This is a genomic window from Microbispora sp. CSR-4 (genome assembly GCF_008033685.1).
GTDB lineage: Bacteria > Actinomycetota > Actinomycetes > Streptosporangiales > Streptosporangiaceae > Microbispora.
In genome coordinates this window covers 1-106,107 of the sequence record NZ_VJVX01000027.1, presented here as the reverse complement: position 1 = coordinate 106,107, position 106,107 = coordinate 1, and the positions used below count along the sequence as shown (strand labels likewise).

Genomic DNA, 106,107 nt, shown 5'->3' with positions numbered 1-106,107 from the left:
CTGCGATGTAGCCCGAGCAAGACCGGCCACCTGGTCAAAGCCATCGCGGTCCTTCAGAACCATCGGGTAGCACACGCCTCCCGAGGATGAAATTGGCTCTCTGATCGAGCCTCCATCAAAACCGGGGCAGTGCACAACTTTCAATGAATAGGACATCTGGCGGTAACCAGGGAGGTAGATCCTGTTCAGACAGAAACACTGGAGGAGGAACGCGTGGACGCCGATCAGCCAGGCCAGGGGATGGAAATGGATCACTCCAGCATGAAGGAGAGTGGCCAGGCCATCTACAGCCAGGGCGGGGAGCTCCTCGATGAGATCGCCCCTCTCCAGAAAGAGCTCGCCGCGCTGCTGCCCTATTTCGGCAGTGACGAAGCGGCTCGGCTCTTCCGCCGTGGCGCGGAAGGGAAACCCGGCTTCGAGAGCGCCCTCGAGAGCATGACAGAGGCGCTGACCAACATGAGCAAGTCGTACGAGGCGATCGGCTCGTCCGTCAGGCAGATGAGTACGAACGTCAAGGCGGCCGACTACGCGAGCATGGCGGACAAGAACGCGGCCATCCGGAAACTGGTGGAGTACTCCGAGCGCACGGACGACATCAGCACGCCCACCACGTCTGTGAAGCTCGACTGAGCCATGGCCTTCGGAATCACGGCGAAAGTGACCCTCGGCGCCATGGGCGCCGCAGGCGCGGCGGGAGGCCTGTCCGGCGCGCTCTCGCCCGAGACGCTGTTCGGCGTCTCATACCTCGACGGGGATCCCGACAAGATCCGCGAGGCGGCCGACCGACTGGACATGATCGCCGATGCGATCGACAAGCACTTCCAGCAGGCGCACGAATCCGCCCAGAAAGTCTGGCAAACCAGCACCGACGAGGCGGCTGCGGCGTTCCGGAGGTTCTGGAACGACGACTACGGCAAGGCGGTGCTCATGACCTCTGTCAAGGTCCGGCAGGCGGCCAACGCGTGCCGGGCCTACGCCGAGGTCATCGAGACGATCAACTACTTCATCGCATGCTACTGCGCGTACTCGACGATGGTCATGATGTGGACCATCGCCTACCAGCCGATCACCTGGAAGCTCTACCAGGCGATCATGCGGAAGCAGGCGAATCTGCTCATCTCACTCTCGAACAAGTGGGTGATCCTCCTTTTACCGGCTCTCGCCACCCTGGCGTACTGGGTGACGGACAGCCTGTTGTATCCGGTCGGTGAGGTGGCGATCCCGCTGGCGTTCAACACTGTGGCCGGCATCAAGACCGACATGTCCGGCGCCGATGTCCGATCGCTCGACTACAACGCGACCGCCTACCGTGAGAACTTCGTCGCGAACGTGGCCTTCAACGGAGTCGCCGACGGGACGGCGGCCGTGATGCGGAATATCCCGGGCCTGAAGTCGCTGGCCGCGCCCATCACCTTGCCGAACGGGGCCGAACTGAACACCGGCTCGTTCATCCCCCGCATGGCCGGTTCGACCGCGTACTCGATGACCCTGGACGTGCAGCATGGCGACAACCCGCTGCCGGGCAGCGAGACCGGGCTCACGGAGGACCAGATGTACCAGAAGTTCATCGTCCACGGCACCCGCAGCCTGATCCCGCGGATCAGGTGAAGCGGCGGCGATCCTCCTGCGCGCGCTCTTCCCCGAAGTACGGGCGCGCCACCTCGAGCAGCTTCCGCTCCGCGTCCTCGACCGCCCGCCGCGACGTTTCCATGATCGTGTCAGCCAGCTCCTGCGAGCCTGTTCTCATGGCCCGGGGATCGATCCGAAGCCCGATCAACTGCCCCGAGCCCGACACCCGCACCCTGATCTTCTCGTCCCGGCTCGTCGCCTCGCCGACCACCTCTCCGATCCTGTTCATGACATCGGAGAGCTCTCGCGATGTCGCCTGGAACTCCGCCTTGATCCGATCGAACTCGGGATCGCCAGAAAGAAGATCTGCCATGAGGCATTCTTACCTGCCTTCTGGTGAAACCCTGAGCGAGGGGTCAGCCGGGTGATGCGCGTACGGCGGGCGACCGCTCGCCCAGGTAGCGCCTTGGACCTGGGCGAGCGGGCGCCGTCGAGCTCGTGACCCGGACCTTGATCCGGTTTCGCGCACCTTCACTGATCTCGCCGGACATCGACATGATCAGTCGTGCGCCTCGGTGGCCGCACGATCGGGCCGCCGACCTCGGGCCCCCTCAGGGGAGGGTCGTGGTGCTCTGGCAGCGGGAAGGTGAGCCTGGACTCGTCGCCAGGGCGGGCAGCATGCTCATGACGCACCGCTCCCGGGCGCCGTTTCGAACAGCCGCCCGTAGCCGGTGATCCCCCGGGCGATCTCGCCGGCCCCGGCCAGGTGCAGGGCGTGCCAGAACAGCACCTGGTTGGCGGTCAGGACGGCGAAGTCCAGTTCCTGCTCCAGGGCGTCGATGACGCCGACCGCGCGGATGCCGTTCCCGGCGACCAGGACGGCGTCGGGCCGGTGCCCCGCGACGGTGGTGCGAATCCAGTCCGCCAGGGCGTGCGGGGTGATCAGCTTCTGGTTGCTGGGCAGGCCGCACGGGCCGTGGTGGACGACCGTGAAGCCCTGCTCGGTGAAGTAGCCGGCGCCGAGCCCGGAGAGCCGGTCGTCGAACCACGGCGGATTGACGATCGCCACCTTGCGGGCGCCGAGTGCGGCGAAGCCGGTCACGGCCGCAGCGGTGGTGCCGGTCAGCGGGATGCCGCCGGTGTGGCGCCCCAGCCGGTCGAACAGCTCTTTCTCACCGCTCGCTCCGAGGACGTAGGCGGAGCTGGTGAAGCCCAGCGCGATCACGTCGAGCGGGGAGGCGGCCAGCAACTCCACCGCGTGGTCGATGTGCGGCGGCTCGACGAAGGCCCGCACCGGGTCGTGCGGAATCTTCGGGTCCATCTCGCCGCCGGCTCGCATGGCGCCGAAGTGGACGCGCGAGCCGTGCAGGAACACGTCCTCGGGCGCGATCACCTGAAACTCCGACTCCGGGCCCACGTCCGCGTGCGGTACGACCAGGCCGATGCGCGCCCGGGCCTCCCAGCCGTCCTTCTGTGCTCGGATAGTGTTCATCTCGGCGTCTCCTCGTCGTCGGGCCGGGTCAGGCGGGCGCCTCGGCGGCCAGCGAGCCGCCACGGACCGTGCCGGTGCCGGCGGCGCTCAGGAAGTTGGGGTGCTTGCGGCGCATGTTCTCCATCACGAACTCGTAGGGAACGTCGTCGAAGCCGCCGTGGTCGGCCAGGAACTCCATGCTCTGGCGGCCTTGGTCGTCGAAGGGGTGGTACAGGCTGTCGGCGGTGCCGTCGAACTCCAGCGGCTTCATCCCGTACAGGCGGCACAGGATCTTGTTGAAGACCGGGGTGGCCTTGACCCATCTGCCGTCCACGTAGACGGAGTTGAGAGCGTGGAAGAAGACATCCCCGCCGACGTGGGCGCGCAGCCGGTCGGAGGCGAGATGGTTGCGCACATCGCCGTAGTGGACCCGGGCGGGAATGCCCACGGCCCGGCAGGCCGCCGCGTACAGCGTCGACTTGTGCAGGCAGAAGCCCTCGCGGACGGACGCGGTGTGGCTGGCCCGCAGTCCCTGCGGGGACAGATCGGCCCCGTACACCTCGTAGAGGACGTCGTCTCGGACGGCGTAGTAGAGCTCGACGGCCAGCCGGCGCTTGTCCGCGCCGCGGTCGCTGACCGCCTCGTCGATGAACGACTGGACTGAGTCGCTCTCGTAGTCGAGGAAGCCGGTGGGCGCGGTGAGCCGTCGGAGGTCGCCCGAAGTCGCTGCGTTCATGGTCACCCTTTCGTCGGCTTTCGGCTCACAGACCGAGGAGGGAGGCAATGCGGTTGCGCTGGATCTCGCTGGTGCCGGAGTAGATGGTCCCGCCGATCGCGTTGCGGACGTCCCGCTCGATGCCGGTGGCGGTGAGATAGCCCTGGCCGCCGAAGATCTGGACGGCGTCGAGCGCCGTGCGCTTGTTGGCCTCGCTGACCACGATCTTGGTCGCGGCGATGTCGAGCGTGGCGTCCTGGCCGGCTTCCACCTTGGCGCCGGTGTCGGTGAGCCACTTGCGGGCGGTCTCCACCGCGATCTTCATGTCCGCGATCTTGTGAGCGACACCTTGGAAGGCACCGATCGGTGCGCCGAACTGGCGGCGGGACCTGGCGTACCCGAGCACCCGCTCCAGACGGTGTTCCATCTCGCCGAGCGTGAGGGAAAAGGAGAAGAGGATCTCCCGCTTCATCACATAGTCGAGGATCAGGAAGCCGGCGCCCTCCTGGCCGATGCGCCGTGCGGCGGGCACACGCATCCCCTCGAACGTCACCTCGCTCAGCGGGGAGGTGCGCAGCCCCATCTTGTCGAGCGGCTCGCCTACCCGGAGACCGGGGGTGTCTCGCTCGACCAGGAAGACACTCAGGCCGAACGGGCCGGGCTCGGCGGTCCGTACGTACAGCAGGAAGAGATCGGCTATCGGGGCATTGGTGATGAACATCTTGCCGCCGTCGATGACGTAGTCGTCGCCGTCGCGGGTCGCCGTGGTGGAGATGTTCAGGGCGTCCGAGCCGTTGCCCGGCTCGGTGATGGCGTGCGCGGTGACCAGATCGCCCGTGACGATCCCGGGCAGGAAACGGGACTTGAGCTCCTCGGCGCCGAACGCCTGCAGCGGGACGCCGACGCTGACGATCTGGGTGGAGGCGGAGAAGCCGAGGCCGATGTCGCGGCAGGTGCGCCCGAGGCCCTCCAGGGCGCGCATCGTGTCGGTCAGGGTGCCGCCGCGGCCGCCGTACTGCGTCGCGAACGGTACGGCGAGCAGTCCAGAGCGCTGGATTACCTTCCACTTCTCCCAGGGGAACTCCGCGCGGGCGTCCCACTCCTCGACATCTTGGTTGAGTTCGTCCGCCCAGGGGGCGGTGAGGGTGTACGGGTCCCATTCGATGCCGGCGGTGCGCGGTGCCGACGGTGCGGACGTCATAGGTGTGCCGCCTTCCGGTACGTCGCTGGTCGGGGCCGGGTCCGCCCCGCTGCCGGCGGGGCGGACCGGATCGCGGAATCTCAGTACTGGGAGAAGCCGTCGGAAGACAGCGTGTGCTTCTCGTCACCGCGCAGGGCCGGGGTGAACACGGAAACCAGCCTCAGATCCTCATAATCGGAGGCCACGAGGTAGTGGGCGTCGTGCTCGTTGAGGGCGTATAAGGTGCCCTCGGTGATCTTGAAGCGTTCACCGGACACGGTGACGATCTCGCCGGAGCCGCCGGTGCAGTAGCAGGCCTCGAGGTGACGGCGGTACTGCAGGGCGCTCGTGGTGCCCTTGCGGACCGAGGTCTCGCACACCGTGAAGCCCATGCCGTCGGCCTCGGTGAGCAGGCGGTAGCTGGTGCCGTTTCCCCACTCGACGGGGACGATCTCACTGCTGCTGCGGACAATCATGGCAGTCTCCTTATTGAGGTTGGTTGCCTTCCGGAAAATGTTCGGGAGATGCTCCAGGAGCGTCTTCCGGTCTTCCGCCCGAATCCGGACGCCGGCTCAGGCGGCGGTCTTCGTCGCGTTCTCGACGAACGCCGAAATGGCGCCGATGCTGCGGAAGCCGTCCGGGGTCAAAGGGATGTCGTCGGTCGGGATCGAGTAGGTCCGGGAAATGTGCGAAACGATCCGGACCACGCCCAGGCTGTCGACGACACCGCTGTTGATGAGATCGAAGTCCGAGGTCAGCTCCGCCGTGTCCTCTCCGTCGAGGAACTCGGCGACGATGTATCCCCGTATTTCGTCAACCAGGGAGGTCATGCGCGGTTCTCCTTCTGTCGTGCTGACTTGATGAGATTGCGGTCGGGTTTTCCGGTGGATGTGCGCGGCAGCGGGGCGTCACCCACGTGCACGGAGGACGGGATGGCATGGCGGGGCAGGCGCTCGGCGCTGTGCAGGCGCAGTCGCAACGAGGTGAGCGAAGTGCCGGGCCGACGGGTCACCTGGGCATGCAGCCGGTAGCCGGCCTCGGGGTCGGGGATCGCCACCACGGCGGCCTCGGCGACGTCGGGGTGAGCCGCCAGGACGTTCTCGACCTCCTGCATGTTGGTCCGCACCCCGCGGACCTTGACCTGGAAGTCGGTGCGCCCCTTCAGCCAGTACAGGCCGTCTGCGTCCCGGGTGACGAGGTCGCCGGTGCGGTAGAAGACCTCGTCGCCGCCGTCGGGAGCAGGCACGAACACCCCTTCGTTGCGGGAGCGTTGCAGGTATCCGGAGGTCTGGAACGGCGTGCTCACGAGAAGTTCACCCGTACCGGGACCGTGAAGGACCTGGCCCTCGTCGTCGAGCAGCAGGGCCCGCACCCCGGGCAGCGGCCGGCCGATGGGGATCCGCTCACCGGCCTCCGCAGGGTCGGCGTCGTAGATGAAGCTGTCGTTGGTCTCTGTGCATCCGAAGACGTTGTGGAAGCCGGCGTGGGGGAAGGCGGTGCCAAGCTGCCGCAGCAGCGCCTGCGGCAGCGCGTCCCCGGTGAAGATCACTGTGCGGACCGCCGGATGGATCGCGCCGTCCTGGGTGAGCAGCCGGTGCAGCATGGGCACGCCCTGGACGAAGGTGACCTTGTGCCGGGTGACCAGTTCCTGCAGGTGACGGGCGTCCGCGCTGAACTCCTGTTCGACGAGAACGGCTCGGGCGCCCAGCCATAGCGGGGTCCACACATCCAGCAGGGAGAGGGCGAAGTTCAGGGGGGCGTAACTCAGCAGCGTGTCCTTCTGGGTCAGGCGGAACCGGCCGGTCGCCCAGTCGGCGAACCGGTCGAAGGCATCGCCAGGGATGGGGACGATTTTCGGCGTACCAGTGGAACCGGAGGTGGTGAGCAGCAGCGGTGCGGTGGCGGGGTCCACGGCGTCGAAGTCCCGTGCGGCCTGCTCGTCCGGCACGACCGGGGCGGTGGCAAGGACCCCCTGGTCATCCACGGTCAGCACCCGGGAGCACCGGGCCTGCGCGGCGAGCGCCGCACGGGCGGTGGAGCCCAGTTCGGGCGAGGGCGCAAGGACCGCGTAGCCGGCCCGGAAGGCGCCGATGAGCAGGGCGATCGTCGCGGGCGTCTTGTGCGCGGGCACGCACAGCGGCTGCCTCCGGTCGAGCCCGAGACTGTTCAGGACACCGCACAGGTCCTCGGCGACGCCGGCCAACTGGCGGTACGTCACCTGCTGCTCGCCCCGGATCAGGGCCACCTGGTCGGGCCGGCCTCGGGCGTGCGCGGCCAGCGCATCAAGAAGGCGTGGTGATGGCACGGTTTCCCCCATTCCTGCATCTGTTCATGAGAGAAGCGATTACAGCGGAGGCGGACGGCGATCGAGTCGCCAAAGAACTCACGGTGCCTGCGGCCATAGCGCGACCGACCCGGCATCACGACCCGGCATCACGACCCTGTGATCGAGCCGTGATCAACTGTACCTACGATCAATGCATAGTCAAGCATGTATTTTGATCCGATTCGTCAACCGTCCGGAGGTACTTGACTGCGCATGTTTACGGTCGGGCTGCACGATGAGGTCGCACCGGTTTCACGGGTGCGGGCCTTCCGGCTCGGTGTGGCGACCAGACCGGAGCGCCGGCCGACAAGCCCTCAATGCGCGCCCTCAATGCGCGCCCTCAATGCGCGCCCTCAATGCGCGACTGAAACGCCCCGCTGACCGAAACCGGTCATCTTCGCCCGCCCCACGCACGAAAACGCCGAAAGCCGTCCCGGGGGACGGCTTTCGGCGGGCGATTCGTCCGGGGGCTCAACCCGGAAAGGGGAAACGATGCCGCTCAGACCGCGCCGCGCAGCGCCTGGACCGTGCTGCCCAGCTCCGGGGTGGCACCGGCGGTGTTGAGCGCCGCGCTGAGGACCTCGGAGTAGGTGCCACGCGCCTCGGCGTAGCGCTGTCTGCCGGCATCGACGATGACGGCGTAGACGCCGCGCTTGTCGTCGGGACACACGTCCCGGACGGCGAAGCCGGCCGAGAAGAGCCGGCCGACCAGCCGGGTCACCGAGCTCTGCCCGAGCCCGACCTTGTCAGCGAGCTCCTGCATGCGCAGCTCGCCGTCCTTGGCCTGGACGAGACACTCCAGGGCACGGAATTCGGAGAGCCCTATTCCGTGCCTGCGCTGCAGGGCCTGGGTGAGCTGACGCTCCACCTGCGCGTGCAGGGTGAGGACCCTCCCCCACACGGCCTGGTCGGACGAGGCGGCCGGCGCCTGAGAGATCGTAGTCATGAAGCAGCTCCATCTCGGGCAGCGCGTTGACACAAAGATACATGTTCATGCAAGCTTAACCCACTCGCTTGACTCACGCAGGGGGACCCATGAAGGCTATGAACATGCACGTACAAGCAAATGTTCGGCAGGTTGCCGGGGACTCTGACCGCCCGTGGTCCCTGGCCTCCACCGTCGGCGGTGCCGTCCGGCGGAGCCGGACAACGGCCTGAGACGGGAAGCGAACATGTCCCATACCGAGATCCCAGAGAGCGAGCTGATCGAATACGTCCGTGCGGCGGTACGGATCAGCCGCGAGCACGTCGCCAAGGGCGGCATCCCGTTTTCCGGAGTGGTGGTCAACGACGGTCGTGTCCTCGGCATGGGCTTCAACCGGGTACGCGAGGACAACGACCCCACCGCGCACGCGGAGGTGGTCGCGCTGCGTGAGGCCGCCGCCAAGTACGGGCTGCACGCCACCGCGGGGGCCACGCTGATCGCCTCCGGAGAGCCCTGCGCGCTGTGCTACATGGTTGCGCTGTATTTCAACGTCGGCCACATCGTCCACGCGGCCGACCGCGAGACGGCCGCCAGGTACGGCTTCGACTACTCGGGGTCGTACTCGATCTTCGCCAAGGACCCGGCGGCCTGGCCGATCAAGGTCACTTCGCTGCAGATCCCCGAGGGGACCAAGCCGTTCGAAGAATTCCTCGCCATGGACCGGAGGTGAAGATGACCGATACGGAGACCAGCAAGGTCGGTATCAAAGTCTGGTCGGATTATGTCTGTCCGTTCTGCATGCTGGCCGAGGGGCCACTGCACGAGGCCACCCACGACCTCGACGTCGAGGTCGAATGGATGCCGTACGAATTGCGGCCCTACCCGACCCCGACGTTGCGGCCGGAGGACGAGTACCTGCCGGCGATCTGGGAACGATCGGTCTATCCCATGGCCCGGCGGATGGGCGTGGACATCACTCTGCCCACGGTCTCACCGCAGCCCTACACCCGGCTGGCGTTCGAGGGCTACCAGTACGCGGCCGAGCACGGCAAGGCCGCGGAATACACTCCGCGCGTGCTGCGGGCCTTCTTCCAGGAGAACCGGGATATCGGTCAACTGGATGTCCTCGCCGACATCGCCTCAGAACTGAGCCTCGACAAGGCCGGTTTCATCAAGGCGCTGGAATCCGGGACGTACACGGAGACCCACCAGGAGGCACTGCGGACCGCCGAGGCGCACCGCATCTCCGTCGTTCCCACGATCATCATCGGCGGGCGCCACCGCATCGAAGGCGTCCCCACCGCAGCCCAGATCCGCAAGGCCGTGCTCGACGCCCAGGCCGAACAGGCGGTCGCCCAAGGCGCCGCCTGCGGCATCGACGGGTGCTGACACGACCCGGCGTTCAACTGGCCGGGTTCGCAGCGCCCGACTGTGCGACCGGCTCACGGTGACACCGACGACCGGACCACCCCGACTCCGCCCGACCTCCTGGCGCACCAGCGCTCTGCCGTGCCACCACGTTCACATGGAACGGCGAACTCATGGCGGCCGGCCTCACAACCGGCCCCCATCAACGAAAGGACTGCTCATGCAGTGGGTCTACCTCGCCATCGCGACCATCTTCGAGATCACCGTCGCCATCGCGGCCGGAAAGGCCGAAGGCTTCAAGAACCGCAAGTGGACCATCGCGACCCTGCTCAGCGGTGCCATCGCGACCTATTTCCTCAGCCAGGCTCTGCTGACCTTCGACGTGGGCGTCGGCTACGCCATCTGGACGTCCGTCGCCGGTGTCGGCATCACCCTGCTCGGCGTGCTGCTCTTCGGCCAGCGCCTGACCTGGCGCAAGGCGGTGGGCATCGCCGTCATCATCATCGGGGTCGTCGGCCTCCAGCTCAGTGGTGTCGCCTAGAGATCCCGCCAGCCTCTGACCCCATCCTCGCGAAAGGAATCGCGTACATGTCCGACAACAGCCGCTCATCGGCCAGCTCCTGGCTCACGCTCCTCCTCGCCGGAGGGTTCGAAATCGGGTACGCGCTCTCCGTCGGTGGCAGCCACGGCTTCACGCGCCTGCAGTGGTCGCTGGTCGCCGTCGTGTTCTTCCTTCTGACGCTCTGGGCGCTGAGCGTCGCGCTGCGCACCATCGACGTCGGTATCGGCTACGCCGTCTGGGCAGGAATCGGGGCGGCCGGTGCGGCGCTGCTGGGTCCCATCTTCTTCGACGAGACCCTCACCCCGGTCAAGGCCCTGTGGTTGGCCATCATCATCGCCGGAGTGGTCTGGCTCAAGCTCGCCGACAGGCCTGAGAACAGCCGGGAGCCTTCGGCCGGGCCGCAGGACGCCCAGGGCATCCTCGCCGGAAAGCAGAAGACCCACGGCGCGCAACTCTGAGGGCGATTCAGCCCACGTCCGCCGAACCACTGTCCACAACAGCGGTCGCTCCGGGCCGGGTCACTGATCCAGGCACTGCCTGCGGTCGGGAGCATGGTCAGGGTCCAAGCCTCGAACGGGGTGCCAGTGACAACCGCCGCGATCAACGCCAGGAGTGAGGACCGCTTGGCGGCTCTCCGGGCCTGCTCAGCGCGTCACGTCCTCCCGGCGGGCGAGGAGACCGAGCTCGGCCCGGGTGGGCAGGCCCTCCCAGTCGCCGGAGACCGTACAGGCGAACGCGCCGACGGTGACGGCGGTGTCCAGCCGGACCTCTGGTGGCTCACCGGCGAGCAGGTCGGCCAAGTAGCCGCCGACGAAGGCGTCCCCCGCCCCTACCGGGTCGAGGACATCCACCGGTACGGCGGCACGCGTCAGGCGGCGCCCGTCGATGACGGCGGCGCAGCCCCGCGCGCCCAGTTTGACGATCACCTGGGAGGGGCCGAGATCGGCGAGCCGGGCAGCCAGGTCGAGGGGGTCGTCCGTGGCCGACACGAACAGCTCGGCCTCCTCGACGCCGGCGAAGACCACGTCGCTGTCGCGCAGGATGTCGATCAGTCCCTTGCCGGCCTGCTCGGGCGTCCACAGCCGTGAGCGGTAGTTGACGTCGAAGGAGACGATCAGGCCATGGTGCCGGGCCAGCCTCACCGCATGGCGTACGGCATCGGCGGCCGAGTCCGACAGTGCGGGGGTGATGCCGGTGACATGCAGGAGCGAGGCCCGTGCGATGGCCTCCTCGGACACATCGGCGGGCCGCAGCCGCGATCCGGCGCTGCCCGCCCGGTAGTACCAGACGCTGAGCGAACTACTGGTGCGCCGTTCCTTCACCATCAGCCCGGTCGGCGCCTGGTCGTCGACGAGGCCGCGCACCTCCAGGCCCTCGGCCCGCAGCTCTCGCAGCACCAGGTCGCCGAAGCCGTCCGCCCCCACGCGGCCGATCCAGGTGGCGGAACCGCCGAGCCGCCGCACCGCGATCGCCACGTTGCTCTCGGCGCCGCCGATGCCGACGGCCATGTCGGAGGAGTGCCGCAACGGCCCGACGCGCCCGGCGGTGAGCCGGGCCATGGTCTCTCCCACGGTGACGAGCCCCCCGGTCCGCTCGCTCATGGACGGCCCTCCGAGAGGGAGCCGTTCCTCCCCCGGCGCTGCGGTGCTCACATGCGTTCCTCTCGTCGCGGTGGATTCACGGGCTCAGGGGGGCCGGGCTCAGGGGGGCCGGGCTCAGAGGGCCGGGCTCAGAGGGGCCGGGCTCAGAGGGGCCGGGCTCATCGGGGTCGGGCTCATCGGGGTTGGGCAGAGGAGCGCCGGGTCTCGCGGCGCGGGCGGACCGGCACGTCGTCGTCGCTGAACAGCTCGGGATGCCGGGCCCTGATCTTCTCCACGTCGCTCAGCACCAGGCGCAGATGCCGCCGCAGCGCCTCCTCGGCGAGCTCCAGGTCGCGGTCCTCCAGCCGGTCGACCACGTCGGTGTGCTGGCGGATCAGCAGGTGAAGCTGCTGGGTGAGCGGTAGCGACAGCCGCCTGGCCCGGTCGAGCTGCGCCTTGGCCTGACCGACGACGCGCCAGGCGTCGCCGTGGCCGCTGACCGCCATGAGCCGCGCGTGGAACTCCTCGTCGAGCTGGAAGAAGGCCTCGGTGTCCGCGCGCTCTTCCGCGTCGCGTTGTGCGGAGAGCAGGGTGCGCAGGTCGGCCACGTCGCGGTCGGTGACCCGCGTCACCGCCTCGCGCAACGCGGCCATCTCCAGAGCCTCCCTGATGAACTGCGCCGAGGCGATGTCGCTGAACTTGATGCGCGCCACGAACGTGCCCATCTGTGGATAGACATCGACGAGCCCCTCGTCGGTCAGCAGGATCAGGCTCTCCCGCACGGGGGTCCTGCTGACGTTCAGCTCAGCGGCGAGGTCGTTTTCCGACAGGGCCGCGCCCGGCTCCAGCTCGAGATTGATGATCTGGGTCCGTAGCAGTTCGTGCACGAGCTGGCGGGTGTTCCTGCCGCGAGCGCGAGCGGCCTGCAGTCCTTCCTTCGATGCCATAGGAGTCCTTCTTACCACTAGACAAAAGTGTCTGGTGCACTTGTATGGTAGTCGACCACGTAACGAGTACGTAATCTGAGTCGTCTGCGAGGAGGCCGTTCATGAACGATGGAGATGCAGTCGCGCCGAGGGACCTGCGGCGGACCGTCGGAGCGTCCGTCGTCGGAACCGTGGCGGAGTATTACGACTTCTTCATCTACGGCACCGCGTCCGCGCTCGCCTTCAACAAGATCTTCTTCCCCGAGGTCGATCCCGCCGTCGGGACGCTGGCGGCCTTCTCGACGTACGCCGTGGGGTTCTTCGCCCGGCCGCTCGGGGGCCTGGTCTGGGGCCACATCGGTGACCGGATCGGCCGCAAGCGGGCGCTGGTCTCGACGCTGCTGCTGACCGGCCTGGGGACCTTCGCCATCGGCCTGCTGCCCACGTACCAGCAGATCGGGATGTGGGCGACGGCGATCCTGGTGCTCGTCCGCCTCGTGCAGGGGTTCGGGGTGGGCGGCGAGCAGGGCGGCGCCGTGTTGCTCACCATGGAGGCGGCGCCGCCCGCCCGCCGCGGCTGGTACGCGAGCTTCGTGCAGCTCGGCAGCCCCGCCGCCTACCTGGTGCCCAGCGCGCTGTTCGCGGTGCTGACCGGTTCCCTTTCCGAAGAGTCGTTCCTCTCGTGGGGCTGGCGGGTGCCGTTCCTGCTCAGTGCCGTCGTCGTGGTCATCGGCCTGTTCGTCCGCCTGCGCATCGACGAGTCGGAGGTCTTCAAGGCCGCGAGGAGGAAGAAGCAGGCGGAAAGCGCCCCGCTGCCCCTGTTGATGCGCAACCACCGCAAGGAGGTGTTCGGCGGGCTGTTCACGAAGTTCGTCGAGGCCGCGGTGTTCCCCTTCTACACCGTCTTCCTCGTCTCGTACGGCAAGCAGCACGGCGTGGACGACTCCATGGTGCTCAACGCGGTCATCATCGCGATCGTGTGCGAGCTCATCACGATCCCGCTGATCGGCCGCCTCACCGATCGGATCGGCCGCCGCCCGGTCTACCTGGCCGCCGCCGTGCTGAACCTGGTGCTGATCGTGCCCGCGTTCAAGGCCATCGAGACCGGAAACATGGCCGTCATCGTGCTGCTCCTCGTCGCCGGTCTGGCGCTGGGCCACGCGGGGACCTATGCGCCGCAGGCGTCCTACTTCCCCGAGCTGTTCCCGGCCGCGGTCCGCTACAGCGGCGTCTCGCTCGTCTGGCAGTTCGGCTCGATGATCGCCTCCGGCCCCTTCACGGTGGTCGCGGCCGCTCTGCTGATCGCCGGTGGCGGCTCCTTCGGCTGGGTGGCGGTGTACGTCGGCGCTCTCGTGCTGATCAGCGTCATCGCGCTGTTCTTCATGCCCGAGACGGCGCCCGGCCGCCTGGCCGGCAAGGAGTACGCCGACCAGCCCCGCGCCGTCCAGACCACGGGCGCCTGAGGGGAGCGGGATATATGGCGACCATTACCGACGCGAGGGTCATCGTCACCTCGCCGGGGCGCAACTTCGTGACGTTGAAGATCACGACCTCGGACGGCGTGACCGGCCTGGGAGACGCCACCCTCAACGGCCGCGAGCTGGCCGTCGCCGGCTACCTGCGCGACCACGTCGTGCCGCTGCTGATAGGCCGCGACCCCGCCCGCATCGAGGACACCTGGCAGTACCTCTACAAGGGCGCCTACTGGCGCCGCGGTCCCGTGACCATGACCGCCATCGCCGCCGTCGACACCGCCCTGTGGGACATCAAGGGCAAGGTGGCCGGGCTGCCGCTCTACGAGCTGCTCGGCGGCAAGGCCCGCGAGGGCGCCATGGTGTACGGCCACGCCAGCGGCGGCGACGTCGCCGAACTGCTGGACGACATCGCGCGCTTCAGAGATCTCGGCTACCAGGCGATCCGCGCCCAGGCCGCCGTGCCCGGCACCCCCGGCAGCTACGGCGTCAGGCACGGCCGGGGAGTGTACGAACCGGCCAACGCCTCGCTGCCGGACGAGCAGATGTGGTCGACCGAGGCATATCTGGACTTCGCCCCCGGCTACCTCGCGGCGGTGCGCGAACGGTTCGGCTTCGACTTCCACCTGCTGCACGACGTGCATCACCGGCTCACCCCCACCGAGGCGGGGCGGCTCGGGCGGCGTCTTGAGGACCTGCGGCTGTTCTGGATGGAGGACCCCACCCCCGCCGAGCTGCAGGAGTCCTTCCGTCAGATCCGCCAGGCCACCACGACGCCGATAGCCGTCGGGGAGGTCTTCAACTCCATCTGGGACTGCCAGCAGCTCATTACGGAGCGGCTCATCGACTACATCCGGGTCTCCGTCGTACACGCCGGCGGCATCACCCACGTCCGCCGGATCTTCAACCTGGCAGAGCTGTACCAGGTGCGCACCGGCTCGCACGGCGCCACCGACCTGTCGCCCGTCAGCATGGCGGCGGCCGTGCACCTGGACGTGACCGTCCCCAACTTCGGCGTCCAGGAGTACATGGAGCACGAACCGGTCACCCACGAGGTGTTCCGCCCTACGTACGAGCTGCGCGACGGCGCCCTCCACCCCTCCACGGCGCCGGGCCTGGGCGTGGAGATGGACGAGGAGGCCGCCGCCCACTTCCCGTACGAGCCGAAGTATCTGCCGGTCAGCCGCAGGGCCGACGGTTCGGTGCACGACTGGTGAGCACCACCGACCGGCTCTCCCGAGCCACGCTGTCCCGGGTGCCCGAGCCGTCGCGCCCCGCGGTCGACCCCGCTTCGCTGCGACCACGCCTGGTCCACCTCGGCATCGGCGCCTTCCACAGGGCCCACCAGGCCGTCTACACCGAGGCGGCCGAGGCCGCGCATGGTGGCGGCTGGGGCATCGCGGGCGTCACCCAGCGCAGCCGTACGGTCGTGGACCGGCTTCGCCCGCAGGACGGCCTCTACTCCCTGGCGCGGCGGGAGCCCGGCGGACCCGCCGTCCAGGTCGTCGGGTCCGTCGTCGAGGTGCTGCACGCGGTCGACGACGGGCACCGGCTGGCGGCGTTGCTGGCCAGCCCCGACGTGGCCGTGGTCACGATCACGGTGACGGAGAAGGGTTATCGGTGGGATCCGGCGACCGGTGGCCTCGCCGTCGGCGATCCGCTGGTGCGAGCCGACCTGGCGGGGGCGCCCACGCCGGCCACCGTGGTAGGACAGCTCGTCGCCGGACTGCGTGCGCGGATGCGGGTGGGGGCTCCCATCTCCGTCGTGTCGTGCGACAACATGGTCGGCAACGGCGAGATCACCGGGCGGCTCGTCCGCGAATACGCCGCCGCGAGCGGCTGGCCGGAGCGCGATCGCCTGCTCGACTGGATCGACTCCACGGTCGCCTTCCCCTCGACCGTCGTGGACCGCATCGTGCCCGCCACCACCGACGCCGACCTCCGTACGGCCGCGCTGGCGCTGGGCCTGCGGGACGAGGGGGCGGTGGTGGGCGAGCCGTTCAGCCAGTGGATCGTCCAGGACGCCTTCGCCTCCGACCGGCCCCGCTGGGAGGCCGCCGGCGTCACCTTCGTGCCCGACGTCCGCCCGTACCAGATGATGAAGCTGCGGCTGCTGAACGGCGCCCACTCGCTCATGGCATACCTGGGGCTGGCCGCGGGGTGCGAGACCGTGGCCGACGTCATGGACACGCCGTGGGGCGAGCCGGTCGTACGCGCCTACACGGCCGAGGTGGCGGCGACGCTGACCGGCGGCCTTTCCGCCGAGGCGTACACCGACGCCCTGATCGAGCGCTTCGCCAACCACGCCATGCGGCACAGGCTGCGCCAGATCGCCGCCGACGGCTCGCTCAAGGTGCCCGAGCGCTGGCTGGCCCCGCTGCGCGAGCTACGCGCGGCGGGCGCGCAGACGCCGATGCTGGAGCTCGCGCTGGCCGCGTGGGCCAGGCACACCCGTGACGGCGAGCCCGACGACCCCGCCGCGGCGCGGCTGAGCCAGGCGTGGGCCGACCGGCGGGGCGCCGACGCCGTACGAGCCCTGCTGTCGGTCATCGGCGCCGACGACCTCGCCGAGGACGACTCCCTCACCGCCGCCGTCGCCGCGCACCTGGCCGACCCGCCGCGGCTCGGGTCTGTTCCGTAGGTAGACGGCTCCGTCTCGCCGCCATCCTGGCGCGCCTCCACGACTCCGGCTTCCGGATCGTGATCCGCGGCCCATCCCCGCGGGCGCGGGGGCGACGTGGTGTACGTGTCCCACGCCTCGGCCATGCTCGGACCATCCCCGCGCGGGGATGCTTCTCCTTGGTGGCCTGCTCGGTCAGCGGACCACAGGTCGGCCCCGCGCCCGGCCGCGCCCGTGACCGTGGTCGTGAACAGGCTTGTTGTGGGCGGCGTCGGCCGAGGCGATCCCGGGCAGTGCGGCCATCACGCCGCCGAGCACCGCGACGGTCGCGGCCCTGCGCAATGCACCCATGTGTCATCCCCCTGCGAGTAGTGCTGCTGTGCGTACGGCCGGGCACGACGGGCCCGACCGTGCACAACGATCAAGGGGCAGCACGAAATCAATCAGGACGAAGGTTGTATGAGCGTCATAAGTGAACGTTTCGCCCCTGTCAGGGGGTGACGACGCACTTGACGAAGCCGTCCGGGCGGTCGAGGAAGTATCCGAACCCCGTGTCGAGGTCCTCCAGTGAGACGGTGTGGGTGATCAGCGGCTCGAAGGTCAGGCGCCGGTCCGCCATCATGCGCAGCCCCTCGGCCATGGCGGCCATGAGGCGCCACCGCTGCCCGGTGAAGCCGTTGACGATGGTCACGCCGCGATACCACAGCTCGATGTCCAGCTCACGCGGGCCGTCGTGGTGGTAGCCGGCGACGCAGAGCGTGCCGTGCGTGGTCACGAGGTCGCCCGCGAGCTTGAGCCCGGCGGCCTTGCCGGAGAACTCGACGACCACGTCGAACGTGCCGCGCAGGCTCTCGCCTGCCTCCTCGGGGGTGTGCACGTCGCTCGCGCCCAACTCGGCCGCGAGCTCGCGGGCCAAAGGCGCCGGGTCGACGCCGGCGAGACGGGCGGGCGCGCGGTCGGCGGCGACCTGCAGGGCGCCCAGGCCCATGAACCCGAGCCCCACGACCGCCACGCGCTGCCCCGGCCGCAGGCCGCACCTCGACAGCGCCTCGACCACGCAGGCCAGCGGCTCGCCGAGCACGGCCCGGCTCGGCACGTTGGACGGGGCGGGCAGCAGCTCCCTGGCGTCGACGTTCACCGTGTCGGCGAACGCGGGAGACGCGAAGCCGGTGACGCGGTCTCCCCTCGACCATCCATGGACGCCCGGGCCCAGCTCCACGATCTCGCCGCTCAGCTCGTGCCCGAGCCGGCGCGGCGCGGCGTCGTCGTGCTCCGCCCAGGCCGGCAGCTCGGAGACGCAGATCCCCGACGCGAGCGTGCGTACGCGGACCTCTCCCGGGCGGACAGGCGCGTCAGGGACCTCGACGACCTCCGACCGGCCCGGGGCGACGACCTGTGAAAACCGCATGTTCTCCTCTTCCGATCCGGATCAGCTCAGGCCGCGGCGGGCCAGCTCGACGGCTCCGACCACGGGCGGGGCCTGGAGCAGGGTGGCCGTGACCGCCGGGAGCAGGGACCTCAGCTCCTCCTCGAACGCCCGCATCAGGCGGGGCTGGTTGGCGATGACACCCCCCGCCACGACCACGGCCCGGAGGTCGGCGCCCCGCCCGGCCAGGCAGGACACGAGACGGGCCAGTGCCCGGCCGCCCGCCGTGATGACGGCGTCGGCGGTCGCCGACCCGGCATCCGCGGCCGCGAAGACGACCGGGGCGTGGGCGCCCCAGGTCTCGACTCCTCCGTTCCAGCTCATCGCCGCCGCCAGCTCGGGCAGGCCGCCGACGCCGAAGGCGCGCAGGAGGGCGACATCGAGCCCGTCGCCGGGCGCGCCCTCGTCGGCGCGGGCGAGCACCGCGCGGGCCGCGTCGCGGACGAGCGCGGAGCCCGATCCCTCGTCGCCGAGCACCCATCCCCAGCCGCCCGCGGACAGGTACGCGCCCGTGTCGCGGTGCCTGCCGACGGCGATGGCGCCCGTGCCGGAGATGACGCCGATCCCCCCGGCCAGGCCCGCGGCCGGGACGAGCAGTTCGGCGTCGTTGACCACGGTCACCGGCGTTTCGAGCACCCGGACGAGCTCGTGGGCGAGCCGTTCGAACTGGTCGGGGGTCTCGCAGCCGTGCGCGCCCACGACGACATGGCGTACCTCCGGGCCCTGCCGGAGCAGCGGGTGGAGCCGCTCCGACAACCAGGCCGCCGCCTGGGGAAGGCAGGCCGTCTGCCAGCCGGTGCTGGGCACCGTCAGGTCGGTGAGCACCTCGCCGCTCGACGCGTCGGCGAGCCGGACGCGGGTCTTGGTGCCCCCCACGTCCACGCCGGCCACCACCGGGCTCATCCGATGGGCTCCTCGATCTTGGTGTCGGTGTTGTCGAAGACGAAGTCCTCGATCGCCACGCCGCGCACCATGGCGAGGGATCCCGCGAGCCGTTGCAGTACGGCGGTCTCCAGGACCGTGCGGACCGGCATCGACACGCCCTCGGGGATGCGCACCACGTGTAGGTGGTCGCCGGGGTCGACCTCGGCCGAGGTGACGCAGAGCGTGAGGTGGCGGGCTCCGGCGAGGCTGCGCGCGATCTCCAGCTCCCGGCCGTCGCCGAGGACGACGTGCAGGGTCTGCCCCGCCGACTCCATCTCCCCGTGCAGGTAGTTGCGGGTGACCAGGGCGGAGGCGGGCACCCGGCACACCTCGCGGAGCAGCAGTGCCCCCGACTCGGAGGCGGAGCGGGAGGCTCCCGACGCGACGATGTCCGCCGCGACCACCCGCCCGGCGCGGCCCGCCACCTCGTCCACCACCGGCGCGAGCGCGTGCTCGTGGCGGGTGAGGACGTCGGCGATGCCGTTCCACTCCGCGGCGACCTCGGCCGGAGACGTGCCGAGGATGGTGCGGGCGATCATCGCCAGGGCGATCAACGTGCCGGTGTAGCCGATGGTCGAGGCATAGCTGTCGGGCTCGTTGCCGAGATCGACAGGGTGCGCCGCCGTGTCGCCGAGCCGGGAGGGCACGACGTTGACCACGGCCGCCCGCCGCTCCCGCGGCACCATGGCCAGCGCGTCGACGGTCTCCGGGCTGCGGCCCGACTGCGAGACGCCGATCACGAGGTCGGCCTCCGCGAGCGCGACGCCGGAGCCGATCTCGCTGGCCAGCTCCTGGCGGGCCGGCACCGCGCCGTCGGCGAGCATCCGCAGCGGCAGGGCGAGCGCGGCGTAGCTGGCTCCCATGCCGACGAAGACCGGGCGGGAGCGGCCCGCGAACACGTCACGGCCGTCCCGGAGCTGGGCCGCGACCCGCGCCGCGACCCGCTCCAGCGCCGCCGGCTGGGCCGTACGGCCGTCGACATAGGGGATCCGTTCTCCCGGCATTCCGTCAGTTCCCTTCAACACACATAGGCGAGCCAACCGCGACACAAGCCTAGACCAGACGCTTCAAATCAAATACCACTGCATACCAAGTGATGCCGTACGGACAACTGGTATTGCTCAGGAGTTCGGACAGCACGAAGCCGTGGGACCGCACGACGCGCGTCCCACGTGGAGAAACAGGCCCGTCAGGCGGGGCTCGTTCCCCCTCGTACGAAGGAGGTGCGCAGGCGGTAGCGGTCGCCCCGATAGGTGATGGCCGAGACCAGGACGACCCGTCCGACGGCGTCGACCATCGACTGGTGCATCACCAGGACGGGATCACCGGGGGTGAGGTCGAGGTGCTCGGCGATCCCCTCGGGGCAGCCCTTGGCCTCGATGACCGACTGGGCGACGACCGGCTCGGCTCCCCCGGCGGTGAGCTCCTCGATCAGCGACGCCTTGGTGAAGTCGGTCTCCGGGAGCCGCGGCGCGACGTTCAGCACGACGCGGGAGGAGTCGACGCCGACGGGGACGCCGTCCAGCATGCGCACGCGTTCGAGCACGAAGAGCCGCGTGCCCGCCGCCACGCCGAACTGGTCGGCCTCGTCGAGCGACGCCTCCTTGACCTCGGCGCGGATCACCCGGGAGGTCGCGGTCAGCGCCTTCCGCCTGGCCGTCTCGGTGAACGACTCCAGCGAGTTGGGCCAGTCGCGGTCGGGCCGGCCGGCGACGTACCAGCCTCGCCCGTGGGACGAGCGGAGCACGCCCTGCTCGACCAGGTGCTGGAGCGCGCGCCGGAGCGTCACCCGGCTGATGCCCATCTGGTTGCACAGCTCACGCTCGGCGGGCAGGCGCCGTCCGCTGGCAAGGGCCCCCTCGCGCACCCGGCGCTCGATGAGTTCGGCCGCTTGCACCCACAGCGGTTCAGGGCTGTCCGAAGCGATGAGACTCGCCTGAGACACCCTATTCACCCGGTCCACGTCCTTTCGTCCCCCGCCCACCTACCGGCGAACATAATGTCATTCTCACACCGGATCCGCCCGGTGGAACTTCACCCATGGCGATCGCCGACCAGGCGATCGAATGCCGCGTCCAGCTCCGGGTTCGCCCGGCGTCGCGACGGCTCCTCGTCGAACCAGGCGACGATCTCGCGCGCTCCCCGCGCAAATGGAACTTTCGGCAAAAAACCGGGCACCAGCCGCTTGATTTTAGAGTTGTCGTAAATGACCGAGTGCCGGAAATCCTCCTGCAGAACCGGCCCCATCCAGGCGATTTCCCGGCCGATGTCCTCGCTCGACCGGTGCACGATCCGGGGCACGGCTCCCGCGGCCGCGGCGAGGCACAGATGGATCTCGTCCCAGGTGAGAATCTCGTCCGAGGTGATGTGCACGCTGTCGCCCACCGCGTGACGGTTGCCGACGAGGCCGATCAGGCCCCGGGCGAAGTCGCGCGCGTGCATCAGGTTCCACAGCGAGGTCCCGTCGCCGTGGACGACCACCGCCTTGCCCGCGCGCCACCGCTCGATGGCGGTCCAGCCCGCGAGCAGCGGCAGCGCCGTCTGGTCGTAGACGTGTGCCGCGCGCACGATCGTGACCGGGAAGTCCTCGTAGCGGTACGCCTGTTCGAGCGCCTCCTCGCAGCGGAGTTTCTGCGCCGGATAGTCGAACCCGTTGTTGCGCCGCGCGGAGGACTCCACGATCGGCAGCGCCGGGGCCGGACGGGCGTACACCGATCCGGTCGAGATGAAGACGTACTGCCCGGTGCGGCCGGCGAACCTGGCCACGTCGGCCCGGACGTCCTCGGGCGTGTAGCCGATGAAGTTCACGACCACGTCGAACGTCTCGTCCCCGAGCGCCGCGCGCATCGACGCGTCGTCCCGCACGTCGGCCTCGACGGCGCGTACGCCGTCGGGCAGGGGCCGCGACGTCGTGCGGCCCCTGGTCACGGCGGTCAGGTCGAGACCCGCCGCGACGGCCTCACGGGCGCAGGCGGCACTGAGCACGCCCGTTCCCCCGAGGAAGAGCACCCGCTGCGCGCTCATCGCGGCCCCACCTCCCCATCGATCACGCGTTCCACCGGCTTGCGGCCCACCGCCAGGCCGCGGCCGACGAGGAACTCGTAGCATCGGCGCAGCAGGCCGTACATGTCCTCGCGGGACCGGTCCGCCTCGACGATGTGCCAGCGGATCGCCGGGTTGGCGCGGACCACGCTCTCCACGTCGACCACGCCCTCGCCGAACGGGACCATGTAGTCGTCCATCCCGCGGGCCGGTCCGTCCTTGAGGTGGACGAACTCCACGCGGTCGCCGAGCGAGGCCGCGACGGGGGCCGGGTCGAGCCCTGCCGTACGGACCCAGTAGACGTCCAGCTCGACGGCGACCGCCGGATCCAGCTCGCGCAGCAGGAGGTCGTAGGCGCGCTCTGCGCCGAAGACGTTCTCGAACTCGGCGAAGTGGTTGTGGTAGGCGATGCGCATGCCCCGCCTGGCCGCGTTCGCCGCCGCCTCGTTGACGCGCTCGACGCCCCGCAGCACGCCGTCGCGCGTGGCGAACTCCTCGGGCTCCATGCTCCAGACGAGCGTCTCGACGCCGAGCTCCTGGTGCTCGTCGAGGATCGCCTCGGCCGCGTCGCCCGCGGGGAACGGCGCGTGGGCACTGCAGAACTCCAGCCCGAGGCCGTCGGCCACGTCCCGTACGACGGACGGCTTGTGGCCGTACAGGCTGATCGGCTCGACCGCGAGGAAGCCGAGCGCCGCCACCCGTTCGAGCACGCCGAGCAGGTCGCGGGAGGCCTCCTCGTGCAGGGACCACAGCTGCGCGGCGATCGGCGCGGCGCGGCCGTCCGTACGTGATCCGCTCACGCCGCACCTCCGATGATCTTGCCGTTGCCGAGGGGCCAGCGGGTCGACCAGGTCAGGATCTCGTCGTCCCGGACGCCCGCCGCCCAGAGCGTCGCCTGGCGGACGAGCTGCCGGAAGCCGGGGTTGCCCCAGGCCCGCGCGTCGTGTCCGAGCGCGGAGTAGCAGACCCGGCCTTCGCCGTGGTCGCGCACGTAGAGGACGGGCTCGGTGCCGTCGTCGGTCACCCGCTCGGCGAGCACCCGGACGTCGGGGCCGTATTCCAGGACGTAGAACTCGTCGTCGATGCCGAAGTCCTCCATGTGGCGGGTGACCGGGTGGTCGCCGCACAGCCGGACGTCGAACCGTCCCTCCGATCCCGAGGTCCCGTGGGAGAGGTAGCGGGAGCCCACCAGCTCGAACGCGACGCGGTCGGCCTCCAGGCCGCCCTCGCCGAACCCGAACAGGTTGCTCGCGTGCAGGACGACCAGTCCCTTGCCCGCGGCGACCAGGTCGGACAGCGCCTGCTGCTCCCGGGGGTGGAAGACGATCGACGAACGGTAGACGACGTAGACGTCGGCCTCCGCCGTGGCCGGGGTGAGGTCGGCGAAGCGCTCCATCCCCACGGCCCTGGCGGTGGGGAGCCCCGCCTCGGTGACGATCTCCTGGAGCGCCAGCGCGGCGCCGATCAGGTCGTGGTGGATGTCCGTACCGTCGACGATCACCATCGCGGACGGCGAGCGTCTCAACTTCATCGTGGATTCCTTCGGTTGTCCTGACGGCCGGGATCGCCTAGCCGGCCAGCGTGGCCGCCTCGGCGTACTCCTTGGCCATGCGGTCGCCGCCGGCGACCTTCCACTTCTGCACCGCCGACGTCAGGCTGGAGGCGGGCTCCCGGCCGAGGAACACCGCGGTGATCGCGTCCTGCATCTGCTGCTCCAGCGACGAGCCCTTGGTGTTGAAGGTCTCGGAGTAGAGGTGCTGCGCGGGGTTGTCGAGGAGCATCGGCACGGCCTTCTGCTGCCACTCGTAGTTCAGCTTGTCCACGCCGGGAGCGCCCTGCGGGTCGCACAGCACCTGCGGGCCGCCCACGATGTAGGCCAGGCCGAGGTCCTGCTCGCGCTGTCCGCGGGTCGTGAGCACGGCGACGCCGTCCTTGACCGTGTAGTCGACGCCCTCGACCCCGTAGCTCATGATGAACGACTCGCGGGAGCCGAACGGCGCGGCGATGTAGTCGAGGACCCGGAGGAACATGTCGATCCGGTTCTTGTCGGTGGTCTTCTTGATCATCGTCATGGCGTACGCGCCGCCGCCGGTCCAGTGGACGCCCTTACCGCCGTCCTTGCCGAAGGGCACCATGATGTCGAAGACCACGTCCTTGTCGTCGGCCACGATGCCGACCGCGCGGTTGCCGTCCCAGAGCATCGCCAGCTTGCCGCCCCGGAACATCGAGTCGCGCTGGGTCTTGTTGTTCATCAGCGTCGGGGTGTCGGGGTGGAAGCAGCCGCTCTTGTAGAGGTCGGCGAGCTCCGCCATGGCCGGGATGAACGCCTCGTGCTCGTAGGCCGAGACGAAGGTGCCGTCGCTGCGCTTGGTCCACTTGTTCGGGACTCCGAACATCATCATCATGAAGTCGGCGATGTTGCTGCCGAACGCGTAGACGCCCGCCTTGGGGTTGGTGACGGCCTTGGCGAGGTCCTTGAACTCCTGGAGGTTCGTCGGATTCGGGTTGGCGCCCGCGGCCTCGATGACGTCGGTCTTCGTGTAGATCTGCGAGGTGAAGACGGGGTCCGACTTGGGCACGCCGTAGATGCGGCCGTTGAGGTAGCCGTTGAGCCAGGCGTAGTTCTGGATGCCGGCGAGGTTCGGATACTTCTTCACCGCGTCTCCCGAGAGGAACTCGCTCAGGTCGGTGAACTGCGCCTCGGCGAGCTGCGGCAGGCGGGAGACGTTCATGTACATCGGGACGGAGACGAACTCGGGCAGATCATCACCGGCGACCAGGGCGGGGAACTTCGTCTGGAAGCTGTCGAACGGCACCTGGAGGGGCTTGACGTTGAGGTTCAGCTCCTTGTTGAGGAGCTGCCAGTAGGGGCTCTCGCTCACCGGCGGCGACGGCTGGCCGTACGTCATGATCAGCACGTTGAAGTCGCTGCCGTCGCCGACCTGCCCGTTGACCGTACGCGGCCCGTCCATGGGGAAGGACGCGTAGACGTCCATGACGCCCTGCGCGTTGCCCTCGAGCAGGGGCTTCGGCTTGACCGGCGGCACGTACGTCGGCAGCGGCACCGCCTTGGCCGCGCCGGACGAGGCGGCTCCGCCGCCACCGGCCTCCGAGCCGGAACCGCAGGCCGCGAGCACGCCGCTCATCGGGACGAGCGCGGCGGCCAGACCGGCGCCCCTCAGCAGGCTCCTGCGGCTGACGCCCTCGTTCGAGGCCGAGAATCCGGATCGATTTCTGATCCCCATGATCTGTTCCTTTGTTTTCTGATGGGAGGTGTCGGAACGCGGGCTTATCCCTTGATGGCCCCGGTGAGCATTCCCTTCGACATGTGCTTCGTCAGGAAGGGATAGACCAGCAGGATCGGCACCGTGGCGATCGCCACGAGGGCCATCTGGACGGACTGGGCGGGTGGCGCCACATATCCGGGAATGGCGGCCGCGTTCGAGGTGACGTTGTTCTGCAGCACGAATGTCCGCATCACGAGCTGGAGCGGCCACATCTGGGTGTCGTTCAGATAGAGCAGCGGGCTGAAATAGTTGTTCCAGTAGCCGACGGCGAGGAAAAGGCCGACGACGGCGATGACGGCTTTCGACAGGGGCAGCACGACGGACCACAGGATCCGCCATTCACCCGCGCCGTCCATTCGCGCGGCGTCGAAGAGCTCCTTCGGAATTCCTTGGATGAAGCCCCGGACGATGACGATATTGAAGGCGCTCACCGCACCGGGGATGATCAGCGACCAGTAGGTGTTGAGCATGCCGAGCTGCTTCACCATGAGATAGACCGGAATCATCCCCGGGCCGAAGAGCAGGGTGAGCAGCACGAACGACAGCAGGCCCCGCTGGAAGAGCGAGCCCCTCCGGCTCAGGCCGTACGCCGCGAGCACCGTGCAGAAGAGGCTGAACGCGGTGCCCACGGCGGTCACGCAGACGCTGATGACGATCGACCTGGCGACCTGGGTGCCGTTGAAGATCTGGTAGTAGGCGTCGAACGAGATCTGCGTGGGCCACACGACGTAGCCGCCGTTCGCGTCGATCTCCTGCTTGGTCGCCAGGCTCGTCGAGACGACGACGAGGAACGGGAAGATCACGACCGCGCTGATCAGCACGAGGGCCAGCGCCTTGAGCGCGAGGGCGACGGGCTTCGGTTTGCCGAGCCAGACGGGCCGGCCGGGGTGGCTCATCGCTTGTACACACCTTCCTCACCGAACCGATGGGCGATCTTGTTCGCCGCGAGGACGAGAAAGAGACTGACGACGCCCTTGAGGAGGCCTGCCGCGGTCGCGGTGCCCCAGCTCCCGTCGACGACGCCGTTGTAGTAGACGAAGGTGTCGAGCACCTCGGCCGCTCCCGGGCCGACCGCGTCGCGTTGCAGCAGGATCTGCTCGAACCCGACCGTCAGGGCGTCACCCAGCCGCAGGATGAGCATCAGCACGATGATCGGCCGCATCCCCGGCAGCGTGACGTGCCAGAACCTGCGCCAGGCGCCGGCGCCGTCCATCGCCGCGGACTCGTAGAGAGCGGGGTCGATGGCCGCGATGGCGGCGAGGAAGATGATCGTCCCCCAGCCGGCGTCCTTCCAGATGGACTGGGTGGTCAGCAGCAGCTTGAACGTGTCGGGGTTCGACATCACGTCGAACGGCGAGAGGCCGTGCGTTATGAGGAACCGGTTGATCACCCCCGCGCCCCCGAGGACCTGCTGGAACAGCGCGACGATGATCACCCAGGAGAGGAAGTGGGGCAGGTAGATCACCGACTGGACGAACCTCTTCGCCGCCGGCAGCGCCACGGTGTTCAGGAGCACCGCCAGCAGGATGGGGACCGGAAAGAAAAGCGCCAGCTGCAGGAACGTGATCTGCACGGTGTTCCACACGGCGGTCCAGAACGACGGGTCGGAGAACAGCGCCGTGAAGTTGTCCCAGCCCACCCAGTCTGATCCGGTGAACCCGAGAAACGGGACATAGTCCATGAATGCGATCACGCTTCCCAGAAGCGGGATGTACGTGAACAGCAGGAGCACGATCGCGGCGGGCGCGACCATCACAAGCAGTGGGGCGTCCCGCCATAAGCGTGCGAGAAACGGCGTCTTCTGTTGGGCCGGCCGCGTTTCCCCGCCTTCTGCGAGCGCACGAGGCAATGCCTGCTTGACCGTCATGGGCACCTCTAATCGAGCTGCGTGGATCGCCGTCGCCTCGGTGCGACATGGGCAGATACCAGCGAAGTACCGGGAAGATACCACTTGCACCAAATCAAGACAAGAAGTACCTTCGCGGTCACATGCTGGTGCGCCGGCATCTTCGGACTTCGGACGGACCGACCCGACGGGACACGCTTTGGACCCCTATTCCGCGCTTCTTCCCCGACCCCGGCAAGCCCTTTCACGCCCGGGAAAATGCCTGCTCAACGCGGGTGTGGCAGTCAAGGTCGCGGGGTCGCCCGCGACCGAGGCGCTGGTGAGGAGGTTCGTCTCGGGACTGCCGCTGCCCGCCCCCGGGCCCGAGGGCGATCCAGCTAATACCACTCAGACCACTTGGGTTTCCGTGACCGAGACCGACGACGCCCCGGGCGCGTACCGGCTGGAGGTCACCGAGTCGGGCGTGGACATCCGCGCCGGCGGCTTCGAGGGCGCCGCCGGCGCGCTGACGACGCTCCGGCAGCTAATGCCCGTCCAGGCGTGGCGGCGCGAGTGGGCGGGCGACGCCGGCGGCTGGGCCGTGCCGTGCGGCACGGTGGCGGACCACCCGGCGTACGAGTGGCGCGGGGCCATGCTCGACGTGGCCCGCCACTTCTTCCCCAAGCAGACCGTGCTGCGCTACGTCGACCTGCTCGCGGCGCACCGCTTCAACCGCCTGCACCTGCACCTGTCGGACGACCAGGGATGGCGTGTGGAGAGCCGCCGCCACCCGCGCCTGCACGAGGTGGGGAGCTGGCGTCCGCTGACCCGGCTCGGCCCCGACGGCGTCGCGGACGGCACCCCGCACGGCGGCTACTACACGCTCGACGACCTCGCCGAGATCTCGGCGTACGCACGCGCCCGGGGGATCACGATCGTCCCGGAGATCGACGTGCCGGGGCACACCTCCGCGCTGCGCGCGGCCTATCCGGAGCTGGGCCGTCCCGGCCAGGAGCAGGCCGTGCTCGACACCGTCTGGGCGGGCGGCTCGTCCATCAGCCCCACCCGCCCGGTCGTCGCGTTCCTCCAGGACGTCCTGGAGGAGATCCTCGACGTGGTCGACACGCCGTACGTGCACCTCGGCGGGGACGAGTGCGACATGAGGTGGTGGGCGGACGACCCCGCGATCGCCGCGGAGATGGCCGAGCACGGATACACCGACGTGAAGCAGATGCACGGCCACTTCCTCCGCACCCTCGGCGGGTTCCTCGCCACCCGCGGCGTACGCATGGTCGTGTGGGACGAGGGCTTCGTGACCGGGGGCGTGCTGCCGGACACCATCGTCATGGCGTGGCGCGGGCACGAGGTGGCGGGCCGGGCCGCGGCGTCGCAGGACGTCGTCCGTACGCCGCTGTTCCCCACGTATTTCAACTTCGACCAGTCGGACCTGCCCGAGGAGCCCCGCTCGGAGGGCGGCCCGATCACGCTCCGCGACGTCGCGGACTTCGAGCCCGCTCCCTCCGAGTGGCCGGAGGAGCTGCGCGGGCGGGTTCTCGGCGGCCAGTTCCAGATCTGGACCGAGTGGGTGCCCAGCGAGCGGCGCCTCGACTACCTGGCCTTCCCGCGCGCGTGCGCCCTCGCCGAGGTGCTGTGGAACGGGCAGGTCGACGACTTCGCGGACTTCGAGCGGCGGCTCGCCGTCCACCTCGAACGGCTCGACGCGATGGGCGTCGGCTATCGCCCGCTCGCGGGGCCGCACCCCTGGCAGACCGGCGGCACGGGGGTCTGGCGGCGCTCCGGGCCCGGGCGGATCGAGGAGACCAAGAAGTGGGTGGAGTCCGTCTCCCGCGAGCCCTGACCGGGGTCTGACAGACTCCCTGGTCAAGACCCGGAAACTCCTATTGCGAATGGAAATGTGACCTGATGACGCAGAATGCGAACTTCCTGTGGGGCACGGCCACCTCGTCGTACCAGATCGAGGGCGCGGTGAGCGAGGACGGGCGCACCCCGTCCATCTGGGACACCTTCTGCGCGACCCCCGGCACGGTGGCGGACGGCGACACCGGCGCCGTCGCGTGCGACCACTACCACCGCATGCCCGAGGACGTGGCGCTCATGGCCGAGCTCGGGATGGACGTCTATCGCTTCTCCCTCGCCTGGCCCCGCGTGCAGCCGGACGGCACCGGCCCGGGCAACCCCGCGGGCATCGCCTTCTACGACCGTCTCGTCGACGAGCTGCTCGACAAGGGCATCCGCCCGTGGGTGACGCTCTACCACTGGGATCTTCCCCAGGCGCTGGAGGACGCGGGAGGCTGGCCGAGCCGCGACACCGCGTATCGCTTCGCCGACTACGCGGCCATCGCGTACGACGCGCTGGGCGACCGGGTGGACCAGTGGACGACCCTGAACGAGCCGTGGTGCTCGGCCTACCTCGGCTACATCACCGGCCGGCACGCCCCGGGCCGCCAGGACGCCCGCGCGGGCATGGCCGCCCTCCACCACCTGCTGCTGGGGCACGGGCTGGCGGCGCGGGTGATCCGCGAGAAGGCGGCGGCGAGCGGCCGCTCCGACCGGCTCGAAGTGGGCATCACGCTCAACCTCGGCCCCAAGGTGCCCGCGAGCGACTCCCCCGCCGACGTCGCCGCCGCCCGCTGGGCGGACGGGTGGGACAACCGGCTCTACCTCGACCCGCTGATCCGGGGCGAGTATCCGGCCGACATCGCCGACAAGCTCGCCGAGCTGGGCTGCCCGCTCCCGGTGCGGGACGGCGACCTCACGGTGATCTCGGAGCCGCTCGACGTGCTCGGCGTCAACTACTACTCCTCGCACATGATCCAGGCCGGGCCGGTGGGACAGAACGGCTGGCCGTCGCCGGTCGTCGTGCGCCGCGACGTCCCGCGCACCGCGATGGACTGGGAGGTCACCCCCGCCGCGCTCACGGACCTGCTGCTGCGCCTCGAACGGGAGTATCACGGCCCGGCCTGGTACATCACCGAGAACGGCGCGGCGTACGCCGACGTGGCCGACGAGAACGGCTACGTGGACGACGTCGAGCGGGCGGAGTATCTGCGCACGCACATCGACGCGGTGCTGGAGGCCCGGGCGCAGGGCGCCGACGTCCGCGGCTACTTCGCCTGGTCGCTGCTCGACAACTTCGAGTGGTCGTACGGCTATGACCGCAGGTTCGGCATCGTCCGGGTCGACTACGACACACAGAAGCGGACGCCGAAGCGCTCCGCGCGCTACTACGCCGAGCGCGTCGCCGCCGAGAAGGAGAAGGCCGCGAAGGAGAAGGCGGAGAAGGGCCGGGCGTGATCACCGTTCTCACCAGCCACCTCGGCTACAACACCGGGAGCACGAAGAAGGCCGTCGTGCTCCTGCGTGGCCGGGTGGCCGTCGAGGGTGCCGTTCTCGTCGACGAGGAGGACGGCACCCGGACCACGCTCGCCGTGGGCCCGGAGGAACGGGTCGACGGCTGGTCCCTCGGCACGTTCCGGCGCGTCGACTTCAGCCGGGTGCGCACCGAGGGGCGTTATCGGGTGGAGGTGGTCACGCCCGACGGGGTGCACGCCGGCGAGCCGTTCGTCATCGGCACGCGGCGGGTGCAGCACATGACGCTGTCGGACACCCTCTACTACTTCAAGGCGGTGCGGTCGAGCGGCGAGATCGACCGCAAGGACCGGCACGCACGGTTCTACCAGGACGACTCGGGCCGTACGGTCGACGCGCGCGGCGGGTGGCTGGACGCCTCAGGCGACCACAGCAAGTTCCTCAGCCATCTCAACTACACCCGCATGATGAACCCCCAGCAGACGCCGCTGTGCGCCTGGGCGTTCATGGCCGCCCGCGACCGGCTCGCCGCGCACCATCCGGAGCTGTCGCGCAGCCTGGGCGCGCGCATGCGCGACGAGGGCCTCCACGGCGCGGACTTCCTGGTGCGCTTCCAGTCCGAGGAGGGCTACTTCTACACGGCCATCTTCGACGCGCTGACGAAGGATCTGGACGAGCGGGTGATCAACGCGCCGCTGCAGGACAGCGTCAGGACGACCCGCTGGCAGGCCGCCTACCGCCAGGGCGGAGGCATGGCCATCGCGGCGCTCGCCCGCGCCGCGACGCTCGACGACCACGGCGACTTCACTCCCGGGGAGTATCTGGCCGCCGCCCACCGCGGGTTCGCCCACCTGGAGGAGCACAACCTCGACTACCTCTACGACCGCACGGAGTCGGTCATCGACGACTACTGCGCGCTCATGGCCGCCACCGAGCTCGGCCGGGCCGCGCGCGTCGTGTCCGGCGCGCCCGATCCGGCGGCGTACGAGAAGGCCGCGCTGCGGCGCGCGGAGTCGCTCATCGGCCGCTACACCGACACCGGCATGGGCTTCGGCTACCTGAAGGGAGACGTGGAGGGCAGGCCGTTCTTCCACGCGGCGGAGGCCGGTCTCCCCGCGGTGGCCCTCATGCGGTTCGCCGAGACATACGACGGCCGCGCGCTCGCCGGTCAGGCACGCGCCACGGCGCTCGCGCTGATGCGCGACGCGGCGCACCTGGCCGACGAGGTGCCGAACCCCTTCGGCTACGCCCGGCAGTACGTGCAGCCGGCCGGCCGGCCGCCGCGTACGGCCTTCTTCTATCCGCACGACAACGAGACCGGCTATTGGTGGCAGGGCGAGAACGCCGCGATCTGCTCCCTCGCGTACGCGGCACTGCTCGCGGCCGAGCTCCCCGAGTGCGACCCCGCCCTGCGCGACCGGCTGCTCCGGCTGGCGGACGACCAGGTGCACTGGGTGATGGGGCTGAACCCCTTCGACGCCTCGATGATCCAGGGCAGGGGCCGCAACAACGTCGAATATTCCACGGTGTTCCAGAACGTGCCCGGAGGCATCCTCAACGGGGTGACCAGCGGCTTCGACGACGAGCACGACATCGCGTTCATGCCGGACGAACACCGTGAGACCGGTCATTCATGGCGCTGGGCCGAGCAGTGGATCCCGCACAGCGCGTGGTTCCTGCTCGCCGTCTCGGCGCTCGGTTAGGAGGCGGCCATCACGATCATCCGTCCGTTCCGGCCGTTCGACCTGCCGGGCATGTATCGGGTGTGCCTGCGGACCGGCGACTCCGGCAGGGACGCCACCGGGCTCTACCACGACCCGGATCTGCTCGCGCACGTCTACGCCGGGCCGTACCCGGTCGCGGATCCCGCGCTCACGTTCGTCGCCGCCGACGAGGGCGGCGTCCTCGGCTACATCGTCGCGACCGCCGACACGTTCGCGTTCGAGACCTGGCTGGAGGAGAACTGGTGGCCCGCGCTGCGGGAGCGCTATCCGATCGAGCTGGCCACCGATCCGGCGGACGGCAGCCAGGACTGGCAGCGCGTCGCCCACATCCACCGGTCGCGGCCCCGGCACGACGAGCTGTACGACCGCTATCCGGCGCATCTGCACATCGACATCCTGCCCAGGGGCCAGGGCGCCGGGCTCGGCAGGCGGCTGATGACCACCCTGCTCGACGCGCTGCGGGCACGGCGGGTGCCCGGCCTGCACCTGGGCGTGGGCAGCGGCAACCCGGGCGCGTACGCGTTCTATCGGGCGATGGGCTTCACGGAGGAACGCCGGGGCGACTGGGGTTCCATCATGGTGATGGACCTCCGCGAGTGACCGGACGACCGGCCCGTCCGGGCCGGTCACGGGGTAGGAGCCGCCCCGGAGCTGGGCAAACCGCGATGCTAACCTAAGTCAGTCGCTTTAAACGCGCATTACGCCCCGCCCGCGCAACGGAAGAATCCGCGCATGTCCCCTGTCTCCGTCACCCATACAGCGCGCCGGCTCAGAGGCGTCGCCGCGGTCGCCGTGGCGGGGGTGGCGCTGTTCGCGCTCAGGGACCGGATCCCCGATCCGGACGCGGTCTGGGCCTCGATACAGGGGGTGAACCTCGGCTGGCTGGCCGTCGCCGTGCTCGCCGAGGCCCTCTCGATGCGGCTCTTCGCGGCGCTGCTGCGCCGTCTGCTCAGGAGCGGGGGCGTCAGGCTCACCACTCCGCGCTCGATGGCCGTCACGTACGCCCGCAACGCCGTGTCGAGCTCCCTGCCCGCCGGACCGGTGCTCTCGGTCGCCTTCACCATCCGCGAGCTCGGCCGGCTCGGCGCGTCCACGTCGCTGTCGGCCGCGACGCTCGCGCTCAGCGCCGTCTATTCGACCACCACCTTCGCCCTGCTGGGGCTGGTCGCGCTGCTGGGCGGCGACGCGACCCGGATGCCCGCGCTGATCGCGCTGGCCGCCGCCGCGACGGCCGTCTTCGCACTGGTGCGGCTGCGCCGGCGGCGGCACGGCGCACACCGTCGCGACCCACACCGGCGCGACCCACACCGGCGCGACCCACACCGGCGCCGCGCCTGCCGGATCCTCTCGGCCGGCGACGCGATCAGGCCGACCGGCAGAGACCGGCTGGTCCTCGTCGTCCTGGCGCTGGCCAACTGGCTTCTCGACGTGGCCTGCCTGGCCGCCGTGTGCGCGGCCGCGGGAGTCGGGCTCGGGCCCCACACCGTGCTGCTCGGCTACGTCGCGGGCAAGATCGCTGCGACGGTCGCGTTCATCCCCGGCGGGCTCGGCGTCACCGAGCTCGGCATGGCCGCCACGTTCGTCGGAGCGGGCACCACCGGCACCATGGCGGCGGCCGTCGTGGCGCTCTATCGGCTGATCTCCTACTGGGCCGTGCTCGCCGTCGGCTGGATCGCCTGGCTGCTGCTGCGCGACGCGGTCCGGGCCCGCCTGGCCGCGGCCGGACGGTGGCTGCTCGGCGTCGCCGGGTGCGGTGACGACAAGACGGGCATGCGCCCGGCGAGGTGAGGCTACGGGTCGCCGGAAACGGGCGCCAGCCACAGCCCGACGAGCGCGTCGATCAGTCCGGTCGCCGTGTCGTTCCAGCTCGGCCGCGGCGTGGACGCGCCTTTGGCGAGAGCGCGCTCGCGTTCGGCGCACACGTGTGTGATCAGATGCCACGCCATGTCGCCGCGCTCCGCCCGGACGCCGGCGGGCAGCTCGGGCAGGCAGCGGTGGAACCCGGCCATCACCTTGCGCAGTGAGCCCTGCGTCTCCTCGGCGATGATCGCGCGCAGCGAGGGATCGGTCACCACTTGGGCGATGAAGCGGGCACACCAGGTCGGAGTGCCCTGGGCGGCCAGATGCTCGGTGACCGGGCGGACCAGGCAGGCCACCCAGTCGCGTACGTCGGCGGAGTCGCCGATGCCGGCCAGCATCCGCTCGCGTATCCGGTCGACCGGCTCGGCGTGCCTGCGGGCGATCGCGCGCACGAGATCGGCCTTGGTGCCGAAGTGGTAGCCGACCGCGGCGTTGTTGCCCTGCCCCGCCGCCTCGCTGACCTGGCGGTTGGACACGGCGGACACGCCGTGCTCCGCGAACAGCCGCTCCGCCGCCGACAGGATCCGCTCACGGGTCGCACCGACCCGTTCGGCTCGCACCTTCCCGGCCATCCTCACCCGGCCATCCTGGACACGGCCATCCTCACCACCGCACCGGAACCGCTGCGCGGTTCACCGAACGAAAGGCCACCCGGCCCGGTGCAAGTTCATCCATGCCGGCGAGGTAAGTCAAGCAGTTGAATTAAAACGCCTCGCGGCGCTCGCGAGCACGGGTGGCCAGCGTCACGGGTACGGCGTGGCCCAGCACGCCGACGCCCCAGCCCAGGACGGGCCAGATCGGCCACGGATACCAGGAGCCGGTCGACCGGCCGACGACGAGCCAGACGGCCACCATGAGGAGCGACGTGCCGGCATAGACGCCGGCGTGGATGCGCACCCCGAGCCTGGCCGCCCTGGCCTTCCGGGCCGGGCCGCGCGCCCGGTCCCTCGACGTACGCAGCCGGGGCGGCAGGTCGGCGAGGAGCGCGTCGAGCTCGGCGTGGTGCCGCGCGCGGGTGGCGAGGCCGAGGCGCTCGTCGAACTCCTCCTTGGTCAGATAGCCGGCGCCGTACGCGTCGGCGAGCAGCTCGACCGCGTGGTCGCGGTCCGCCGCGCCGGCCCGGGGAGAGGCGGCGGGTGTGGCAGCGGGGGCGGCGGGCCTGGAGCGCAGCGTGGTGCCGGAGTAGGTGGTCAAGGGAGCCTCCAGGGGTCGGGCGGGCAATCACCGCGAATGTCGATAACCGAAGCGTCGCACAGACGCACTAGCGAATGCAATACGCTACAGTTAACATGTGTAAACAAAAGAAGGGAGACAGGCCCATGGAGGCGACCTCGACGACCGGTCCTTCACGACGTCAGAGGGTGCGCGACGCCACGCTGCGGGAGCTGATCTCGGTCAGCCGCGAGATCCTGACGACCCAGGGCGTCGAAGCGCTGACGATCCGGGCGGTCGCCCGGGAGATGGGGATGACCCCGCCCGGGGTCTACCGCTACTTCGACAGCCACCGCGCCCTCCTCGACGCGGTCATCCTGGCGATCCTGGACGAGCTCACCGAGTTCGTCGCCGCCGCCGTGGCCGAGGTGGACGAGGCCGACACGGCGGGCAGGCTCGTGACCGCCAGCAGGGCGCTGCGGCGCTGGGGGGTCGAGCACCCCCGGGAGTTCCACCTCTCCCTGGTCGTCTCCCCGCCGGAGGAGGAGAACCCGACGGTCCGCCGGGCGCGAGGCCAGGTGGGCAGGCTGTTCGGCGAGATCTTCGCCGGAGTCTGGCGCGACTACGGCAACGCATCCCCCGCGGCCTGGCCCCGCGAGCCCCGGATCGAGCCGCTGGCCGAACGGCTCGTGCGGATCCTGGAGATCACGATGCCCTCCACGGCGGCCGCGGCCGCCTTCACCCGCTGCTGGATGCGGCTCTACGGCATGGTCTGCCTGGAGTCGCTCGGCCTCCCACGGATCGTCGGCGACGAGGAGGGCGACCTGTTCGAGGCGGAGCTGGCCGAGCTCTCACGGACGCTCGGCCTTCCCGAGGCCGCCCTGCGCACCGGCCGCTGACGTCCATCCCACCCCCCACATCGAAGGAGAGCCATGACCCCCCTGCAGCTCAGCCAGCCCACCCAGATGATCGCCGGCGCCGTCCTGCTGACCATCGTGACCATCGAGTTCGGCGGGTGGTTCCTCACCCGGATCGTCCGCGGCGCGGTGCCGATGACGCCCTTCCAGCAGGCCTTCGCCCGAGCCGGCCACGCGCACGCGGGGGTGCTGGTCATCCTCGGGCTGGTGGGCCTCCTCTTCGCCGACGCCACCGGTCTCGACGGTGCCGCCCTGTGGACCGCCCGGCTCGGCGTGCCGCTCGCGGCCGTGCTGATGTCCGCCGGATTCTTCCTGTCGTCCATCGGACGGGACGTGACCCGGCCCAACCGCCTGATCGTCCTGCTCTGGCTCGGCGCGCTCTGCCTGGCGGCGGGCGTGCTGACCCTCGGCGTCGGCCTGCTGACGAGCTGACGGCCGTCCCCTCGGGGACTGCCTACTCTGACGTCAGAGTAGGGTGAGGCTGGTCACATGGTTCTCCCGGCCGACGCGCCACCGTCCCGCCGACGTCTCCTACGACGTCCCGTCCTCGCGCCCCGCGTCGTGACCGCCGGAAGGCCAGGTATCCGGGCGGCCTCGCCGCCCGCCGGGGCCCGCTCGCGTGGGAACGTCCTGCGCGGCGGGTCCGGCCACACGGGATCGCACGTGGAGAGGAGGACGATGTCCGTCTACCGCGTCAGGATGTACAGCGGGTTCCAGCGCACCCTCACCGCCGACCGGGTCGTCGTCAACGGCGACAACATCTGTTTCGAGCGGAGTAGGAACGGGTCCTGGGTGGCGGCGCTCCAGCTGCCGACGCAGCTGGTCACCCGGGTCCGCCGGAGGTGCGTCCAGCCGGACGGCACGGTCACGTGGAACGTCGAGAAGCCGGAGCCCAGCACCTACTGATCGAGCTCCTGCTCCCAGATCATTGCTCCATAACCTTCCGTGAGAGTAGAGTCTGGCCCGCTTGCGGTGGGACTCCGCTTCGCCGCGTGCTCACCCATCGCAGGCGTCAACGCCACCGCACGGCCCGCCTGGCACCTTCCCCCTCGCCGGGCGCGCCGTCGCGGTGGGAACCGGCGTTGTTCTGCGAAACTCCACCCGTACGTAACGGTAGGCCGTGAGTGGCGACGTACCCGCGAGAGCTTTGACCGCGGGGGGTAGGAAAGGTGAGCGGAGCGATGCCTGAAGGTCTGGTGCAGATCGGCGAGGTCGCCGAGCGGCTCGGGCTGTCTTTGCGCACGATCCGCCATTACGAAGAGGTCGGCCTGGTCGTGCCCGCCCGCACGCAGGGCGGTTTCCGGCTCTACAGCGAGGAGGACGTGCAGCGCCTGGCGATGATCCGGCGGATGAAGCCGCTGGCGTTCACGCTGGAGGAGATGCGCGACCTGCTGGAGATCACCGACCGGCTCGCGCGCGGCGACGACGATCCCGGCCTGGTCGCCCGGCTGCAGCTCTTCGAGCGGGCGGTCGCGGAACGCGCCGACAGGCTGCGCGAGCAGCTCGCGATGGCCAGGGAGTTCGCCGAGCAGCTCCGGCGTCAGCGGTTGAGCGCCCCGAAGCCGACGCCCGCGCACTGACCTTTCCCGTCTCCCGGCGGCCCCGGCCGTCCCGCGGGCCCCGCGGGACCCGTACGGACCGGAGCCCGCACAGGCGTCCGGGTAATGGTTCGTTATGCGGATACCCGCCCTCGCCTTGGGGATAGCGACCATTCGTATGGCCTGCCTAATCTGCGATAAGTGACGCTCTTTCCGACCGTTTGACGCACCGCGCATGGAAGGGCGGGGCGCTTCGCCACGGAAGGTGCCCGCTGGTGACCAAGGAGCACGACACGATGAACTCGCAGACCATGGACCGCGCCGACGTCCGTACGGACGAGTCGGTCCTCGACGAATACACGTGTCCGGTGCCGCACACTCCACAGGAGGTCGGCGCCGTACGACACCGCGCGCTCGGCGTGCTGACGGCCTGGGGGACGCCCGGGACCGCCGCGCAGGAGGCCGTGCTGGTGATCTCCGAGATGGTGACCAACGCCGTGCTCCACGCCCTGCCGCCGGCCGAATTCCGGCTCCTCCGCTGCGCGGAGGGCGATCACGACATCATCCGGGTCGAGGTCACCGACGCCGGGGCGGCCCCGGTGTGGCCGGGTGCCGAGGCGGCCCCGGGCGAGTGCGGGCGCGGCGGCGTCGTCGTCGACGCCCTCGCCATCCGGCACGGCGCCCGGAGCGGGCCCTCCGGCACGATCACCTGGTGGGCGGACCTGCCGGCCCGCTGAGAACATCCCGCGTTCCGCGGCGCAGCGTCTCCGACGGGGACTCCCCGAAACGCCGGCGGTAGGCGAGCGCGAACCGCCCCAGATGGACGAACCCCCAGCGATAGGCGACGTCGGTGACCGTGGTGGCGCCCGGATCCCCGACCATGAGCTCGGCCCGCACCCGGTCGAGGCGCACTTCCCGCAGGTAGCTCATGGGCGTCGTCTCCAGCTGACGCCGGAACCCCTCCTGAAGCGCCCGCGCGCCGACGCCCACCGCCTCGGCGATCTCCTCCACCGTGAGCGGTTCCGCCGCCCGCGCCTCGATCAGCTCGACGGCCCGTTCCACCGCCGTCGGTGCGACCCGGGGCTGGGCGCCCGACAGCGCCTCGCTGTAGTTGCTGGGCTGGGCCAGCAGCAGCTGGGTCATCAGCAGCCCCTCCAGCTGCCGGAGCGCGACGGGCTGCTCCAGCATGGCCCCGCCGGTTTCGGCCTCCCGTCTGAGCAGCTCGACGACCGAGAGCCATGACCGTACGGGCGGCCGGGTCAGGTCCATGCCGAGGGAGAAGGTGAGCGGCCTGCGCGGGGTGCGCCCCATGAGCCTGCCGAGGTGGGCTTCGAGCGCGGCGCGGTCGAAGCGGACGATCAGCGACTCGAGCCCGGAGGGCCACCGCATGCACATGGGCCGGGTCAGCGACAGCACCGAGGCGAGCTCGGGCGTCGCCACGATCCGCTCCCGGCCTTGCGACACCTCGGCGGCGCCGCTCAGCGGGATCTCGACGAGCAGATAGTCGTCCACCGGCTGCGGTGTGATCAGCACCTCCGTGCCGTAGCCGAGCGAATAGAGCCCGACTCCGTCGAACGCGACCCCGTTCAGGCGGGCGTCGAGCCGGATCTCCGGATCCACCGGGCGCAGTCCGTGGACGCCGAGGTCGTTCCCGACCAGTCTGCAGGCCTCGTCGACGTCGTGTGTGCGCAGCCGCAGGTGTGCGGCGAGTGGTAGCGACTGTTCGGCCATCTTCCGCCTCCCCCCGCGGCGCAGGCCCCCGTTCCCGCAGGTCGCGGGCACGATTCAAGCCTATGTGATCGGCTGGGACACGGCCGCGGTGCGGACCGCCAGGGCGCGCTCAGATCACCCGGAGGCCCGAATCACCCGGACCCTCAGATCAGCCGGATGCTCAGATCACGCGGCGGGAGACGATGCCGGTGCCGACGTCGTGGCCGCACCACAGGCGGAAGCGCTCTCCGGGGCGCAGATACAGGACCGCGTCGTCGTCGTTGGTCGCGATGGTCACCACGTGCAGGCGGTCACCCGGGATCAGCGGCTCCTCGTCGTCCGACGTGATCGCCGCCTGGAAGGGATGGCTCGCTCCGCTGCCGTACTCCCCCGCGTCGGCGCAGATCACCAGCGACTGTGTGCGGGAGGGCAGTTCGTGCGGCAGGCCACCCTGGTCGGAGGGCAGGAGCGAGATGAGTGCCTTTGCCTGGACGGTCATGGAGACCACCAACTTTCCCGCGTCAATTGCACGGCATCATGTGCACGGCATCGTTTGCACCGCATCGTTTGCACTGTGCAACGTTCGCTCCGGCCGATTGCTTCCCGGGGCTCACCCTCCAGTGTGCGCCGCAGGTGCGGTCGAGCCGCGCACCACCAGCTCCGTCGCGAGCTCGACGTGATGCGACTCGACCTGCTCCCCGGCCGCCAGGCGCAGCGCCGTACGGACCGCGACGGCGCCCATCTCCCGCAGCGGCTGCCGCACGGTGGTCAGGGGCGGCGAGGCCATCCGGGCGATCTGCGTGTCGTCGAAGCCCACGATGCTGAGGTCATCGGGCACGCGCAGCCCCCGGGCCCGGGCCGCTTCGAGCACGCCCAGCGCGATGTCGTCGCAGCCCGCGAAGATCGCCGTGGGCGCCTCCGGCAGGTCGAGCAGGGCCGCCCCGCCCGTCACGCCGTCGTGGTAGTGGAAGGTTCCGGCCCGCGCGTACCCGGGCAGGACGGGCGCGCCCGCGGCCTCCATCGCGGCCCGATAGCCGTGCAGCCGGGCCTGGTTGCAGGCCGCGGTGGCCGGGCCGCCCAGATAGGCGACGCGCCGGTGACCGAGCGCGAGCAGGTGCTGCGTCGCGGCCATGCCACCGGCGAAGTTCGTCGAGCCGACGCTGGTCACCCGGGCCCTCGGCAGGTTCAGCGGGTCGATCACGACGAGGGGCAGCCGCGCCCGGGCCAGGGCGGTGAGCTGCACGGCGGTCAGCTCGCCGGTGACGGCGACCAGCGCCCGGCGTCCGGCCGCGACCAGGTCACGCGCCCACCCTCCCGTGCGGTCGGCGTCGCGCCGGATGCTCACCACCACGGCCACGTCGAGATCGGCCCCGGCCTGCACCGCGCCCTGGACGATCTCGGTGGAGTACGCGTTGAGGTCCGCGTCGAACTCCACCTCGATCGTGTCGGGCGCGGTATCGCCCCGGCGCTGCGGCGGCGCGATGTAGTTGTGCTGCGCCAGCAGCGACAGCACCAGGGAACGCGTCTCCGGCGCGACGTCGCTGCGGCCGTTGAGCACCTTCGACACGGTCGCGACCGACACCCCCGCCGAGGCCGCGACCGTGGCGAGTGTGGCCCGCCTACGACTGGGCGGCATCTGTTCCTCCCTGATCGGGGCTCTCGGCCGGTCGCACGTCCACGGGGGTGACGAGCCGCCGGTCGTGGCCGACGTGGCGCAGCGGGCCGGTCAGCCGCACCCGGCCCCGGCACGGCAGGTCCGACGCGGAGGTGCCGACGTAGACGTCGATGTCCCCGGGCTCGACGATCCGCCGCAGGTCGCGGCCGGTGAAGGCGGTCCTGTCCGCGTGCACGGTGAAGGTCGCCCGCGCGCTCTCGCCGGGTGCGAGCCGCACCCGGGCGAACCCGGCGAGCTGCCGCATCGGCCGGGTCACCTGCGCGAGCACGTCGTGCAGGTAGAGCTGGACGACCTCCTCGCCCGCCCGCTCGCCGGTGTTGCGCACCCGCACCGACACGGTGAACTCCCCGTCGGTGGGCACCTCCTCGCCATCGATCTCCAGGTCGCCGATCTCGAAGGTGGTGTAGGACGCGCCGTAGCCGAACGGGAACAGCGGGGTCGGGTCGATGTTGCTGATGCCGTGGCTGTCGGAGCCCAGCGGCGGCTGCAGGTAGGTGCCCGGCTGCCCGCCCGGGGTCCGCGGGATCTGCACCGGCAGCTTCCCGCTGGGCTGCACGCGGCCGGACAGGACGCCGGCGATGGCCGCCCCGCCCTCCTCGCCCGGCATGAACGCCTGGACGAGCGCGGCCGCCCCCTCGCTGACCCGCCCCAGCGCGTACGGCCGGCCCGACACCACGACCACCACGACCGGCGTGCCGGTGGCGGCCAGCTCGACCAGCAGGTCCTCCTGGACCCCCGGCAGCCTCAGGTCCTCGGCGTCGCAGCCCTCGCCCGAGGTGCCCTGCCCGAACAGCCCGGCGAGGTCGCCGACGACGGCCACGCACAGGTCGGACTCACGGGCGGCCGCGAGCGCGGCGGCGAAACCGGAGCGGTCCTCCTCCCGCCAGTCGCAGCCCCGCTCGTGGACGATCTCGGCGTCCGGCAGCTCGGCCCGCAGCGCGTCGAGCAGGCTCGGCGCCTCCAGCCCGAGCCCGAGCTTCGGATAGCGGGGCAGCACGTGGTTGGGGAAGGCGTAGCAGCCCATGAACGTGCGCGGGTCGTCGGCGCAGGGCCCGACCACGGCCACCCGGCGGGGCCCCTGGCGCCCCTCTCCGAGCAGCGGCAGCGCGTCGCCCGCGTCGAGCAGCACGATCGACCGCTCGGCCAGCTCCCTGGCGAGCGCCCGGTTGGCCGGAGAGTCGAGGTCCACGGCGTCCGCGCCGGCCACCGACCCCTCCGGCGTCCAGTCCGGGTCGAGCAGCCCGAGCTGCACCTTCTGGGTGAGCAGGCGGCGCGCGGCCCGGTCGACCAGTTCCTCGGGCACCTCGCCCCGCCGCACCCGCTCGGCCAGGTGCCGGCCGTAGCCGAGCGTGTCGGGCAGCTCGACGTCGATGCCCGCGGTCAGCGCGAGCACCCCGGCCTCCTCGTGGTCCGCGGCGACCTGGTGCATCTTCGCGAGGAACGCGATCGCCCAGTAGTCCGACACGACCGTGCCGGTGAACCCCCACTCGTCGCGCAGCACCTCGGTCAGCAGCCACGGGTCGGCGGCGGCGGGCACGCCGTCCACGTCGGAGTAGGAGTTCATGACCGAGCGCGCGCCGCCCTCGGCGATGGCGGTCTCGAACGTCGGCAGGATCATGTCCATCAGCTCGCGCCGGCCCATCGGCACCGGGCCGTGGTTGCGGGCCGCCCGCGACGCGGAGTAACCGGCGAAGTGCTTCAGGGTGGCGATGATCCCGGCGCTCTCCAGGCCGCGTACGTAGGCGGAGCCGAGCATCGCGACGAGGTACGGATCCTCGCCCATGGTCTCCTCGACCCGGCCCCAGCGGTAGTCGCGCACCACGTCGAGCACCGGCGACAGGCCCTGGTGGGCGCCCACGGCCCGCATGTCCCTGCCGATCGCGGCGGCCATCCGCTCGACCAGTTCGGGATCGAAGGTCGCGCCCCAGGCGATCGCGGCCGGATATACGGTCGCACCATAAGTCGTGAAACCCGTGAGGCATTCCTCGTGGACCAACGCCGGGATGCCGAGTCTGGAGTGCTTCACCACCTCGCGCTGCAGCCGCACCACCTCGGCCGCGCCCTCCGCCGGAGTCACCGGAGCACTGCCGAACACCCGGGTCAGGTGGCCGAGCCCATTGCGTGCGGCCTCCTCTATAGGCACCGTGCCCGAGGCGGCGAAGACGTCCTGCATGGGGGCCACATTGAGCGCGTTCTCGGGCTCGATCTCCTCCTGCGCCTGCATGTCGTTGCCGATCCACCTGCTGCCGAGCTGGCCGATCTTCTCCTCAAGCGTCATCTCGGCGAGGAGGGCCTCGACCCGATCGGCCACGGGGAGTGTCCGGTCCTGCCATGCCCGGAGCGTCCCGTCCGCCGTGTGCGTCCGATCTGGGGCCGTCATGTGCTCTCCTCAAAAAGGTTTCGAAACATTTCGGCGTCCGGGGCGGTTCTATCGCTAAACTTTCGGTCAACCGTGATCGCCGAGCGTGACGCCTGTTCGTCGGTACTTTACACACGCCTCACGTCAAGCTGGGGAGGTCGTGAGAGCGCTCTTGACAGTGAGGTATCGCAAATCTAGATTGGCGTGCCACGCGGCTTGTGTCGAAATGTTTCGAACGAGCTGACTTCAAGAAGGAGTGGACTGTGGCACCGGGGTGCCGATCCACGTCGCCCCCCTGCCGCGTCCGAGTTTTTTCAACGAGCCGCGGCCAGCCTCGGCGTTCGACGTACGGAGATCAGCGTGGAGTCCAGGACACCATCCCGCCGCAACTTCCTCACCCTCTCCATGGGCCTCCCCCTCGGTGCCGCGTTGGCGGCCTGCGGCACGTCCGGTCCAGCCCCTTCCGGCGGCGGATCCGGTGGCGGTGCCGCCGGCGGCGACGGGGGCGGGGGCGGCGGCAAGGCCACCTACTGGTTCCTCCAGGGCCCGCCCGGAGAAGCCCCCCGCACCGCGGCGGTGGAGCGGTTCAACAAGGCCAACCCCAACGGCCAGATCGCGATCACCACGGTCCAGAACGACGCGTACAAGACGAAGATCAAGACGGCGATCGGCGCGGGCCAGGCGCCCACCATCATCTGGGGCTGGGGCGGCGGCGGTCTGCGCAGCTACGTGCAGGCCGGCCAGGTCGAGGACCTCACCTCGTGGTTCGACGAGAACGCCGCCGTCAAGGACCGGCTGTTCCCCGGCGCCTTCGGCGCCGCGACGATCGACGGCAAGATCTACGCGATGCCGTGCGAGACCGTGCAGCCGATCGTCCTGTTCTACAACAAGAAGGTCTTCGAGAAGGTCGGGGCGCAGCCGCCGCAGTCGTACGGCGACATCCTCGACCTGGTGAAGAAGTTCAACGACGCGGGGATCGCGCCGTTCTCCCTCGCCGGCCAGTCGCGCTGGACCAACATGATGTGGCTGGAGTTCCTCTTCGACCGCATCGGCGGCCCCGAGGTGTTCCAGGCCGTCTTCGACGGCGAGAAGGACGCCTGGAACAACCCCGCCTCCATCGAGGCCCTGACCAAGATGCAGGAGCTGATCAAGGCCAACGCCTTCATCAAGGGCTTCTCCTCCGTCACCGCCGACTCCAACGCCGACCAGGCGCTGCTCTACACCGGCAAGGCCGCGATGATGCTGCACGGCAGCTGGTCGTACGGCATCCAGCAGGAGCAGGGCGGCGACATCGTCTCCAGCGGCGGCCTCGGCTGGATGAACTTCCCCGGCGTCGACGGCGGCAAGGGCGACCCGAGCAACACCGTCGGCAACCCCGGCCAGTACCTGTCGATCTCCTCCAAGGCGACCCCCGAGCAGAAGGAGATCGCCAAGAAGTTCTTCGCCACCGGCGTGCTCGACGACGAAGAGCAGAAGCAGTGGGTCGAGACCGGCGGTGTGCCGATCGTCAAGGGCTCCGACAAGCTGTTCGCCGGCTCCAAGGACGCCGAGTTCCTGAACTTCGTCTACGGCGTCGCCAGCAACGCCAAGGTCTTCGCCCAGTCGTGGGACCAGGCGCTCAGCCCGACCGCGGCCGAGGTGCTGCTCGACAACATCGCCAAGCTGTTCCAGCTGTCGATCTCGCCGCAGGACTTCGCCACGAACATGAACGCGGTCATCGGTAAGTAAGCATGGCTGCTATTTCCGCTCGAAGGACGTCGCCCGCCGCCGCTTCGCGCCGCGGCGGCGGCGTCCTGCCATGGTTGGCCGTGCCGGCCCTGGTGGCCTTCGCCGTCTTCGCGCTGATCCCACTGATAGGTGTGCTGCTGCTCAGCTTCACCTCCTGGGACACGCTGGGCGAGATCCAGCTGACCGGGTTCGACAGCTGGCGGCAGGTGCTCACCGACCCCGGCCTGCCGCACGCGCTGTGGGTGACGTTCCTGATCATGCTGCTCTCCTGGGGCTTCCAGACCCCGGCCAGCATCCTGATCGGCGTGTTCCTGGCGGGCCACCAGCGCTACCGCGAGCTGCTCGCAGTGCTGTACTTCATCCCGCTGCTGCTCAGCTCCGCGGCCATCGCGATCACCTTCAAGGCGCTGCTCGACCCGAACTTCGGCCTCGGCGCCGGGCTGGGCATCGACTTCCTCACCCAGGACTGGCTCGGCGAGCCCGGCCTGGCCTTCGGCGTCGTGATCTTCGTGGTGTCGTGGCAGTACATCCCGTTCCACTCGCTCCTCTACCAGGGCGGTGTGCGGCAGATTCCGCGTTCGCTCTATGAGGCCGCGGAGCTGGACGGCGCGGGGCGCGTCCGCATGTTCTTCAGCATCACGCTGCCGCAGCTCAAGTACACGATCATCACGTCCTCGACGCTGATGCTCGTCGGCTCCCTGACCTTCTTCGACCTGATCTTCGTGCTGACCGAGGGCGGTCCCGGCGACGCCACCCGCGCGCTCGCGCTTGACATGTACAAGCGCGGCTTCCAGGCCAACCTCATGGGCGCGGCCTGCGTGATCGGCGTCATCCTCGTCCTCGTGGGCCTCGGCCTGGCGCTGCTGCTACGCCGCATCGGCGGCCGCGACCCCTACGCCAGTCAGTTGGAAGGGGCCTGACCGTGACGGCGACCCACACATCGAGGGCGGCCAAGCGCCCCGCCACGTCCGGGGCGCACGGACGCCGTCCGGCGAAGAGCCGGCAGCGCCCGAACTGGCTGGGTGGGCTGGTGGGCTGGCTGTGGCTGGCCATCGTGATCATCCCGATCTACTGGATCGTGATCACCAGTCTGAAGACGCAGTCCAACTACTACCTGACCAACCCGTTCGCGCCGCCCAGCGATCCCACGCTGGACAACTACCGTCTCGTCATCGAGATGGACTTCCCGCTGTACTTCCTGAACAGCCTTCTCGTCGCCATCGGCACCGTGATCCCGTCGGTGCTGTTCTCGTTCATGGCGGCGTACGCGATCGTCCGCAGCAGTGGCGCCAGCCGCTTCCTGCGCGGCGTGAACTCGCTGTTCCTCATGGGCCTGGCGATCCCGCTGCAGGCGACGGTCATCCCCGTCTACCTGATCATCATCAAGCTGCACCTCTACGACTCTCTGACGGGTCTGGTGCTGCCGTCGGTCGCGTTCGCGATCCCGCTGTCGGTGCTGGTGCTGTCCAACTTCATCAGGGACGTGCCGAAGGAGCTGTTCGAGTCGATGCGGCTCGACGGCGCGACCGAGTGGAAGACCCTGTGGGGCCTGGCCTTCCCGCTCACGCGACCGGCCGTGGTGACGGTGTCGATCTACAACGCGCTGCAGGTCTGGAACGGGTTCCTGCTGCCGCTGATCCTCACCCAGAGCCCCGACAAGCGCACGCTGCCGCTGGCTCTGGCGGCGTTCCAGGGCGGCCCGTACGGCGTGAACGTGCCCGCCGTTCTGGCCTCCGTCGTGCTGACCATCCTGCCGATTCTGATCCTCTACACGGTCGGCCGCCGTCAGCTGCTCAGCGGCCTGACCGCCGGCTTCGGCAAGTAGCCGGGAGTCTCACGCTCCGCCGTACAGACGGCCCAGGTCGACGAGCTCCACGTCGGGCCGTCTGTCGGCGAGGCGGAGCAGCGCGGGGGAGAACCCCGAGCGCGCGAACAGGAGCAGCTTGGGAGTGCGCCGACCTTGCCGCTGGGCAGCAGCCCGCGCAGGTGTTCCAGGCGCTCCAGCCGAGGCACGTCGACCGGTGCCTCCGTGCACGTGGCCTCCCCGATCGCAGACGCCCAGGAAGTAATGATGGGCGCGACTATCACAGGTGCAGCCATCATTCCGGGCCCCACCACTTCGGGTTCGGGTCTTGTACGGCCGTCTTTCCGGGGTTACGCTCGCGCCAAAACTATTAGGAAACTTTCCTAAGAGAGGAAAGGTCACGCGACCGGCCGTCGTGTCACCCGACGCCTTTTCGCGGACGCCGATCGGCACCCCGGAAGGACGGCATTGATGAGGAAACGGCTGCTCAGCGCGGTGTTGCTCGCGTTGGGCCTCTGTCTGGCAGGAGTCGGAGCCGGCCCGGCCCCCGCGTCGGCCGCGCCCCGCGCGGTGCTCGCGTACGCGGCCTGGGCGCCCAACACCTGGTACGCCGTGGGCGCACGCGTGACGTACGACGGCACCGACTACGAGTGCATCCAGGCGCACACGTCGCTGACCGGCTGGGAGCCGCCGATCGTCCCGGCGCTGTGGAAGCCGATCGGCGGCAGCGGCGGCGACACGACGGCCCCCAGTGTCCCGGGCGACCTGCGGGTGACCGGCACGACGTCGAGCAGCGTGTCGCTCGCGTGGAACGCCTCCACCGACAACGTCGGCGTGACCGGCTACCAGGTCTTCCGCGGCTCGCAGCTCGTCACCACCGTGACGGGGACGACGTACACCGACGGCGGCCTGGCCTCGGGCACGACGTACAGCTACACGGTCAGGGCGCGGGACGCGGCGGGCAACGTGTCGGCGGCGAGCGCCGCCGTCTCGGCCACGACCGGCGCGGGCACCGGCACGCCCGGGCAGCCCGGCGCCCCCTCGGTCACCGGCACCACCGGCACGTCGATCTCGCTGTCGTGGGGCGCGTCGAGCGGCGCCGTGACCGGCTACCGCGTCTACGAGGGCACACTCCAGCGGGCCCAGGTCACCGGCACCACCGCGACGATCGGCTCGCTCGGCGCCTGCACCACCCACACCTACACCGTCAGGGCGTACAACTCCGCGGGCGAGTCGGCGGCGAGCGCCGCCGTCACCGGCACGACCACCGGGTGCTCCTCGGGCGGGGCGCTGCCCCGGCACATCCTCACCGGCTACTGGCACAACTTCGTCAACCCCGCCGTCGAGCTCAAGCTGTCGCAGGTGCCGCGCGACTACGACGTCGTCGCGATCGCGTTCGGAGAGGCGACCACCACGCCGGGCCAGGTGACGTTCGCCCTCGACTCCGGCCTGGCCGCCGCCGTCGGCGGATACACCGAGGCCCAGTTCAAGGCCGACGTGCAGGCGCTCAGGCAGCGCGGCCAGAGGGTCATCCTCAGCATCGGCGGCGAGGCGGGCCGCGTGCAGGTGGCGAGCTCGTCCGCGGCCACGGCGTTCGCGAACTCGGTCTACTCGATCATGCAGAGCTACGGCTTCGACGGCGTCGACATCGACCTGGAGAACGGCCTCAACGCCACCTACATGGCCCAGGCGCTGCGCGACCTGCGGGCGAAGGCGGGCTCCGGGCTGATCATCATGATGGCCCCGCAGACCATCGACATGCAGTCGACCGGCATGGAGTATTTCAAGCTCGCCCTGAGCATCAAGGACATCCTCACCGTCGTCAACATGCAGTACTACAACTCCGGCACGATGCTCGGCTGCGACCAGAGGGTCTACGGCCAGGGGACGGTGGACTTCATGACCGCGCTGGCCTGCATCCAGCTGCAGAACGGCCTGCGCCCCGACCAGGTCGCGCTCGGCCTGCCGGCCGGTCCCGGCGCGGCGGGCGGCGGCGTCGTCTCCCCCGGCACGGTCACCAACGCCCTGAACTGCCTGGCGCGGCGCACCGACTGCGGGTCGTTCGTCCCCGCGCAGGCCTACCCCGACATCAGGGGCGCGATGACCTGGTCGATCAACTGGGACGCCGCGAACAACTGGAACTTCTCCAGGACCGTCAAGCCGTTCCTCGCCACGCTCCCCTGAGCCCCTGAGCCCCCGAGCACCTGAGCCGGGGAACCCCTGAACCACCGGACGCCCCGCACCCGGCGATGCGGGGCGTCCGGTCACAGAGCGACCGTACGGAACCCGGCGTTGGCCATCGAGGAGTCGGGAGTGTTCGACGAGCGCGCCGAGTTCCGGTAGCGGTTGCAGTAGGAGTCGTGGCACAGGAACGAGCCGCCGCGCAGCACCCGGGCCCTGCCGCGCAGCGGGCCGCGCGGGTTGTCCGAGGGCGAGTAGACGTAGTAGTCGGGCGCGTACCAGTCCGCGCACCACTCCCAGACGTTCCCCACCGTCTGCCACAGCCCGTACGCGTTGGGCGCGAACGCGCGCACCGGAGCGGTCGTCAGATAGCCGTCGTCCAGGGTGTTCTCCGTGGGGAAGACGCCCTGCCAGATGTTCACCCGCCACTCGTCCCGCGGCAGGTCGTTCCCCCACGGGTAGCGGGCGCCGTCGAGGCCGCCCCGGGAGGCGTACTCCCACTCGGCCTCCGTGGGCAGCCGCCTTCCCGCCCACGAGCAGTAGGCCATCGCGTCGTTCCAGCTCACGTGGACCACTGGGTGGTCGGGCTCGGCCTGCGACAACCGTCCGGCGGGGTGCCGCCAGTCGGCGCCGCGCACGCCCACCCACCATGGGGTGCCGGGCACCGGCCCCATCACGTCGTCGGGGTGGGCGCGCATCGCCAGATGGAAGACGGCGGAGAAGCCGTACTCCTCCGCCTCGGTGCGGTAGCCGGTCGCGTCGGCGAAGGCGGCGAAGTCCGCGACCGTCACGGTCGTGGCGTCGATCGAGAACGGCGCCACGGTGACCGCGTGGACGGGCCCCTCGCCGTCGCCGGGGTTGCCGTCGCCGGTGGCGTCGCCCATCCGGAACTCGCCGCCGGGCAGGCGCACCTGCTCGACCGCATGCCGTCCCTCCGCGGTGAAGCGCACCGGCTCCTGGGGCAGTCCCGGGGTGGCGGGCGTGCAGCAGGACATCAAATACCCTCGGGGACCGGCTGGCTGGGGTGCGGCTCGTCGCCGAGGGCCGCCTGGGCGTGCCACATGCGCACCTTCATCTCCTTGCGGATCTCCCGGTAGGCCGGGTCGTCGTAGACGTTGCGCAGCTCCTCCGGGTCGGCCTCCAGGTCGTACAGCTCCCACTCGCCCGGGTACGTGAACGCGCCCGTGCCGGGGATGCCCATGCCGTCGTTGTAGAAATAAATGATCTTGTAGCGGGACGTCCGGTAGCCGTAGTGGGCCGGCGCCTTGTGGAAGACGTCGTCGTGCTCCCAGTAGCGGTAGTACATGCCCTCCGCGGGCGGCGGGCCCGGCTCGCCGGTCAGGTCGGCGAGGAAGCTGCGGCCCTGCATCCGGGGGTGGTGCGGCACCCCGGCGGCGTCCAGCACGGTCTGCGCGAAGTCGACGTTCGTGACGATCCCGGTGTGCACCTGGCCGGCCGGGATGCGCCGCGGATAGCTCAGCACGAGCGGCATCCGCAGCGATTCCTCGTACATGAACCGCTTGTCGAACCAGCCGTGGTCGCCCAGGAAGAAGCCCTGGTCGGAGCAGTACATGAGCAGCGTGTCGTCGAAGTCGCCGCGCTCGCGCAGCCAGTCGACCACCCGGCCGACGTTGTCGTCCACCGACGCGACGACGGCCAGGTAGTCCTCCATGTAGCGCTGGTATTTCCACAGCGCCAGCTCCTCGTACGACAGCCCCTCCGGCGGGTCCTGCTTGAGGTCCTCGGCGTTGAGGTGCTCGGCGATCCGCATGGCGGCCCGCCGGGCCGACGACGAGCGTGTCGCGTAGTCGTCGTCGAACGTGGACGGAACGGGGATGGGGTCGGTGTACATCCCCGCGTGCTTGTCGTCGGGCTCCCACGGGCGGTGCGGCGCCTTGTGGTAGATCAGCAGGCAGTAGGGGTCGTCGCCGTCGAGCGAGTCGGCCCAGCTCAGCGCCATGTCGGTGATGAGGTCGGTGGCGTAGCCGGGGACGGTCCGCAGGCCGTCCTCCGACAGGAACGACGGGTCGAAATACTCCCCCTGCTCGATCAGCACGTCCCAGTAGTCGAACCCCTGGGGGTTGTGCCCCGGGCCGTCCCCCATGTGCCACTTGCCGACGATCGCCGTGCGATAGCCGGCCGCCTTCAACTGGCTCACGAACGTCGGCTGCGCCGCGTCGATCGGCGTGACCAGCGTCGAGACGCCGTTCACGTGCGAGTAGGTGCCGGTCAGGATGCTGGCCCGGCTCGGCGAGCACAGCGCGTTCGTCGCGAAGCAGTTGTCGAACCGGACGCCGAGGTCCGCGATCTCGTCGATCCGCGGCGTCCGGTTGACGACCGAGCCGTACGCGCTGACCGCGTGCGACGCGTGGTCGTCGGTCAGGATCATGACGATGTTCGGACGCCTGCTCATCGGTAGGTCGCCTCGTCAAGCCCGCTCAACGTGGGGTCGTAGGAAACGTCGCCGACGTCGTACATCGAGGTCATCCAGTGATAGAAGTTGTCGCCCCGGTCGCGCAGCACCTGGTAGAGCCGCCGCATCAGCCGTCCGCGCACCTCCGCCATCTCGGGGTGGTTGTAGACGTTGAGCAGCTCGTCCGGGTCGGTGAGCAGGTCGTACAGCTCGTTGGTGGAGTCGGGGTTGACGACCAGCTTGTAGCGGTCTGTCCTGATCATCCGCTGCGGGTACGGGAAGTGGTGCCCGTGGAACTCGCAGACGATGTCCTCCTCCCACGGCACCTCGCGGGTGGAGGCCAGCGGCACGAGGCTGCGCGAGTCGACCGCCGGGGCGGGGTCGATCCCGGCCAGCTCCAGGATCGTCGCCGTGCAGTCCAGCAGGCTGACGAACTCGGTGCGGACGACCCCGGGCTCCTGGCCGGGGATCCGCAGCAGGCCGGGCGTGCGGTAGATGTCCTCGTACATCGCCGGGCCCTTGTCGTGCAGCCGGTGGGCGCCGGTGAACTCGCCGTGGTCGCAGGTGAAGAACACGGCCGTGTCGTCGTCCAGGCCGAGGCGCCGCATGGCGTCCATGACCCGGCCGATCTCCATGTCGATGAGCGCGACGTAGCCCCAGTAGACCGCGATGAGCTTGCGCGTCACCTCAAGCGGCATGGTGTCGAACGTCCAGTGCGCGCTGTAGTTGGCCTGCACCGGCGGCTTGCCGGCGAAGGTCTCGGCGATCGACTTGGGCAGCTCTACCAGCTCCGGGTCGAACATGTCGAAATACTCGTCCGGCACGATGTACGGCAGGTGCGGCCCGAAGAAGTTGAGCTGCAGGAAGAACGGCTTCGGCTCGGCGGCGTACCGCTCCAGCATCTCGATCGCCCGGGTGGCGAGGTAGTGCTCGAACGTCGCCTCGACCGGCTGGCGCAGCCGCGCGGCGAGCAGGTTGCCCGGCCCGCCGTTCGGCAGCGTGCCGCGGATGCGGTCGTGGATCTCGTACGGCGGCAGGTCGTTGGCCTTGAGATAGTCCAGGTAGTCGGGGTGGTCGACGGGGTTGTGCCACCCGGGCAGGTCGGGCCCGTCGAACCCGAAGTCGGCCGCCCGCCGGTGGTGCCCGACGTGCCACTTGCCGATGAGCCCGCAGTTGTATCCGGCGTCGCGCAGGGCCGTGGAGAACGTCCACTGGTCGCCGGGCAGGTCCTCGATGTAGCCGACGTTCCGCTCGTGGTTGGCGAGCAGCTTGTGCCGGAACGGCGCCTGCCCGGTGAGCAGGCTCGCCCGCGCCGGCGTGCAGATCGCGGTGGGGGTGTACCAGCGGTCGAATCGCGTCCCGGTCCGGGCCAGCTCGTCCAGCACCGGGGTGGCGGCGAGGCGGTTGCCGTACGCGCCCAGGGTGTCGGCCCGGTGCTGGTCGGTCATCAGGAACAGGACGTTCACCGGACGCGTCATTGGGCGGCGCCCGTGAACAGATCGCCGGTGTAGTACGTCTTCGGGTCGACGGCCGAGGGCAGCTTGCCCGCGCTGACGAAGTAGTCGCCCATCCCGCTGAGCCACTTGTCGATCGTCCCGTCCTTGGTGTAGCCGTCGAGGTCGGACAGCGACAGCACCTTCGAGTTCGCGGCGTCGGCCTTGACCTGGTCGGCGGGCAGCTTCAGCATCTCGGCGGTCGCGGCCACGGTCTCGTCGAGGTGCTCGCTGCGATATTGGATGGCGTCGCGCAGCACGCCGATGACCTTCTCGGTCTTGTCCTTCTCCTTGGCGACGACGTCGTTGCCGGCGACGAACGCGGTCGGGAACGACACGGTGTCGGCGAAGTCCTCGTTCTTGGCCAGCTCGACCAGGTCGGGCACGGTCTTCTTGATCGTGGAGATGGCCGGATACCAGAAGCCTGCCGCGTCGATCTGCTTGGAGGTGAACGCCGACACGATCGTGGACGCGTCCATCGGGACGATCTTGACGTCGTCCTTGGTCATCCCGGCCTTCTTCAGCGCGAGGGTGAGGATCATGTCGCCGGAGGTGCCCTCGGGCACGCCGATCGTCTTGCCCTTCAGCTGGTCCATCGACGTGATGCCGGCCTGGGCGATGACGCGGTCGGCGTTGCCGAGCGTGTTCAGCGCGACGACCTTGGCCTTGCCGGACGCGGGGAGCCACATGGCGCCGGGGCCGATGTAGCCGAAGTCGAGGTCGCCGGTGCCCAGCGCCTGGATCTGCAGCGGGCCGTTGGTGAACACGCTGACCTTGGGATCGAGGCCGTGCTTCTTCCACAGGCCCTGCTTGTCGGCGACGGCGAGCAGGCTCGCGCCGTTGAAGTCGGCGATGTAGCCGAAGTTCACGTGGGTGGCGCCGTCCGCACCGCCCGACCCGGCGGAGTCCGACCCGCAGGCCGCCGCCGACAGTGCCATGACGACCGCCGCGGCGGCCAGGAGGGTCTTCTTCATTTCGCGGGCTCCTTGATCTGCCGCTGGTGGTACACCGCATGCCAGACGCGGTTGCGCAGCGCCCCGAACTCGGGGCTCAGCCGCATGTCCTCGTCGCGCGGATAGGGAAGATCGACGTCGATGATCTCGGCGATGCGGCCCGGCCTGGCGGCCATGACGACCACCCGGTTGGCGAGGAACACCGCCTCGTCGACGTCGTGGGTGATGAACATGACCGTCCGCCGCTCCTTGCTCCAGGTCTCCAGGAGCTGCTCCTGGAGCCGCACCCGGGTCAGCGCGTCCAGGGCGCCGAAGGGCTCGTCCATGAGCAGGATCGACGGGTTCACCGCGTACGCGCGGGCGATCGCGCAGCGCTGCTTCATGCCGCCGGACAGCGTCTTGGGCAGCGCGTCGGCGAACTGCTCCAGGCCGACCAGGCGGATGAAGTGCTCGGCCCGCTCGCGCCGCTCCGCCTTGGGGACCTTGGCGGTGCGCATGCCGAACTCGACGTTCTCGCGGACGGTCAGCCACGGGAACAACGCGTACTGCTGGAAGATGACGCCGCGCTCGGGGCCGGGGCCGGTGACCGGCTTCCCGTCCACCAGCGCGGCGCCGCCGGTGGGCTGCTCCAGCCCGGCGAGGATGTTGAGCAGCGTGCTCTTGCCGCAGCCGGAGGGGCCCACGACGGTCACGAACTCGTTGTCGGCGATGTCCAGCGAGACGCCGCCGAGCGCGACGAACGGCTCCTTCCCCACCGGGAAGACCTTCTGCACGTCGCGTACGGAAATCTTGGGAGTGCTCATCGGTTCTCCTGCCAGGCCGTCAGCTTGTTGCCGGCGATCATGAGCAGCCGGTCCATGATCAGGCCGAGGACCCCGATCGCGATGATGCCGACGAAGATCGTCGGAAGGTCGTAGTAGAGCTGCGCGCTCTGCATCCGGTGGCCGAGCCCGGCCTGCGCGGCCAGGAGCTCGGCGGCCACCAGCGTGCCCCAGGCCGAGCCGAGCCCGACCCGCATGCCCACGAGGATGAACGGCGTCGAGGCCGGCACCACGACGCGGCGGAAGATGGTCCCGTCGCCCGCGCCGAGCACCCGCGCGGCGTTGATCAGCGTCTTGTCCACGTTGACCACGCCCTGGTAGGTGGAGATGACGCAGGACAGGAACGCCGCCAGGAAGATGACGAAGATCTTCGGGCTCTCGCCGATGCCCATCAGCACGAGCACCAGCGGCAGCATCGCCAGCGGCGGGATCGTGCGGAAGAACTGGATCCACGGCTCGAACAGGCCGCGGGCCACCGTGTACCACCCCATGACGAAGCCGACGATCACCGCCGCGACCGAGCCGAGGGCGAACCCCGCGAGCACGCGCCCGAGCGAGGCGCCGACGTCGGTGGCGAGCGTGCCGTCCTGGATCATCTTCCAGGCGGCAGAGACGACCTCGGCGGGAGTGGGGAACTGGAGCCCGGCCAGGGACAGCCCCCACCAGATCGCGATCCCGGCCACGATCGAGATGATGTTGAGGACCAGGAAGGTCCGGTTCTTGCGCGGCCGGGCGGGGGCGTTGCCGTCCCTCGTGGCGCCCGCACTGGTCACGGCCACTATCGGCCTCCGTCCGTCGTGACGTTCGCTTCGTATCCGGCGAGCAGCGGCGACTCGTGGAACAGGGCGGCGATGGCCCCGCGCGCCCCTCCGTCGTCCGAGAGCAGGGCGGGGCGGATCACCGGCGCCGCGTCGGTGCGCCACGACAGCTCGTAGGTGACCGTGTCGGCGACCTGGCGCAGCAGGGCCGGAGCGACCCGGATGATCTCGCCGCCGAGCACGATCTCGTCGGGGTTGAGTGTCATGGCCGCCGTGCCGAGCACCCGGCCGACCGCCGTGCCGGCCTCGCGGAGCACCTGGTCGACGGTCGGATGGGCGATCTCGACCGCGGCCTTCAGGTCGTCGAGCGTGTCGACGGGCACGCCCAGCTCGCGGCACCGCCCGAGGATCGCCGGCACCGACGCCACGGTCTCCACGCATCCGTTCTTGCCGCACCGGCACCGCGCGCCGCCGGGGACCGCGGTCACGTGGCCGAGCTCCCCCGCGTAGCCGTTGGCGCCCTTGACGAGCTGCCCGCCCACCACCAGACCGCCGCCGACGCCGTCCGAAAGGCGCAGGTAGATGAGGTCGCGTACGGAGTCGGACTGGGCGTGCAGTGCCTCGGCCAGCCCGGCGAAGCGCACGTTGTTGTCCACGATCACACCGGCGTGGAAGCGGGTGGCGAACCCCTCCGCCACACCGTCGGCGCGCGAGCGGTCGCCCCAGCCCGGCACGCCGACGGCGATCGCCTGAAGCGCGCCGTAGTGGACGCCGGTGTCGGCGCTCAGCCGGTCGATCAGCGCGAGCCCGGCGTCGAGGCGCTCGGGCCACTGCGCCGACTCCTCATAGCGGGCGGTCCCGGACGCGATGATGTCGTGCGCGGCATCGGCCACCAGGACGTTCACGCGGCGGTGGCCGAAGTCGACGCCCATGTACTGCCCGGAGGCCGGGTCGAGCGCGAGCCGCTCGGCCGGCCGGCCGCTGCCGACCCGCTCCACGGCGTCGGTGTCGACGACGCGGATGGCCCCGCGGCCGAGGAGATCGCTGGTGATCTCGGAGACCGTGGTGCGCGACAGGCCGACCCGGGCCGCGATCTCGTTGCGGCTCTGTGCGCCGTTCTGGCGGAGCACGCGCAGCACCCGCTCCTCATGGGAGCGGCGCACGAGGGCATGCACGCCGTTGGGGGTCGGTGACACGCTGGAAACCTAAGGTTCGCCCGTTTTTTACGTCAACCATCCGACAAAAAGAATCGGTAAATCTGCCCGAGGCCTGACGAAACCCTCTGACCAGCACGGACACCTCCCCGACACACACACCAAGGCATCCTGCCGCATCCGCCTGAAGCTCCTGAGGCCGCTGGGGCACGGGATTACCACCTGACGTACGCGCTCTCCACGGGCGGCGTCGGGCTCGCGACCGGCCCGCACCCGACCGGGCCCTGGACCGACCACGGCATGATCGTCCCCGCGGGCGGCAGCGGCTGCCCGACGGGCAACATCGACCAGGCCATGTTCACCGACGTCAACGGCGACAACTACCTCTACTGGGGCAGCTACGACACCATCTGCGGCGCGAAGATGAACGCCGAGGCGACCGCGGTCACCGGCCCGGTCACGCAGATCGCCCGCGGACGCCGCATGGAGGGCGGCTTCGTCGTCCGGCACGACGACAGGTACTACCTGTTCTACTCCGACGCCGGGTGCTGCGACGGGGCGTTCAGCGGCTACACGGTCAAGGTCGGCCGCGCCGACAGCCCCCTCGGGCCGTTCACCACCCCGACCGGTGTCGACCTCATGGACCTGACCAGCAAGGACGGCATCGTCCTCGCGGCCAGCGGCAACGGCTGGGTCGGCCCGGGCCACAACGCCGTCCAGACCGACCTCAGCGGGCAGGACTGGCTCGTCTACCACGCGATTCCCTCGTCGGCCCCCGAGTTCGGGCCGGTCACGACGACCTGGGGCACGACGATCAGCAACCTGAGCCGGCGTCCCCTCATGATCGACCGGCTCGACTGGATCGACGGCTGGCCGGTCGTACGGGCCGGGGCCGGGCCGTCCACCGGGGCGCAGCCTGCGCCGGTCACCACCTGGACCGTGGGCGGCACGTTCAACGAGGGCAAGGCCGGGTGGACCGGGCCGTGGAAGCTCGCCTCCGATCCCGACTCGCTCGGTCACCTCACCGGCAAGGGCTCGACCAGCGAGCTCAGCGACGACCTGGTCCGGGGCGACGTCCGTGTGGAGGCCGACCTGCGGCTGCGCGAGAGCGGCACCGCCGCCGGGCTGATCATCACCCGCGAGAACGGCGCGAAGGACATCACCGCGTGGCTCGACCGCGAGCGCGGCGAGCTCGTCGTCACGGCCAAGGTGCACGGCAGAACGACGACGGCGCGCAGCCCGCTGCCGTCCACGTTCGACTACGGCTCCTGGCACAACGTCGCCGCCGAGCGGCGCGGCGACGCGCTGACCGTGTCGGTGTCGGCCGACCGGCTCGGCGACCCGGTCGCGATCGTCTCCATGACGCTGCCCGCGGACGCCCCCGCGTCCGGCGCCATCGGGGTGACCACCCGAGGTCCGGCCGACGCCGACAACGTGGGCGCCGCGCCGCTCTACCGGCCGGTGACCGAGCGGGTGCCCGACCCCGTCCTCGGCAGGCGGCTTCCGGCGTACTCCGACGAGTTCGACGGCACCGGCTCGCCCACCGGCTGGACGAAGGTCCGCAACCCGTCGGCCACCCTGTCGAACGGCTCCCTCGTCTGGCCGACCCAGAACGCCGAGCTGTTCCAGGGCGACAACACCGCGTCGATCCTGCTCCGCGACGCGCCGCAGGGCGACTTCGCCGTCGAGACGAAGCTCACCTTCGACGGCACGAAGGGCAACCAGCAGGCCGGTCTGCTGCTGTACGAGAACGACGACCGGTGGCTGAAGCTGACGCACACGGTCCTGCCCCTCAACCAGGGCAACGGGGCGGTGCTGCACCAGACCGAGTTCGGCAAGGAGGGCCCGCGCCCCGGCACCACCCCGCCCACCGCCGTCGCCAACGCGCCGATGTTCGGCGGCCCGGCCGCGCAGACCACCTGGCTGCGACTGCTCTACCACTACGACCAGGAGAACGGCGAGCACGACGTCAGGATGGCGTCGAGCACCGACGGCACCCACTGGATCTGGGGCGGCACCTGGTCGCTCCCGCGCACCGGGCCGGTGCGGATCGGCCTGATCTCGATGAACGCGGCGGGCGCCACCGCGACGTTCGACTACCTGCGGACCTACGAGGTGACCAGCCGATAACCGGCGACCGGCCGCCCCTTCACCGGAGGGGCGGCCGTTCCATGCCCGGGGAATGATCCGCTGCGAATTCCCCCGGAGCCGGGACGCGGGCACGCGAGCGGGGTAGGAGGCACGTCGATGCCGATCATCCACACCCGCATGCGATCCCCTGGCGCCCTTCGCCGACGGCCCGCGCCGGCCCCGGCCCTGGCGCTCGCCCTCGCGCTCGCCCTTGCGCCGGCTCTCACTCTGGTCGCACCGCTGGACGCGTACGCCTCGGGCGGCGACGGCAACGGGAACCGCTCGGCCGTACGCGTGGGCAACGGCTCGGAAAACCGCAACCTGGTGACGATCGGCAGCACCCGCCTGCGCGGCGTCCTCCACCAGTTCTCGTCGGGCGTGGGCGGGGTCAGCAGCGTGCAGGGCGGCCTGTGCCGGCCGCGCGGCCGGTTCTGCACGCTGTCGCAGCACATCAAGTCCCGCGGCCCGGCGGGCGACGAGTCCGAAGGCGGGCGGTGAGCCGCTGATGCGCGGCGGTCTCGCCCTGGTGGCGGCCACGGTGATGACGGCGGCGCTGGCCGCGCACGCGACGGTCGCGCACGCCGCCACCCAGACGGCAGGGAGCGGCGACCGCAACGGCAACACCGCCGGCGTCCGCGTCGGCAACGGGATCCGAAACGTCAGCCAGCTGACGGTGGGCAGCGCGCGGAACGGGTCCGGCATCCAGCACAGGACGATCGGCGTCGGCGGCGTGGCGAACGGGCAGAGCATCATCTGCCGCCGGGGAGCGCGCCTCTGCAAGCTGACCCAGCGACTGCGGGGATCGCTCCAAGAGAGCTAGGTCGGAAGATCCTTACGTTGGGGGGTCCTAATCCTCCTTCAGTGACCGTGACGGGCGCGTGCGTGCGGGGTAGATGCCCGGCAGATCCACACACGGACGGATCTGTTCGACGGTCACCGGGGGAAGGCACAGGAGAACATGGCTCGTCACAGGGCTCATCTCAGGGCTCACGACACGAGACGGCACGCGCTCACCAGCTCCGCGGCGCGGCTGCTGGCGCTGACCGCGCTCGCGGTCGCAGGCGCGGGCGTCGCGCTCTCTCCGCTGCTCTCCCCCGCCGACGCGGCGACCCTCCGGGGGCGGGGCGGCGGTGGCGGCGGGAACGGCGCCGATTCGCGGTACGTGTTCAACAACGGCCAGAACAACCTGAACTCCCTGCTCGTCGGCGACGCGTGGAACGCGGCGGGCACTCAGCAGATCGTCTCCGGCGTGGACGCGTCGGTGAACACCCAGGCGTCCAACTGCAGGCGCAGGCCCGGCTGCAAGGGCGCCCAGAACCTGCGGGGCCACATGCGGAGCTCCCCCAGGACGAGCGGCACGGTGATCATCGGACGCTGACACCTCGGGGCCGACGCAGCATCGGAGGCCGACACAGCATCGGAGGCCGACGCAGCATCGGGCGCCGACGCGCGGCGAAACGGCCGAGAACATGGCGGGACACGGACGCGGGAAGACGCCGTCCGCGCCCGGCCGGACGCTACGGTGTGACGAGATTCCGGGCGGGCGGACGGGTGGTGGCGATGCTTCTTTCACACAGCGCATCTGGGCGTGTCCCGCTGTTCGCCGTCGTCCTCGTCGCGGCCGCCGCCGCGCAGGCCCTGCTCACCGCTCCCGCGTACGCGCGGGCCGGGCGGGGCGACGGGGACGGCCCCACCTCCGTAGGGAACGGCACGCGCAACCGGAACATCGTCAACCTGCACAGCCCCACCCGCAATCGCGGCCACCAGCACACGGCGGCCAGCACCGCGGGCGGGGCCACCAACGTGGAGGACGGTTTCTGCCGCCGCACCAGGAACTGCGACATCAAGCAGAACATCGTGGTCGCCGTCGCCGCGCCCCTGTGAACGACCTCTATTCGCTCAGCGCGCGTACGGCCTCTTCCGGGCTGTCGTAGAGGGACAGCAGCTGGTCGAGGCCCATGATCTGGAAGACCCGGGCGATGTCGGAGTGCAGACCGGCCAGGAGCAGGGCGGCGCCCACGTCGGCGGCGCGCTGGTGGGCCGCGACCAGTGTGGCGATGCCGGTGGAGTCGCAAAAGGTCAGGCCGGACAGGTCGACGACCAGGCCGGAGCCGGGGCCGAACTCGACCTCCTCCAGGGCCGCCCGTAGGCGTGGGGTGGTGTGATGGTCCAGGTCACCGGTCACGACCAGCAGGCGCGGCCCGGAGACGGGCGACTGGAGGCTGACGGTCAGACCGTTGTCATGCTGCACCGAGACTCCCGGAGGACGGCGTTCGAGTTGCGGGTGGCACGGCGTGCGGCCGCGAGGCGGCTCGCCTCCGTGGGAGAGGCGAGCGACATCGGTCTGCCGGACGCTTCGTCGACGGTGCTGACGTCGAGCTCCTTCCGTCGCACCGGGCCGGGGCCCTGGGATGTTCCGCCTGGCCGGTGCGTGATGCGCCCATCCTATGGAACGGCCGAACCGTGTTGCCCATACCTGACGGACGCTTCCCTAACCGGGCGGAAGCGTCCCTAACCTGCCGGGCTCGCGCTTTCCCGGCCGATGGGCCAGGCGTCACCCCAGACGGCGTCGCGCGCCTCGCGGTAGGTCTCGCCCTGCCGCTTGGAGACCGGGCGGTCGGCCAGCCCGTCCTCGGCCGTGCACAGGCGCAGCGTGACCAGCCCCTTGCGCTTGACGGGGTGGCGGAGGATCCGGCTCTCCGCTCGCGGCGATGGCCGGGCCGACGCCGCGACATAGGAGAACTTCTCGTCTTCGAAGCTCAGCGTGCCGTCCTTGATCCGCCGGTGCAGGGCGGTGCGGTTGAGCCGGACCGCGAAGTGACACCAGTCCTGGCCGGGGCGGATCGGGCACTCGCCGTCGTGCGGGCAGGGGGCGACCACGTGCAGGCCCGATGCGGCCAGCAACCGCCGGGCCGCCGCGATCCGGGCATATCCGGCGGGCGTGCCGGGCTCGACGATCACGAGCATGCCCGCTCCCCGGGCCGCTCCCTTGGCCGCTCCCTGGGCCGCTCCCCGGGCCAAGGTGCCGACCACGTCCTCCTGGACGGCGGGCGACAGCTCGCCGAGCACATAGGACATCGTGACCAGGTCGGCCGTCGGCGCGGGCGCGCTCCGGTCGACGAACGCCTGCTGCCAGCGCGCCTCGCGTACGGCCACGGCGGGCGCGTGCCCGGCCAGCCGGCGCCCGAAGGCGATGGCCGAGGGTGACTGCTCCAGCACGGTGGCCGTGCGCAGGGTCGGCCAGACCGCGCTCGCGGCCCACAACGCGCTGCCGGTCCCACCACCCACGTCCATCTGCGTCTCCGGCGCGAACCCGGGGGCCAGCAGGGCGACCTGACGCAGCGCGGCGCGCACGGCGCTGTAGGTCGCCGGCATGCGATAACCGGCGTACGCCGCGACCGCGGCCTCCGTGCCCAGCGCGGGCACGCTGCGGTCGAAGCCCTCCCGATACTGGCGGATCAGCGTCTGCACGCTCCGCGTCAGCTCGGTCGTGGGGAAGCGGCCCAGCGACGCTTCGAGCGCGTCGTCCAGGTCGTCGGGCAGGGTGGACACGGCGTTCATGATGACACGGCGTTCCCGCAGCTCCCTGCTCAGGTCGTCGAAACGACGAGCCGGACGGCGATGGTGCGGGAGGCGCCCTCGTGGTCGGCCGGCGCCGTGAAGGTGAGCGTGAGCCGGGCGCCGGTCTCCGCGCGCTCCAGGAGCGGGTGCCCGCGTGTGACCGCCGCCACCGGCCGGTCCCACGTCACCGTCAGCTCGTCGAGGGCACGCCGGGGATCGGCAACCGTCACCGTGGCCGTGCCGTCGCCGAGGTCGCGTACGAGGACCGCGCACGGACCGGAGGCCGTCAGGAGGCCCGCGTGTCCGCCCGTCCAGAAGTTGACCGCGGTGACGCCCAGCGACGGGACCTCGATCCCCTGCTGCGCCGAGGTGTTGGCGAGCACCCGGGCCCAGCCGGGATCGGCGGCGCGGGCGGCGGTCTCGGCCGGGCCCGCCCCCGGCATGAGGTGGTAGACGTAGTCGGCCGCGTCGGGGTCCACACCGTGGTCGAGCCACAGCGTGGTGTAGGTCCGGGTGACCCCCGCGGCCGTGCGGTCCTCGCGCAGCGTGCGCAGCGGCCGGCCGGCGGGCACGACGTAACCGCCGTGGCCGTCCAGGTGCGCCCATCCGGTCGCCACGGTGAGCCGGGCGCAGGTCCTGCGGTTGTCCACGACGGTCTCGACCGGCACGCCGTCGCGGCACGTGATGCCGGCGCCGAGGCAGACCACGGTGTCGTCGAGGAAGAACCAGGATTTGAACGCCTCCAGCGTGCTCTCCAGGCCGTAGAGGTGCTGGCCCACGGCGGCGTACGTGCCGTCGGTCGCGCCGCCGACCCATTCGGCCGGCGGGCGGGTGTCGCCCCACGCGCCGCCCGCGCCGTCGGGCAGCCGCCGGGTGGAGACCGTCGTGCCCGGCAGCCGGTAGGGGTCCACGGTGGGCCAGAAGGCGTCGGAGTAGTGGTCGCCGTGCCCGCGCGCCCACCAGTAGAGCATCCCCGAGCCGGTGTGCCAGCCGCGCAGGTTCTCACCGTTGCCGTGCTCGTAGCGCGCCACGCGGGAGGAGGCCATGCTGACCGCCGCGCACCAGCCGAGCCTGCGGTGAACGGCGCGGGCGCTCGCCGGGAACAGCCGGTGCCCGGCGGGCTCGGCGGCGGCCGGGACGGTCGCGTCGTCCAGCACCGCCGACAGCCGCCCGTGGAACGCGAGATCGCTCTGGGCCGCCGCCGTGAGCATGGGCTTGACGGTGTCGCGGACGGCCCAGCCCTTGACCATGGCGCGCCAGCGGGCCCGCTCGGCCTCCGGGGCGGTCTCGGCCAGCAGCAGGACCGCCGCGGCGATCTCCCTGCCCCTCCGGTGGTCGCCGTACGACCCTCTGGTGATGCCCCGGCCGCGTACGAGGTCCATGCAGGCGCCGTCGTGGACGAAGGGCGCGAACGCCAGGTCGACGGCGTCGAGCACGGTGCCCGCCGCCGGGTCGGTGATCTCCCACGGTGTGCCGCGCAGCACGGCGAACAGCGTCGCGAGGCCGGTCAGCAGCACCGCGCCATATCCGCCCTGATAGGGGACGGACCCGTGCTGGATGAACGAGCCGTCGCGGTGGAAGCCGTCGCCATCGGTGACGTAGGGGAACACCGGGGAGAGCGCGGAGACCGCGAGCGCGGCACGATCGGGATCTGCCCCGGCGATCGCCCGCAGCAGCGTGACCGTGCACAGATCGACCCGGTTCGCCCCGGTGCTGTTGCCCTCGTAGTCGTCCAGGCGGCTCTCCGGCACGAAGGCGTCCACCGCCGCGCACAGCGCCGCGACCTGGGTGTCCGTCACATACGCGGCCGCCAGCACGGCGGCGTCGAGCAGCGCCCGGGGCGTCCCGATCTGCCAGTCCCACCAGTTGCCCGTCTGCTCGGCGTCCTCGGCGTACACGTGGCGCACGTAGTGCTCGATGCCCGCGGCTACCGCCGTGCCGAGCCCCGGCTCCGCGGTCAGCCCGGTGCCGGGCAGCGCGTACGCGCGGGCCATCGCCCGCAACCGGGCCGGGGTGGCGTCGAGCGAGGGGAAGGGCAGGTCGGGCCAGAGCGATCGGGCGGTCGGCGTCATCGTGTCGCGGTGCCGGCGGGCCTGCGCGCCCAGCCGCGCCAGCCGGCTCCGGTACGGCTCCCGCTCCGGGTCGAAGGTCCCGGGATATCCGAGCGTGACCTCGCGCCATCGGCGGCGCAGCAGGGTGAAGGTCGCGGGGTCGGCCTTCCGGCGGGGAGCGCAGGCGGCGGTCAGCGCGGCGAGCCCGCCGAGCTGCAGAAATAATCGCCGGGAAGGTCCGTTCACGCGTAGATTATCCGCGCGCTTCCCCTCTTTCATCGATCTTCCGCACGGCTCTATGGGAGCGCTCCCAGATGACGTACTTTACTTCTGCCGTTGTCACCGGGAAAAGGAGCGCGTCGTGCGACGACTGTTACCCGTGGTGTCCTCCTGTCTGGCCCTGCTGCTGTCGCCGGCCCCCGCGTCGGCCGCCTCCGCGTCCCCGTCACACGGGCCGGACACCTGCGCGAAGGGCGGCACGCTGTTCTGCGAGGACTTCCAGTCGCTGCCGGTCGGCGGCGCGGCGAGCCTCAAGTGGGGCGTCGACACCAAGCACGGCACGCTCACGGTGGAGCGCGGCCCCCGCGGCCAGAAGATGCTGCACGTCCACACCGAGGGCAACGGCCGGGCGTTCCTCAAGGTGGACGACTTCGCCCCGCCCGGCAACGGCTTCTACGGCCGCCTGCGGCTGCGCGTCAAGGCGTTCCCCACCGCCCCCGACTGGGCCCACTACACGCTGGTCGAGGCCACCGGCGCGGGGCCGGAGATCGTCCGGCCGCTCGGCGGTCAGTGGGTCCCCACGCTGGGCAAGGACCTGTGGGGCGTCGGCGCGGACGGCGGCCCGACGGGCGACTGGACCAACTGGCGCGAGTCGACCCCGTCGCGGGCGGACGTGTGGCAGTGCGTCGAGTGGCGGATGGATCCCGCCGACAACGCGATCTCGCTCTGGTTCGACGGCGTGCCCAAGCCCGACCTCACCGTGTCGACCCGGAGCCACGGCGGCAACGACGTCGACTTCGTCTTCCCCCGCTTCGACACCGTGAAGATCGGCTGGCAGCTCTACCAGCCGAACCCCTCCCCCTCGGCGTACGACCTCTGGGTGGACGACATCGCCCTGAGCAGCAGGCGCGTCGGCTGCGCCTGACGTCTCACGCGCCCGGTCACGCGGCCCGTCACGCGCCCGGTCACGCGCCCGGTCACGCGCCCGGTCACGCGGCCCGTCACGCGGTCTGCCGGGCATCGCGCGGGCCGGTCAGCAGGCGCAGCGAGCCTGCGGCCAGGCCCGCGACGAGCACCACATGGACGACCAGATGGACGGCCATGAAATAGGCGGCGAAGATCGGCCCCCGCTGCCGCCGTACGAACCCGACCAGCTCCGGATCGGCGAGGACGAACCCGGCGACGAACACGGCAGGGACGGCGAGCAGCAGGGGATGGAACAGCCCGAACGGCACGCTCAGCAGCACCAGCCCCAGCCCGGCCAGGGCGAGCCCGCACGACAGGATGCCCGCCGGGCTGTTGGCGTGCTCCGGCTTGGCGGCCCCGCGCCGGGTGGTGGTCAGCGCGAGCGGGATCAGCGGCAGCGCCCGCCGCCACTGCTCGCCGAGCACCGGCAGCAGGCGGCTGCCGTCGTCGTGGCGGCCCACGACCGTGTCGGTCAGCACGATCCGGCTGCGTACGGCGAGCCTGCTGCTGTATTCGACGTCCTCGCAGTCGCGCAGCCGCTCGTCGAGCCTGCCCACGGCCAGCAGCACGTCGCGGCGGACGGCGGCGAGGGCGAACACCACGCTGTTGACCTCGCCCAGGTGGCGACGGCGCCAGTGCACCGCGTGGAGGATGCGATACCACTCGACCGGCCCGTCGTCGATGAGCGGCACGGTGTCGTAGACCCCGTGGACGCAGCCGACCTCGGGATCGTGCTCCAGGATCTCCATCGCGTTCGCGACGGCGTCGGGCCGCAGCGCCACGTCGGAGTCGAGGAAGAAGATCACATCGCCCGTGGTGGCGTCGATCCCGGCGTTCCTGGCGGCCGACACGCCCCGGTTCTCCGGCAGCCGCACGACCCGGCAGCCCAGCTCCTCGGCGATCCGCGCCGAGCCGTCGGTGCTCGCGTCGTCCACCACGACGATCTCGCCGGGCGGCCGGGTCTGCGCCAGCGCCGACTCCAGGCACAGCCGCAACGTCCTGGCCGCGTTGTAGCACGGCACGACCAGCGAGATCATCGTCTCGTCCCCTCCGTCGAGAGCACCTTGGCGTACACGGCGAGCGTCTCCTCGGCGGCGCGACCCCAGCTCAGCGTCTCGCGCACCAGCCGCTCGCCCCGCTCGGCCAGGGCGCGGCGCAGCCCGGGATCTGTCATGACCTCGATCACCCCGTCGGCGATGTCGCGGGGATCGGCCGCCCGCACGAACCGTACGGCGGGCCGCTCGGGGTCGCCGAGGAAGATCCGGGAGAAGCCGTCACCGAGGATCACCGGCCGGGCCAGGGCCATCGCCTCGGTCGCCACCAACCCGAACGGCTCGAAGAGCGAGGGGAAGACGCAGGCGTCGGCCATCGCGTAATAGTCCAGCAGCGCCCGCTTGTCCACGAAGCCGCCGGAGGTCAGCACCCGGCCGCCGAGCCCGCTCTCGTTGACGATCCGCGCGACGCCCGCCTCGTCGCCCTCCCCCACGAGCACCAGGCGCAGCCCCGGCACGGCGGGCGCGATGTCGCGCATGGCGTCGAGCAGCGGATAGATCCCCTTCTGCCGTTCGAGGCGGCCGACGAACAGCAGCACCGGATCGTCCTCGGCGATGCCGAGCCGGGCGCGCAGGTCCGCCGCGCCGGCGCGCAGCCTGTCGCGGTCGAACGCGGGGTCGGCGACCACCCGCTCGTACGTGCCGCCGAGGCGGACGACGTCGATGGGCGAGCGGTCCCAGCCCGCCTCGAGCAGTTGCTCGCGCACCTCCGGGGTGGCGACCACGACCCGCCGGGAGATCCGCGCCAGCCACCGCTCCAGCGCGGCGAACAGGTTGAGCGGGTCGGTGATGCTGCGCTGCGGGGCGACGCCATATTCGGTGGTGTGCACGTGGAACACGACCGGCAGCCGCAGCACGTAGTGGCACAGCAGGCCGCACAGGAAGTTCGTCGAGTCGTGCACGGCGACGAGATCGGGCCGCCGGCCGGGACGCAGCCGCCGCAGGAGCAGGAAGTAGCGCCAGTTGCTCACCACGACGGTCAGCGCGAGCAGGAGGAACTCCACACCCCGCGTCCGGTTGAGCCGCCTGCGGCGGGCGATCGCCCTGGTCAGCAGCACGAGCACCCGCCCGCGCGGCCGGTAGACGCCGATGCCGCCGGCCCGCTCCCACACGTGCAGGCGGCCGTCGTTCAGCGTGAAGACCGCCATCTCGTGGTCGCGGGCCAGGTGGGGGGCGATCAGCTCGGCGTAGCGGCCGAGCCCCGCCGTGATGTTGGGCGGGAACTGGTTGATGACGTGGGCGATCCTCACCCGCGCACCTCCGATGCGCCGGCCGGCCGATAGAGCCGGGCGGAGACGGCCGTCACGACGGCCACGAGGACGAGATTGCTCAGGGCGAAGGCCACCAGCCCGCCGATCAGCCCCTGCCAGGCGATCAGCGCCGCCTGGCAGGCGAGCGCGAGCGGCGTCCCGGCCAGCAGGCAGCCGATGAGCACCTTGGCCCCCCGCACCCCGTCCATGGTCAGGGCGACCTGCTGGAGGTTGAACACCGTGTGCGCGCCGATCCCGAGCGCCGACAGCGCCATCAGGCCCAGCGCGTACGGATACTCGCCTCCCACGAGCAGGAAGAAGACCGTGCTCGCCGCGAACGAGAACACGGCGGTCGCCGCGAACACCACCGGGGCGAGCCGGGCGATCCGCCGCATCACGGCGGGTTTGTCCAAGGTCGCCAGCGTGGGCAGCAGCACCAGGCCGATCCCGTCGGTGAACACCACCCCGAGCAGCCGTTTGGGGAAACCGTTGTAGACGGAGTAGACGCCCACGTCGGCCCGGGGCGCCCAGTGGTTGAGGAAGATCACGTCCACCCCGAACACCACCGCCGTCAGCGCGGCGATGGCGGTGACGTACGCGCCGTGCCGGTAGAGCGAGCGGGCCAGCGCCCACGACCACGACCGGGGCACGACCTCGAACCCGGCGGCCGAGACCAGGGCGAAGACCAGGTTGGTGCCGATCAGCGCGACCAGGTAGGGCTCGGCGTCCCGCACGCCGAAGACCAGCAGGCAGCACGCGGCGGCGCCCAGATAGACGACGGCCACGGCGAGCTTGAGCCCGGCGACGAGGCGGAACCTCTTCAGCCCGCGCAGGAAGCTCTCGGTGAGCTGGTTGAGCGTCATCGACAGCGCCAGCGCCAGCGCGAAGGCGAGCGTGCGGGTGTCCACGCCGAGCACGGCGGTCAGCAGCGGCGCGGCGGCGAGACCCGCGGCGAAGACCACCGCGCCCAGCACGAGCGTGGCCAGCAGCGCCGTCGTCACCAGGGCGGGCCGCGCCCCCGGCTCGGCCCGCGGCAACTCCTGGAACATGACGTAGTTGAGGCTGGTCAGCATGCCGACGGTGACGATCAGCGCGATCGACAGGACCACGGTGAACTGGCCGAACGCCGCGGCGCCGATCCCCCGCGCGATGACGAGCGTGGTCGCGGCGGCCGTGCCGCTGGCCATGGTGCTGACCAGCGTGGGCCCGGCGGCCCAGCGGTGGGCGGCCAGGAGCCCGGCCGCCCGGTCCGTCAGCGCGCCCACCCCGTCACGCCCACCGCAGGTGTGCCCGCCGGGCGAATTCGAGGTCGTCGGCCGTGTTGACGCCGCGCGCCTCGTCGGGGTCGGTCACCGGCACCACCGTCAGCGGCCAGTGCCGCTCCCGGGACAGATAGGGCAGGAACGGCAGGAAGTTGACCTCCCCGGTGCGGGCGCCCACGTCCGCCCCGCCCAGATAGCGGGTCCACTCCTCCCGGAGCCCCCCAGTGGTCAGGCCCGTGCTCGTACGCGTGCTCAGGCAGAAGACGCCCACGTCGCTGAGCCCGCCGGGGCGGCACTCGTCGCCCTCCCGCGACTGGCGCACCCGCACCAGCGTCCCGGCGTCGTCGAGCTCATACTCCACGTACGGCTCGGCCATCGGCACCAGCGGGAGCGTGATCCCCTTCTCGTGCGCCCGGACGACCCGGCCGGCCGTCTCGGGGGACAGGCCCGCCTGGTCGCCCCAGACCACCAGGATCGTGTCGTACGCCTCCCAGTGCGGCGCGGCGCCGAAGATCGCGCCGCCCATCCCGGTGGGCCGCTCCTGCACGCTCACCGAGACCGCGCCGGTCGCGATCTCGTCCGCCGCCAGCGCCCGGAACGGCCCCTCACCCTGCGGGGACATCACGACGTGGACGTGCTCGACGTACGGCCGCAGCCGCTCGTGCAGCACGTGCCACACGGTGACGCCGTCGGCGATCTCCACCATGATCTTGGGGATGTCCAGGCCGAGGCGGCTCCCCCGCCCGGCCGCCGGGATCACCGCGCACAACCGTTCAGCAGGCACCGCCCACCTCCGCATACAGGAGAGACAGGATCTGTTCGAGGTCGCGTACGGCCACCGCCCCGGGAGCGGGCTCCGCCGTGTGGACGTGCAGGGTCGTCAGGCCCGCGCCGACCGCCGACGCCACCCCGTGCGCGGAGTCCTCCAGCACCACGGCCGCGCCGGGGTCGAGCCCCCAGTGCGCGCACGCGTACGCGTAGAAGGCCGGGTCGGGCTTGCTCGCCGGGACGTCGTCGCTGGTGAGCACGCCCCTGAAGTACGCGCCCAGCGAGCAGGCGGCGAGCACCCGCGCGACCGACGCCCGGCTGCCGCTGGTGACGAGGTAGGCGTCGCGGCCGGCGGCGACCAGGCGGCCGAGCAGCCGCCGCGCGCCGGGGAACACCGCCACCACGCCGGCCCGCTCGCGGTAGAGCCGCTGCTTCAGCCGGGCCAGCCGGTCCGCCTCCCCGGTCTCGCCCAGCAGGCGCACCGCCACCTCGTGGGTGCTCGCGCCCGCGTGGTCGGCGTAGCGGAAGGACGCGAGCCGATCGGGCGCGACCTCGGCGATGGCCTGCCGGAACGCCGCCTCGTGCGCCGGGCAGGAGTCCACCAGCGTGCCGTCGAGGTCGAAGAGCCAGACGCGGCGGGCGCACGCGTCCGCCAGGACCGCCGTCATCGGGCCCGCGCCAAGGCCGCCTCGTCCCTGATGGCGAGCAGGGCCTCGGCCGTGCGTTCCGCGTGGTGCACGCCGCGGTGATCCAGGTCGGCGCCGATCCAGCGGGCCCCCGCCCATTCCCCCCGGTCGAGCACGCCGTACGGCACCGCCGGGGCGTCCGGCGTGGACGCGTGATGGCTCAGCACGTGGGTCACCAGCCGCCGCTCGTTGCGGGGATCACCGAGGTAGGCCAGCGTGCGGTCCACGAGGTCGGGCGCGCTCAGCCCCCGGACGTCGTGGTCGTTGCGGGTGTTGACGACGAACACCTTGGCCGCCGCCCGGCTCCGCGCGACGGCGTCGGCCACGCCCGGCGTGAGATAGCTGGGCAGGAGCGAGGAGTGCGGGGTGCCGGGGCCATAGACGATGAGGTCGGCGTCGCGGATCGCCGCGAGCGCCCGCGGGTTCGGCGTCACCTCGGCGCGCTCGCGGCGCAGGACCTCCCTGGTCCACGCGGGCGGCAGCGCCTCCAGCTCGGCCCGCCGCCGCGCGCCGAGCGGCTCGCGCAGCAGGAACAGGTCGGTGATCGCTCCGGGGCCCTGCGGCGCGACGATCTCGGCCTCGTCGGCCAGCAGGCCGCCGTCGCGCCGGAGCGCGGCCAGGAAGGCGTTCTCCCCGTTGGTCACGTTGAGCAGCCGTACGGGTGAGCCGAACGTTCGGGCGCAGGCCTCGACGGCGGCGTTGAAGTCCCGGCCGAGCCGCAGGTAGGCCCCCGCGAACACGAGGTTGCCGAGCGCGCAGTCGGAAAGGTCGAGCCCGTGCGGATAGGCGGCGAGCCGCCGGGCGAACACGCGCAGGTCGGCCGTGACGGCCTCGCGGGCCGCCTCCGGCAGCGCCGCGAACCGGCCGCGCCGCGCGGTGATCGACTCGATGACGGCGGCGAGCCCCGCGGGCGTCGTCCCGCCCGGCAGCCGGTGGTCGAGCACGGCCGCCAGCGCGGCCTGCGCCGGATCGGCGGGATCGAGGTGGAGCAGGAGGTTCTTGCGGAAGTCCGACGGCCCGAGCATCCCGGGCAGATAGCGCCGCAGCGCGCCGGTGGAAAGGCCGTTGTCGTAGCCGTTCACGATCAGCGACAGGACGACGCCCGGAGCGCCCAGCATGCCCCTCGCGATGCCGGCCGCCCCTCGTCCGCCGCAGAACATCGTCACCGCGACGTTCATCGGCTCTCCTCACGCGCCGCCGGCCTGCGCAGGACCCCCCGGCGCAGCAGCCAGTGGCGATAGCCGAGATAGGCGACGAACAGGGCCCGGTCGCGGGCGCCGCGCCAGTATCGCCAGCCGCGCGCGCCGCCGCCGCGCTCCCGGTGCTCTATCGGGACCTCCACCCACGCGTGGCCCATCTCGGCGACCCGCGCGGTGATCTCGGTCGAGCAGTTCATCCCGGCCGACTCCAGCGGCAGCGACCGGAAGAGCGGGCCGTGCACCACCTTGAAGATCGAGTTGAAGTCGCGGTAGCGCGTGTGGTGGAGCAGGTTGCTGACCGCGCCGCTGGCCGCCGACCCCCATCGGTAGGCCAGGCCGTCGGCCTTCCTGATCCGTGCCCCGGAGAACGCCAGGGCCTCCCCGGCCTGGACGCGCGGCAGGATGCGATCGAGGTTGGCGATCGGAAACTGGCCGTCGGAGTCGAGCAGCACCACCCAGTCGAGCCGGGTATGGGCGATCGCGGCGGCGATGGCCGCGCCCGCGCCGCGGTTGCGCTCGAACGTGACGACGACGAGCCGCGGGCACCGTTCCCGCAGGCCGGCCAGGATCTCGCCGGTCGCGTCGCGGCTCCCGTCGTCGCAGACCACGATCTCCCAGTCGCCCACGGCCGGGGCGTTCTCCAGGTAGTCCTGCCACTCGCCCACCACCGCCGCGATGGTCTCCGCCTCGTTGTACGCGGGCGCGGCCACGGAGATGTCGACGGGGATGCCGACGGGGATGCCGACTGTGCTGTTCACGGAGGTGCTCACGGCTCCCCCGCGCCCAGCAGGCGGCCGATCCAGCGGTCGAGGGGCAGCAGGTTGACCCCGATGATGACCGGGACGTGCACGAGCGCGAACACGATCGTCGCGCCGAACGAGATCGGTCCCCCGGTGAAGAGGTTGATGTGCGGCGCGTCGATGACCTCGGGGATGCCGACCGGGTTGACGACGAACCACATGATGTCGAGGAAGCCCGAGAACACGATGAGGACCCCGCTCAGCATGATCTTCAGGGTGCGGCCCGGGGTGCCCCCGCCGATGCGGTAGGCGGCGGCCACCGTGAGCACGATGCCGGGATAGAGCAGCAGATAGAGGTGCGTGTAGAAGCTGTCGCCCTGGGCCCGCGCGCCGTCGCCGTAGTAGAACCAGCTGATCCGCGGGATGAGATAGCCGGTGAAGAAGACGAACGGCACGTAGAGCAGCCAGCTCAGCCGGGGAGACACCCAGGGGAAGACCGCGATGGCCACGCACAGGCAGGCGAACGCGACCAGCTTGGCCACCAGTTCCCAGGGCGAGCCGATCTCCCTGGCGTGCGGCGTGGCCAGCCACACGAAGGCGAACCCGAGCGCCCCGACGGCCAGGGCCATCCACCACAGGTGGGGCGCCCAGGGGCGGGAGCCGGCGCGGACGACGTCCGCCGGGACATCTCCGTCGAGCCGGGACGGAGGACTTTTGCCGAATGCCGTCATGGAGACGCGGCACCTTCCTTCCAACGTGCCCTTCGGGCAGGCGTGCCGGATGGCGCTGCGGAGAATGCAGCCGGGCGGAGCGGGAGCGCTCCCACGCATTATGTCATTCTCATCCGGAAATGCGTCCGGAATATCAGATATTGGGCGCTAGGTGCGGACATTTACCACATCTGCGCTGGTCAGACATGATGCCAGGCAGAGAAATTGTACTGATGGGTAGTTGAATCCGGCGCTATCTCCCCAATTCACGTGCGTTACGGACAATGTCAACCGTGTTTGCGGACGTATGTCAATTCCGGTCCGACACTATTCGGTCCGTCCGAAATACGGGAAATGCCCTATCGGCCCGCACCGGGCTCGGCCGGCGGAGCGCCCGGCGGGGCTGGCGAGCTCGGCGGGGCGTCCGTGAGCGTCCCGCGAGGGTGAGCAGCAGCCTCGTACGGCCCGCTGCCCGCTTAGCCCATGACGACGGCCGGCGTCCCGGGGGCCATACGCAGGCAGGCGTGACGGGGCGACCTCGTGAGGGTGATGAACGTTTCACGGAATCTTGTCGCCACCCCGCTCTCAGGTTAATTTGTTTGGCCAATTGACGAACTAACTGACGTCGTCGACACTCCGAGAAAACCCCCCGTTCCCGGAAGGATCGCACCAATGAGCCAACCGCCCGGCGGCCCCCTGACCAGCCGCCGCGGATTCCTCGGACTGGTCGGCGCGGGCGCGCTCGCCGCCGCAGGTCTCACCGGCTGCGCGGCCAAGAAGGAAGTGTCCAAGGGCACCGCCGTCGCCGCCGACAAGCTGAAGGGCCTCGTGCCCACCCGCGTGCCGTTCCAGGTGCCCGGCCTGTCGCCCGACCTGCCGGGCTCCGAATTCGTCGAACCCGGCTTCCTGACCAGGCCGGGCACGATGGTCCAGGCCGTCGCCGCCAAGCCGATCACCAGCGGCGCGGAGGTGAAGGTCATGACCCCGCTGTGGGGCACCGTCCCTCCCGGCCTCGGCGAGAACTCCTACTACGACGCCGTCAACGAGCGGCTCGGCGGAGCCGTCCGGTTCAACATCTCCGACGGCAACACCTACGTCGACAAGCTGAACACGATCCTGGCCAGCGGCGACGTCCCCGACATGATCCAGATCCCGGGCTGGAACCTGATCAGCATCGCTCACTTCACCGAGGCGGCCAACAAGCTCTTCGCCGACCTGTCGCCCTACCTCGCGGGCGACAAGGCCAAGGAGTTCCCGCTGCTGGCCAGCTACGACACCGCCGCGTGGGAGTACGGCGTGTTCGGCGGCGTGCTCCAGGGCATCCCGTGGCAGAACGCGCCCTATCCGTTCGCCACCGTCGTGCGTCAGGACATCCTCGACGAGCTCGGCCTGCCCGCGCCCACGAGCGCCGACGACCTGCTCACGCTGGGCAAGGAGCTGACCGACCCGAAGAAGAAGCGCTGGGCGTTCGGCGGCATGGACCAGGAGGTCCAGCGGGCGTTCGGCGCCCCGCGCGAGTGGCGCAAGCAGCCCGACGGCACGCTGATCTACAAGTACGAGACGCCCGAGTGGCTGCAGTCGATCGAGCTGGTGACCAAGCTCTTCGAGGCCGGATATGTCCACCCGGACGTCGTGGCCAACCAGTTCGCCGACCACAAGGAGCCCTTCGGCGCCGGGCAGATCGTCATGTACAAGGACGGGATCGGCGCGATCCACGAGCTGTTCGGCCGGTTCCTGCCCGGCAACCCCAAGTTCAACGTGCGGGCGGTGGACCCCTACCCGGCCCACGCGGGCGGCAAGGTCATCGTCTGGCGCAACGAGCCCGCCGGCATGTTCTGCTTCATCAAGAAGGGCCTCGGCGACGCCCGTACGCGCGAGCTGATCGGCATCGCCAACTGGTGCTCCGCGCCGTACGGCACGCAGGAGTACGACCTGGTCAACAACGGCGTCGAGGGCAAGCACTTCACGATCAAGGACGGGCAGGTCCAGCAGACCGCGCTCGGCCGCAAGGAGTTCGCCCCGACGTACATGTTCCTGTCCGGGCGGCCCGGCGCGATCACCGAGAACCAGTACCCCGGCTACGTCGAGGCGTACCACGGCTGGCAGCAGACGGCTTCGCAATACCTGGAGAACGACCCGTTCGTCGGCATCCGGGTCGAGGTGCCGTCGAAGATGGCCGCTCTCGTCAAGCCGACCGAGGACAAGATGAACGAGATCTTCCGCGGCAAGCGCCCGATCTCGGAGTGGGCCCAGATCGTCAAGGACTGGCAGGAGCAGGGCGGCAACGAGGCCCGCGAGTTCTACATGAAGGTCGCCAGGGAGAACGGCCGGCTGTGAGCGCGAACGCGGACACGGGGAGCGTGGCGGAGGTCCGGCCCGGGGCGACCCAGGCCGGACCTGCCCCCGGCCCACAGAAGGACACGCAGAACGACACACAGAACGACACACAGAACGACACGCGGCGCGACTCCTTCGCCGCGCGGCTGCGCCGCGACTGGCCGCTGCTGGTCATGGCCATGCCGATGCTGGTGCTCGTCACCGCCTTCTGGTGGGTGCCGGCGCTGGGAAACGTCATCGCCTTCCAGGACTACAACCCGTTCAGCGGCGGCATCCTGGGCAGCCCGATCATCGGCTTCACCAACTTCGCCCAGCTGTTCGGCGACCCGCAGTTCATCCGGGCGATCGTGAACACCCTGGGCATCACCGCGTTCCAGCTCGTCTTCTACTTCCCGGTGCCGATCGCGCTCGCGCTGCTGCTCAACAGCGTGGTCTCCGGGCGGCTGCGGGCGTTCATCCAGGGCGTCGTCTATCTGCCCCACTTCTTCTCGTGGGTGCTGGTGGTCGCGATCTTCCAGCAGATGTTCGGCGGCGCCGGCCTCATCGCGCAGATCCTGCGCGACCACGGATACTCCGGGATCGACTGGATGACGAACTCCGACACGTTCATCCTGCTCGTGACCGCCGAGACGGTCTGGAAGGACGCCGGCTGGGGCGCGATCGTGTTCCTCGCCGCGCTCAGCACGATCGACCAGAACCTGTACGAGGCCGCCGCGGTCGACGGGGCCCGCCGCTGGCGCCGCATGTGGCACATCACGCTGCCGGGCCTGCGGCCGGTCATCGTGCTGCTGCTGATCCTGCGGCTCGGTGACGCGCTCAACGTCGGTTTCGAGCAGTTCATGCTGCAGCGCGGCGCGGTCGGCAGCAAGGTGTCGGAGGTCTTCGACACCTTCGTCTACTGGTCCGGCCTGCGCACCGGCGACTTCGGCTACGGCGCGGCGGCCGGGCTGTTCAAGGGCCTGGTCGGGCTGGTGCTCATCCTGGTGGCCAACCGGGTGGCGCACGCCCTGGGCGAACGGGGGGTGTACTCCCGATCATGAGCAAGACGAAGGTCTCCGGGCTCGCGCCCTGGGAGGAGCCGGGCTCGGTCGCGGGCCGGATCGGCAAGGGCGGCGCGCTCGCGCTCATCGTGCTCGCCGTGCTGCTGCCGCTCTACACGATCGTGCTGACCAGCCTGTCGTCGGCCGACACGGTGAACCGGGTCGGCGGCCTGGTGCTGGTGCCGGACGGCATCACGTTCGACGCGTACCGCCAGATCTTCTCCGACAGCGTGGTCAGCCGCGCGGTCCTGGTCAGCACCGGCGTCACCCTCGCCGGCACCGCGGTCAGCCTCGGCGTGAGCGTCCTCGGGGCGTACGCGCTGTCGCGGCCGGGCACCCTGTTCCACCGGCCGATCCTGTTCTGCGTGCTGCTGATGTTCGTGTTCTTCCCCGGCCTGATCCCGTCGTACCTGATGGTCGCCTCGCTCGGGCTGAAGGACTCGTACTGGTCGCTGATCCTGCCGTCGGCCGTGTCGGCGTTCAACGTCGTCGTGCTGCGGGCGTTCTTCATGAACATCCCGCGTGAGCTGCTCGACAGCGCCCGCATCGACGGCGCCGGGGAGTTCCGCATCCTGTGGCGGATCGTGCTGCCGCTGTCGAAGGCCGTCACGGCGGTCATCGGCCTGTTCTACGCCGTCGGCTACTGGAACGCGTGGTTCAACGCCATGCTCTACATCGACGACACCCGCAAGTGGCCGCTGGCCCTGATCCTGCGGTCGTACGTCGTGGACTCCAACCCGCTGCCGACGGCCACCGTGGGCGTGAGCGGCTTCGGCCAGGTCGCGCCGCCCACGCTCGCGATCAAGATGGCCATCGTCGCCATCGCCGTCCTGCCCGCCCTGGTCATCTATCCGTTCGTCCAGCGTCACTTCACCAAGGGCGTCATCATCGGCGCCATCAAGGGCTGACGCCTCCCCGGCACTCCACCCCGCGACCCGACGCCCCGCCGCGCCTCCCACCGGCGGGGCGTCGCCCCGAAAGAAGGGCATGTGCATGCCGTTGTGGTACGGAGGGGACTACAACCCGGAGCAGTGGCCCGAGGAGGTCTGGGCCGAGGACGTCGCGCTCATGCGCCGGGCGGGGGTCAACCTCGTCACCGTGGGCGTGTTCTCCTGGTCGCGGCTGGAGCCGTCCGAGGGGCGCTACACCTTCGGCTGGCTCGACCGGGTGCTCGGCCTGCTCGCCGACGGCGGGATCCGGGTGGGCCTGGCCGTCCCGACCGCCTCTCCTCCGCCATGGTTCTCCCTGGCGCATCCCGACGCCCTCACCGTCACCCGGGACGGCGTACGGCTCACGCACGGCAGCCGCGACACCTACTGCGTGAGCGCCCCGGCGTACCGCGAGGCGTCGCTGCGGATCACCCGCGCCCTCGGCGAGCGCTACCGCGACCATCCGGCGCTGGCGATGTGGCACGTGCACAACGAGTACGGCACGCCCTGCCACTGCGACCACGCCGCCGCGGCGTTCCGCGCGTGGCTGCGGGAGCGGTACGGCGGCCTCGACGCGCTGAACGACGCCTGGACGACGGCGTTCTGGAGCCAGCACTACTCGGACTGGGCGCAGATCACCCCGCCCAGGGCGACGCAGTATCTCCCCAACCCGGCGCAGGCGCTCGACTTCCGCCGGTTCGTCTCCGACGAGATGCTCGCCCACTTCCGCGAGCAGCGCGACCTGCTGCGCGAGCTGACTCCCGAGGTGCCCGTCACCACCAACTACGTGCTGGCCGGCTGGGCCTCGGTCGACCACTGGAAGTGGTCGACCGAGGTGGACCTGGTGGCCATCGACGACTATCCCTCGGCCCCGGGCATGGCGGCGGCCGAGCAGACCGCCTTCGCCGCCGATCTGGCCCGATCGTGGGCGGGCGGGCGGCCCTGGCTGCTGATGGAGCAGGCCACGGGGTACGTCCTGGGCCCGCGCAAGGGGCCCAAGGAGCCCGGCGAGATCGCCAGGCACAGCATGCAGCACGTCGCCCGGGGCTCGACGGGCGTGATGTTCTTCCAGTGGCGGGCCTCCCGCGGCGGCGCCGAGCAGTGGCATCCGGGCATGGTGCCGCACACCGGCCCGGACTCCCGCGTCTTCCGCGAGGTCAGCGCCCTGGGCGAGGCGCTCGAACGCATCCCGGCTCCTTATGACGGGCCGCTCGTCGAGGCGGAGGCCGCCATCCTGTGGGACGAGGAGGCGTGGTGGGCCGCCCAGGGGCCCGGCCTGCCGTCCAGTGAGATCGACTATCTCGCGGCCGTGCAGCAGGCCCATCGGGTGTTGTGGCGGCAGGGCGTCCCCACCTGCTTCGCCCATCCGTCGCACGATCTGCCGGCCTACCGCGCGGTCCTCGTGCCGAGCCTCTATCTGATCTCCGACGAGGCCGCCCGGAACCTCGCGGCGTACGTGGAGGGCGGTGGCACGCTCGTCGTGTCGTTCTTCAGCGGAATCACCGACGAGCACACCCGGATCAGGCTGGGCGGCTACCCGGGGGCGCTGCGCGAGATCCTCGGCATCACCGTGGAGGAGTTCCGCCCGCTCGGCGAGCCCGTCGAACTACCGGAGTTCGGCCGCGCGACCCTGTGGAGCGAGGTCGTCCACCTCGACGGGGCCGAGGCGGTCGCCCGCTATCCCGGCGGTGGGCCCGCCGTCACGTGTCATCGCCTCGGCGACGGCACGGCGTGGTACGTCTCGACGCGGCTCGACGACCCCGGCTATGCCCAGGTGCTCACCCGCGCCGGGCTGGCCGGGAGCGGCGTCCCCGGCGTCGAGGTCGTACGCCGGCGGGATCTGGTCTTCGCCGTCAACCACACGGAGGACGAGCGGCCCGTGCCGGTCCAGGGCACCGACCTGATCACCGGCAAGCCCGTCGGCGGCAGGCTCGGCCCCGGCGGATACGTGGTCGTACGCCCGTAGGAGGGCCTGACCGAGCTCCTCCATGTCCTCGGAAGTCCGCTTCAACGCGCCGGCGGCGACGTTCTCCCCCAGGTGGTCCAGCGAGCCGGTGCCGGGGATCGGCCTCCGGCCATGCATGGACGAGTCAAGCGCCCGGCGCGGTCGGTAATGCGCACCTCAAAAAGGAATGGCAAGAGTAAGCATTTTCCGAGAATAGCGGTTTATGCCTCATTTGTCTGGCTAGCTGGTATATTTGAAGAATTCCAGTCTCCGCCTCCATGAGACCGAGCAGGCCGGGCAGGCACCAGGGCGAGGCGTCCACCTCGGTCGATCACCGGAGGCCGGGAACCCCTGTTGGACCGGGGTTCCCCGCAATCCGGACGCATCAGCAGAGATCGCCACGAGGCCCATCTTCTTTACCTATTTGCCACATTCTGGTGTTCAGGTGGGATTGCCGGACGGACCCGCATACCATCGACCGTCGCGCATTACCGGGACCTGACACTCTGCCGGGTAGCGTCGCTTAAGACAGTACGCCCGAAAAATATGGATGAAGGCGCGTATATGACAACGCAGCAGCTCGAGATTACTGTGAGCGATCACCAGCCGGCCGTCGTGGTCGCGCTGCGAGGTGAACTCGACATCGCCAGCGGCGACACGCTCCGGAGGGCGATCAGGAATCTTGTCCGCCAGGGTCGCGTAAGGATCGTGGTGGATGCGTCCGGCCTGCGGTTCTGCGACTCCTGCGGCCTCGAAGCGCTGCTGGACGCCCGGGACGACATCGAGAAGGCCGCCGGTTGCATGCGGCTCACCGGAGTTCACGGCATCTTGAAGATCGTCCTTGAGGCGACCCGGCTGCGCGACACGTTCGTCATCGACGGCACGCCCGTCGAGGCCGTCGCCGCGATGGTGCTGTCGGCCTCCCAAGACGTGTCCATGGTCTGAACGCCCGATTGACCACCGCCCCCGTCCTCTCACCGAGGGCGGGGGCTTTCGACCGCCTGCCGTACGCACGTCGTGCAGGGGGAGGAAACGTCGCGTAGGGGGAGGGAACACGGACATGGACCAGTCCCGCGCACCCGTGCTGGAGGCGCTCGCCGCCTATCGCCGGAGGGGAGACATCAGCTTCACGCCTCCGGGCCACAAGCAGGGGCGAGGGGTCGATCCGCGGGTGCTGGAGATCCTGGGCGAGGATCTCTTCAGGGCCGACGTGATGGTCATGAACGGCCTAGACGACCGGTTGCAGACCGGCGGCGTGCTCGAAGAGGCGCAGCGGCTCATGGCGGAGGCGGTCAACGCCGAGCAGGCGTTCTTCTCCACCTGCGGCAGTTCCCTGTCGGTCAAGAGCGCCATGCTCTCCGTGGCCGGTCCCGGGGAGAAGCTGCTGGTCGCCCGCAACTCCCACAAGTCGGTCATCTCTGCGCTGATCCTGAGCGGCGTCCAGCCCGTCTGGGTGCACGGGGACTGGGACGGCGATCTGCACATGTCCTATCCGCCCACACCCGAGGCGGTGGCGGAGGCGTTCACGGCGGCCCCCGACGCCAAGGGCGTCATCGTCGCCAGCCCGGTGGACTACGGCACCTGCGGCGATCTGGAGGGCATCAACGAGGTGTGCCGCAGGCATGACCGGACGTTCATCGTGGACGAGGCATGGGGCGCCCACCTCCCGTTCCATGACAATCTGCCCACGTGGGGCATGAACGCCGGGGCCGACCTGTGCGTGACGAGCGTCCACAAGATGGGCAACGGGCTGGAGCAGAGCTCGGTGTTCCACCTGCAGGGCAACCGGGTGGACCCGGCCGTGCTCAAGGCGCGCGAGGACCTGCTCGGCACGACCAGCCCCTCCACGCTGATCTACGCGGCGCTCGACGGCTGGCGCAGGCAGATGGCGGAGCACGGCACCAGCCTGCTCGACCGCGCGCTGGAGATCGCGGAGTGGGTCCGCCAGGAGATCGGCAAGATGCCCGGCCTGTGGGTGCTGAGCAAGGAGAACACCGGCGCCTTCGACGTCGACCCGCTGAAGATCGTGATCGACGTGTCGGGGCTCGGCGTCGACGGCTACCACGCCAACGACTGGCTGCGCGAGCGCTGCCACGTCAACCTCGCGCTGAGCGACCACCGCCGCGTCAGCGCCGAGATCACCGTCGCCGACAGCGAGGAGACGGCAGGCCGGCTGCTCGACGCGCTGCGCGCCCTGTCATCGGCCCGCGATCTGCCGCCCGCGGCCGAGATCGACCTGCCCGAGCCGGGCGAGCTGGAGCTGGACATCGCGATGCTGCCCAGGGACGCGTTCTTCGGCCGGGTCGAGAACGTGCCCACCGGTCAGGCGGTGGGCCGGATCGTGGCCGAGATGGTGACGCCCTACCCGCCGGGCGCGCCCGCCCTGTGCCCGGGCGAGCGCGTCACCCGGCCGGTGCTGAGCTACCTGACCAGCGGGCTCGCGGGCGGCATGGACATCCCCGACGCCGCCGATCCCAGTCTGAAGACGCTGCGCGTCGTCGCGGAGTGACGAAGCGGAGTGACTGATAAGAACGTCAGGCCCAGCAGGAGGCGACGGTCTGCGCCGTGAGCAGCTCGGCCACGTCGGCCAGCCGGCCGCGCCGGGCGTACGCCGCCCGCTGCCGCGCCGCCCCCGACCCGCTGCGGCGCACGCGCTCGATCTGGTCGGTCAGCGGCGTCCAGTCGCCGTTCTCCTCCAGCACCGGCCGCACGTGTTCGAGCAGGCGGTCGACCAGCCGCCAGGCCGGGGCTCCCGAGACGCCGCTTCCCGCGAGCAGATCGAGGGCTTCGCCGTCCACGCCGTCGTGGGCGGCCTTCCAGTAGGCCGCCCGCAGCAGGGTGTCCTCGACGTCGGGGGCGGGCACGCCGGCCCGCACCTGGCGCAGCGCCGTCTCGGCCAGCCCTCGCACCAGCCCGGCGAGCAGCACGGTCTCCCCGGCCGTCGGACACACGTCCGCCGCGCGGATCTCCAGCGTCGGCACGTGATCGGACGGGCGGACCAGCCAGTAGATCATTCCGCGGTCGAGGATCGTGCCCCCGGCGAGCATGCCGGCGACCAGGCTCTCGTAGTGATCGGCCGACCGGAAGAACGGCGGCGGCTCCGCGCTCGGCCACCTGCCCATCATCAGCGCGCGCCAGCTCGCATAACCGGTGTCCCGGCCGTCCGCGATCGGCGAGTTGGCCGCGAGCGCCTGCAGCACCGGGAGCCAGGGCCGCAGATGGTTGCTGACCCGCACCGCCTCCTCGCGGTCGGCGATCCCGACGTGGATGTGGCAGCCGCAGACGCCCTGACGATCCATGATCGCCCCGAACTCGCGGAGCATGGCCTCGTAGCGCGGGCACGACGACAGCGGCGGCACTCCGGCGTTGCCGTCCAGGGCGGTGCCGCTCGCGATGAGCGCGAGCCCCATGCTTTCGGCGGCGCGGGCGGCGGCGCGGCGCATCTCCAGCAGGTCTTCGTGCAGATCACGCAGGGTGGTGTGCACGGCGCTGTTACTCTCCAGTTGGAACTGTGTCAGTTCGAACACCAGCCGATCCGCCCCCGGCCCGGCCGCCCGCTCGCGGATCTCCCGCGCCGCCGGGACGACCCGTCCGGTTCGCGGGTCGGCGAGCAGGAACTCCTCCTCGACTCCGATCGTGAGCGTCGCCGAACTCACCGGTGCCTGCGCGACGAGGGAGGGTCCATGCATGGCGTCGAACTGGACCTCCCTTGTCACGTCTGGCATAAGCGGTCTTTTCAGGAGGGGCCCAGTCGGTCAGTCCCCCACTCCCCCGGCCCCTGGGCAAGAAACCCCATATGGCGTTTCTTGACCAGCGAGCCGTACGCCCCGGTAGGCAGGTGCCGCTGTCCTAAACTGACGAATCCCTGTTCCTCGCAGCGTCCGCCGAGGTGTGCTCCGTGACCGCCGCCGTCGTCCTGACCCCCGTGTCCGCCCCGGTCGCCGACCACGTGCTGGTCGTCGCGCTCGACGGCGCCCTGGACTACACGAACGCCGAGCCGTTGCGCAGGAACGTCGAGGCGCTCCTCGGCGAGCACCACCGCCAGCTCGTCCTCGACCTGAGCGGCGTGAGCTTCTGCGACTCCACGGGCATCCGGATCCTGCTGGCCGTACGGAAGCTGCTGCAGGAGCGCGACGGCGCGGTGACGCTGGCGGCCCCGAACGACCGGCTGGCGAAGATCTTCAGGGTCACCGGACTGATCAGTGCCTTCACCGTCGCCCCGAGCCTCGCGGAGGCTTTCGACGTGGTCGGCGCACGCTCGAATCCCAGGTGAAGGCAGCAAACGAGTAACGAGACGGTAGCCTCGAAGGCATCGGGCGGCGGACCCGGCCGGGAGACGCGGCGAGGAGGACAGGTGGCGGATCACCGCCGGCAGTGGCCGATAACGGATGATCTCGCGACGCTGCGTGAGAACGTCCAGCGCTACGCCGAGCAGGCGGGCCTCACCGGACCCCGGCTGGACGACCTGGTCATCGCCGCCAACGAGGCCGCCATCAACGTGCTCGAACACGGCGGGGGATCCGGCATGCTGACGATCTCCTGCGACGGCGGCACGCTGGCCGTCGACGTCGTCGACCGCGTCGGCGTCCTGCGGCCCGGCGCGGTGCCGAGCGAACGGCCCAGCGGCCGCGGCGACCGCGGCTTCGGCCTGTGGCTCATGGGCGAGCTGTGCGACTCGGTGACCATCGACCGGATCCCCGGGCAGTCCACGATCCGGCTGTCCATGCAGGTCGACGGTGACGCGGACGCGGGCGGCCCCGCCGACGGGGGCTCCGCCTTCGGGCGCGGCGCCCGCTCCGTCTGAGCGGGCACCGCGCACCATCATCCGGCCCTATCTTCCGGCCCCCATCGCTTGATCCCCTTCGCCTGGACCGCATCGTCTGCCTCTGTCGGCAAGCAGTGGCCTGTCGCGGACCCGGCAAGCACCGGGATCGACCCTGGCCGGTCCCCGGTTGGCCCTGGTTATCGTCCCGATCCCGTAAACCGGGCCGTAACGACTCCCCGGCCGCCTTAACCTGGGTCCGCGACCACCTCCTCATGGCTCCTGGACGGCTACCTGAGGAATGCCCATGACGCGGCGGCAACCGCGATCAGGGCGCAGAGGCGGATGGTCCGGGGTGTGCTGTCAACCACGTCCCGGACCGCTCTGGCCACCTCTCCGATCCACGAGCCGAACTCCGGGTCGTGAATCCGCCCTTCGTGACGGCGTCCCCCGCTCCCGCGGGGCCTGATAGCAGTCATCGGGGCCCCCTCCCCATATGCGCCGGCCGAGACCGATGTCCCGGACCTGTCGATCGGCCCGATCAGGAATCCGTTTCCATCCGGTCGATGCGCGCAAGGGGCGGAATCCCCGCCGCCGTAGCGCCGCCGACCCGGTAGGAGGGATTCCGGACCTTTCCCTGATGTTCACAGGTGACCCACCGTGCACGCAACGAATACGAGCGGCATTCGGGCTTCCGTACGAAGAGTGACGATCAGATCACAGCTTGCGATAGCTTTTGATCCTGATTTGTCCGGTGGCGCGAAGTTGGCTGTCCGATTTGTCCGCCGCGCTTTCCGGAATTTTGGGTCAGCGCGCGACACGCCGTCATTTGTCTCAGAGGACGGCATCAGCCGGGAAGACCGGGACCACGCTCGGATGGGGGATGCCCGAGACGATGTTACCGAAAGTGACGCCTCGGTCACGCATCGCCGGGCGGATGGCGGCCTCATCCGCCGAGGTCGCGTACGGCGTTCTCCAGGCACCGCGTGAGCGCCTCCACCCGTTCCTCCGTCACCGGCTCGTCGCCCTGGGCCTCGGGCAGGTCCGCGCGGCGCACGACCACGAGCTTGCGGTGCTTCTCGTCGATCTCGTCGAGCGGCATCACCCGGCACTCGCCGCGGACGAAGACCAGCGCGACGTCCGGGTCGGCCGACTCGAGCAGCCGCCGTACGCAGTCGGGATCGAGCAGCGTCATCGCGCCTCCCTCGCCAGGGTCTTTCACGGCCGGGTGCCCGCGCCCGTCGCGACCTCCCTGGCCCGTTCCCGGCCCGAGCCGGGCGCGAGCGGCGGGGTCTCCATGCCCGCACCACGCCGCATGCCCTCGATCGCCGCGCGCAGGGCGTCCACCGCGCTGTGCCGGGGCCGCCAGCCCAGCTCCTCACGGGCCCGGGTGGTGTCCATGATCGGAATCTGCAGGACCATCTCCACCATGCCGGGCGAGGCGGGGATCAGCCGCAGGTGCCAGCCGGCCGACACCGCCGTGCGCACCACCGCGGCCGGCACGGACACACGCCGCGCGCCGAGCAGGTCCGCCAGCACGGCCGGGTCGATCACCGGGCCGGCGGCGAGGTTGAACGCGCCCCGCACGTCGCGGGTGAGCGCCAGCCGGAACGCCTCGCCGGCGTCCTCGGAGTGGAGCGCCTGGAACCGCAGGCGCGGCATGTCCGGCACGAACGGGATCCGCTCCCGCCGCAACAGCCGCTGCGGCAGAAACGGCCCGGCGAACAGCCGGCGCTGCTCGGTCGCGGCCTCCTCCTTGAAGATGAACCCCGGGCGCATCCGCACCAGGCGGATGTCCGGGTGGTCGCGCTCGAAGATGTCGAGCACGCGCTCGATATAGGCCTTCTCCCGCCCGTACGCGGCGTTGGGCCAGCCGTGGGTCGGCCACGACTCGTCGACGGGCGGGTCCTTCGGCCCGGGCGAGTACGCCCCCACAGACGACGAGTGGACGAGGACGGAGACCCCGGCCCGGACGGCGGCGTCGAAGACGCGCATGCTGCCGAGCACGTTGGAGTTCCAGGTGGTGACCGGGTCGTGCGTGGGCTGGAACAGCCAGGCCAGGTGCACGACCGCGTCGGCGCCCGCGAAGATCGGATCGAGGTCGTCCCTGAAGACGTCGGCCGTACGCCACTCGGTCTTGGCCGGCCGCCAGTCCGGCTTCCGCCTGGCCACGCCGACGACGGAGGTCACGGCGGGCTCGGACTCCAGGGCGGTGAGCAGGCTCGTACCGACGTTCCCGCTCGCCCCAATCACGACAACTCGCATGAAATACACCGTTTCCCGGCGCAGCCACCACAAACCGCGAGAGCCGTCATCCCCGACCGGAGCGGGCCTGGAGATGGGGCTCCAGATTTCCCCTGGGACAATGCGGGGGAATCAGTGGTGGCGCGGGAATACCGCTACCTAGGAGGATTAAGTTCTCAATCTGGTCAGAGAGGCGGAGCGGCAGAGATGGCTCAGATCGTCGGTGGCGGACGCCCCGTCAATGACGCCGAGCGAAGGGTCATCGCGCACCTGCGGGACAACGCCCCTGACGACTGGCTGCTGCTGCACAACATCGAGATCCCGCGCGGAGCCGACCTGTTCGAGGTGGACGTGGTCGTGCTCACCGGCCACTCCCTGGTAGTGATCGACGTGAAGGGGGCCCGGGGCAGGTTCGAGGTGTCGGGCACCCGGTGGTTCCCCCAGCACCGGGAGGCGTTCGGCTCACCGGTGGCCAAGCTGCGCGGCACCGCGCGGGCGCTGAAGGGTTTGCTGATCGAGGAGCACCGCGAGCTGGAGCGGTTGTACGTCGACAACGTGGTGGTGCTGACCGCCCCCGGAGCCGTCCTCGTCGATCCCACCGGCCGGGACGCCCGGCACGTCACCACGATCGCCGGGCTCATCCCCATGCTCAGCGACGTGTCCCGGGTGCGGCACGGGTGCAGCCGCGACGCCGAGCCGTACCGCACCGCGATCCTGGAGGCGCTGAACGGCACCGTGCGCCGCTCGACCGCGCCCCCGCGCTTCGGCAACTGGGAGGTCGAGGAGCAGCTCGGCGGCGACAGCCGGGTCACCGAATATCGCGCCGTCAACGCGACCGCCCCCACCAGTGGGACCGTGCTGCTGCGGGTCTACCGCGCCGACCCCCTCGCCGAGCAGCGGCGGCGGGTGGCCGAGCAGCGCCGGATCGCCAACGCCTACCAGTCGCTCGCCAAGATTCCGCCGCATCCCTGCGTCGTACGCTCACGGGATTTCTTCGCGATCGACGACGAGAGCCGGTTCGTGCTCGTGCTCGACGACGTCCACGGGCAGGCCCTGCACCTGCACCTCACCGGGCGCAGGCTGGGCATCGACGCCAAGCTCACCGTGATGGAGGACATGCTGGACGGCCTCGCCCACGTCCACGCCAACAACGTCATCCACCGGGCGCTGACCCCCGCCTGCGTGCTCGTCACCGACGGCGGCAACGCGATGCTGACCGGCTTCGACTACGCCAAGCCCGGCCCGCGCAAGCACACCGTGGCCAACGAGCTGCCCAACATCCTCGACGTCCACTACGTCGCCCCCGAGTGCCGGGCCCGCCCCGAGCGGATGACCCCCGCCGCCGACGTCTACTCGGCCGGGGTGATCGCCTTCCAGCTCCTCACCGGCGAGCTGCCCATGCCCGGCATGGACGCCGAGCCGGACGCCGGAGGCGTCGCCCCCGAGGTCATGGACCTCGTACGGCGGATGCGCGACCCCACACCGGCCAAACGGCCCGACGCGGCGACGGCCCTCGCGGAGCTGCGGGTGGCCCGCGACGCCCAGCCCCGGCGGCGTGCGCCGTTCGGCGGCAGGATCAGGAGCGCCCTGCGCCGCCTGTCCCGGCACTGAAAGCTCCAGGGGGCCGACACGCGGGACCTTCGGCACTTCTCCGGCGGCCCCGGGAAGGCTAGCGTCCAGGTCATGATTCGGGTGTTCCTGGTGGACGACCACGAGGTCGTACGGCGTGGGGTGGCGGCGTTGCTGGACGCCGAGGACGACATCGAGGTCGTCGGCGAGGCGGGCACGGCCGAGTCGGCCGTGGCCCGCATCCCCGCGCTGAAGCCGGATGTGGCGGTGCTCGACGTGCGCCTGCCCGACGGCAGCGGGGTGGACGTCTGCCGTGAGGTGCGCTCGAAGGTGCCCGGCCTGGCCTGCCTGATGCTGACCTCCTTCGCCGACGACGAGGCGTTGTTCAACGCGGTCATGGCCGGGGCGGCCGGTTATGTGCTCAAGCAGATCCACGGCTCCGACCTGGTGGGCGCGGTGCGCACGGTGGCCGCCGGGCAGTCGCTGCTCGACCCGCAGACAACGGCCGCGATGCTGCACCGGCTGCGCGACCAGGCCGCGAAGAAGGACCCGCTGGCCGCGCTGTCGGACCAGGAGCGGCAGATCCTGGAGCTGATCGGCGAGGGCCTGACCAACCGCCAGATCGGCGAGCGGATGTTCCTGGCCGAGAAGACGGTCAAGAACTACGTGTCCAACCTGCTGAGCAAGCTCGACATGCAGCGCCGCACCCAGGCCGCCGCGCTCGCCGCCCGCCTCAAGGCCGGCCGGGACGGCTGAGCCCAGCCACTGGACGCCGGGCCAACGGACACCGGGCCAACGGACGCCGGGCCGATCGACGTGGACGACGGGACCTTCGTCCCTAACCCGGCGGCGGCCGACCGCGCCAGGCTTGCAGACATGAAGCTCGACTCGGCCGGCCTGGAGATCCTCGGCGGAGGGGAATGCCTGGACCTGCTGGCCTCCGTCCCCATCGGGAGGATCGTCTTCACCGATCGTGCCCTCCCCGCCGTCCAGCCGGTCAACTTCTGCCTGCTCGACGGGAACATCGTCATCCGCACCGCCCCCGGGTCCAAGCTCGCCGCCGCGGCGCGCAACACCGTCGTGGCCTTCGAGGCCGACGACTTCGACGCGACGTTCCGTACGGGCTGGTCGGTGACCGCGGTCGGGCACGCCCGCGCGGTCTGCGACCCGGAGGAGATCGCCCGCCTGTCGGCGCTGCCGCTCACGCCGTGGGTGCCCGGAACCCGCGACCACTTCATCGTGGTCGCCCCCGAGCAGATCTCCGGCCGCCGGCTGAACGGGTAGATGATGGGCACGTGCGTGCCCGTCCCGTCTCCCCGTCCCTGCTCGTGGAGGAACTCGCCGACCTGATCGCCGACCGGCCGCGCGACGCCTGGGTGCGCGTCGCCGTGGACGGCGCGCCCGCCGCCGGGCCGGGACGGCTGGCCGACGACCTGGTGGAGCCGTTGCGCCTGCGCGGCCGGGAGGTCCTGCGGGTGCCCGCGGCCGGGTTCCTGCGCCCGGCCTCGCTGCGGCTGGAGTTCGGCCGGACCGACCCCGACGTGTTCCACGACGAGTGGCTCGACGTGGGCGGCCTCGTCCGCGAGGTGCTCGGGCCGCTGGAGCCGGGCCGTACGGGCCGGGTGCTGCCCTCGCTGTGGGACAGCGAGCGCGACCGGGCCACCCGGGCGGACTACGTGACGCTGAAGCCGGGCGGGGTCGTGCTGGTCGACGGCGCGCTGCTGCTCGGGCGCGGCCTGCCGTTCGACATGACCGTCCACCTGTCCATGTCGGCCGCCGCGCTGGCCCGCCGCACACCGCCGGAGGAGCGGTGGACGCTGCCCGCCTACGAGCGCTACGAGCACGAGTCCGGGCCGCTGCGGGCCGCCGACGTGGCCGTCCGCGTCGAGGACCCGCGTCACCCCGCGATCATCAGTCTCTGAAGCCCGCTTCTAGAGCCCGTACGCCTCCAGGAGGCGCAGCCACACCTCGCTGACCGTCGGATACGCCGGCACGGCGTGCCACAGGTCGTCGAGGGGCACCTCGGCCGTGACCGCGATCGTCGCGGCGTGCAGCAGCTCGGCCGCGCCCGGAGCCACGAAGGTCACGCCGAGCAGCACCCGGCGGCGCTCGTCGACCACCGCCTTGGCCCTGCCCCGGTAGCCGTCGCCGAGCAGGTAGCCACCGGCCACCTGCTCCATGTCGTATTCCACGACCCGCACGTCGAAGCCCTCGTCGCGGGCCTGCGCCTCCGTGCGGCCCACCGCGCACACCTGCGGATCGGTGAAGACCACCTGCGGCGCCCCGGCGCGGTCCGCGCGGTCGCGCATGCCGGGCCGGTCGTCCGCCTCGCCCCGGGCCCGGGCGACGATCACGTCGGCGGCCGCCCGCGCCTGGTATTTGCCCATGTGCGTGAGGAGCGCGCGGCCGTTGACGTCCCCGACCGCGTAGAGCCAGCCGTCCGCCACGCCGGTGGCCCGCATGCTGTCGTCCACCTCGACCGGACGGGACTGCGGCAGCCCGACCGAGGCCAGGCCGAGATCGTCGGTGGCGGACCGGCGACCGGCGGCGACCAGGATCTCGTCGGCCGTGATCGTCCCCCCGCTCGCGAGCCGCACCGTGACCTCGCCGCCCGGCTCCGGCCGCTCGACCTTCTCCGCGCTCTCGTGCCTGCGGATGTCGACCCCCTGGTCCGCAAGCGACCGGGCGACCAGCTCCCCGGCGAAGGGCTCCATCCTCGTCAACAGGTGGCCGCCCCGGACGAGCATCGTGACCTCGCGGGTGCCGAGCCCGCGCATGGCCTGGGCCATCTCGCAGGCGACCACGCCGCCGCCGATCACCACGAGCCGCTCCGGGATGGCGCGTACGCCGGTCGCCTCGCGGTTCGTCCACGGCCGGGCGGCGGCCAGACCCGCCACGGGCGGGATCACCGAACGGCTCCCGGTGGCCAGCATGACGGCGTGGTTCGCGGCGAGCGTGCGGGTGCCGCCGTCGGCCGTCGTGACCTCCACGCGCCGGGGACCGGCGAGCCGTCCCGTGCCGCGTACGAGCGTCACGCCCGCCGATTCGAGCCACCCCGCCTGGCCCGTGTCGTCGTAGTGCGAGACCACGGCGTCACGCCGGGCCAGCACGGCGGCGGCGTCGATCGGGCCGCCCTCGTCCTGACCTGCCAGCCGCAGCCCGGTGACCCGGCTCACCTCGCCCGCGAGGTCCACCGGCCGCAGGAGCGCCTTGCTCGGCATGCAGGCCCAGTAGGAGCACTCCCCTCCCGCCAGCTCGCTCTCCACGATGGCGGTGCTCAGGCCGGCCGCCGCGATTCGTCCCGCCGCGACCTCGCCCGCCGGACCGGCGCCTATCACGATCACATCGAAGCTCTCCACGTGCTCCACCCTGTCACGGGCGCGTCCGCGACGTGGAGACGAGCCCCCCTTCGTAGGCCGCGATGACGAGCTGGGCCCGGTCGCGCGCGCCGAGCTTCGCGAGCAGGTGACCGATGTGGGTCTTCACCGTGGCCGTGCTCACATGCAGGCTGGCGGCGATCTCCAGGTTCGACAGCCCGCGCGCGACGAGCGTGAGCACCTCGCGTTCCCGGGCGGTGAGGCCGTCGAGCGAGGGGCCAGGCCGAGGCCGATCGGCGGTAGTCCGGGCGAATTCGGCGATCAGCCGCCGCGTCACGCTCGGCGCGAGCAGCCCCTCGCCCGCGGCGATGACGCGGATCGCCGCCAGCAGGTCGGCGGGCGGCGTGTTCTTCAGCAGGAACCCGCTCGCCCCGGCCCGCAGCCCCGCGTAGACGTACTCGTCGAGGTCGAACGTGGTGAGGATCAGCACCCTGGCCCCGGAGGGCTCGGCGCAGATGCGCCGGGTCGCCTCGATCCCGTCCATGCCGGGCATCCGCACGTCCATCAGCACGACGTCGGGACGCTCGGCGCGGGCCAGCTCGACGGCCCGCGCCCCGGTGCCCGCCTCGCCGACCGCGACCAGCCCCGGCGTGCTGTCGACCAGCAGGCGCAGGCTGCCGCGCAGCAGCTCCTGGTCGTCGGCGAGCAGCACCCGGATCGGCTCGGTCACGTCCCCTCCCCCTCCCGCGGCAGCCGGGCGCGCACGCGGAACCCGCCGCCCGGCATCGGACCGGCCGTGAAGTCCCCGCCGTACGCCGCGACGCGCTCGCGCATGCCGATCAGACCGTGTCCGACCCCCTCATGCCCGGGGGCGCCTGGGGGCAGGACCCGGCGGCCCGGGCCGTCGTCGGTCACCTCGATCCGCACCTGGTCTCCCTCGTCGTGCACCAGCACCCGGCAGGCCGCCGGGGCCGCGTGCCTGACCACGTTGGTGACGGCCTCCTGGACGATCCGGTGCACCGCCAGCTCCAGGGCCGGGGACAGCAGGTCCGTCACCCGCACATCCAGGTCGACGCGTACGCCCGCGGCCGCGGCACGCTCGGCGATGTCCGGCAGCGCCGCGAGGCCCGGCGCCGGGGTCAGCGCATCGGGTGCGGTGCTCGGGGTCGTGCCGAGGGTCGTGCCGGCTGTGGCGCTGGGTGTGGTGCTGGGTGTGGCGCTGGGTGTCGTGCGCAGCACGCCGAGCATGTGCCGCATCTCGGTCAGCGCCTGCCTGCTCGTGGCCTCGATGACGCGCAGCGCCTCCAGCGCCTCCTCCGGCCGCCGGTCCGCGACGTGCACGGCGACCCCGGCCTTGACCCCGATCAGGCTGAGCGTGTGGGAGACCACGTCGTGCATCTCTCTGGCGATGCGCAGCCGTTCCTCGGTGACCGCGCGCTCGGCCGCCTCGTCGGCCCGGCGCGCGGCGTACGCCCGGCGTTCCCGCACCGCCCGGCCGATCGTCCACGCGCCGCCCAGCGCGAGCGAGCCGAGCACGATGGTCTCCACGATCCGCCTGATCTCCGGCTCGGCCGACACGCCGCCGACCGCCGCCAGCAGCAGCGCCCCGACGGTCAGCGCGCCGATCGCCGCCGTCGGCTCCCACCGGCGCCGCCGGGTGCCGAGCGCGACCGGATAGAGCGCGTACGCCGCGGCGGCCAGAGGTTCGCGCACGACACCGAGCGTCATGGCCGCCACCGACGCGACCATGACGAGGCAGAAGACCGGCAGCGGCCACCGCCGCCTGACCGCGAGCGGCAGCGTCATCGCGGCGACCAGGGCCAGGGCCGCCGGGTGCCGTACGTCCGGCGACTGGACGACCAGCACGAACGCGTACCCCAGCGCGGCCAGCACGTCGAGCGCGATCAGCTCGCGGGGGCGCAGCGGCCGGGGGAACAGCGGCCGCACGTCCGGATCGTCCACGCGCCCACGCTAGCCACACACGCGCATGCGCGCCTCCTGCCCCGGTCTGTCATCCCACGGTCTGAGGCGCGTCCCGCGGATCGCACCGCGCTCCGACGCGGAGAGCGGCCCGCCCGCGAGACCGTCGGGACATGATCGAAGTCAGAGAGCTGACCAAGCGTTTCGGACGCACGGTCGCCGTGGACGGGCTGACGTTCCACGTGAAACCAGGCCGCGTGACCGGGTTCCTCGGGCCCAACGGCGCGGGCAAGTCCACGACCATGCGGATCGTCCTCGGCCTGGACCGCCCGTCGAGCGGCGAGGCGCTGGTGAACGGCCGCCGCTACGACCGCATGCGCCACCCGATGCGGGAGGTGGGCGCGCTCCTGGACGCCGGCGCCGTCCAGGGCGGCCGTACGCCCCTCGCCCACCTGAGCTGGATGGCCCGCGCCAACCGCATCGGCCGCGACCGGGTCGTGTCCGTGATCGAGCAGGTGGGCCTGGCCGGGGTGGCCCGCAAGCGCGTCGCCGGCTTCTCGCTCGGCATGCGCCAGCGCCTCGGGATCGCCGCCGCGCTCCTCGGCGACCCGGCGGTGCTGCTGCTCGACGAGCCGGTCAACGGCCTCGACCCGGACGGCGTGCGCTGGATCCGCGAACTGCTCCGCGGCCTCGCCGCCGAAGGCCGCACGGTGCTGCTGTCGAGTCACCTGATGAGCGAGATGGAGCTCACCGCCGACCATCTCGTCATCATCGGCCGCGGGCGGCTCATCGCGGACACCCCGATGCGGGAGCTGACCGGCGTACGGGACGTCCTCGTCCGCAGCAGCCGGGCCGACGACCTCGCCGCCGCGCTGACGGGCGCGGGCGGGACGGTCGCCGCCGAGGACGGCGGGGGCCTGTCGGTGCGCGGCCTCGATCCGAAGGAGATCGGCGACCTCGCCGCCCGGCACGCGATCCCCCTCCACGAGGTGACCCCGCGCGGCGCCTCGCTGGAGGAGACCTACATGCGGCTCACGGGTGGAGGTGCGGACCGATGATCGACGCCATCGCCGCAGAATGGCTCAAGCTCCGCACCCTGCGGTCCACCTCCGTCGTCCTCGGTGTGATCGGCGTCGTCGTCGCCCTCATGGCCCTGCTGGCGTGGTACGCCGTCCGCCTGTGGGAGGGCCTGCCGCCCGGTCAGCGCGACCGCCTGGAGGTGTCGTCGCTGCCCGAGCTCGCGAACTGGCTCGCCTCGCTGTGCCTGGCCGTGCTGGGCGTCCTCGCCTGCTCCGGCGAGTACGCCACCGGAATGATCCGCACCACGTTCACCGTGCTGCCGTCGCGCGGGCGGGTGCTCGCCGCCAAGGCGGGCGTCGTCGCGGTCGTCGCGTTCTGCACGGGGCTCGCGGCCGTGCTCGCGACGTGGGCCGCCGGGCGGCTCATCATCGGCGACCGGCACATCCGGGGGCAGTCGGCCGAGGCGCTGAGCCAGCGGATGCCGCTCTTCCTCGCGCTGAGCCTGTCCATCGCGATGTTCGCGCTGCTCGGCCTGTGCCTGGCCGTGATCACCCGGTCGGCCGTCGCCGCCGTCGCCGCGCTCGTGGCGGTCTGGTACGTGCTTCCGATCATCGTCAACAACGTCCCGGCGCCCTGGAACGAGCGCATCGGCTCGATCCTCCCCGGCGCCCTGGCGGGCCAGCTGGCCGGCACCGGCAACCCCCAATCACTCGGCGGCGCGCTCCTGTCGCCGCTCGCCGCGCTCGCGGTGATGGTCGCCTGGGTCGCGGTGCCGTACGCGCTGGCCGCCGTCCTGCTGGCCCGCAGGGACGCCTGACGCTCAGCTCGCGGCCAGCGGCGCGCAGACCCCCGTGGTCGTAGTCGGCGCGGTGGTCGTGGTGGCCGGCTTCGCGGTCGTGCCCGCCTTCGCGTCCGGCGCGAGGGACACCGTGGCCGTGAGCGACAGGCTCAGGGGCAGGTTGAGGAGACCGGGCGCGCAGGCGGGCGCGCACGTCGTGGGCGTGACAGCGGGCTTCACTGCCGGCTGCACTGCGGGCTTCACTGCGGGCTTCACGGCGGGCTTCACGACCGGCTGCGCTGCGGGCTTCACGGCGGGCTTCACGACCGGCTTGGCGGCGGGCTGCGCTGCGGGCTTCACAGCGGGCTTCGCGGCCGGCTTGGCGGCCGGCTTGGCGACGGTCTGCACGACCGGGGGCGCGGCCTGCGGGACGACGGTCGGAGGCGTCGTCGTTGTCGTCGTTGTCGTCGTCGTCATGGGCGTCGGTGTGGGTGTGGACGTGGGCCTGATGATCGGCCGGGGCGCCGGGTCGTGCTTGGTCTCCTCCTTCCCGTCCACGGCGATGTCCACGTCGGCCCCGTGCGTTTCCGGGGAGACCGCCGTCTTGGAATCCCCCTCCCCGCCGTCGACGTTGATCTCGACCGCCCTGGGCGCGTTCTCCAGCGCGTCGAACTGGCTCTGGCCGGTGTACTGCACGTCGGAGAGGCTGTCGTTCTGCCAGTTGTACGGCAGGGCGGTCGCGCCCGTCGTGTCCTTCTGGAACGGGATGAGGACCAGCGTGAGGTCACGCATCAGGAACTGGTGCTGGCGCTGCTGCTCCCGCAGCCGCTGATTCTGCCGGTGCTTGTTCTTCTGGTGGTTGCCCTTGCCCCGGGAGTGCGGATGGCCCAACCGGACGAGGCTGTGCTGCGCGGACATCGAGGCGGCCTCCGCCGGAGCGGCGACGAGAGGAGCACTCGCGATCACGGCGCCACCGGCGAGAACGGCGCCGATCGTGAGGACCCCGGCGACGCTCGTGCTTTTTGCCATTTCGTTTTCCCCCTAGAACAATCGGAGCACGACCAGTGTGCTTACCGATCTCGGGGTTTCCGCGCAGATCACCGGACAAACGAGCCAAGACCTGGTCTTTCCCTTCCCCTGCGCATTGTTGAGGCCCCCGCAGGTTTAAATGTCCGCCTTATGTGAGAAATGTCCTGACACCGCCTGATGCGCGCGCCGTACCGGCGCGAAGTGAGGGCGAGGCGGGTCAGGGTACGGCTCAGGCATGACCTCTGCACGGGACGAACTGGCGGGGCTCGACCCCTTCGACATCTTCGACACCGAAGCGGCGCGGCTCGACCGCTTCTTCTCGTCCCTCGACGAGGACGGCTGGAACCGCCCCTCCCGGTGCGACGGCTGGACCGTGCGCGACGTGCTCGCCCACCTGGCCGGTGAGGAGCTGTACAACCACGCGTGTCTGGACGCCGACATCGACGGCTTCTACGAGCTGCTCGACCACGAGGGCGTCGGCGGCGGATTCGACGGCTTCAACGAGTGGTGCGTGCGCAAGCGGCGCGGCCTGCCGGTGGAGCAGGTGCTCGACGAGTGGCGGGCCAAGAACGGGGAGACGCGGCGGCGGATGCGCGCCCTCGGCCGCGACGGCACGCTGCACACGTCGGCCGGTCCCTACCCCGCCGGTCTCCAGACCTTCCACTACGCCTCGGAGTACGCCACGCACGCCGAAGACGTCGGGGCTCCGGTTTCGCCCCAGGAGGCCGCGGAACGCCTTGACTGGCGGGTCCGGGTGGGCATGTTCGCGCTGGAGGAGCAGGGGGCGCCGATCAAGGTCGAACGCGCCTGTGGCCGCGTGGAGGTGCAGCTCGACGACGACCTGACCGCCGATCTACCCCCCGGCGAGTTCGTCGACGCGACGGTCGGCCGGCTGCCCGCCGGGCATCCCCTGGACGCCCGCATCCGGAGCGCGCTGCGCTGCCTCGCCTGAGCCCCCGAACGTGAAGACGCCGGGCGCCCCTGCGGGCACCCGGCGTTGCTCGACACTCATAACGGATCGGACCGTGCCCTCGGCACCGGGGGTAATAAGCCGCCCGTGGCCCGCCTCGGCGGGACCACCTCCCGCGCCCCGGTGTGCCCGGGAGCGGGCCGTACGGGCGGGGCCGCGCGCGCCGGCGCGGCGGTCGTGACGACGGGCGCGGCGTGACGCGGGCCCGCGGCTCCACCCCGCACCGGGCACCGGTACGGCAGGCCGGCCGGACGTTCACGGCCCCGCGGCCGGGTGGGACCGCCAGGCCGGCGGGCGACGGCGGCGCGGCGGCGCATCGGATGGCGCGCCGGATGATCGCGCGCCGAATATGGAATGCGTATCGATAAACGCCTCATGCGAATTCCCCGAATGAAAATGCGGCCAGGACAGGCCGGTTTTGCCCGGGGGGATCCAGACGTGCGGCGGCCCGTCAACGATGCAACGGGAACGGGCCCAAATCAATCAGGCGCGCCGGAGAGAACGCATTCCGCCCGATTAGCCGGGAGATCAGGGCAGCCAGGAAACACGGCCGCGCAGCACGCCGTAACCGACGAAGGCGACCACGTCGATCAGCGTGTGCGCGATGATCAGCGGCATGGTCCGCCCCCAGCGCTGGTAGAGCCGGCCGAAGACCACGCCCATCGCGATGTTGCCGAGGAAGCCGCCGAAGCCCTGGTAGAGGTGATAGGAGCCGCGCAGGACGGCCGACACCCCCACCGCGCGCCACGGCGACCAGCCGCGCTGCCGCAACCGGTGCAGCAGATAACCGGCGACCAGCACCTCCTCCAGCACGCCGTTCTGGGCGGCCTCGGCGACCAGCACCGGGATCCGCCACCAGTAGTCCGGCAGGCTGTCGGGCACGACGTTCAGGTTGACCCCCGACCGGAAGGCGAACAGGTAGAACAGCAGCCCGCTGCCGCCGATCACCGCCGCGAGCGCGGCGCCGCGCAGCGTGTCGCGGCCCGGCTCGCGCCAGTCGGCCCCGATCGTGCGCACGGACTCGCCCGACCGGGCCAGCAGGTAGGCGACGAGCCCCACCGGCGCCACGTTCACCGCGATCGACGCGACGTGCAGCGACAGGTCCAGCCACGGGCGGCCCGGGGCCAGCGAGCCGACGAGCACCGCGTGCTGGTCGCCCAGGTCCTTCGGCGCGGTCAGTGCGCCGATGAGGCGGATGAGCGACAGCAGGCCGCTGGCGCCCAGCGATACCGCGAAGACCGCGACGATCTCCGGGCCGATCAGCCGTGGCGTGAGCCCCCGCAGGGCGGTCTCGTCGGCGATGGCGTCGTCCATGCTGGCAGGGTAGCCGCCCCCGCATGGTCATCCGTCCGGTCAGTAGGGCAGCGCGCGCGACGTGAACGTCGGCTTGACGAAGGCCGCCTTGAACTTCGGGAAGGCGACCGTGTTGGGGTTGCCGTCCGAGGTGTAGCGCTCGGTGGGGTTCGCCTTGAGCCAGTCGAGCCACGCCATCGAGCAGAACTTCTTGCAGTCGCCGACCTTCTCCTTCGACCTGATCCTCGGGATGCCGAGGGGGTCGAAGTCCTTGGTGAACGGCGACGGCGACGGCGTGTAACCCGCGAGGAAAACGCCCTTGTAGTCGTAGCGGGTGCCGCCCGCCGCCCCCTGCAGCGCCCACTTCTTCTCGTGCGGCTGGTTGCCGTAAGGCAGGGCGAGCGTGACCACCGGAGCCTTGACCAGCGAGGTGATCAGCGCCTGGCCGGACGCGACCTGCTTCTCCACGTCGGCCTTCGGCTTGCCGAGCAGGTTGAGGTGGTCGCGGGTGTGGTTGCCGATGTCGAAGTTGTGGTCCTTGAGCCACTGCAGGACCTGCATCTGCTCTTCCTGACGGGCCTTGCCGAACAGGTCCTTGATCACGTACATGGTCGCCACCGGCCGGAAGCCCGGGTGCTTCTTCGCGACGTCCATCAGGATGCCGATCGCGCAGTCCGGCGTCGGATTGCCCATGCCGTCGAGCGTGAGCTGCGAGGGCGAGGAGTCGTCGAAGGTCAGCACCACCGGGTGCTTGCCCGCCGGGATGTCGATCTTCCCGGTGACGTACTCGGCCGCCGTGACCGGCACGTAGTCCTCCGCCGCGAGCCGCTCCAGCTCGTCGCGGAAGTCCTTCGGGCTGCGGTCGTCGCCCGGTGGCGGGTTCTTGACGATCCGGTGATACATGATCACCGGGACCTGTCCCAGCTCGTTGGCCTTAACCTGAGCGGCGGCGGCCGCCTCTGACTTGCGCTGCGCCGCCCCGGCCGCCGCGTCCTTCTGCTGGTGGCCGGCCGGGCTCGCCTGTGTGACCTGCTTGCCCCCGCCGCCGGCGCAGGCGGAGAGCGCGACCACCCCCAACGACGCCGCGGCGATACCGGCAACCCTGAAGCGCCCCATGGATCCCCCTCATCGGGCCGCGCTTGACGATGAGGGGCTCCTACCCGCGGCGCGCGTTCACATCACGCCGCGTAGGACAAACATCACGCTAAGTGAGTCACAGGTGAGGTTCGGCGCAGAAGGCGACGCCGTCCCCGCCGATCTCGACGGGGCCCTCCGACGCGGCGGTGAACACCGACTCGCCCGGCCGCAGCTTGACCTCCGCGTCGGCCGTGCCCACGCTCACGACGCCTTCCGTGCACACCACGATCCTCGGCAGGCCCCCCGGGAGCGCCGCGGTCGCGCCGGGCGCGATCCTGCGGAGCAGGAACTCCGGCACCGGCGCCACGTACGCGCCCTCGACCGGCTCCACCCGCAGGGGCTGCGCCGCGGCGTCGGTGATCCGCAGCAGTTCCTCCACATCGATGCGCTTGCCGGTCAGGCCCGCCCGCAGCACATTGTCGGAGCAGGCCATGATCTCCACGCCGAAGCCGTCGAGGTAGCAGTGCAGCACCCCGGCCCCGAGGAACAGCGCCTCGCCGGGGGCCAGCGTGTGACGATGCATCAGCAGCGGCGCCAGCACGGCCGGATCCTCCGGGTAGCGCCGGGCCAGCCGCACCACCAGCGCGTAGTCGGGCGTGTGGACGGCGGAGGCCGCCCACACCACCGACTCGACCAGCTCCCGCCTGGAGCCGGGCCACTCCAGCAGCACCCGCAGCGCGCCGAGCACGTCGCCGTCGCGCAGCGCCGCGACCACCGGCCGCAGCGCGTCCACGTGCAGCCGCTCGACCAGCATCGCCGACTGCTCGGGCGGCCGGAACCCGGCCAGCCCGGTGAACGGCGTGAGCGCACAGACCAGCTCCGGCTTGTGCCAGGGGTCGGTGTAGTTCGCGTCCCCCCGGGCGTGGCCGTCGGCGGCCTGCCCTTCGTCCGGGTGGACCTGCAGCGACAGCGGCGCGTCCACCGCGATCAGCTTCATCAGGTAGGGCAGCCGCGCACCGAACCGGCCGGCGACCGCCGCACCGAGGGTCCCCGCCGGGTCGGCCGCGACCGCGTCGGCGAGGGTGGTCTCGGACCCGTCCCTGGTCAGCCGGGAGGGCGCGGCCGGGTGCGCGCCCAGCCACATCTCGGCCTCCGGCCCGGAGGCGGGCCGCCCGGTCAGCTCGGCGATGGCCGTACGGGAGCCCCAGGGGTAGTCCTTGATGACATTGGTGAGCAGGTCCACATGCGTCCTTCGGGCGTCAAGGAGGGGTTCCGAGACTAACGGGGTTCGTTGACGCAGCGGAGCACCGGGTGACGGACGAGCGCGCCGGGGTCCACCTCTCCGCCGGTGACGTGGAAGACCGCGGTCTCCCCGGGCAGCAGCGTGACGAGCTGGTCGTCCACGGTCGCGCGGGGGTCGAGCCGGTCGGGGAAGAGCGCCAGCTCGCGCACGATCGTCCGCGCGGTCACCCGCACCCGCAGCCCGCCCTCGATCTCCTCGACTTCCGTGTCCATCTCCGCCGCCGGGTAGTCCATGGCCGGGTCCTCACCCGGGAACCGCAGGGCGCGTACGTCGCCGAGGGTGGCCACCAGCACCTCGCCCGCCGGGTCGCCGTGCCGCGCGATCCCCTCGGGCAGCTCCACGGACGCCGTGCCGCGCGCCGGGACCGACACGTCGAACCGCTCCTTGGCCAGGATCTCCCCCGCCAGCGTGAGCCGGTCGACGGCGAGCTCGCCCGACCACGGCTCGTCGGTGTCGTTGACGACCGCCAGCGCGTCGCCCTGGAAGGTCAGCAACCGGTCGGCGTACACACGGCGCAGCGCGTACCACAGCGGCTTGCGTCGTCCACCGCCGTCGACCGCGGCCCAGGAGGTGACCGGCCAGCAGTCGTTGAGCTGCCACACGATCGTGCCCATGCAGTGGGGCGCGAGCGCCCGGAACCGCTCGATGCCGAACGTCATCGCCCTGGCCTGGTTGAGCTGGGTGTAGTAGTGCCAGTCGTCGAACCCGTCCGGCCGGGGCAGGTGCTCGCCGAGGCCGCGCAGCAGCTTGAGGTTGCCGTCGATGGCCTTCTGGTGGTGGGTCACGCCCGGGGAGTCCGGCGTCAGCGGGTCGTCGGACACCGCCGCGCGCAGCGTCGCGTACGTCGGCGGGCCCTGGAAGCCGAACTCGGCCACGAACCTCGGCGTGTAGGCCGCATAGTGCGTGTAGTCCTGGTTGTTCCAGACCGTCCAGATGTGCACCGTGCCCTTGGACGGGTCGTTCGGCGGCAGGTCGGGGGCACCGGAGTAGGGGCTGCCCGGCCAGTAGGGCCGGCTCGGGTCGAGCTCGGCGACGACCCGGGGCAGCAGGTCGTAGTAGAAGCCGCCGCCCCAGCTGCGGCCCTCCAGCTTCTCCTGCCAGCCCCAGTCGGCGTGGCCCTCGATGTTCTCGTTGTTGCCGCACCACAGCACGAGGCTGGGGTGACGGGTCAGGCGGGCCACGTGCTCGCGGGCCTCGGCCTCGACCTCCGCCGCGAAGCGGCCCTCCTCGGGGTAGGCGGCGCAGGCGAACGGGAAGTCCTGCCAGACGAGCAGGCCCATCTCGTCGGCGAGGTCGTAGAAGTCCTCGCTCTCGTACATGCCGCCGCCCCACACCCGCAGGCAGTTGGCGCCCGCGGCGGCCGCCTGGGCGAACCGCTCGGCCAGGCGCTCCCGGGTGATCCGGCTGGGGAAGCAGTCGTCGGGGATCCAGTTGAAGCCCTTGACGAAGACCGGCCTGCCGTTGATCACGAAGGTGAACGCGTCGTCGGTGCGGTCCAGCTCGACCGACCGGAATCCGATCCGGCCCGTCCACTCCTGGTCCTCCAGGCGGATGGTCAGGTCGTACAGCGGCTGCTCGCCGTATCCGCGCGGCCACCACAGGTCGGGGTCCGGCACGGTCAGCGTGACGACCGCGCGGCGCCGCCCGGCGCCGATCGTGACGGTCTCGGTCACGCCTCCTACCGACGCGCTGAGCGTGAGCGGCCGCTCGGCGGCGCGCTCGACCGCCACGTGCACCTCGACGGTGCCGTCCGCGGCGGCGAAGGGGCGCACCTCGGCGATCCGGGCGGTGCTCCAGGTCTCGATGCCGATGGGCCGCCAGATCCCGGCGGTGACCACCGTCGGCCCCCAGTCCCAGCCGAAGTTGCAGGCCATCTTCCTGATGAACTGGTACGGCTCGTCGTACGCGCCGGGGCGGTCGCCGAGGGCCGCCTTCTGCGCCGCCGCGTATCCGTACGGCGGGTCGAACAGGATCTTCAGCGTGTTCTCGCCCGCCTTCAGCAGGTGCCGTACGGGGAAGCGGTACGACCGGTGCATGTTGGCCGTCGTGCCGATCTCGACGCCGTTGAGCACGAGCGTGGCGGCCGTGTCGAGCCCCTCGCACACCAGGTCGGCCCGGTCGTCGTCGGTGCCGTCCTCCGCCGATCCCCAGGTGAAGGTGGTCTCGTACGCCCAGGCCGTGCGCCCGATCCAGGTCAGCCGGTTCTCGTTGTCGTCCAGGTACGGATCCTCGATCAGCTCGGCCGCGAGGAGATCGGTGTGGACGCAACCGGGAACGGACGCGGGCAGGCCCGCGACCACCGGCCGGAGCTTCCCGGTCGACGACACGGCGGTGACGGTCCACCCGTCGTGCAGGGGACGGTACGAGCTCACGCTTTCTCCTTAATCTTCTTCTCCTCGATCCCCGGCCCCGTGCAGCCGGAGCAGGCCACGAAGTGGTCGCCTTCCAGCTCGGCCAGCCCGGGACGGGTCCGGCGCTCCTGCGGCGCCTCGTGGTAGGCACACGGCAGGTCCTCGGGCACGACGTCCGTCCACTTGGCGTGCAGCCGGGGGACCGCGGCCAACAGCGAGCGCGTGTAAGGGTGCGCCGGGCTGCCGAAGACCAGGTCCGTCCGGCCCATCTCCACGATCTTTCCGTGCCGCAGCACCACGGTCCTGTCGCTGACGTAATTGCCGAGCGACAGGTCGTGCGTGACGAACAGGATGCCGAGGCCGCGCGCCCGCAGGTCGGCCAGCAGGTTGAGCACGTCGATGCGGGTCGACGCGTCGAGCATGCTGATGATCTCGTCGGCGACCAGCAGGCGGATGTCGAGCAGCACGGCCCTGGCGATCAGCATGCGCTGGAGCTGGCCGCCGCTGAGCTGGTGGGGATACTTGCCGAGCACGTTGCCGGGGTCGAGCCGCACGCTCTCCAGCGCGCCCTCCACGCGCTCGCGCCACTCGTCCGCGCCGACCCGGGGGAAGTACTGCTCCTTGATCATCGAGAACACGCGGTCGGCCCGGAAGACGGGGTTGTAGCAGCTGAAGGGGTCCTGGAAGACGCCCTGCACCTGCCGGTAGTACTCCTTGCGGTCCTTGATCGAGGTGATGTCCGTGCCGTCCAGGGTGATCGTGCCGGCGCTGACGGAGGCCAGGCGCAGGATCATCCGCCCGAGCGTGCTCTTGCCGCTGCCGCTCTCCCCGATGAGCGAGACCACCTCTCCCTCGCCGACCTCGAAGCCGACGTCGGAGACGGCCTTCAGCTCGCGCCCGCCGAACGCGCCGACGCGATAGGTCTTGCACACACCGTCCAGCTTGAGCATCTATTCGGCCTTCCAGCAGGCGACGAAGTGGCCGGGGGCCACCTCGGCGAACGGCGGCTGCTCGGCGCACTGGCCGAACGCGAGCGGGCAGCGGTCCCGGAACCGGCATCCCCCGGGCGGCTTGAGCAGGGACGGCGGGTTGCCGGGGATCCCCGCCAGCCGGCGGTCCTCGTGGCGCACCCCCACCTCGGGCAGCGCGGAGACGAGCTGCTGGGTGTACGGATGCTTCGGCGCGGTGACGAGCACGTCGGCCGGGGCCTTCTCGGCCAGCCGCCCGGCGTACATCACCATGATCGTGTCGGCGATCTGGTAGACGAGCGAGATGTCGTGGGTGACCACCATCATGCTCGTGACCAGGCCGCGGTCGCGGAACCCGAGCAGCGTCGTGGCCACGGCCTTCTGGCTCGACACGTCGAGCGCGGAGGTGACCTCGTCGGCGATCAGCAGCGAGGGGTTCAGCAGCGTCGAGATGACCATGACGACCCGCTGCTTCATGCCGCCGGACAGCTCGATCGGATAGCGGTCGAGCACGTCCTTCGACAGCCCCACCAGTTCGAGCCGCCGCTTCAGCTCGGCCTTCTCCAGCCGCTCGCCGCGCGCCTCCAGCAGCTCGCCGACCATCCTGCCGATCTTCCTGATCGGGTTGAGCGCGCTCATCGAATACTGCGGGATGAGCGACACCTCCCGGAAGCGGAACTCGTCCATCGCGTCGTCGTCCGGCAGCGGCATCACCCTGCCGTCCAGCTCCACCGTGCCGCCGACGTGCCGCATGCGGCCGTCCAGCCGGATCAGGCTCTTGGCGAGCGTGGACTTGCCCGAGCCGGACTCCCCGGCCAGGCCCATGATCTCGCCGTCGGCGACGGAGAAGGTGACACCGTCGAGCGCCTTCACCTCGCCGCGCAGCGTCCGGTAGTAGACCCGGAGGTCGGTGACTTTCAGCGCCACGTCACATCTCCCTCAGCTTCGGGTTGAACACCTCGTCCAGCCCGACGTTCATGACGTAGAGCGCACCGACGATCGCCGTGATGCCGGCCCCCGGAGGGATGAACCACCACCACAGGCCGAGCTGGAGCGCGCTCCACCGTGCGGCGTTGTTGAGCATCAGGCCGAGCGAGACCCCCTCGGTGGGCCCGAGGCCGATGAAGTCGAGCGACGCGGCGATCAGGATCGCGCTGCCGAACAGCAGGATGAACGTCAGGAACAGGTACGAGCTCATGTTCGGTGCGATCTCCCGGAGGATGATCTTCGGGGTGCGCACACCGCTCAGCCGGGCGAGGTCGACGAAGTCGCGCGAGCGCAGCGAGAACGTCTGCGCCCTGATCGCCCGCGCCGCCCACGGCCACGAGGTCAGCCCGATGAACAACGCCTGCACGCCGATGCTGCGCACGCCCAGGTAGGCGTTGATGATCAGCAGCACCACCAGTGCGGGCAGCACGAGCACGATGTTGGTGAGCATGTTGAGCAGCTCGTCGACCCACCCGCCGCGGTAGCCCGCGACGAACCCCACGACCATGCCGACGATCGCCGCCAGCACACCGCCGAGCACGCCCACGAGGAACGTCGAGCGCAGGCCGTACACGAACTGGGCGAAGACGTCCTGGCCGAACGTCGTGGTGCCGAACCAGAACTCCCCGGACGGCGGCGTCATCGGCGGCCCGACGTACTCGTTCGGCCCGTGATCGAACAGCAGCGGCCCCGCCAGGCCGGCCACGAGGAACACGAGGATGATGATCGTGCCGACGACCAGCTTGCGGTTGCGCAGCGCGAAGTGCAGCGCCTCGTTTCTCACGCCGCCCTACCTTCTTGAGTGCGAGCGCGCTCCGGTTGGTGTAGAAGATCGGGGTGTGCGAACGAGGCAGGGATGGCTCTCACGCTGGCTGCCCTCGATGGC

Annotated in this window: 103 protein-coding genes; 44 read left to right on the top strand and 59 right to left on the bottom strand. The window is 70.8% G+C overall.

The features are described from left to right. The first annotated feature begins 213 nt into the window (after positions 1 to 213). Positions 214 to 630, top strand: coding sequence for a hypothetical protein (locus tag FLV34_RS20915; protein WP_147943841.1), 417 nt, complete (start codon positions 214 to 216; stop codon positions 628 to 630). 27 nt (positions 631 to 657) lie between these two features. Continuing rightward, the gene (locus tag FLV34_RS20910) at positions 658 to 1,608 is read left to right on the top strand and encodes a hypothetical protein (RefSeq protein ID WP_147943840.1); all 951 of its coding nucleotides are present in this window, start codon (positions 658 to 660) and stop codon (positions 1,606 to 1,608) included. On the opposite strand, the gene FLV34_RS20905 is transcribed toward FLV34_RS20910, so the two are convergent. The 8 genes from FLV34_RS20905 to FLV34_RS20870 all read right to left on the bottom strand — a co-directional run bounded on the left by FLV34_RS20905 (position 1,601) and on the right by FLV34_RS20870 (position 8,207). After that, positions 1,601 to 1,942 (bottom strand): YbaB/EbfC family nucleoid-associated protein, encoded by a 342-nt coding sequence (locus tag FLV34_RS20905; RefSeq protein ID WP_142651670.1) that lies wholly within the window; start codon positions 1,940 to 1,942, stop codon positions 1,601 to 1,603. The two genes, FLV34_RS20910 and FLV34_RS20905, sit on opposite strands and share 8 nt — an antisense overlap. 309 nt (positions 1,943 to 2,251) lie before the next feature. Further along, positions 2,252 to 3,061: a maleate cis-trans isomerase gene (locus tag FLV34_RS20900; RefSeq protein WP_147943839.1), complete on the bottom strand. Its 810-nt coding sequence runs from the start codon at positions 3,059 to 3,061 to the stop codon at positions 2,252 to 2,254. 28 nt (positions 3,062 to 3,089) lie between these two features. After that, on the bottom strand, positions 3,090 to 3,776 hold the full coding sequence (locus tag FLV34_RS20895; RefSeq protein WP_142651672.1) for a transglutaminase family protein: 687 nt from the start codon (positions 3,774 to 3,776) through the stop codon (positions 3,090 to 3,092). A gap of 25 nt (positions 3,777 to 3,801) precedes the next feature. After that, positions 3,802 to 4,956: an acyl-CoA dehydrogenase family protein gene (locus FLV34_RS20890; RefSeq protein WP_147943838.1), complete on the bottom strand. Its 1,155-nt coding sequence runs from the start codon at positions 4,954 to 4,956 to the stop codon at positions 3,802 to 3,804. Between the two features lie 80 nt (positions 4,957 to 5,036). Beyond that, positions 5,037 to 5,411, bottom strand: coding sequence for an ectoine synthase (locus FLV34_RS20885; RefSeq protein ID WP_142651674.1), 375 nt, complete (start codon positions 5,409 to 5,411; stop codon positions 5,037 to 5,039). Between the two features lie 96 nt (positions 5,412 to 5,507). Then, the gene (locus tag FLV34_RS20880) at positions 5,508 to 5,765 is read right to left on the bottom strand and encodes a phosphopantetheine-binding protein (protein WP_142651675.1); all 258 of its coding nucleotides are present in this window, start codon (positions 5,763 to 5,765) and stop codon (positions 5,508 to 5,510) included. Beyond that, complete coding sequence (locus FLV34_RS20875) at positions 5,762 to 7,240, bottom strand: AMP-binding protein (protein WP_147943837.1); 1,479 nt, start codon at positions 7,238 to 7,240, stop codon at positions 5,762 to 5,764. Before FLV34_RS20875 ends, FLV34_RS20880 begins: the two co-directional genes overlap by 4 nt. Before the next feature lie 520 nt (positions 7,241 to 7,760). After that, on the bottom strand, positions 7,761 to 8,207 hold the full coding sequence (locus FLV34_RS20870) for a MarR family winged helix-turn-helix transcriptional regulator (RefSeq protein ID WP_142651677.1): 447 nt from the start codon (positions 8,205 to 8,207) through the stop codon (positions 7,761 to 7,763). A 226-nt stretch (positions 8,208 to 8,433) separates the two neighbouring features. Here FLV34_RS20870 and FLV34_RS20865 point away from each other — a divergent pair, with 226 nt between their 5' ends. The 4 genes from FLV34_RS20865 (at position 8,434) to FLV34_RS20850 (ending at position 10,574) form a co-directional block, all read left to right on the top strand. Next, the gene (locus FLV34_RS20865) at positions 8,434 to 8,916 is read left to right on the top strand and encodes a nucleoside deaminase (protein ID WP_142651678.1); all 483 of its coding nucleotides are present in this window, start codon (positions 8,434 to 8,436) and stop codon (positions 8,914 to 8,916) included. Between the two features lie 2 nt (positions 8,917 to 8,918). After that, a complete protein-coding gene (locus FLV34_RS20860; protein ID WP_147943845.1) occupies positions 8,919 to 9,575 on the top strand; it encodes a DsbA family protein in 657 nt (218 codons plus the stop codon). Between the two features lie 199 nt (positions 9,576 to 9,774). After that, the gene (locus FLV34_RS20855) at positions 9,775 to 10,095 is read left to right on the top strand and encodes a multidrug efflux SMR transporter (protein ID WP_142651679.1); all 321 of its coding nucleotides are present in this window, start codon (positions 9,775 to 9,777) and stop codon (positions 10,093 to 10,095) included. A gap of 47 nt (positions 10,096 to 10,142) precedes the next feature. Continuing rightward, positions 10,143 to 10,574 carry a multidrug efflux SMR transporter gene (locus FLV34_RS20850; protein ID WP_142651680.1) on the top strand — a complete coding sequence of 144 codons (432 nt, stop codon included), beginning with the start codon at positions 10,143 to 10,145 and terminating at the stop codon, positions 10,572 to 10,574. Between the two features lie 186 nt (positions 10,575 to 10,760). Here FLV34_RS20850 and FLV34_RS20845 read toward each other — a convergent pair whose 3' ends face one another. Continuing rightward, positions 10,761 to 11,717, bottom strand: a complete 957-nt coding sequence (locus FLV34_RS20845) for a sugar kinase (protein WP_142651695.1) — start codon at positions 11,715 to 11,717, stop codon at positions 10,761 to 10,763. 173 nt (positions 11,718 to 11,890) lie between these two features. Further along, the gene (locus FLV34_RS20840; protein ID WP_142651681.1) at positions 11,891 to 12,643 is read right to left on the bottom strand and encodes a GntR family transcriptional regulator; all 753 of its coding nucleotides are present in this window, start codon (positions 12,641 to 12,643) and stop codon (positions 11,891 to 11,893) included. Between the two features lie 101 nt (positions 12,644 to 12,744). Here FLV34_RS20840 and FLV34_RS20835 point away from each other — a divergent pair, with 101 nt between their 5' ends. The 3 genes from FLV34_RS20835 to FLV34_RS20825 are packed head-to-tail and all read left to right on the top strand — an operon-like array spanning position 12,745 to position 16,735. Further along, positions 12,745 to 14,085 (top strand): MFS transporter, encoded by a 1,341-nt coding sequence (locus FLV34_RS20835; RefSeq protein WP_142651682.1) that lies wholly within the window; start codon positions 12,745 to 12,747, stop codon positions 14,083 to 14,085. A gap of 14 nt (positions 14,086 to 14,099) precedes the next feature. Beyond that, a complete protein-coding gene (gene manD / locus FLV34_RS20830) occupies positions 14,100 to 15,311 on the top strand; it encodes a D-mannonate dehydratase ManD (protein ID WP_142651683.1) in 1,212 nt (403 codons plus the stop codon). Beyond that, positions 15,308 to 16,735, top strand: coding sequence for a mannitol dehydrogenase family protein (locus tag FLV34_RS20825; RefSeq protein ID WP_147943836.1), 1,428 nt, complete (start codon positions 15,308 to 15,310; stop codon positions 16,733 to 16,735). Before manD ends, FLV34_RS20825 begins: the two co-directional genes overlap by 4 nt. A 174-nt stretch (positions 16,736 to 16,909) precedes the next feature. Here the strand turns inward: FLV34_RS20825 and FLV34_RS40595 are convergent, their stop codons facing one another. The 11 genes from FLV34_RS40595 to FLV34_RS20775 form a co-directional block, all read right to left on the bottom strand. Further along, positions 16,910 to 17,065: a hypothetical protein gene (locus tag FLV34_RS40595; RefSeq protein ID WP_187280679.1), complete on the bottom strand. Its 156-nt coding sequence runs from the start codon at positions 17,063 to 17,065 to the stop codon at positions 16,910 to 16,912. A 139-nt stretch (positions 17,066 to 17,204) separates the two neighbouring features. Further along, entirely contained in the window at positions 17,205 to 18,122 is a 918-nt protein-coding gene (locus FLV34_RS20820; RefSeq protein WP_142650808.1) for an alcohol dehydrogenase catalytic domain-containing protein, read from the bottom strand. 21 nt (positions 18,123 to 18,143) lie between these two features. Continuing rightward, positions 18,144 to 19,043, bottom strand: a complete 900-nt coding sequence (locus tag FLV34_RS20815; RefSeq protein ID WP_147943835.1) for an N-acetylglucosamine kinase — start codon at positions 19,041 to 19,043, stop codon at positions 18,144 to 18,146. Further along, positions 19,040 to 20,068: an SIS domain-containing protein gene (locus FLV34_RS20810; RefSeq protein WP_147943834.1), complete on the bottom strand. Its 1,029-nt coding sequence runs from the start codon at positions 20,066 to 20,068 to the stop codon at positions 19,040 to 19,042. Before FLV34_RS20810 ends, FLV34_RS20815 begins: the two co-directional genes overlap by 4 nt. Positions 20,069 to 20,253: 185 nt before the next feature. Next, positions 20,254 to 20,961: a GntR family transcriptional regulator gene (locus tag FLV34_RS20805; protein WP_205830910.1), complete on the bottom strand. Its 708-nt coding sequence runs from the start codon at positions 20,959 to 20,961 to the stop codon at positions 20,254 to 20,256. 137 nt (positions 20,962 to 21,098) lie between these two features. After that, entirely contained in the window at positions 21,099 to 22,088 is a 990-nt protein-coding gene (locus FLV34_RS20800) for an NAD-dependent epimerase/dehydratase family protein (protein ID WP_142650812.1), read from the bottom strand. After that, complete coding sequence (locus FLV34_RS20795; protein WP_142650813.1) at positions 22,085 to 22,906, bottom strand: sugar phosphate isomerase/epimerase; 822 nt, start codon at positions 22,904 to 22,906, stop codon at positions 22,085 to 22,087. Before FLV34_RS20795 ends, FLV34_RS20800 begins: the two co-directional genes overlap by 4 nt. Continuing rightward, positions 22,903 to 23,637 (bottom strand): ThuA domain-containing protein, encoded by a 735-nt coding sequence (locus FLV34_RS20790; RefSeq protein ID WP_205830911.1) that lies wholly within the window; start codon positions 23,635 to 23,637, stop codon positions 22,903 to 22,905. The genes FLV34_RS20795 and FLV34_RS20790 overlap by 4 nt, the downstream gene beginning before the upstream one ends. 37 nt (positions 23,638 to 23,674) lie before the next feature. Then, on the bottom strand, positions 23,675 to 25,351 hold the full coding sequence (locus FLV34_RS20785; RefSeq protein ID WP_147943833.1) for an extracellular solute-binding protein: 1,677 nt from the start codon (positions 25,349 to 25,351) through the stop codon (positions 23,675 to 23,677). A 44-nt stretch (positions 25,352 to 25,395) separates the two neighbouring features. After that, positions 25,396 to 26,289, bottom strand: coding sequence for a carbohydrate ABC transporter permease (locus FLV34_RS20780; protein ID WP_142650815.1), 894 nt, complete (start codon positions 26,287 to 26,289; stop codon positions 25,396 to 25,398). Continuing rightward, positions 26,286 to 27,260 (bottom strand): sugar ABC transporter permease, encoded by a 975-nt coding sequence (locus FLV34_RS20775; protein WP_142650816.1) that lies wholly within the window; start codon positions 27,258 to 27,260, stop codon positions 26,286 to 26,288. Before FLV34_RS20775 ends, FLV34_RS20780 begins: the two co-directional genes overlap by 4 nt. Before the next feature lie 178 nt (positions 27,261 to 27,438). Here FLV34_RS20775 and FLV34_RS20770 point away from each other — a divergent pair, with 178 nt between their 5' ends. The 5 genes from FLV34_RS20770 to FLV34_RS20750 all read left to right on the top strand — a co-directional run bounded on the left by FLV34_RS20770 (position 27,439) and on the right by FLV34_RS20750 (position 34,060). Continuing rightward, complete coding sequence (locus FLV34_RS20770) at positions 27,439 to 29,076, top strand: beta-N-acetylhexosaminidase (RefSeq protein WP_261985851.1); 1,638 nt, start codon at positions 27,439 to 27,441, stop codon at positions 29,074 to 29,076. Positions 29,077 to 29,141: 65 nt separating this feature from the next. Continuing rightward, positions 29,142 to 30,533, top strand: coding sequence for a GH1 family beta-glucosidase (locus tag FLV34_RS20765; RefSeq protein ID WP_147943832.1), 1,392 nt, complete (start codon positions 29,142 to 29,144; stop codon positions 30,531 to 30,533). Then, positions 30,530 to 32,251 carry a glycoside hydrolase family 9 protein gene (locus FLV34_RS20760; RefSeq protein WP_142650818.1) on the top strand — a complete coding sequence of 574 codons (1,722 nt, stop codon included), beginning with the start codon at positions 30,530 to 30,532 and terminating at the stop codon, positions 32,249 to 32,251. The genes FLV34_RS20765 and FLV34_RS20760 overlap by 4 nt, the downstream gene beginning before the upstream one ends. 51 nt (positions 32,252 to 32,302) lie before the next feature. Beyond that, the gene (locus FLV34_RS20755) at positions 32,303 to 32,872 is read left to right on the top strand and encodes a GNAT family N-acetyltransferase (protein ID WP_147943831.1); all 570 of its coding nucleotides are present in this window, start codon (positions 32,303 to 32,305) and stop codon (positions 32,870 to 32,872) included. Between the two features lie 132 nt (positions 32,873 to 33,004). Next, the gene (locus FLV34_RS20750) at positions 33,005 to 34,060 is read left to right on the top strand and encodes a YbhN family protein (RefSeq protein WP_142650820.1); all 1,056 of its coding nucleotides are present in this window, start codon (positions 33,005 to 33,007) and stop codon (positions 34,058 to 34,060) included. A gap of 2 nt (positions 34,061 to 34,062) precedes the next feature. Here the strand turns inward: FLV34_RS20750 and FLV34_RS20745 are convergent, their stop codons facing one another. Together FLV34_RS20745 and FLV34_RS20740 are read right to left on the bottom strand one after the other, a co-directional pair. Then, positions 34,063 to 34,704, bottom strand: coding sequence for a TetR family transcriptional regulator (locus tag FLV34_RS20745; RefSeq protein ID WP_147943843.1), 642 nt, complete (start codon positions 34,702 to 34,704; stop codon positions 34,063 to 34,065). 130 nt (positions 34,705 to 34,834) lie between these two features. Beyond that, entirely contained in the window at positions 34,835 to 35,326 is a 492-nt protein-coding gene (locus FLV34_RS20740) for a DUF1707 domain-containing protein (RefSeq protein ID WP_222709569.1), read from the bottom strand. Between the two features lie 125 nt (positions 35,327 to 35,451). On the opposite strand from FLV34_RS20740, the gene FLV34_RS20735 reads away from it, so the two are divergent. The 5 genes from FLV34_RS20735 to FLV34_RS20715 all read left to right on the top strand — a co-directional run bounded on the left by FLV34_RS20735 (position 35,452) and on the right by FLV34_RS20715 (position 38,476). Then, the gene (locus FLV34_RS20735) at positions 35,452 to 36,183 is read left to right on the top strand and encodes a TetR/AcrR family transcriptional regulator (protein WP_187280678.1); all 732 of its coding nucleotides are present in this window, start codon (positions 35,452 to 35,454) and stop codon (positions 36,181 to 36,183) included. A 33-nt stretch (positions 36,184 to 36,216) separates the two neighbouring features. Then, a complete protein-coding gene (locus FLV34_RS20730; RefSeq protein ID WP_142650823.1) occupies positions 36,217 to 36,633 on the top strand; it encodes a hypothetical protein in 417 nt (138 codons plus the stop codon). Between the two features lie 246 nt (positions 36,634 to 36,879). Then, positions 36,880 to 37,107: a hypothetical protein gene (locus FLV34_RS20725; RefSeq protein ID WP_142650824.1), complete on the top strand. Its 228-nt coding sequence runs from the start codon at positions 36,880 to 36,882 to the stop codon at positions 37,105 to 37,107. Positions 37,108 to 37,382: 275 nt separating this feature from the next. Then, positions 37,383 to 37,781 (top strand): MerR family transcriptional regulator, encoded by a 399-nt coding sequence (locus FLV34_RS20720; protein ID WP_147943828.1) that lies wholly within the window; start codon positions 37,383 to 37,385, stop codon positions 37,779 to 37,781. 233 nt (positions 37,782 to 38,014) lie between these two features. Continuing rightward, positions 38,015 to 38,476: an ATP-binding protein gene (locus FLV34_RS20715; protein ID WP_205830914.1), complete on the top strand. Its 462-nt coding sequence runs from the start codon at positions 38,015 to 38,017 to the stop codon at positions 38,474 to 38,476. Here the strand turns inward: FLV34_RS20715 and FLV34_RS20710 are convergent. The 4 genes from FLV34_RS20710 to FLV34_RS20695 form a co-directional block, all read right to left on the bottom strand. Beyond that, positions 38,445 to 39,470 carry an AraC family transcriptional regulator gene (locus FLV34_RS20710; RefSeq protein WP_142650827.1) on the bottom strand — a complete coding sequence of 342 codons (1,026 nt, stop codon included), beginning with the start codon at positions 39,468 to 39,470 and terminating at the stop codon, positions 38,445 to 38,447. The two genes, FLV34_RS20715 and FLV34_RS20710, sit on opposite strands and share 32 nt — an antisense overlap. Before the next feature lie 160 nt (positions 39,471 to 39,630). Beyond that, positions 39,631 to 39,948: a hypothetical protein gene (locus FLV34_RS20705; protein ID WP_147943827.1), complete on the bottom strand. Its 318-nt coding sequence runs from the start codon at positions 39,946 to 39,948 to the stop codon at positions 39,631 to 39,633. A 111-nt stretch (positions 39,949 to 40,059) separates the two neighbouring features. Beyond that, positions 40,060 to 41,085, bottom strand: a complete 1,026-nt coding sequence (locus tag FLV34_RS20700) for a LacI family DNA-binding transcriptional regulator (protein WP_142650830.1) — start codon at positions 41,083 to 41,085, stop codon at positions 40,060 to 40,062. Continuing rightward, entirely contained in the window at positions 41,069 to 43,504 is a 2,436-nt protein-coding gene (locus FLV34_RS20695) for a glycoside hydrolase family 3 N-terminal domain-containing protein (RefSeq protein ID WP_142650831.1), read from the bottom strand. The genes FLV34_RS20700 and FLV34_RS20695 overlap by 17 nt, the downstream gene beginning before the upstream one ends. Before the next feature lie 339 nt (positions 43,505 to 43,843). On the opposite strand from FLV34_RS20695, the gene FLV34_RS20690 reads away from it, so the two are divergent. The 4 genes from FLV34_RS20690 to FLV34_RS20675 all read left to right on the top strand — a co-directional run bounded on the left by FLV34_RS20690 (position 43,844) and on the right by FLV34_RS20675 (position 49,199). Further along, a complete protein-coding gene (locus tag FLV34_RS20690) occupies positions 43,844 to 45,211 on the top strand; it encodes an extracellular solute-binding protein (RefSeq protein WP_261985850.1) in 1,368 nt (455 codons plus the stop codon). Between the two features lie 80 nt (positions 45,212 to 45,291). Next, positions 45,292 to 46,131: a carbohydrate ABC transporter permease gene (locus tag FLV34_RS20685; protein WP_260617465.1), complete on the top strand. Its 840-nt coding sequence runs from the start codon at positions 45,292 to 45,294 to the stop codon at positions 46,129 to 46,131. Positions 46,132 to 46,133: 2 nt separating this feature from the next. Next, a complete protein-coding gene (locus FLV34_RS20680) occupies positions 46,134 to 47,036 on the top strand; it encodes a carbohydrate ABC transporter permease (RefSeq protein ID WP_142650834.1) in 903 nt (300 codons plus the stop codon). A gap of 450 nt (positions 47,037 to 47,486) precedes the next feature. Beyond that, positions 47,487 to 49,199 carry a glycosyl hydrolase family 18 protein gene (locus tag FLV34_RS20675; RefSeq protein ID WP_147943826.1) on the top strand — a complete coding sequence of 571 codons (1,713 nt, stop codon included), beginning with the start codon at positions 47,487 to 47,489 and terminating at the stop codon, positions 49,197 to 49,199. An 80-nt stretch (positions 49,200 to 49,279) separates the two neighbouring features. Here FLV34_RS20675 and FLV34_RS20670 read toward each other — a convergent pair whose 3' ends face one another. The 7 genes from FLV34_RS20670 to FLV34_RS41690 are packed head-to-tail and all read right to left on the bottom strand — an operon-like array spanning position 49,280 to position 56,830. Further along, on the bottom strand, positions 49,280 to 50,191 hold the full coding sequence (locus FLV34_RS20670; protein WP_185949066.1) for a formylglycine-generating enzyme family protein: 912 nt from the start codon (positions 50,189 to 50,191) through the stop codon (positions 49,280 to 49,282). Next, on the bottom strand, positions 50,191 to 51,609 hold the full coding sequence (locus tag FLV34_RS20665) for a sulfatase (RefSeq protein ID WP_147943825.1): 1,419 nt from the start codon (positions 51,607 to 51,609) through the stop codon (positions 50,191 to 50,193). The genes FLV34_RS20670 and FLV34_RS20665 overlap by 1 nt, the downstream gene beginning before the upstream one ends. After that, complete coding sequence (locus FLV34_RS20660; RefSeq protein WP_260617467.1) at positions 51,606 to 53,075, bottom strand: sulfatase-like hydrolase/transferase; 1,470 nt, start codon at positions 53,073 to 53,075, stop codon at positions 51,606 to 51,608. Before FLV34_RS20660 ends, FLV34_RS20665 begins: the two co-directional genes overlap by 4 nt. 8 nt (positions 53,076 to 53,083) lie before the next feature. Next, complete coding sequence (locus tag FLV34_RS20655; protein ID WP_142650843.1) at positions 53,084 to 54,076, bottom strand: aliphatic sulfonate ABC transporter substrate-binding protein; 993 nt, start codon at positions 54,074 to 54,076, stop codon at positions 53,084 to 53,086. Next, positions 54,073 to 54,858 carry an ABC transporter ATP-binding protein gene (locus FLV34_RS20650; RefSeq protein ID WP_142650845.1) on the bottom strand — a complete coding sequence of 262 codons (786 nt, stop codon included), beginning with the start codon at positions 54,856 to 54,858 and terminating at the stop codon, positions 54,073 to 54,075. The genes FLV34_RS20655 and FLV34_RS20650 overlap by 4 nt, the downstream gene beginning before the upstream one ends. Continuing rightward, the gene (locus tag FLV34_RS20645; RefSeq protein WP_222709568.1) at positions 54,855 to 55,655 is read right to left on the bottom strand and encodes an ABC transporter permease; all 801 of its coding nucleotides are present in this window, start codon (positions 55,653 to 55,655) and stop codon (positions 54,855 to 54,857) included. Before FLV34_RS20645 ends, FLV34_RS20650 begins: the two co-directional genes overlap by 4 nt. Then, entirely contained in the window at positions 55,655 to 56,830 is a 1,176-nt protein-coding gene (locus FLV34_RS41690) for an ROK family transcriptional regulator (RefSeq protein WP_147943823.1), read from the bottom strand. Before FLV34_RS41690 ends, FLV34_RS20645 begins: the two co-directional genes overlap by 1 nt. A 126-nt stretch (positions 56,831 to 56,956) precedes the next feature. Here FLV34_RS41690 and FLV34_RS20635 point away from each other — a divergent pair, with 126 nt between their 5' ends. The 5 genes from FLV34_RS20635 to FLV34_RS20615 all read left to right on the top strand — a co-directional run bounded on the left by FLV34_RS20635 (position 56,957) and on the right by FLV34_RS20615 (position 60,802). Further along, a complete protein-coding gene (locus FLV34_RS20635) occupies positions 56,957 to 58,918 on the top strand; it encodes a family 43 glycosylhydrolase (protein WP_147943822.1) in 1,962 nt (653 codons plus the stop codon). A 117-nt stretch (positions 58,919 to 59,035) separates the two neighbouring features. Continuing rightward, on the top strand, positions 59,036 to 59,416 hold the full coding sequence (locus tag FLV34_RS20630; protein WP_147943821.1) for a hypothetical protein: 381 nt from the start codon (positions 59,036 to 59,038) through the stop codon (positions 59,414 to 59,416). Positions 59,417 to 59,423: 7 nt separating this feature from the next. Further along, positions 59,424 to 59,738, top strand: a complete 315-nt coding sequence (locus tag FLV34_RS20625; protein WP_142650848.1) for a hypothetical protein — start codon at positions 59,424 to 59,426, stop codon at positions 59,736 to 59,738. A gap of 138 nt (positions 59,739 to 59,876) precedes the next feature. After that, entirely contained in the window at positions 59,877 to 60,296 is a 420-nt protein-coding gene (locus FLV34_RS20620; protein ID WP_142650849.1) for a hypothetical protein, read from the top strand. A 182-nt stretch (positions 60,297 to 60,478) separates the two neighbouring features. Continuing rightward, a complete protein-coding gene (locus FLV34_RS20615; RefSeq protein WP_142650850.1) occupies positions 60,479 to 60,802 on the top strand; it encodes a hypothetical protein in 324 nt (107 codons plus the stop codon). A gap of 7 nt (positions 60,803 to 60,809) precedes the next feature. Here the strand turns inward: FLV34_RS20615 and FLV34_RS20610 are convergent, their stop codons facing one another. From FLV34_RS20610 to FLV34_RS20600, 3 genes are all read right to left on the bottom strand, one after another. Beyond that, positions 60,810 to 61,169, bottom strand: coding sequence for an STAS domain-containing protein (locus FLV34_RS20610; protein ID WP_260617468.1), 360 nt, complete (start codon positions 61,167 to 61,169; stop codon positions 60,810 to 60,812). A 260-nt stretch (positions 61,170 to 61,429) separates the two neighbouring features. Then, positions 61,430 to 62,470, bottom strand: a complete 1,041-nt coding sequence (locus tag FLV34_RS20605; RefSeq protein ID WP_261985849.1) for a small ribosomal subunit Rsm22 family protein — start codon at positions 62,468 to 62,470, stop codon at positions 61,430 to 61,432. Between the two features lie 38 nt (positions 62,471 to 62,508). After that, positions 62,509 to 64,776: a polysaccharide lyase 8 family protein gene (locus FLV34_RS20600; protein WP_147943819.1), complete on the bottom strand. Its 2,268-nt coding sequence runs from the start codon at positions 64,774 to 64,776 to the stop codon at positions 62,509 to 62,511. A 115-nt stretch (positions 64,777 to 64,891) separates the two neighbouring features. Between FLV34_RS20600 and FLV34_RS20595 the strand changes: the two genes are divergently transcribed. Next, a complete protein-coding gene (locus FLV34_RS20595) occupies positions 64,892 to 65,674 on the top strand; it encodes a hypothetical protein (RefSeq protein ID WP_187280677.1) in 783 nt (260 codons plus the stop codon). Between the two features lie 76 nt (positions 65,675 to 65,750). On the opposite strand, the gene FLV34_RS20590 is transcribed toward FLV34_RS20595, so the two are convergent. Genes FLV34_RS20590 through FLV34_RS20555 form a run of 8 tightly spaced genes read right to left on the bottom strand, consistent with a single transcriptional unit; the run spans position 65,751 to position 73,403 of the window. Then, positions 65,751 to 66,752, bottom strand: coding sequence for a glycosyltransferase family 2 protein (locus FLV34_RS20590; RefSeq protein WP_168066397.1), 1,002 nt, complete (start codon positions 66,750 to 66,752; stop codon positions 65,751 to 65,753). Continuing rightward, positions 66,749 to 68,017 (bottom strand): glycosyltransferase family 4 protein, encoded by a 1,269-nt coding sequence (locus FLV34_RS20585; protein WP_147943817.1) that lies wholly within the window; start codon positions 68,015 to 68,017, stop codon positions 66,749 to 66,751. The genes FLV34_RS20590 and FLV34_RS20585 overlap by 4 nt, the downstream gene beginning before the upstream one ends. Next, positions 68,014 to 69,282: a lipopolysaccharide biosynthesis protein gene (locus tag FLV34_RS20580; protein ID WP_168066399.1), complete on the bottom strand. Its 1,269-nt coding sequence runs from the start codon at positions 69,280 to 69,282 to the stop codon at positions 68,014 to 68,016. Before FLV34_RS20580 ends, FLV34_RS20585 begins: the two co-directional genes overlap by 4 nt. A gap of 4 nt (positions 69,283 to 69,286) precedes the next feature. Further along, positions 69,287 to 70,063, bottom strand: coding sequence for an NTP transferase domain-containing protein (locus FLV34_RS20575; protein WP_260617470.1), 777 nt, complete (start codon positions 70,061 to 70,063; stop codon positions 69,287 to 69,289). Further along, positions 70,053 to 70,715: an HAD family phosphatase gene (locus FLV34_RS20570; RefSeq protein WP_147943816.1), complete on the bottom strand. Its 663-nt coding sequence runs from the start codon at positions 70,713 to 70,715 to the stop codon at positions 70,053 to 70,055. The genes FLV34_RS20575 and FLV34_RS20570 overlap by 11 nt, the downstream gene beginning before the upstream one ends. Further along, positions 70,712 to 71,911 carry a 2-phospho-L-lactate transferase CofD family protein gene (locus FLV34_RS20565; protein WP_142650856.1) on the bottom strand — a complete coding sequence of 400 codons (1,200 nt, stop codon included), beginning with the start codon at positions 71,909 to 71,911 and terminating at the stop codon, positions 70,712 to 70,714. Before FLV34_RS20565 ends, FLV34_RS20570 begins: the two co-directional genes overlap by 4 nt. Next, a complete protein-coding gene (locus tag FLV34_RS20560) occupies positions 71,908 to 72,702 on the bottom strand; it encodes a glycosyltransferase family 2 protein (RefSeq protein WP_260617471.1) in 795 nt (264 codons plus the stop codon). The genes FLV34_RS20565 and FLV34_RS20560 overlap by 4 nt, the downstream gene beginning before the upstream one ends. Continuing rightward, positions 72,699 to 73,403, bottom strand: coding sequence for a hypothetical protein (locus FLV34_RS20555; protein WP_240971957.1), 705 nt, complete (start codon positions 73,401 to 73,403; stop codon positions 72,699 to 72,701). Before FLV34_RS20555 ends, FLV34_RS20560 begins: the two co-directional genes overlap by 4 nt. A 651-nt stretch (positions 73,404 to 74,054) precedes the next feature. Between FLV34_RS20555 and FLV34_RS20550 the strand changes: the two genes are divergently transcribed. The 6 genes from FLV34_RS20550 to FLV34_RS20520 all read left to right on the top strand — a co-directional run bounded on the left by FLV34_RS20550 (position 74,055) and on the right by FLV34_RS20520 (position 82,142). Then, complete coding sequence (locus FLV34_RS20550; protein ID WP_147943815.1) at positions 74,055 to 75,719, top strand: extracellular solute-binding protein; 1,665 nt, start codon at positions 74,055 to 74,057, stop codon at positions 75,717 to 75,719. Beyond that, positions 75,716 to 76,759: a sugar ABC transporter permease gene (locus FLV34_RS20545; protein ID WP_261985848.1), complete on the top strand. Its 1,044-nt coding sequence runs from the start codon at positions 75,716 to 75,718 to the stop codon at positions 76,757 to 76,759. The genes FLV34_RS20550 and FLV34_RS20545 overlap by 4 nt, the downstream gene beginning before the upstream one ends. Further along, positions 76,756 to 77,667, top strand: coding sequence for a carbohydrate ABC transporter permease (locus FLV34_RS20540; RefSeq protein ID WP_142650858.1), 912 nt, complete (start codon positions 76,756 to 76,758; stop codon positions 77,665 to 77,667). The genes FLV34_RS20545 and FLV34_RS20540 overlap by 4 nt, the downstream gene beginning before the upstream one ends. Before the next feature lie 79 nt (positions 77,668 to 77,746). Beyond that, positions 77,747 to 79,654, top strand: a complete 1,908-nt coding sequence (locus FLV34_RS20535) for a beta-galactosidase (protein ID WP_142650859.1) — start codon at positions 77,747 to 77,749, stop codon at positions 79,652 to 79,654. Between the two features lie 543 nt (positions 79,655 to 80,197). After that, positions 80,198 to 80,578, top strand: a complete 381-nt coding sequence (locus FLV34_RS20525) for an STAS domain-containing protein (protein WP_168066401.1) — start codon at positions 80,198 to 80,200, stop codon at positions 80,576 to 80,578. 115 nt (positions 80,579 to 80,693) lie between these two features. Further along, entirely contained in the window at positions 80,694 to 82,142 is a 1,449-nt protein-coding gene (locus FLV34_RS20520) for an aminotransferase class I/II-fold pyridoxal phosphate-dependent enzyme (protein ID WP_147943814.1), read from the top strand. 25 nt (positions 82,143 to 82,167) lie between these two features. Here the strand turns inward: FLV34_RS20520 and FLV34_RS20515 are convergent, their stop codons facing one another. Beyond that, entirely contained in the window at positions 82,168 to 83,349 is a 1,182-nt protein-coding gene (locus FLV34_RS20515) for a glutamate--cysteine ligase (protein ID WP_260617474.1), read from the bottom strand. A gap of 182 nt (positions 83,350 to 83,531) precedes the next feature. Here FLV34_RS20515 and FLV34_RS20510 point away from each other — a divergent pair, with 182 nt between their 5' ends. Together FLV34_RS20510 and FLV34_RS20505 are read left to right on the top strand one after the other, a co-directional pair. Continuing rightward, a complete protein-coding gene (locus FLV34_RS20510) occupies positions 83,532 to 83,906 on the top strand; it encodes an STAS domain-containing protein (protein ID WP_142650861.1) in 375 nt (124 codons plus the stop codon). An 81-nt stretch (positions 83,907 to 83,987) separates the two neighbouring features. Then, complete coding sequence (locus FLV34_RS20505; protein ID WP_142650862.1) at positions 83,988 to 84,437, top strand: ATP-binding protein; 450 nt, start codon at positions 83,988 to 83,990, stop codon at positions 84,435 to 84,437. Between the two features lie 904 nt (positions 84,438 to 85,341). On the opposite strand, the gene FLV34_RS20500 is transcribed toward FLV34_RS20505, so the two are convergent. Continuing rightward, a complete protein-coding gene (locus FLV34_RS20500) occupies positions 85,342 to 85,590 on the bottom strand; it encodes a hypothetical protein (protein WP_142650863.1) in 249 nt (82 codons plus the stop codon). Between the two features lie 23 nt (positions 85,591 to 85,613). Further along, the gene (locus FLV34_RS20495; RefSeq protein WP_142650864.1) at positions 85,614 to 86,660 is read right to left on the bottom strand and encodes an NAD-dependent epimerase/dehydratase family protein; all 1,047 of its coding nucleotides are present in this window, start codon (positions 86,658 to 86,660) and stop codon (positions 85,614 to 85,616) included. Positions 86,661 to 86,846: 186 nt separating this feature from the next. Here FLV34_RS20495 and FLV34_RS20490 point away from each other — a divergent pair, with 186 nt between their 5' ends. From FLV34_RS20490 to FLV34_RS20475, 4 genes are all read left to right on the top strand, one after another. After that, on the top strand, positions 86,847 to 88,250 hold the full coding sequence (locus FLV34_RS20490) for an NERD domain-containing protein kinase family protein (protein ID WP_142650865.1): 1,404 nt from the start codon (positions 86,847 to 86,849) through the stop codon (positions 88,248 to 88,250). 72 nt (positions 88,251 to 88,322) lie between these two features. After that, positions 88,323 to 88,964, top strand: a complete 642-nt coding sequence (locus tag FLV34_RS20485; RefSeq protein WP_142650866.1) for a response regulator transcription factor — start codon at positions 88,323 to 88,325, stop codon at positions 88,962 to 88,964. A 120-nt stretch (positions 88,965 to 89,084) separates the two neighbouring features. Next, positions 89,085 to 89,492, top strand: coding sequence for a pyridoxamine 5'-phosphate oxidase family protein (locus FLV34_RS20480; RefSeq protein ID WP_142650867.1), 408 nt, complete (start codon positions 89,085 to 89,087; stop codon positions 89,490 to 89,492). Positions 89,493 to 89,503: 11 nt separating this feature from the next. Then, a complete protein-coding gene (locus FLV34_RS20475; protein WP_142650868.1) occupies positions 89,504 to 90,130 on the top strand; it encodes a uridine kinase in 627 nt (208 codons plus the stop codon). A gap of 9 nt (positions 90,131 to 90,139) precedes the next feature. Here FLV34_RS20475 and FLV34_RS20470 read toward each other — a convergent pair whose 3' ends face one another. From FLV34_RS20470 to FLV34_RS20460, 3 genes are read right to left on the bottom strand one after another with little or no spacing between them, the layout of a single operon-like run. Beyond that, entirely contained in the window at positions 90,140 to 91,567 is a 1,428-nt protein-coding gene (locus tag FLV34_RS20470; protein WP_221889996.1) for an NAD(P)/FAD-dependent oxidoreductase, read from the bottom strand. Positions 91,568 to 91,580: 13 nt separating this feature from the next. Beyond that, positions 91,581 to 92,255 carry a response regulator transcription factor gene (locus FLV34_RS20465; protein ID WP_142650870.1) on the bottom strand — a complete coding sequence of 225 codons (675 nt, stop codon included), beginning with the start codon at positions 92,253 to 92,255 and terminating at the stop codon, positions 91,581 to 91,583. Further along, complete coding sequence (locus FLV34_RS20460) at positions 92,252 to 93,487, bottom strand: sensor histidine kinase (protein ID WP_147943813.1); 1,236 nt, start codon at positions 93,485 to 93,487, stop codon at positions 92,252 to 92,254. Before FLV34_RS20460 ends, FLV34_RS20465 begins: the two co-directional genes overlap by 4 nt. Positions 93,488 to 93,618: 131 nt before the next feature. On the opposite strand from FLV34_RS20460, the gene FLV34_RS20455 reads away from it, so the two are divergent. Both FLV34_RS20455 and FLV34_RS20450 read left to right on the top strand, forming a co-directional pair. After that, positions 93,619 to 94,503: an ABC transporter ATP-binding protein gene (locus FLV34_RS20455; protein ID WP_142650872.1), complete on the top strand. Its 885-nt coding sequence runs from the start codon at positions 93,619 to 93,621 to the stop codon at positions 94,501 to 94,503. Then, on the top strand, positions 94,500 to 95,282 hold the full coding sequence (locus FLV34_RS20450) for an ABC transporter permease (protein WP_142650873.1): 783 nt from the start codon (positions 94,500 to 94,502) through the stop codon (positions 95,280 to 95,282). Before FLV34_RS20455 ends, FLV34_RS20450 begins: the two co-directional genes overlap by 4 nt. Positions 95,283 to 95,285: 3 nt before the next feature. Here the strand turns inward: FLV34_RS20450 and FLV34_RS41685 are convergent, their stop codons facing one another. Next, positions 95,286 to 96,272 carry a hypothetical protein gene (locus tag FLV34_RS41685; protein WP_222709567.1) on the bottom strand — a complete coding sequence of 329 codons (987 nt, stop codon included), beginning with the start codon at positions 96,270 to 96,272 and terminating at the stop codon, positions 95,286 to 95,288. A 235-nt stretch (positions 96,273 to 96,507) separates the two neighbouring features. On the opposite strand from FLV34_RS41685, the gene FLV34_RS20440 reads away from it, so the two are divergent. Beyond that, positions 96,508 to 97,224 (top strand): maleylpyruvate isomerase family mycothiol-dependent enzyme, encoded by a 717-nt coding sequence (locus tag FLV34_RS20440; RefSeq protein ID WP_147943812.1) that lies wholly within the window; start codon positions 96,508 to 96,510, stop codon positions 97,222 to 97,224. Between the two features lie 546 nt (positions 97,225 to 97,770). Here FLV34_RS20440 and FLV34_RS20435 read toward each other — a convergent pair. From FLV34_RS20435 to FLV34_RS20405, 7 genes are all read right to left on the bottom strand, one after another. Further along, positions 97,771 to 98,556 (bottom strand): CPBP family intramembrane glutamic endopeptidase, encoded by a 786-nt coding sequence (locus tag FLV34_RS20435; RefSeq protein ID WP_147943811.1) that lies wholly within the window; start codon positions 98,554 to 98,556, stop codon positions 97,771 to 97,773. Between the two features lie 39 nt (positions 98,557 to 98,595). Further along, the gene (locus tag FLV34_RS20430; protein WP_142650876.1) at positions 98,596 to 99,651 is read right to left on the bottom strand and encodes a polysaccharide deacetylase family protein; all 1,056 of its coding nucleotides are present in this window, start codon (positions 99,649 to 99,651) and stop codon (positions 98,596 to 98,598) included. Positions 99,652 to 99,748: 97 nt separating this feature from the next. Then, complete coding sequence (gene manA / locus FLV34_RS20425) at positions 99,749 to 100,855, bottom strand: mannose-6-phosphate isomerase, class I (RefSeq protein ID WP_142650877.1); 1,107 nt, start codon at positions 100,853 to 100,855, stop codon at positions 99,749 to 99,751. Between the two features lie 35 nt (positions 100,856 to 100,890). Then, positions 100,891 to 103,287 (bottom strand): glycoside hydrolase family 2 TIM barrel-domain containing protein, encoded by a 2,397-nt coding sequence (locus tag FLV34_RS20420; RefSeq protein WP_147943810.1) that lies wholly within the window; start codon positions 103,285 to 103,287, stop codon positions 100,891 to 100,893. Further along, positions 103,284 to 104,216 (bottom strand): ABC transporter ATP-binding protein, encoded by a 933-nt coding sequence (locus FLV34_RS20415; RefSeq protein WP_142650879.1) that lies wholly within the window; start codon positions 104,214 to 104,216, stop codon positions 103,284 to 103,286. The genes FLV34_RS20420 and FLV34_RS20415 overlap by 4 nt, the downstream gene beginning before the upstream one ends. Further along, positions 104,217 to 105,161 carry an ABC transporter ATP-binding protein gene (locus tag FLV34_RS20410; RefSeq protein WP_147943809.1) on the bottom strand — a complete coding sequence of 315 codons (945 nt, stop codon included), beginning with the start codon at positions 105,159 to 105,161 and terminating at the stop codon, positions 104,217 to 104,219. 1 nt (position 105,162) lies between these two features. After that, the gene (locus tag FLV34_RS20405) at positions 105,163 to 106,005 is read right to left on the bottom strand and encodes an ABC transporter permease (protein ID WP_147943808.1); all 843 of its coding nucleotides are present in this window, start codon (positions 106,003 to 106,005) and stop codon (positions 105,163 to 105,165) included. Positions 106,006 to 106,107 lie beyond the last annotated feature (102 nt).

What these genes read in the sequence shown, in the direction of transcription:
- FLV34_RS20905 (WP_142651670.1), bottom strand. Translation starts at nt 1,942, where the DNA reads ATGGCAGATCTTCTTTCTGGCGATCCCGAGTTCGATCGGATCAAGGCG.
- FLV34_RS20900 (WP_147943839.1), bottom strand. Translation starts at nt 3,061, where the DNA reads ATGAACACTATCCGAGCACAGAAGGACGGCTGGGAGGCCCGGGCGCGC.
- FLV34_RS20895 (WP_142651672.1), bottom strand. Translation starts at nt 3,776, where the DNA reads ATGAACGCAGCGACTTCGGGCGACCTCCGACGGCTCACCGCGCCCACC.
- FLV34_RS20890 (WP_147943838.1), bottom strand. Translation starts at nt 4,956, where the DNA reads ATGACGTCCGCACCGTCGGCACCGCGCACCGCCGGCATCGAATGGGAC.
- FLV34_RS20885 (WP_142651674.1), bottom strand. Translation starts at nt 5,411, where the DNA reads ATGATTGTCCGCAGCAGCAGTGAGATCGTCCCCGTCGAGTGGGGAAAC.
- FLV34_RS20880 (WP_142651675.1), bottom strand. Translation starts at nt 5,765, where the DNA reads ATGACCTCCCTGGTTGACGAAATACGGGGATACATCGTCGCCGAGTTC.
- FLV34_RS20870 (WP_142651677.1), bottom strand. Translation starts at nt 8,207, where the DNA reads ATGACTACGATCTCTCAGGCGCCGGCCGCCTCGTCCGACCAGGCCGTG.
- FLV34_RS20865 (WP_142651678.1), top strand. Translation starts at nt 8,434, where the DNA reads ATGTCCCATACCGAGATCCCAGAGAGCGAGCTGATCGAATACGTCCGT.
- FLV34_RS20860 (WP_147943845.1), top strand. Translation starts at nt 8,919, where the DNA reads ATGACCGATACGGAGACCAGCAAGGTCGGTATCAAAGTCTGGTCGGAT.
- FLV34_RS20855 (WP_142651679.1), top strand. Translation starts at nt 9,775, where the DNA reads ATGCAGTGGGTCTACCTCGCCATCGCGACCATCTTCGAGATCACCGTC.
- FLV34_RS20850 (WP_142651680.1), top strand. Translation starts at nt 10,143, where the DNA reads ATGTCCGACAACAGCCGCTCATCGGCCAGCTCCTGGCTCACGCTCCTC.
- FLV34_RS20845 (WP_142651695.1), bottom strand. Translation starts at nt 11,717, where the DNA reads ATGAGCGAGCGGACCGGGGGGCTCGTCACCGTGGGAGAGACCATGGCC.
- FLV34_RS20840 (WP_142651681.1), bottom strand. Translation starts at nt 12,643, where the DNA reads ATGGCATCGAAGGAAGGACTGCAGGCCGCTCGCGCTCGCGGCAGGAAC.
- FLV34_RS20835 (WP_142651682.1), top strand. Translation starts at nt 12,745, where the DNA reads ATGAACGATGGAGATGCAGTCGCGCCGAGGGACCTGCGGCGGACCGTC.
- manD (WP_142651683.1), top strand. Translation starts at nt 14,100, where the DNA reads ATGGCGACCATTACCGACGCGAGGGTCATCGTCACCTCGCCGGGGCGC.
- FLV34_RS40595 (WP_187280679.1), bottom strand. Translation starts at nt 17,065, where the DNA reads ATGGGTGCATTGCGCAGGGCCGCGACCGTCGCGGTGCTCGGCGGCGTG.
- FLV34_RS20820 (WP_142650808.1), bottom strand. Translation starts at nt 18,122, where the DNA reads ATGCGGTTTTCACAGGTCGTCGCCCCGGGCCGGTCGGAGGTCGTCGAG.
- FLV34_RS20815 (WP_147943835.1), bottom strand. Translation starts at nt 19,043, where the DNA reads ATGAGCCCGGTGGTGGCCGGCGTGGACGTGGGGGGCACCAAGACCCGC.
- FLV34_RS20810 (WP_147943834.1), bottom strand. Translation starts at nt 20,068, where the DNA reads ATGCCGGGAGAACGGATCCCCTATGTCGACGGCCGTACGGCCCAGCCG.
- FLV34_RS20800 (WP_142650812.1), bottom strand. Translation starts at nt 22,088, where the DNA reads ATGAGCGCGCAGCGGGTGCTCTTCCTCGGGGGAACGGGCGTGCTCAGT.
- FLV34_RS20790 (WP_205830911.1), bottom strand. Translation starts at nt 23,637, where the DNA reads ATGAAGTTGAGACGCTCGCCGTCCGCGATGGTGATCGTCGACGGTACG.
- FLV34_RS20785 (WP_147943833.1), bottom strand. Translation starts at nt 25,351, where the DNA reads ATGGGGATCAGAAATCGATCCGGATTCTCGGCCTCGAACGAGGGCGTC.
- FLV34_RS20780 (WP_142650815.1), bottom strand. Translation starts at nt 26,289, where the DNA reads ATGAGCCACCCCGGCCGGCCCGTCTGGCTCGGCAAACCGAAGCCCGTC.
- FLV34_RS20775 (WP_142650816.1), bottom strand. Translation starts at nt 27,260, where the DNA reads ATGACGGTCAAGCAGGCATTGCCTCGTGCGCTCGCAGAAGGCGGGGAA.
- FLV34_RS20765 (WP_147943832.1), top strand. Translation starts at nt 29,142, where the DNA reads ATGACGCAGAATGCGAACTTCCTGTGGGGCACGGCCACCTCGTCGTAC.
- FLV34_RS20755 (WP_147943831.1), top strand. Translation starts at nt 32,303, where the DNA reads ATGTATCGGGTGTGCCTGCGGACCGGCGACTCCGGCAGGGACGCCACC.
- FLV34_RS20750 (WP_142650820.1), top strand. Translation starts at nt 33,005, where the DNA reads ATGTCCCCTGTCTCCGTCACCCATACAGCGCGCCGGCTCAGAGGCGTC.
- FLV34_RS20745 (WP_147943843.1), bottom strand. Translation starts at nt 34,704, where the DNA reads ATGGCCGGGAAGGTGCGAGCCGAACGGGTCGGTGCGACCCGTGAGCGG.
- FLV34_RS20735 (WP_187280678.1), top strand. Translation starts at nt 35,452, where the DNA reads ATGGAGGCGACCTCGACGACCGGTCCTTCACGACGTCAGAGGGTGCGC.
- FLV34_RS20730 (WP_142650823.1), top strand. Translation starts at nt 36,217, where the DNA reads ATGACCCCCCTGCAGCTCAGCCAGCCCACCCAGATGATCGCCGGCGCC.
- FLV34_RS20725 (WP_142650824.1), top strand. Translation starts at nt 36,880, where the DNA reads ATGTCCGTCTACCGCGTCAGGATGTACAGCGGGTTCCAGCGCACCCTC.
- FLV34_RS20720 (WP_147943828.1), top strand. Translation starts at nt 37,383, where the DNA reads ATGCCTGAAGGTCTGGTGCAGATCGGCGAGGTCGCCGAGCGGCTCGGG.
- FLV34_RS20710 (WP_142650827.1), bottom strand. Translation starts at nt 39,470, where the DNA reads ATGGCCGAACAGTCGCTACCACTCGCCGCACACCTGCGGCTGCGCACA.
- FLV34_RS20705 (WP_147943827.1), bottom strand. Translation starts at nt 39,948, where the DNA reads ATGACCGTCCAGGCAAAGGCACTCATCTCGCTCCTGCCCTCCGACCAG.
- FLV34_RS20700 (WP_142650830.1), bottom strand. Translation starts at nt 41,085, where the DNA reads ATGCCGCCCAGTCGTAGGCGGGCCACACTCGCCACGGTCGCGGCCTCG.
- FLV34_RS20695 (WP_142650831.1), bottom strand. Translation starts at nt 43,504, where the DNA reads ATGACGGCCCCAGATCGGACGCACACGGCGGACGGGACGCTCCGGGCA.
- FLV34_RS20675 (WP_147943826.1), top strand. Translation starts at nt 47,487, where the DNA reads ATGAGGAAACGGCTGCTCAGCGCGGTGTTGCTCGCGTTGGGCCTCTGT.
- FLV34_RS20670 (WP_185949066.1), bottom strand. Translation starts at nt 50,191, where the DNA reads ATGTCCTGCTGCACGCCCGCCACCCCGGGACTGCCCCAGGAGCCGGTG.
- FLV34_RS20665 (WP_147943825.1), bottom strand. Translation starts at nt 51,609, where the DNA reads ATGAGCAGGCGTCCGAACATCGTCATGATCCTGACCGACGACCACGCG.
- FLV34_RS20655 (WP_142650843.1), bottom strand. Translation starts at nt 54,076, where the DNA reads ATGAAGAAGACCCTCCTGGCCGCCGCGGCGGTCGTCATGGCACTGTCG.
- FLV34_RS20650 (WP_142650845.1), bottom strand. Translation starts at nt 54,858, where the DNA reads ATGAGCACTCCCAAGATTTCCGTACGCGACGTGCAGAAGGTCTTCCCG.
- FLV34_RS20630 (WP_147943821.1), top strand. Translation starts at nt 59,036, where the DNA reads ATGCCGATCATCCACACCCGCATGCGATCCCCTGGCGCCCTTCGCCGA.
- FLV34_RS20625 (WP_142650848.1), top strand. Translation starts at nt 59,424, where the DNA reads ATGCGCGGCGGTCTCGCCCTGGTGGCGGCCACGGTGATGACGGCGGCG.
- FLV34_RS20620 (WP_142650849.1), top strand. Translation starts at nt 59,877, where the DNA reads ATGGCTCGTCACAGGGCTCATCTCAGGGCTCACGACACGAGACGGCAC.
- FLV34_RS20615 (WP_142650850.1), top strand. Translation starts at nt 60,479, where the DNA reads ATGCTTCTTTCACACAGCGCATCTGGGCGTGTCCCGCTGTTCGCCGTC.
- FLV34_RS20590 (WP_168066397.1), bottom strand. Translation starts at nt 66,752, where the DNA reads ATGATCTCGCTGGTCGTGCCGTGCTACAACGCGGCCAGGACGTTGCGG.
- FLV34_RS20570 (WP_147943816.1), bottom strand. Translation starts at nt 70,715, where the DNA reads ATGACGGCGGTCCTGGCGGACGCGTGCGCCCGCCGCGTCTGGCTCTTC.
- FLV34_RS20565 (WP_142650856.1), bottom strand. Translation starts at nt 71,911, where the DNA reads ATGAACGTCGCGGTGACGATGTTCTGCGGCGGACGAGGGGCGGCCGGC.
- FLV34_RS20555 (WP_240971957.1), bottom strand. Translation starts at nt 73,403, where the DNA reads ATGACGGCATTCGGCAAAAGTCCTCCGTCCCGGCTCGACGGAGATGTC.
- FLV34_RS20550 (WP_147943815.1), top strand. Translation starts at nt 74,055, where the DNA reads ATGAGCCAACCGCCCGGCGGCCCCCTGACCAGCCGCCGCGGATTCCTC.
- FLV34_RS20540 (WP_142650858.1), top strand. Translation starts at nt 76,756, where the DNA reads ATGAGCAAGACGAAGGTCTCCGGGCTCGCGCCCTGGGAGGAGCCGGGC.
- FLV34_RS20535 (WP_142650859.1), top strand. Translation starts at nt 77,747, where the DNA reads ATGTGCATGCCGTTGTGGTACGGAGGGGACTACAACCCGGAGCAGTGG.
- FLV34_RS20525 (WP_168066401.1), top strand. Translation starts at nt 80,198, where the DNA reads ATGACAACGCAGCAGCTCGAGATTACTGTGAGCGATCACCAGCCGGCC.
- FLV34_RS20520 (WP_147943814.1), top strand. Translation starts at nt 80,694, where the DNA reads ATGGACCAGTCCCGCGCACCCGTGCTGGAGGCGCTCGCCGCCTATCGC.
- FLV34_RS20500 (WP_142650863.1), bottom strand. Translation starts at nt 85,590, where the DNA reads ATGACGCTGCTCGATCCCGACTGCGTACGGCGGCTGCTCGAGTCGGCC.
- FLV34_RS20495 (WP_142650864.1), bottom strand. Translation starts at nt 86,660, where the DNA reads ATGCGAGTTGTCGTGATTGGGGCGAGCGGGAACGTCGGTACGAGCCTG.
- FLV34_RS20490 (WP_142650865.1), top strand. Translation starts at nt 86,847, where the DNA reads ATGGCTCAGATCGTCGGTGGCGGACGCCCCGTCAATGACGCCGAGCGA.
- FLV34_RS20485 (WP_142650866.1), top strand. Translation starts at nt 88,323, where the DNA reads ATGATTCGGGTGTTCCTGGTGGACGACCACGAGGTCGTACGGCGTGGG.
- FLV34_RS20480 (WP_142650867.1), top strand. Translation starts at nt 89,085, where the DNA reads ATGAAGCTCGACTCGGCCGGCCTGGAGATCCTCGGCGGAGGGGAATGC.
- FLV34_RS20455 (WP_142650872.1), top strand. Translation starts at nt 93,619, where the DNA reads ATGATCGAAGTCAGAGAGCTGACCAAGCGTTTCGGACGCACGGTCGCC.
- FLV34_RS20450 (WP_142650873.1), top strand. Translation starts at nt 94,500, where the DNA reads ATGATCGACGCCATCGCCGCAGAATGGCTCAAGCTCCGCACCCTGCGG.
- FLV34_RS41685 (WP_222709567.1), bottom strand. Translation starts at nt 96,272, where the DNA reads ATGGCAAAAAGCACGAGCGTCGCCGGGGTCCTCACGATCGGCGCCGTT.
- FLV34_RS20440 (WP_147943812.1), top strand. Translation starts at nt 96,508, where the DNA reads ATGACCTCTGCACGGGACGAACTGGCGGGGCTCGACCCCTTCGACATC.
- FLV34_RS20435 (WP_147943811.1), bottom strand. Translation starts at nt 98,556, where the DNA reads ATGGACGACGCCATCGCCGACGAGACCGCCCTGCGGGGGCTCACGCCA.
- FLV34_RS20430 (WP_142650876.1), bottom strand. Translation starts at nt 99,651, where the DNA reads ATGGGGCGCTTCAGGGTTGCCGGTATCGCCGCGGCGTCGTTGGGGGTG.
- FLV34_RS20415 (WP_142650879.1), bottom strand. Translation starts at nt 104,216, where the DNA reads ATGCTCAAGCTGGACGGTGTGTGCAAGACCTATCGCGTCGGCGCGTTC.